Raw genomic sequence first — 115,343 nt, 5'->3', positions numbered from 1 at the left:
TCATCAAGTTCAGCGCTTGCAGGGCGGTGGTCGAGACGGAGCGGTTGGGGGCAATCTGGCTGGCGTCGGGGCAATCGAAGGCACCGAACGTCGCGTCCTGTTCCATCCGCGGCTTGGTTTGATAGAGCATCCTCCGCCACTCCGCGGGCCCCCACTGCTGCTTGGGCTCGTACACCTTCACGTAGTTGCCATTCGGCGCAAAAGCGTCGTACCCTGGTCCTCCAGCCTTCAGGTCGAGCACTCCACTGGTCGTTAGCATGGCGTCGCGAATCGCTTCGGCCTCCAGACGCCGCACGGGATAGCGCCACAGCAGCCGGTTTTCGGCATCGACGCGCTGCGCAGCAGCGCGCGGCGTACTCGCCTGGCGGTAGGTGCTGGAGCACACGATCAGGCGGTGCATTTGCTTCAAGCTCCACTGCCGGGCGACCAGCTCGCTGGCCAACCAGTTGAGCAGTTCGGGATGCGTCGGCTTGCGCCCCTGAAAGCCAAAATTGCTCGGCGTGGCGACAATGCCTTGCCCAAAGTGATAGTGCCACAGCCGATTGACGATCACCCGCGTGGTCAGCGGGTTGTCGGCGCTGGCAATCCACTTTGCGAGCGCGAGCCTCCGCTGGCTCTCTGGCGTGTCGGCCGGCAACTGGAATCCGTCTGCCACTGCCGAGAAACCTCCAGGAACCACTTCGTCCTGCGGCAGCATCACGTCGCCACGATAGAGCAGGTGGGTTGCCGGCGGCTGGCTGAAGGTGCCGCAGTACGCTTTAAAGGTGCTGGTCAGCGGCAGCGCCGACTCAATCTGTTGCTTCTGGGCCACCAACGCGGCGCGCTCGGGATCTTCATCCGGCTGCTGGGCCGTTTCGGTCTTACCCTCTTCCGCAGGAGCGTAAGGACTGCGGTCGTGGGACGTCGCGACGGTTTTCCACTGGCCTGGTTCGGTCGCTACTTCAATCTTGTACTGCGTCGCGAGTCGATCAGCATACACGCCTTCGCGGTCTCGCGCCCACAGCACGCGGTCCACCACGACAGGTTCTGGCAGCTCGATCTGCACCCACCCTTGTCCCTCTTCGTTGCTGATCCAACTGCGCCGATTACCGTATCGCCCGTCGTTGATATGGTCGAGTTGATGGATGCTACTGGAGCCGTTGGCGTAGGTGCCCGACGCGGACGCGACGCTGCCTAACGAAGCCAACGCCACGTTGCGCGGCTCGGCTTCCGCGGACCAGACCTCGAGTTCGTCGATGCAGGGCTCGCTGGCGTTCGTGGCGAGAATCGTGAACCGTATGAATCTCATTTCGACCGGTTCGAAGCGATCGCCGTTGCTCAGGGCATTGACCGCGGGGCGCGCGGGTTCGGCCGGCACGATGGTAGTGGCCGCGGGATCGAAGTCGATCAGCCGGCGGTTGAGTTCCGCGAGCTGACCACGAAGCTGCTTCTCGCGCCGCAGCCGTTCTTCGTAGTCCTCGGGACGAATGTCTCGTTCGCCATGCCCCACGCCTGCGAGAACCGCTTGCATCGAGTAATACTCGCGCTGCGTGATCGGATCGAACTTGTGGTCGTGGCAGCGGGCGCAGTTGGCCGAGAGACCGAGAAACGTGGTGGAAGTTACCGCGATCATGTCGTCGAGGTCGTTGGCCCGCTGTTGCAGCTGACCTTCGATGTTCTTGATGCCGACGATGTCGTGCGGCCCACCCACTAGAAAACCGGTGGCCAAATCCGCACCGATCTGATCGCCCGCGAGTTGCTCCACGACGAAACGATCGTACGGCAAGTCGTCGTTCAACGCCCGCACCACGTAGTCGCGATAGTGCCATGCGTTGGGGCGTATGCCGTTTGTCTCGTACCCGTTCGACTCGCCAAAGCGGACCACGTCGAGCCAATGCCGCGCCCAGCGCTCGCCGTAATGCGGCGAGTCCAACAGGCGATCGACCAACCGCTCGTAGGCATCGTCGCGAGTGTCCGCCAGAAACGCGGCAACCTCAGCGGGCGTAGGCGGCAAGCCGATCAGATCAAAGTACACCCGTCGCACAAGCGTTCGCCGATCGGCTTCGGGCGATGGCTCCAGACCCGCAGCGGTGAGTTGCTGCAACACGAACGCATCGATGTCATTGCGGCCCCAGTCGTGCGGAGCGGCCGCCGGCAATTCCGGCCGCTCGACCGGCTGCAGCGACCACCAGTCCTCCCCAGCGCGGTGCTCGGTGGTGTACTCGTACAGACTGAGCGTTCGCTGTTCGGGCCACTCGGCGCCTTGGCTCACCCACTGGGCGAGCAGCTGGATTTCTTCTTTGGTGGGCCGCGGTTCGTGAGCCTCCGGCGGCATGGTTCCTTCGCGCACCCTTTGCAGCACCAGGCTGCCATCCGCATCGCCCGGCTGAATGCCCTGCCCGCTATCCCCGCCCGCACGAGCGGCGGCACCGTCCACCAGGCTCAATCCACCTTCGGCCAGATCGGCGTTGTGGCACTCCACGCAGTTGGCGATCAAGATGGGAGCGATCTGCCTATCAAAATCGACCCGCGCACTGGATTCGGCCATCGCCTGATGCGAGGCCACTGCGACGACGCACAACAGGCCTGCCGTCCTCAGGCAGAACTGCGGCGGTTGACGAGCGATCTCCATGAACACGGCCCCTCGCGTTGAACGATCACAAACCTCGTTGCTCAGCGTGTGCGCCCCCTAGAATAACAGATTCGAAGAGTGCGCTGCAAAGTTTTGCAGCGGCAATATTTCTCGTAGTTCTTGATCTAATAGTATCAACTGCCATGTAGAATGCATTGCAGACCTCACCAGTGATGCTACCCGTGCAGAGATTACGCAACCAATGACGTCAACAAGCAAACCATTTATGTTACGACTGCACCGTTTTCTGCTCTATGTCTCCGCTCTGTTGATTGCCCTTCCGTCGGTGGTCGCGGCACAGGATACGCCTACCGACTCGCAACCAACGCTCGACAATCGTCCAGAGCGATTGGAGTGGCTGCAGGATGCGGGGTTCGGACTGTTCGTTCATTGGAGCCTCGACAGCCAGGTGGGCAGTGTGATCAGCCACAGCCTGGTGGGGGCAGACGAGGAGTACACGGAGTGGTACTTCAACGAGTTGCCCAAGACATTCAATCCCCGCCATTGGAATGCCGACGAGTTGGCTGAGTTGGCGAAGATCAGCGGGGCCAAGTACGTGGTATTCACCACCAAGCACCACAGCGGATTTTGCATGTGGGACACGGAGACGACGCCGTTTGGCATTATGAACACTCCGTATGGCCGCGATATCGTGAAGCAATACGCCGATGCCGTGCGGCGGCAGGACCTCGGCGTGGGCTTCTATTTTTCGCCCGAAGATTTTTGGTGGCTCGACCGGAACGGCTACGAAGCGAGTCGCAAGCAGCTTCCCTTCGAGCCCAACGAACACGAGCCGCTGGCTAAGTACCTCAAGGCGCAATGCACTGAACTGTTCAGCAATTATGGCGACGTCGATGTGCTGTTCATCGACGGTGCCGGCGAGAAGCCCGTTAAAGAGGTCGCGTGGTCGCTGCAGCCCAATTGCCTGATCACTCGCGGCGCGATCGAAACGCCTGAGCAACGCATCCCGGGCGAGGCACCCAAGGGGCCGTGGGAGTCGTGCTTCACGATGGGCACACAGTGGCAGTACAAGCCAACGAACGAACGTTACAAGTCAGGTACCAAGGTGATCGAGATGCTGATCGAGACGCGGGCCAAGGGCGGCGCGCTCTTGTTGAACATTGGCCCGATGCCGGACGGTCGAATCCCAGTCGAGCAAGACGCCCGGCTTCGCGAAGTGGGGCTGTGGATGGCCGTCAACGGCCGGGCAATCTACAAAACGCGCCCGTGGGTTGTCGCGAATGAAGGCGACATCTGGTTCACCAAAGCCAAGGATTCCGACACGGTATATGCGATGTTGACCGGTATCACGAATTGGAAACGCGGCGCCCGCCGCGAGTTCCTGATCAAGAGCGCGACAGCTACCGACGCTACCAAGATCGGCGTGCTAGGCCAGACGGGCCGCGTTGTTGAGTATTCTCCCGGCACCGACGCCGAGGCTCGTTTCGAGCAAACGCCCGAAGGGCTCAAGATCTCGGTGGTTCGCGCGCAAAGACTGTACAACGACCACAAGTGGCCGAACCCAGTGGTCGTGGAGTTGACGAACGTACGGGCGGTGGAGCAGTAGCACCGTGGAGTCAAACCTTCCGGTACATTGGCGGTTTGCGGCGGGGCAGGCGTTTGCCGGCTTGCGTAAATTGCTGCGCGATTCGAACGAGACCGCCGATTGAGGGTGGACGTATCGTCCGAATTCTTGCGAATCCGGCTACCACCGCGTGGAGCGTACTTTGCACTTTCTCCACGCGTGCTTGTAGTAATCTTACACCGAGTGCGGGACAATGGAGTGCAGCGCTTGAGCTGTGAGATAGGTGGCCCCCTAGCCGACGACCTACCGGTCGTCGGGATCGAGCGGCTTGGTGCTGCTACCGCGCTCGGAGCGCGGAGCAAGCGGCCGATCGTTTTGCCCCAACTAGAAACATGCGGGGAACAACGTGGTGGGTTTTGTCGCACCCCCCCCGAGTGGTTTGATCGAAAAAAGAAGGGGTTTTTGAAACCGTGGTGGACCAAAACGCTTGGGGTTTTGGGCCAATGGATCGTGTTGTGGGACAAAACCCCCGGTTTTGGGCCAATGGATCGTGTTGTGGGACAAAACGGACAGAACTAGCACGTTGACCTTGGTCGAAGGCTGGTGCACCCAGTGCTAGCACGCGGGGTGGGAATCTGCCTTGCTGGCTGTGCGGTGGATGCGTAGACTCCGCCAGCTACTCCTAATTTCACCCGGTCTTATGTCTCTTGAGGCAGCACTCGCAAGGAAGCTTGTTATGCCGTTCGACTCCCAGGCGCTCGTTCGAGAAATCACCCAACTGCAGCACGACACGGTTGCTCGCTGGCATCAGGTCGATCCAGATAATCCGTACGATGGATTGCTCAACACGGTTTGCCAGCAACATCAGTTCAACTTCCTGCTGTGGCACGAAGAGGACATCGCTCGCAGCGTGGATGTGGGCGACGAGCGGATCGCGCAGGTGAAGCGGGCGATCGATGGTTACAACCAGAATCGCAATGACTACATCGAGCGCGTCGACGAAGCGTTGTTGGACCTGCTGGCCGACGCGGAAGTGGCGCCGGCGAGCGACGCACGGCTAAACACCGAGACGCCGGGCAGTGCGATCGATCGGTTGTCGATCATGTCGCTGCGGATTTATCACATGCAGGAGCAGCTCGAACGCACGGATGTCGACGAGCTGCACCGAAACGGTGTGGAAGAGAAGATCGCGCGATGCAACTTGCAGCACGCCGATCTTTCGCAGTCGCTGGTGGAACTGCTCGACGAGTTGAAGTCGGGCGAGAAGGTGCTGCGTGTTTATCGCCAGATGAAGATGTACAACGACCCGACGCTGAATCCGTACCTGTACAAGGGACTGCGGAAGGCAGGGTAGTTCAGACGCATTGCCATTCAACCATTCCGGGACCGGGGACGGTCCGGCTCGCTATTGGACCCCGAAGAACGATCATGAGTATTGCCAAGGTAGCTGCGGTTCATCGCCGCCGACACGTACGACCCACCAGTGCAGCAGGTGTTGATAAACTGACCGTGATGCACGCCATCACTCCTTCGCGGATGGCGGGCGCGGAGACGTTTCTGGCGCGGCTATTGAAGCACGCCGAAGGTGGGCCGATCGATCACCGCTGCCTGGTGAACCGCGACAGCCCGGCGATTGGCGAGCTGCGCGCGGCGGGTGTCGACTTCGAGTCGGCCGGCATCGGCGGCAAGGTGAACCTGCTGGCCGTGTCGCGTTTGGCGCGATCTGCCCGCGAGATGGGCGCACGCCTCATCGCTTCGCATCTGTCGACCGCCAGTTGGTGGTGCTGCTGGCTGGAGCGGGTTGGCGGTCTGCCGACCGTGGGCCACGTGCAAGGTTTCACTTCGGCCCATTGGCACCGCGGGCAGACGCATTTGGTGACTTGCTCGGAAGCAGTGAAAGAAGACCTGATCGAAAAGGGCTTCGAAGCGAATCGCATTACCGCGCTGCACCTGCCGGTGGAGCCAGCCGACGTTGCGGCGACGCGCTCTCGCGCCGAAGTGCGCAGCGAATTCGGAGTGGACGAGGACACGCCAGTGGTGGGTACGTTCGCGCATCTGTCGATCAAGAAGGGCTACCGCGAATTGATCGTGGCGGCCGAGCGGGTGTTGCGCGAGATGCCGACTGCCCAGTTCTGGTGCTTTGGCGACGGGATGTTGCGCGAGGAACTGACCCAGGGAATCGAAGAACGCGGCATCGGCGATCGGTTCCGCCTGATGGGCTTCCGCCGCGATGTGCCCGACATGATGCGGGCGGTGGACGTGATGGCGCTACCTTCGCACCGCGAGCCGTTCGGATTGGTGTACGTGGAGGCCGGTCTATGCGACCGCCCGGTGATTGCCTGCCGCGCTGGCGGGGCGCCGGAGATTGTGGAGCATGGCGAAAGTGGTTTGCTGGTGCCGCCCCAGTCGCCGCCGGAGTTGGCCGAAGCGATTCTCGAGATATTGAGCGATCGTTCGCGCGGTGAGGCGATGGGCCGCCGCGGCAACGAAATCTGCCGCAGCCGGTTCAACTGGCCCAAGTACGTGGAAGATATTTCGCAGCTCTACGAGTCGGTGGCAGGCTGAGCCTCGATCTGAGCCTCGGCGGCCGGCGGTTCGTCTTTCGATTCCGCCGCGGTTTGCGAGTCGAAGTTCTCGAGCCACTTGCTCTGCCAGTTGGTGCAATCGCGCATCCGCAGGTTCACGTCGCCCTGGAGCGCCTGTTTTGGATCGTTCCAGCACCGGCACGCGTCGAGCAGCACGGCCGGCGTGCCCCACGCTCGGTGCGACTTGCCGGTGATCGAGGTGAACCGCGAACTAAAGTCGGACAGGTGCAGGAAGTTCGAGCCGGCCAGCTTGATCCGCATGGCATCCGAAGAGTTGATGCCTCCGTCGAACAACAACCGAATCTGCGAGAGGCACACGCTGTCTACCAGGGTAAACCCATCTTTGGCTTGAGCGTCGGCCTTGGTGTTGCTGAAGCGGAAGAAGCCGTTGTTCTTTCCGGTGGCTGCATCCTTGTTGATCTTGAGCAGCGTGCCGCGGTGCGTGGTGAGGCTCGACTGTACCCACAGCATCCCACCCCCATCGACCAACACGCCCACCTGATTGGTTTTGCCATTGCTGACGTTCTGCAGGAACTCGACCGTGATGCTCATGCCCATCTTGTTGACCATGTGCAAAACGGACTCGGACACCTCTTGGCCTTCGAGCCAACGGAACTGCAGCGTGTCGGCGTTGCCGGTGCCCTCGTTGGCTCCGATCTGCACGCCATGTTTCATGCGAGTGCAGTACAGCGGTTCGATGATCGTCTTACCAGTGCCGATGCCGCGGCCCTCTTTGTCGAACAGCAATCCGATGGCCGCCTTGCCGTTGCCGTCGAGCGTGAAGTTGCCAATCTGCACGTCACGGCTTATGTGGCGGATCATGGTGCCGCCTTCTTCGCCGGTCCACTTCAGCACGGTGCGGACACCGGAGTGCGAGCGGTTCGCGTCGGGGGATCCCCAGCCGGAGCCGAGCAACGTGAACCCGGAACGAGCGGGCAGGGTGATGGTTTCGGAGATCAGCCACTTGCCGGCGGGGATGGCGACCGGCTGCTGGTGCTCTTCCGCATGGCTGCACGCCCACTGCAACGCCGCAGTGATGTCGCCGCCGGGCTGGATGGTGCCATGGGGTGTCGCCGTGCAGACGTTCAGGCTCTTGGCGAGCTGCTGGAACTCGAACTGTACTTCCGGCGGTTGGGCGGCCGACGGACTGGAAGTCAGAACCGCAAGCACGACCGCTGCGCATACAACATGAGCAACACCCGCGGCTGGGTGGAGAAGTCGCGCGTTGGAGGGAGGGTTCACAGGATGCCCACTCAATGGGATACAAGCTGGCGACCGAAGCCCACGGTGGAGCGCCGTTTTTGGCGCTTAGGGCCTCTATTCGAGCATAGGTCGAGCAAGGGCTCCGGTTCAACTATGCTACGAAGCTTTTGCCAGTTTGTTCTGTGTGGACAGCATTTTATCGCACGCCTCGGTGACCATCGACAGGTCGATGGCCCGCATGGCCGTGTTATCGGCCTGCCGCCGCTCGCGGGCGGAGCCGTCCTGGTAGAAGGCCTGGAGACAGGCGTTCGTCGGCCCGTAGGCGCCGCACCACTCGGCCCGGCTGGTGCCGTGCAGGCTGATGGTTGGAGTACCCACGGCCACCGACAGGTGCATCGGCCCGGTGTCGGAGCCCACAAAGAGAGAGGCCCGGCGGGTGATGGCGGCCAGCTGGGTCATGGTGGTCGAGGGAGCCAATACGGCAAGGCCGTCGCTAGTGTCGACGATCTGCTGGGCCAACTGGCGTTCGTCGCTGCCGCACCACACGGCCAGGCTCTTGATGCCGTGCTCGCTCCACAGATGACGGGCGAGCTGGCCGTAACGTTCGGCCGGCCACAGCTTCGAAGGCCAGCCGGCGCCGGGATTCAGCACGGCGAACTGCTGCCCAGCGAGCGCCAGTCGCGACAGCGATTCGATCGCGAAGGTCGCATCGCTCTCTCGCTCCGGCATCTTGAATTCGACCTCGGGGTCGACGATACCCAATGGCTCGAGGATCCCCAGGTAGTGCTCCACCACGTGCGAAGCACGCACGTCGGTCAGCTCGTTATTCAGTGTCTTGCTCAGCTCGCGCCCGTTACGCCCGGCGACGCCCAGCCGCCGCTTGGCGCCGCTCATCCAGGCCACAACGGCGCTCTTGGTCAGGCATTGCAGGTCGACCGCGACGTCGAAGTTCAGCTCACGAAGTTGACGCCGAACCGTCTTGGCCGTACGCACCGACCGCCACCAGCGGCGCGGCAGGTTCACTACCGCGTCGAGGTCGGGGTGGCCCTCGATCAATTCAGCCGCTCGGCCCTCCACGGCCCAGGCGATCATGGCGTCGGGGAACTGGCGTCGCAGGGCGGTAGCCACCGGCAGCCCGTGGATCACGTCGCCCATGGCGGTTAAACGGACGATCAAAATACGCGGCGAAGCGTGCATACAATTCCATCCTTGGCGAAACGCACACAATCGGGGAGCGAAGCGCCGCTCACCCAGCAGCGCGAAGAGTTGAAATGTAACCGCTCTAGCCACTTTGTGAGAAGTGCAAAACAGCGGGTGCTAGCAGGCCCACGCCCCTGCAGGCACCCGCATTTTGGCTGGGTAGTGTCGCGGCGTTGCGCGGCCCCCGGGAGGTGGACGGAGCCACCACGCGGAGTGTCCCCGCGGGACCGCTCCGGCGAACTATGAAGTTTATCCGCGGCAGCGAGGACCAGCCGTGACGATTGTGCCGGTTTTGCTGCGGGGCAACTTTCCCTCGCGGTGGCCTCCGGCGCTATGCATGACGTACACTGAAACAAGCGATCGATAGAGAAGTGTCTTCTCGATCCGGCCCATTTCACCTGCTAATCCGACCTGCTCCGTTAGATCCATGGCTCCCGAGACAATCCTCATCCCCAGCTGTTGGGGGCTCATCATCGTCTTGGGCCTGATCATTGTGGTGCCATTCATTCGGGGCACCGGTGATCTGCTTACCGCCAAGAACTTCTTTCTGCTGGGCGGTATCAACTATGTGGGCATCGCGGGCTTGAAGGCAGCTTACTCGCCCGACGAGTTTCGAATATTGGAATACGAGCCGCAGGACTATAGGAACTTCGTCGCTGGGGCCATCACGTTTTTTGTCGCATTCTTGTTTGCGTACGCAGTCATCAAGCTCCCTCGCCGGCTCGCTGGTCGCACGTTGCGCAAGTGGCCCGCCGCTACGCCCGGCGTGCTGTACTTCATGACCTTGGCGGCGGTTAGCTTCTCGATTGTGGGCTTCGTGGCTCCCAACATCCAAGGCGTGGCCCAGTTCCTGGCGCAGCTGGGCAACAAGGCCATCATCATCCCGGTGGCGTTGGGATTCGCCGCATGGTTCCAGGCGAAGCGCAACCCGGTGCTATTAATCACGCTGCTGGGCGTGCTGCTCCTGAGTATGTTGCTGTCGATTCTCGGCGGTGGCGGACGACGAACGATGCTCGGCGTGTTGATGGCCATACCGATCTGTTGGTATTGGTTTTCCTTGCGATACAAACATTGGGCGACCACGTCGATTCTGTTGGGCTCGATGTTCCTGGTAGCGTTTTCCTTGCTTCTGGGGTACTCGGCCGTTCGCCACTTCGATCGCCGCGGCGACATGAAGGAACGAAACTTGGGCAGTGCTGCCGAAGCACTTACGCAACTGCCCAAGGAAATCTTCAATACTTCTGGCTTGGAAACCATGTTGGGCCAGAACGCAGCTCAAACGTCGCTCGCCGCCATTCATATTTACAGCAACGAGTACGACCCCGAACCCTTCCACACCGTGAAGTTTGTCAGCACCATTTGGATCCCCCGGGCGTTCTGGGAAGACAAGCCATTGGGGTTGGGTTACATGCTGCCAAAGAAGACGCGAACAAGAGGCACCAGGGCGACCTGGGGGCCGGGCATCGTAGGTCATGGCTTCCACGAAGGAGGTCTGCACATGCTGGTCTTCTACGGCGTGATCATGGGGCTGGGCATGCGGTACTGGGATGAGCTCATGGTGCGGCAGCCGCGAAACGCTTACCTGATGGCTTGTTTCGCATCGATGTCGGGCCACATATTCGGCTGGTGTCGCGGCGATATTGGCACGTTTACCATTCAGCTCGTTGGCGCGTTCATTACCTTGATGCTATTCTGCTTTGCAGGTCGCCTTGTGTTTGGCACCGGCTTGGTCTACCCCAAAACCAACGGTCCCGAGTACGTTAACACCAACTTGTTCGCGTTCCGTCGCCGCAAGACCGAAACCAAGTCGCCTACCGATTTCGTCTTCCCCCAACGACGATCGGACTAGTGCCTGGTCGTCAAGATGGCTGCGACGGCTCCCCCATCCTCAGCGCTACCGGATCCGAACAAGACTAGGAATAGCTCTCTTGCAAGCCCCAACTGTCTCCAGCGACGAAACGCTCGACTCGCCGTTCGACCGGCTGCGCAGTCAGTACAACTTCATGAACTTCCGCAACTATGCGCATGTGTTGACCGACGTGGTGGTTGGTGAACTCGAGCGTCGCGGTGGCGGGCGCACGCTGGATGTGGGATGCGGAAAAGGAATCGGCCGCGACACGCAGCACCAGTGGAAGGTGAAGGAAGCCTCGACCGAATTCTGGGGCGTGGAGCCGGACGAGTCGATTGAGCCGGAAGCCGGGCTGTTCGACAACTTTCAGCATGCCCTGCTCGAGACCGCCGAGCTGCCCGACCACTCCATCGATGTCGCCTACTCCAGCATGGTGATGGAGCACGTCGAGCATCCAGTTGAGTTCTTCCAGACACTCGAGCGATGCCTGAAGCCGGATGGGATCTACATCTTCCTGACGCCCAACGCCAAGAGCTTCATCCCTCTGATGACCAAGTGGGCGAATCAGATGGGCATCGACGAATGGCTGTTGCGGCTGATTCGTCGCAAGAACCAAGTGGAAGAGTATCACTACCCGGTTCAGTTCCGCTGTAATTCCCCGGCGCAGATTCGCGACATCGCTGGAAAGTGCGGGTTTGGCGAACCCGAGTTCGCCTACATCGAAGGGTCGGGTGCGTACTCGTACCTCCGCGGGCCACTGGCGTGCCTGCGACCGGTGCTGAAAGCCAAGCGTCGCACTTGGAAACGCCCCGAACGCCTGGCGACGATGATCTGCCGCATGCAAGCGGCTGGCTAGAGCGGAAAGCGCTGCCGCTTCATCTAGCTACTGGCTATTGGCCGCAGCCTGCTTGGCGGGCCAGGCCTCAAGACCCCATTGGGTGGTGAGTTCCTCCCGATCGGCCGCCAATTGTTCCTCCAGCCAGGCCACGGTCTCGGCCGTCGGCGGGGCAGGACGCGGCGGGGCTTTTCGCATGAAGTACTTCCGCAGGTGATGTCGGGCGCGGGACGAGACCAGCGGTCGGACGAGATTCTGATACAGCTTGTTGCCCCGAATGGCGTTCCACACCTTGCCCGGCACTGGTTTGCCGTCGCCCGCGTTGAACACCTCCTGCTGGTCGATCGCCGGCATCTCGGCGGGGTCCAGGCCAAGGAACTCGCACGCCTTGGCCACGGTTGCGTCGCGGTCGCTTTTGTACCGCTCGAAAAGCACCACGTGGATGCGGTCGCGACCAATCGCTTCGACCCACGGGCGCAGCTGCCAGGCGTAGCGGCTGAAGTCGACGTATCGCGAATGCTCGCGGACCACCGCGTTGATGTCCGGTCCCACCATGCCCCGCGAGAACTCGTGGTAGTGCTGGCTGATGATGCGCGAAATCGGTTCGCGAATGATGTAGATCGCACGGAAGTTGTCCGGCAGTACCGCGGTGGCTCGCTCCACCACGCCGGGCCGTTCGGGCAGCTTGCTGTATCCCGTCGAGGCGTCGCCCACCAACTGATCGTCCGTCGCCCCCTCGTAGAGCGCCGCGTACGACTGCTGGCCTGCGGCGGTCAGCACGTTGTCGTCGCACAAGGCGTGTGGCTCCTTGTTGTCGGGCAGGTACACCTTGGGATGATCGCACAGGTCGAAGAACAATCCCGTCGTGCCCGACTTCATCGAACCAATGATAAGAAAATCCGGTAGTCGCATGCTGTTGGCGTTGTTCGGTTAGGGGCGCGCCGGGGCAAAAGGAAAATCACTCGGGCACACAGATGGTTCGTTGTACTCCGTCGACCAACCGAGTGGCATCCAAGAATCCCTGCACCATCGTTGGCAGCGTGAACTCCTCGGTTACGGTCCGCAGGGCCTCGGCGGCCATTTGTTCTCGGTTCTGCGTATCGGACAAGATCTCCAGGATCGCCCGGGTCATGGCCTCCTCGTCGCCGTACGGATACAGCAGGCCATTCGTGCCCGGCTTCAGGGCGACGATCTCGGGGTTCTGGGCTTCGATGTCGTCGGACGTCACTGCCGGCAGGCCGAATCCCAAAGCCGTGAGCAGGCTCAGCCCAACGTTTTCAGGATAGCAAAACAAACCGCTGGAAAGCAGCCAGGGCGCCAAGAGGTACTCATCGTAAATCGCGCCCGCAAACCGCACCTGATCGGCGATGCCCAGCTCGCGGGCTTGAGCCTCCAGCTTGGGCCGCTCGGGGCCATCTCCTATCACCACCGCCGTGAGTCCAGGAAGTTCGCTTTGCCCGCTGGCCACCGCACGCAGCAAACGGTCGGGTCGATTCTCGTCGCGCAGCCGAGATACAAACGCCACGGTGCGGGACGGGTCGAGTTGGTGCTCGGCGCGAAACGCGGCCAGCTCCTCCGGTCGATCGAGCCACGCCTGGCGGGCGGCTTGGATGGGCGTCTGGTCGATCGCGTTCTGGGCAACGAACACCCGCTCGCGATCGAAGCCGTACTCGTTGACCAATCGATCGGCCACCGGATGCGTGTAGAGCATCACCCCAGTGGCCAGGCGGCCGAGCCGGTTTCGCATCCAGGTCCGCATCCAGGTGTCGTGCTTCGAGTAGCCATGACCCCAGATCACGGTCGGCAGTCCGACTTTGCGCGCTTTCTTGAGCGCCGGTCGAAGCGTCAGGTAGCGAGGATTCCACGAGTGGACGAGCAGGTCGAAGCGATCGGGATCGGCCACTTCGAGTTGCGCAGGATGTTCGCGAAACGCCACCGGGCCAATGCGTCGATCGCTGACGTTTGCGTGTTCGAAGCGGAACTTCACCGTGTCGGGCACGGGGTTCGGGGCGTCGCTCGCCTGGTCGGCGAACACGGTCACCTCGATGTCCGGCTGCTCGGCCAACAGGTTGTACACCGGCAGACGGTACGGCCGGATGTCGGGCTGGGTGATAGCGATGCGAATCATAGCTGCTGGTAGGCCTCCCGCGCCGATCGGTCGGTGTGGCTCGACACCCAATCGGCCACCGCCCGAGGCAAGCCCTCCTCGCCCGCGATGCGCTCGAAGAACGTTGGCAAGAGCTGTGGATTGGCCAGGTAATGATCGAATAGTCGCCCCAACTCGGTGTTGGTGATTTCGCGCTGCGTGAGCACTTCGGGGTGCCGATAGACTCGCTGGAACAGGAACGCCTGCAGCTCGCGTTTGCGCTCGGCCACCGGCGCTGGGGGATTGAGCAGCGGCGGGCTGGAGCGGACATCGTCGATGCTGGCCAGTTGAAACTCGTCGATGCGTGTCTGGGCCAGCTTCACCATGTTGCTCACCGCGGTATCAATCAGCTCGTGAATCACCGCCCGGCGTAACTCGTGGTTTGTCAGCCCGTCAAACCGATCGGCCACTCGCTCGGCGGCGTCGCGCCACAATGGGATCTCGTTCAGGTCGTCTAGCGTCAGCAGGCCCAGTTCCAGGGCGTCGTCGGCGTCATGGGCGTCGTAGGCAATGCTGTCGGCGGCGTCGACCACTTGCACCTCCAGCGGCGGCTGCAGAGCATCGGCGCCGGCCGCTTCGTGCTTGGTCGCCCGGCGACGCTGTCCCTCCAGCACTTTCTGCGACAGGTTCAAGCCAGGGAACCTCGGGTAGCGAATCTCCAGTCGCTCCACGATGCGCAGCGCCTGGGCGTTGTGGTTGAATCCACCGAGTCCTGCCAATCGCTCGTTGAGCACGTCCTCGCCCGCGTGTCCGAACGGCGGGTGTCCGATGTCGTGCAGCAGCGCGAGCGCTTCGACCAAGTCTTCGTTCAGCGACAGCGCGCGGGCCATGGTGCGGGCGACGGACGACACCTCCAGCGTGTGAGTCAGCCGGCTGCGGTGGTAGTCGCCCAGCTCGCCGGTGAACACCTGCGTCTTGTGGCTCAACCGACGAAAAGCCGCGCAGTGGGTAATGCGGTCGCGGTCTCGCTGGAACGCCGAACGATACGGGTGGGGCGATTCCGGATGCTCCCGCCCTGCCGAGTGCTCGCTCCGCATTGCGTACGGAGCCAGCTGCAGAGATTCCCGATCCATCGGCGGCGATGTTTGCATAGTTGAGTGGAGAAGGTAATGGCTGTTGGTCGACTTCACGATGGCCAACAGAGTTAGCTCTCTTCGATTTCGGTTTCCGTATCCGGGTTGGGCTCTTCGGTCGCCTCGGGCACAACCTCCAGGCTGGAGAGCATTTCCTCGAACGCTTCGCGATTCTCCTCGACGATCTTCGCCGGGCCGTAGAACTTCACGTAGTACTTGCCCGCACCTTCGACCTCGATGATCACGCCCAGCATGCGATAGTCGGGTAGTTCCACCTTCGGGCCGCGCGGCCCTTGCGGGCTGTCGAAGTAGGTGCCGGCGATGTCGAGCACATGGGCTACCGCGCCGCGGAGTCGGCGGCGATCGCGACGCATGGCGTCTTTGCCATCGGCGTCGCGTCCCAGGCGGAACTGCCCCACCCAGCGGCGAATGTTCGCATCGACGTCGCCGCCAGCGGCCATCATCGTCACCCGTCCGCGCGGTGGTTGCGACTCTTCATCGGCCGGATCGGTGGCTGGCTTCTCTTTCTCATCGCTCGCGGGGATCGACAACTCCATGTCGATCATGTTGTACCGGGGCTTCACCACCTTCCAACGGGTGGGCACGGTGAGTTGCAGCCGCTTTTCGTTCACCAGCAGTTGCTGGGTCTTCGGCTCTTCGGCAGGTTTGTCGTCGGCAGACTTCTCTTCGGCTTTCGCGTCAGCTTTCTGGTCGGTCTTTTCCGCTGCTGCTTCGTCGGCTGTGTCGGTCGCTTCTTCGGCGGCGGGTTGGGTGGCCGCCTCCTGTGCGGTACCGACCGCGGGGGCCAGTACGAACAAACCGCCAAACAACACCAGTAGCTTCCAGGGTTGCAGGTTCATATGGATTCTCGAAATTCGGGGTGTACACAAAGCTTTTGGAACACAAGCGGCCGCTTCGCGCCGGCGGCGCGAGGTGGTTACTGGTCGGCGTCCGCTGTCTCACTCTCGTCCGCCTCCCCAGGCTCGGTGGCCGCCTCGCCCTCTTCGTTGGCGGGCGGTGGTTCGACGGGCTGTTGGTTGGTGGTGGGCTCGGCAGTGTTCTGTTCGTCCGGACTGCTGGTGCTACTCACCAACACCCACACCAGCACGCCGGCCAGGACCACGGTCAGCAACACCAGTACCGCGGCGGCCAACTGTTGGCTGCGCTTCGAACGCATCTTGCGACGCTTGTATCGTGCGGTGGCCAGCGAAACATCCGCGGCCTCTGCCGACTGGGTACCGCCAGCGTTGGTCGAGTCATTGTAGTCGCTGTTGGTGGGCAACGCAGCCGAGGCAGTTGACTGGGTCGCCAATTCGGGAAAGTGCTCCGGCACGTCGCTGGCGCGGCGCCACTCGGGCCAACCGGTCCGCCACACGTGACTGTCGCCAGCCAGTCGGCCCTCGCCCGCCCATTGATGCACCAGGGCGTCGTCGGCTGGGCCAAACTGTCCACCCGACGCGGGCCGAACGTACCACATCGGCTGTTCCGCCGGAGCGGAAGCCGGCGCGGCTTCGGGCGCAGGAGTTGGCGGTGCGGCCGCTGGAGCCTCAGTCGGTGACGGTGGAGCCGTGGCAGCGACTGGCGCGGGAGTAGGCGCAGGAGCCGGTGGGGGCGGGGTCTCAACAGGCGCTGGCGAAGTCGCCGCCGCTGGGGCTGATGACGGTGCGGGCGTCGGAGCTGCCGGGGCCGGCGCCGCCTTGGCAGCGGCCGGCTGTTTGGCCGGTTCTAGTTGCGGCGCTGCAGCGGCTTGCTCCGCTGGCCGCGGAATCACAAACCGCACCTGGCACTCGGGGCAAATGCCACGCTTGCCAGCCAGTTCGGCTTTCACATGCAGCGGATGGCCATTTGGGCAGGCGAAACGAATACCCATGATCCCGTTCGACAAAACCTTGCGAAAACTAATCGATACGCTCAGCAGCACGCCGGCTCTCGCTTGCTTCCTGCGGACGCTACCACCGAGGCTCAGCCGCACCAGCGCTCCTCCCTAGCGCTTCTGCCCTCATGTTCCAGTATATTGCGAGGAGTGCCGTAAATGAAGAAATACACCTCATTTGCGCTGGTTTGCCGCATCCTGTTTCCCGAAACCCGGGTATCGAGGCTCCGCGGGCCCGCGCCGGTCGCGTCGATTGGGGCGAATTTGCCGCCTGGCGAGCAATTTTCGCCTGCTATCGCGGCTCCAATCCATGGCAGAAACCATCCGCCTTTCGTAAAATAAAAGCTTGAATTGGAGCAAACCAACTTCGGTGGCCCGGTGGCCGCCAAGCACCAGTCTCGTTCGCTCAGCCACGTTAGGGGAACATCGTAGATGGCCTTAGAACACGAAGACCAGCAGGACGACGAGGGGCCGCTGGAAATAGCCATCGTTGGGGACCTGACCGACCACGAATCGGAACTCACCGACAAGCTACTAGGCATCGAGCCCGGCGGCGACTGCACCATCTACTTCGACTCGCCCGGCGGCAGCCCTTACTGTGCGATGAGCCTGATGACTCTCATCCGCATGCGCCGGCTCAACGTCACCGGCGTGGTGACCGGCGAGTGCTCCAGCGCCGCGCTGTGGCCGTTCGCCGCCTGCCGGCGTCGCATCGTTACTCCGTTCAGTGTGCTGTTGTTCCATCCCATGCGGTGGCAAAGTGAAGAGAACGTCGGACTCGCCGAGGCGGCCGAGTGGGCGCGGCACTTTGGCTCCCTGGAAAAGGACATGGACGACCTGCTCGCCGACCTGTTCCAGGTGCCGCACGACATGATGTCGAAGTGGATCACGCCCGGCAAGTACGTCTCCGGCCGCGAGTTGGCCGAAGCGGGACTCGCCGAGTTGGTCGAGTTCTCCGAACTCGACACGTTCTTCGCCGATCAGGACATCGCGCTATCCAACGGCTCGGCCCATCGCCTCAAGGCTCACCGTCCGGTCGAAGCCCGCAAAGCCACCTGAGTTTCACGACAGACCGAGCCATCTAATCTACTTTCTGTCAGGTCGCCCCGGTCGGGGGACCGCTGCGCTACTCAATCACGCCAAACGCCACGCGCGCTCCAGCGTCACCTGTAGGCTGCGTGAACTGGTCTTCACCAGCGTGAATCACAATGGCGCGGCCGACAATGGACTTCGGCCCGTTCAGGCTGATCACAGTGTCTTCGATGTTCACTTCGGCTACACCTTGGTCGTTAGCTTGAATGTTACCCAGGTCGCCTACGTGTCGCTCTTCGTCGCTGGGCTTACCATGCGGATTGTTGTCCGGGTTGAAGTGACCTCCAGTCGACTTGCCGGCCTGCTTGTCGGACAGATCGCCGCTCTGGTGAACGTGAAAGCCGTGCTTGCCCGGTTCGAGTCCGGTCACGGTACCAGTGATGATCACGGTCTCGCCATCTTGCTTGAACTCAAGCGAACCTTCGACACCGCTTTCGCCAATGGGCTCCAATTTACAAACGGCCGTCGTCACGTCCGCCGTATCTTCGCTGCTGGTGCCTGTGTCCATACTCTGCATCGGACCCGTCCGGTTCTCGCATCCAACCAGCAGGGCCATGGTTGTGACTGCGGTGAATAGTGAAAGACTGCGAATCATAGCTTGATATCCTTGTATTCGTGTGTGTTGGTACAGGAACAGCCGGCGGAGCGCTGCTCCGCCGGCCGGGTTGTGGACTACCATATGGGGGTGCAAGCTCTCTCGCTCACACACCAACGGTGCGATGGCCCGATTCCTTCCATCCCTCGGCGCCAGATTCGAAGTCGTAGACATTCGTGAAGCCTGCCTTTTCGAGTTTCTCGGCCGCCTGGGTCGACGACGAGCACTCGGTGTTCGCGCAGTACACCACGACGGGCTGGTCCTTGCCACCCGCCTGCTTTTCTACGCGCTCGACGAAGTCGTCGTCCTGCTGCGGGATGTTCACCGCGCCTTCAATATTGGTTTTGTCGAAGTGCGCTTCGTCCAGCGTGTTGACCAGGAGAAATCTCTTTCCCTGTTGCTTCGCTTGGTCAAGTTGAGCTGCGGTTAGTTTCTGCATTTCGAGTCCTCCTCTTCTTTCAGTTTGCCGACCTGCCGGATTAGCTTGGGAAACAATGCACCAAGCTCTGGCGATGGCCGGCTTGAAGAGAAAGAAAGTTGTGCAAGCGCGATGCCAGTCAGCAGCGAATCGCCTAGCACCACCGCGGATTCGCCGAATCGCAGCAAGTTTTGAGGCCTTCGCGCGGAACTCGCAACTCTCGCCGGTAGACCAGCACCCAACGTGGTCGCGCATCCATCAAAGCCTGTACTCCGCGAAGCGCTCCAGCGGCTATCAGAGCGGCCGCCAGTAGACCACTCATCGAAGGCTCCGGCACCACCAAGCTGCTGCTGCCGCCCGTCGACGCGGAGCCAGTAGCGCCGAAGTTGGCCTTCCAGACGTCGAAGTCGGCCGCGTCCACCACCTGGTTGCCCGATCCGTCGGCTCGCAGGTCGATGGTCGATCCCAGGCTGTTGCGCCACTGGACGTAGTCGGCCACGTTCACCAGCCCGTCGAAGTTGTAGTCGCCTGCGGTCGGGATGTGCTCGGTATCGATCACGTAGTACTCCAACCACTCCGCACCGGCCTCCAAACCGGTGGCGACCGCTTCTTCGAACTCGCCACCAAAGCGACTCGCCTGGCTGCCGCTTACCATCTGGAACCCAACCGAGTAGCCCTGCTCTTTTAGTTCCACGAGCTTCTCGTACTTCTCGCGATCCAGTGTCACCCGCGCGCTTAAGTCGTTGGCCTGAAACGCCGCCCGCTCGCCGGCACGTTCGATCAACTCGTCCAGGATCCAGTCCGAGTCTTCCCGTTCCAGGTTCGCTTGCGATGGCGTTGCGTAGTTCAGCACGATCTTCTGATCGGGGAATGCCTCGATCACCGGGTCGGCAAAGTCTACCCACGCTTGCGCCAACGCTGGCGACGAGAATCCTGGCTGCAACAGTAGCTCGTCCGAAGTGTGCATCTCCGACGTGCGCGAAAAGCCCGGCAGGTGCACGCTCGTTAGCCGCGGCGTGTCGGCGTAGCGCGTGCCGAGTTCCGCCGCTAGCGTTTCCCAATGCGCGAGCAACTCCGGATCCCACGGAATCGGCGCGGTCAGCGGCACTTCGCTCGTGCTGCTCTCGAACTGATAATACGTCACGCCCGGCAGGTTCAGCGGTGTGTTCGTGCCGCCCATCACGCGGAGCTGGACATCGCGATCGAGCTGCTCGCCCCGGGCCATCTGTTCGTCGAGCCAGTCGAATCCTTCGTCGTGCAACATCTGCCACGACACGCGAATCGTGAAGCCGCTCACGCGCTCGTCGCCGATGTCGTCATCGCCGTGATCGTTGTCCACGCCTTGCAGCAACACATAAGGCACACCGGTGCCGGACGCCGCATGGGCAATCGCCATGAACGACAACAACAGCAAGCCATAGTTACGAGGCCTAATTGTACGAGGCCCAAGTTGCCAAGGCATAGTTCGACACCTTCTGCCTGCCATCAACGGTAGGCCGATTGAGGTTGACTATGACAGACGCGGCGACCACCGCGGTAATCTTGCGGAGGTGAATCGCGACTGAGTTCTGTTCCGATGCGACGCGCGACGCCGCACATGTTTGGCGGTTTGTCCTGACGAAGCTCTCGCAGTTGCCTAAACTGCGAATCAACGAGCCACGCGCGACCGCCTGATGAGTCGCCTTTGATTATACGGTTTGTTGCGAAGCGACCAAGCCAAATCTTCAACTTTCGCCGAGAATTCGTGCGGTTTACCAGCATCGCATCGACTGCATTGCGAGCCGTGACACGACTAGCAACTCCTTCCACAAGGAACCTGACCCGATGTCCAAAGGAACGACCATTGCAATCATCGCGGCCATCGAAAGCAACACACTCGCCGAAGCGTACGACACGATGCTCACCGACACGATCAAAGCAGACCTAGCCCCGACCAAGCATGCTCGGGGCCAGGTCAATTCGCCAGTTCTGTCCGTTTTGTCCCAATACTCCATCCATTGGCCCAAAACCCCAGGTGCTATGGTCCACCTCCCTTTCAAAAACCCTTGTTTTCTCGATCAAACCAATCGGGGGGTGCGACAAAACACACCACGTTGTTCCCCGCATGTTTTCAGTGGGGACAAAACGACAGTCGCCGTTCGCTCCGCGAACGAGCGCCCGTAGCTACGCTCGCCCAGAGCGTGGATGCCCAACCAAGCACGCATACCACCCGGCGCAGCAAACCCCGTCGGCAAGACCTCCGCCGTCCGATGGCGGCAGCTACAGCGCTCACCGCACCCCTCATTAGATCACACCCCCGCGCGGTCTCAACCGCGATTATTTTACAAGCCGCATTTCTTACCAAGACGCGACCGCGGTGCGTTACCCGGCACCACCAACAAATGCACTGGTGTCTGCAGGCGTCTCCTCAAGCAACTTGGCGATCAGTGAATTCTTGAGCAACGTCTCCAACTCCGAATCCAACTCCTCAATGGTACTTACTTCTAAGGCGCAAGACGCTTCATCGTCTGTCGGGCCGAAGGACAAGGTGATGACCATCTCAAAAGCGTCATCGTCGAACTCGGAGTACTCCGGCAAAGCATCGACCGCATGGACGGTGCGACGAATCGAAATCTGCTGTTCTTTAAGGTCAACTCTGCACCACTCAATGCAGAACGTATCAGCGTCATAACCATCCTCTATTGGGGCGCCAACAACGCGGCAACTCCGATAGAATTGGACAAATTCCTCTACCACTTTTCGTGACGAGACGGGTTGCGAAAGAAGCTCGCGAGCAAATCGCAAGAAGTAGGGGACAACCTCTTCGGTAGTCAGTTCACTGGGGTGATTGTATGTCGTCATAGGTTCGTTCGCCATTTGACATGGTTCTTTGGCTAGGTGCACAGCACTGTGGCCAGTCATCATTTTGAATGAAGTTTGGCAACCGTGGAGTCCGTCGGCAATCGTCACACATCTCAACGGTGCGAGCAAATCTCTGGCTTTGCGATTTAGTTCCCTTGGGATAACGCTCGTTGATGAGCGAACCAATGATCCGTTCGTCGTCCTTTGGGAGAATCCAGCGAAGTGGAAGTGATTTGATGCACTTCAAGCACGCCCGATCGCCCATGTCTCCTTCGACTTCGATGTAGATCCTGTACAGACCGGAATCCGTGTTGCACCAGTCGCATGTCCCCGGCTCGGCATACTTGGAGAGAACCTCGTCGGTGATGTAGGTGAAGATTTTACCCATGGACTTCAGGCGGGGGGTGATTCCGGGGGCTCTCCTGATACTGCAGCGCTAAGTTTTAGCAACGCACCGCTGGAATAGCCACGAAAAGGATACAAAAGGCACGAAAAACAAATGCCTTGCTGGTGAGCTCCTACTCTTCGCACGGCGTCTCCTTTTCGTGCTTTTTTGTGCCTCTTTGTGGCAGTTTTCGGCCCATCGGGATTGTCTCAACGAATTTGCACACACGTGATTTAATCCGTGCCCATCCGTGTTCATCCGTGGCTAAGTAACCGGCGCAGCCACCGCGAGCGGCTCTCGACTCTCTGCTCCCTCTTGTTCTAACATCTTTGGCCATAGGTCGGCTGCGCCAGAATCATCCGCTTTCTGTTCCGAGGTCATTCGAAGTATAACCGATGAGTGCGATAACTCGCCGCAACACCTGAGTAGTCCAACGCCTACCACAAAACCCTCCCATGCCCCGCGTCGTTTACTCTCGCCACTACAACATCGGCTTCTGGGGCTTCGAGCGGTTACATCCGTTCGACTCCCAGAAGTACGGTCGGGCGTGGAAGGTTTTGCGGCGGCGCTTTGGCCGTTCGCTCCGGCAAATGCACGTTCGCCCGACCCGCCCGGCGAGTCGCGACGAGTTGCTGTTGGTGCACACGGCCGACTACTTGAAGAAGCTCCGCGATTCGACGTACGTCGCCAATGCGCTCGAAGTGCCGCAGCTGCGGCGATTGCCGTGGTGGATGATCGATCGGCGCGTCTTACGGCCCATGCGATGGGCCACGCGCGGCACGATGGTCGCCGCGCAGCAAGCGCTCGAGCATGGGCTGGCGGTGAACCTTAGCGGCGGCTACCACCACGCCAAGCCCAACCGCGGCGAGGGCTTTTCGATCTACGCCGACGCGGCCATCGCCATCGCTGCGCTTCGCGAACACAAGTTGATATCCGAAACCGCGCGCATCGCCTACGTCGACACCGACGCTCATCAGGGCAATGGTGTCTGCCACACGTTCATGGATGATAACCGGGTGTTCATCTTCGACATGTTCAACAGCCGCATCTATCCCATCTTCGACGTCGACGCCCGCGGGCGGATCGACTGCGAGGTGGCCCTCACGTACAACTGCACCAATTTCGAGTACATGCGAGAGCTCGAAGCGCGGCTGCCCGGTTTCCTCGACTCGGTCTGCAACTCGCCGGTCGGGCTGGCGATCTACAACGCAGGCACCGACGTGTTCATGGGCGATCCGCTGGGCGGTCTCGACATCTCGGCGGCCACGATCCTCGAGCGCGATTTGTTCGTGGTTCGCGAGCTCCGCAAGCGAAACATCCCGACCATCATGCTGCTTAGCGGCGGTTACACCCAAGAGAGTTTTCAGCGTGTCGCCGACTCGGTGATCGCCTTGCTGGAAATGGATGCATGACTCGCCGTGCCACTACCGAACCCGCACCGGCTTGGCGAAATCGGATTCCATTTCCTGCGGCAGCTGCCAGACCTTGGTGCCGTCCTGGTTGCAGAACCACAGCCGCGACTCGCTGTCGCGCTGGGTGGGATCGCCGTCGGCCCAGTAGGCGTAGAAGTCGGGGTGGGCATTCACCGGCAGGCGAACGTACGAGTGGTTTCTGGCGCTGTCGCTGGTGATCACTTTCCGGTTCCAATGCTTGCCTTCGCTGTGACTCTGCCACATCACCACTTCGCCGCCGGTCCAACCGGCTTGCGGGCCTGGATCGGTGGGCGCGAAGATTCGCCACACGTCGTCCTTTTCAATGGCGAGCTGCCCGAAGTCGTAGTTGTGGTCCGACGTGGTGAAGTTGCTGATCCGCCAGTGGTCGCCCACCCAATGAGCGGTCACCCACTGGCGCGGTCCGTTCTCGGGGCCCGGGTCCTTGCCCTTGCTCAGCAGGTACAAGAGCACCGGCCGGCCCTGGTTGTCGAATGTCACGTCTTTGAAGTATGTGAACGTCTTGTCTTTCCAATAGTCATGCACCAGCGCAGGGTTGGGCGTCTCGGTCAGCGGCACTTCGAGCGGTGTGCCGTCGGCGGCAGTCCATGTCTTGCCGAAGTCGTCGCTTTGCATGTAGTGAGGATTCGTCCGCGTGTCGTGGTCGCCGCCGCGCTGGCCGTAGTTGGGGAAGTAGATGAACGCCACGCCGATCCGCGAGCCTTGCGTTGCGCTGAAGCCATACTGCCCGCGAATCTGCGCGATCTGCCTGGTGTCGGACCACTCGGTCGCACCCGTGCGGCAGGTTTGAAACACGACCGCGCGCCGCAAATCGTACCGATTGTGCAGGAAGAACAATCCCTCGCCCGGCACGGTCCACGCCTGGCCGTAGGAGAAGTCGAGCCCGTCGTCGATCGTCTCGAACGACTCGATGCTGTACGGCTCGCGGCTGCGATGGATCCGCGACCGCTGCTTGGCGCCATGTGTGTTGGAGAAGATCCAGATGTACCCTTGCTCGTCGATGGCCAAACAAGGATTGTCATGGGCGTCGGTGGTCCGCTTGTCCATCACGATCGTCGGCCGCGGCACCTGCCCGGTGGAGTGATCGTAGTACGACACTAAGTGCAGCAAGTTGTACTTATCCTTCTGCCGCCCTCCGTAGCAGAAGAAGGTCTTGTTCGCCGCGGCCGAGTAAACCGCAAACGGCCGAATCTGCTGCGTGTAGGTCGCCATGCCCCCGGAGTACTTCGTGCCGATGTTGTACCAGATGCCGCGGTAACCATCGTCCTTGGGGTTGGCATTGGTGCCCGCCTCGGCTGCCAAGAGCGGCGCGGCGTGCAGGAGCAGTATGGCTGCTGCTAGGAGGGAGTACCTGAGGTGTGACATGAGACTACTTTCGAAACTCGGCTAGGACCATTGGCAGGTTACTCACTGTTTGCAGCCATCGCTTGTTCGTAGATTTCTCGCAGTGGTGGGCCTTCTTTCCACTTGCTCTCGTAGGCCATCAACATTTCCTTGAGCAAGTCCTGGTCACAGGTTTCCCAATGTTGCACCAGGATGGGGATGTTGTGGATGGCATCCATCAGGTCTGCTAGACGATCCGGGTTGACGTGCGATCCCCATGCTTCCGATCTTGCGGTTAGCACAGCCCTGACGACGACCTGCATGCACGCTCGCATTTCTCGCTCTGGGGCCACAGCCATAATACTCTCCGAATCGCCGCACAAGAAGAAAACCGAACCAAGGTCAGCTACAAGTCCACGCTCAGTTCCCCGCCGGCTCCTCCGCCCAGATTCGCTCCATCCACCCAATGAAATGCGGCACGTTCGGCAGGTCGGTGTGGCCCCCGTCGTGCTGACGCCAGGCGAGGTGGCCGTCGAGCAGGTCGGTATTCACCGGCGGCATCTTCTCGCTCAGGTAGTCGTCGCTGCGGCCCAGGTCGCGGGCGCCGAGCACTCTGAAGGCGGGTTGCGCTGCGACGGCGGCCATGAAACTGCCTTGCTGGTCGAGCCACAGCGCGTCGCCTCGTTCGGGAATGCCGTAACTGATGAACGTGGGCCGCGGCGCGCACAGCGCGATCAGCATGTGCGCGTCGACCGGCAGGTCGCTGGCGTTCATCGAGCCGAACGACGACTCGGCCGCGCCGTACTTCAGGAAGTTGCCAGCCATCCAATGGTACTCGCCGGATCCGGTGAGGTTCTCGACCGCTTCGCCAAAGTTGCGTCGATAGAGACTCGCGCCGCCTTCGCCGGATGAGCCAACCAGCACCGTGGCAAACCGCGGATCGAACGCCATGGCCACCAGCGCCGCCTTGCCAAAGCGCGACACGCCGCTAATGCCCACGCGGTCGGCGTCTACTGCTGGATCGGTCTCCAAGAAATCGAGCCCGCGCGAGGCGCCCCAAGCCCACGCCCTCAGCGCGCCCCATTGCTCTGGCGTGCGCGGTTGTCCCTTGTTCACCAGGCCAATGATGCCGCGCGTCAGCCCGCCGCCCGATGGTCCATTTGCGCGTGGCCCACCTCGACGGCGGCGCTCGCCACCGCTGTCGTCCTGAACGCTATATGCGCTGAGCGTCGCGGATCCCCAACCCGCTTCAGCGAGCTGCTGCTCTTTGGACGGCCCCGGCCGCCGACCCCCGCCGAAGCGGCCGCCGAAATCGAGATCTTCTCCGTCCGGTCCCCAACGGGTGAAGCCAAACTGCATCAGCACCGGCACCGGCTCGGTTGCCTCTTTCGGAACCGTGAGCGACATCAGAATGTTGACTGCAATCTCGGGGCAGGCGGAGTTGTCCACCCGGCCGACCAATCGCTTCTCGACGACCGGCACGTCGCCAAGGTCTCGCTCGATGGTCTTCACCACTTCCCACTGCACGTCAGGCACACCGTCGGGAATGCGCCCCAGCACTTCGCGCTCGAAGTCCTCCACGATCTCCGCGCGGCGCTGTTGCCACTGGTCGGCCGTAGTGACCTTGCTGCCATCGGCAAGCGTCATCAACTCCGGCAACTCTGGATACGGATTCGCTTTCGATTCGTCGGTGTTGGCCGCATTCGGATCCGACGGATTGCCGCTCGGCCCCGGCCGCAGGCGAGTGATGCCAAGTTGTTGCATCATGTTCTGATGATCCTGTTGCACCGAAAACATTACCGGCGGAGGTTCCGTCGCGGTCGCTTCCTCCGCCCATAAGGGAGTGGAACAGGGGAGCAGCACACTGATCAGCAGGCAAGCAGCTTTGGCATTCGACATATTTGCAGGCTCCGATTTTTGAGGACCCGATTGCAGATGAGCTACCCGAACGATACCGCACCCGCTCGCGCCGGGAAAGTCATCGGCGGGGTTCACACGAAACTCGCCACTCGAAGCCCAGCTTCGGCTGTCCAGCGGGTGAAGATCTGCCGCTCTTTGTCGGTCGGCAGCCGGTTCAACTTGCCGCGGGCCTGGCACAGCGTGCGATTGCGAATTTCCAGCGTGAGCGACTTCTGGCGGCCTTCACGCGATTCGACCTCCATCGCCCAGATCGAGCAGCGGCCCTGGGCGCAGCTCGATACATAGCTCGCCACGCAGTGTTTCATTCGCCGACCTTCGTCGACCAAAGCGCGGCTGCCAATCAGTTCGCGGATGGTCCACGTCTTGCGGTTGCCGTGCTCAGCGCCTTCGACGAACTCGAACTCACGGATGCCGCTTGGCTGCCAACGACGAACCTGGCATGCTTGCACCTGGCGCAGCAAACCGTGCCACTGGTCGACCTGACGCAACAGGGCGTCCGGCGTGCGGCCGCGCATGGTGAGGTTCGGCTGCGGCGCGGCCCTGGCTGGTGGGTCACCTTGCACAACGTCCACCGGCTGCGGTTCGAAGCGTTGATTCTGCAAGTAGTCGACAATCGGCCCCACGTGTTGCCGGTCGAGCATGGGGTGTTCGATCAGCCAGCGGATCACGGTGATCCAGAACGCTTCGTTGTCGAACGACTCGCCCAGACGCGTGCCGAACAGCGCTCGGGCCAGCGGCTCGTCGCCGCCCAGCCCGTGCACTTGTCCCCATCGCAGCGCCTGGATGATGCTCGCATCTTGCGGCGCGCGGCGGAAGTGGTGCGCCATCTTCTTGGTGTAGTCGATGGGCAAGTCGCAGCGGCGAATGTTCTCGCCGCGGGCTACACGGATGTACCAGTAGCGGTGCTGATTGGCGAGTTTGTCGTCCTCGCCGAACCACACCGAGTCGAAGAATCGCGGAACGTCGTCGTACTTCGACAACAGGTGCCGCGCCAGCGACGCGAACTGCCGCTGGGCGTTGTGGGTCGAGGGCTTCCAGTCTTCCACGGGGCGAAGCCAGTGTGAAGCGTACCGCGCCAGCATGGCGAGGGCTTCAAGGTAAGTAACGCATCGCGGGTAGGCACCGTTGAGAACGGGGCCGGAGTCGTCGAAGAACTTCGCGCGAACGCGGTAGAGATGCTCGATGAGTCGCAGCAGCGACTGGCGATCGGCGCGGCGCTGGTACAGCTTGCGGTTCCGCGGGTTCTTGAGGGCAAACGCCAACCGCGCTAGATGAGGCGGATTGATGTTCTCCAGATCCAGCCGTCCTTCGCAGATGCCCGTGAGCATTTCGAGGACATTGCCCGACCGCTTCTTTTTGCTGAGGAGTACCTGCTTGGCCCGCACCTGCCTGGCGACCGAGCACTCGCGATGGCGTTGATTGCCGGTTTTGTAGAGGGTCTTGGAGAACCCATGCTCCACGCACCACTCTTTGTACTGCTCGGCCGAGTCGAGGCCCAGGTAGCGGAGGTGGCGCTGAAAGTCACGTTCTTGTTCGGCGGTGTCCTGTTTGTCTTTGCGCATGGCGATACGAACCAATGAATGGCGCTGCCCGACGGGCGGAAATGGGTTGGGACGTGGGTCGGGGCTCGGGGCGACTAGACATGGCGATGCAGCCTTTCTGGCAAAGTGAAAGGGAAGTTGGTTACGCGTTGGGGGTTCGACAAGGGGCAAATGCCCGAGGTTCGCGGCAAACTTGCACTACGCCGGCGGTCGCGCGACTTTTCACGTTTTCTTGTTGACACCCTCCCCGCCCAGGTGTACTATCGAACTAGTACGGTAGTTCGCCTCTCCAATGGCGGCCCAAGGAGCCTTGCAGTGTTTATCCGTGTCGACAGCTCGAACGGCGTGCCGGTCTATGAGCAGATCGTCCGGCAGGTGAAGTTCGCCATCGCCGATGGCGTGGTGGCCGCGGGCGATCTGTTGCCCAGCGTTCGCGAGCTGGCCCGCGAGCTGGCGATCAATCCCAACACCGTGGCCCGCGCTTATCGCGATTTGCAGTCGCAAGAAATCGTGGAATTGGCTTCGGGTATCGGGCTCTCGGTCCGCAGCGGGGCGAAGCGCGAGTGCCAGACGCAGCGGCGTCGACTTTTGCAGATGCGGATCGGCAACGTGCTGGAAGAAGCGTTTCAATCGGGGCTCGACGCAGCCAGTGTGCGGCGGCTGGTGGATGCTGAGTTGGCTCGGCTCGACAAACAGTTCGTGGGAAACAGCAGCGATGAATAACGTGATTCAGTTGGACAAAGTTACCAAACGGTACGGCAAGCAGACGGCCGTCGACAACGTTTCGTTCACCGTGCCGCCGGGCTGCGTGTTCGCGCTGTTGGGCGAAAACGGGGCGGGCAAGTCGACAATGATCCGCATGCTTCTCGGCCTCACCACGCCCGACGCTGGCGACCTGCACGTGCTCGGGCAGTCCAGCAACACCCAGGGCGAGGCGATCCGCCGGCAGGTGGGTTACGTCTCGGAGCGGCCCACGCTGTACGAATGGATGACCGCCGCCGAAATCGGCTGGTTCACGGCCGGCTTCTACGGCGATGGCTTCGAACCAAACTACCGGCAACTGCTGGCGAGCTTCGCCGTGCCGAGCGATCGCAAGATCGCCCACATGTCCAAAGGCATGCGCGCCAAGGTGGTGTTGTCGCTGGCGCTCGCGCATCGGCCGCCGCTGTTGGTGCTCGACGAACCGACCTCGGGACTCGACACGCTGGTGCGTCGCGAGTTCCTCGAAAGCATGGTCGACCAGGCGGCCGGCGGGCGGACCGTGTTGCTTTCGAGTCATCAAATCAACGAAGTGGAACGCGTGGCCGACTGGGTGGCCATCATGCATGAGGGCCGGCTGATGGAACTGGCGAAGCTCGACCAGTTGAAGGCCACCACCCGGGCGTGGACCGTCACCATGGAGGGCGTGGCCTCCGCGCCGCCGCAGATGCCCGGCGTGGTGCTGGCCAGTAGTCGCCATGGCCGGCAGTGGCAGTTGCTGGTTCGCGACGCGGAACTCGACATCGACGCAACCACCGCCGCGCTAATGGAGCGAAGTGGCGTGGTGGCCGTGGACAGTCATACCCCGTCGCTCGAAGAGATATTCGTCGCCCGCATCGGCCCCGATGGCTCGCCCCCTCCGGCAAGTGAGCCGCAACCGATGCCCATGGTGATGTGATTGAAAAATTGCGTTCTTAAGGAAACCCAATGGGTGCCTGGGGACGAGTGCAACGAGCCCCCAGCAAGTAGATATGTACGGAACTGGGGGCTCGCGAAGCTCGACCCCAGCCACCCTGGCTATTACCCAAGGCCGAACCATGTCGACCATCGCTTCGCCTTCGCTGTCGACCACCGCCCTGCCTTGGCGGCTGATCGGCCGCTTTGTGTGGAAAGAACTCCGGCGGATGCGCTCCTTCGCGCTCGGCGTGGCGGGGCTGGCGCTCGCGATGATGCTGTTTGCCAAAGCGGTGGCAGCGCCGGCGGATGCTGACCAGTTGCGCATCTTCTTGCTATTGTTCCCCGCCTTTGGTGGTGGTGCGTTTGTGATCATCGGCGCAGCGATCACCGCGTTCGCCGTCGAGCGAGAAGAACAGACCGACTCGTTCCTCTACTCACTGCCCCGCTACCCGCTGTTCACGTTTGTGGGCAAGCTGATTGCGGTGATGCTGCTTGGGATTCTCTTTACGCTCACCATGTCGATCGTCGCCTGGTGCGTAGGCGGGTTTGGCGGGCTAGCTGCAGACGTTATGCGCCAGGCGGTGCCAGTAGGTTTGACGCTGCTGGTCGAAGCAACCGCCTGGGGACTGCTCGTGTCGCTGCTGGTTCCGCGCCCACTGCTCGCGGCCGTGCTCGCTTGTGGTCTTACGTCGTTCAGTTCGCAGGTGGCCATCGGCCTCTCGGGAGGGGCTGGATACCAAGGGGACGATTACTACGAAGCAATCCCCGCCCGATTGGCGTTGGCAACCGTCGTCCTGCTGATGAGCGCGGTGTTGTCGCGCCGCTGGATGCTCGGTACCGACAATACCTGGCGAGTACGAACAAAACGGAAGGCTGCCGCACCAACCAAGCCAACCGAAGTGGCGATGGCCCTTACTCCGGCGCTCGCCCAGCAGTCGCTGCAGCCGATCGGCCCCGCCACGCGACGCGGTATCATCTGGCGATTGGCGTGGCAGACCTGGCGCGAGTCGTGGCGGACGATGCTCGCCGTGGTAGCGGGTGGTCTACTCCTGATGCTAGGGGTTTTGGCACTCGCGAAGTCGAGTGGCCACGTGGCCCTGGAGCAATTTCCCCTCAGTTTGTTCTTTGTCCCCGGCCTGTGCGGAGCGATGGCGTTTCGCCAGGATCATCGTCGCGGACAGAAGCAGTTTCTGGCCGAACACGCTGGGCGACCGCTGCTAGTTTGGTTGGTGCGAGTGGCTGGATGGTCCCTGTTTGTCGTACTGTTGTGTATGCCGTTTGTCGTGGTGGCGATGTCGATCAACTTGCAATTCGCCATTTCCAACCTGCCGCTGACACAACAGGGCTACCATGCCTTTTCAGCGGAGCTGCAAGCCCGCAGCGCCGATGTTGCGTACTACCTGGTGCTGAACTTCAGCCTGGGCACGCTCACTGCGTTTGCCATGGGGCAGCTGGCCTCGCAGTTGATCAAGAGCGAAATCCTGGCGATGGGTGTGAGCTTGCTGACTTCGTTTCTCACACTGTTCTACTGCATGCTGATCGTCACGTGGCGTCTGCCTCCGATGTGGTGCCACCTGCCGATCATCATCGGCTGCCTCGGTGCCACCTACCTCCGCGCGCCCGACTGGATCGCCGGCCGCAACACGCTCGGTCGGTGGTCGGGCACGGTGCTGGCGGCCGTCGTGCCGCTGGTGGTGGTCGTGTTGAGCGTTCCCGCGATTCGCGCATCGCAGATCGACCGAGCGACTGCACAATTCCGCGCGCAACAGCAGTGGCTCTACCAACTGGACCCCCTGGTCGGACGAATCGGCCCGGTCCATCTCGCCTCGCGAGTTGCCGAACTAGAGGAACAGCAAAGTGCGGCCGAGGAGGTCTCCCGCCAGTATCGCGAGGTACTGCAGGAGATTGTCGGGAGCCAGCCGGCGATGGGTGGAGAGGGAGAGTTCAGTATCGGATCTATTGGTGATGACTCCTCGGATGAGTTCGAAGTGACCACGCCAAAGGGCGGCACGCCGGAGCAGATCGACCGACTTGTCGAGTTGACTAAGGAGCCTGCAGTCCAAAGCAGCAGCCACGATACTTGGCCAACCGAGGTCGTGTCGCTGCTGGATACCGATGCACGTCGGGCGCTGGACGAAGGCGAGCTCGACCTCGCCTGGAGTCGCCTACTGGCTATCGAGTGGTTCAAGAGTCAACTGCTGAACGATGGTTCGGTTGGAGGATTGCATGCTTTGAGCGCGATGAGAATCCGCTTCGACAATTTGGCACACGAGCAAGTCCTGCTCGACTGGGCATCAGCGCCAGGGCAGTCTGCTGAGCGGCTCAAACAGGCCGCGGCCGACTTGCAGGCAGTTCAGGAAGGCTATCCACTACTCGACCACATTCCGGTCGTTTGCTACCAGGCGGCCAAACAGTCTCTCGACCATCGCACCTTTCTGTTCGACGACGATGCGCCGGACAAAGGCGACTGGGATGCGGCAATGTTCCTTGACGGACTTCCGGGCGAGCACGAGCGTGCCAAGAAAGCGCTCGACATACTGGCCAAAATGTCCATCGACTACTCCCGTCGCACCAGCCACTCGGCAGGACAGGAGCTTCGCGAGCAACTTCTGTCCACTCTTTCTGCCGAATACGGGCACCCCTTCCTGAACGATCCTATCGACGCGAGCATCCAATGCCAGCGAATGTGGCAAACGGCCGATTCGAGCATGCTCGCCAGCAAGGTCTGGAACTCCTACGGCAGGCTGAACTTCCGGCTCATCGACGCCATCAACTTGCGAACCGAGCTCAGCCTTCAGCGACTCCGCTTGGCGCTCATCGCTTACCACCTCGATCATGGCCAGTACCCAGAAACGCTTCGGCAACTGATTCCCGACTATCTCACGCGGTTGGAACTCGACCCTTACTCCCGCGAGATGTTCCAGTACGCGCCTCGAATTTACGAAAAGTCCATGTGGGGCGAAGAGCAGTGGAGTGAATTTGCACAACAGCACAACATTTTCCCGCTGATTTGGAGCGTTGGGTGCTTCAATGTTGAAGCCGATGAGGTTGCCATTGTTGCAAACCCTGCCGAGCTTGCCGCTGACGACTCTGCCATACCACAAAAACTGCCCATCATAGGCCCGGGTTTCGGCCCTGGCACGAAATTCGAAACGCAGAATCCGTCCCAGCATATTCAGCCGAGTTACCCGCTACTCAAACTCCCCCGCGACGACGAGTTCCCAGACGAGTAAGGCCGATGCTCGCCATGGTGCCTCGCTAGCACCCAATACTCCGCGGCTGCGGCCCGGTATACTAACCGCGGTGAAGCCGCCGCACGACAACGCGAACTCCTCCAAGAAGCGCTCCTGGCACCCTGTGCTATCGGAGGGCTTCGTGTCGTGGCTCGAGGAGCTCGACGCCAGCTTGGCAGTAACCACTTACCAGGTTGGCAAGCTGGTTCTGTTGGGGCGCAGCAACGGGCGACTCACCACCAGCGAGCGGAGTTTCCGCCGCGCGATGGGTGTCTCGACCGACGGCCAGACGCTGTGGCTCGCCACCGCCTACCAGGTGTGGCGGATGGAGCACCAGTTCGACAACAACGCGCGTGCGTCGGGCTACGACCGCTTATTCGTACCGCGGATCGCCTACACCACGGGCGACTTGGATCTGCACGACATCGCGATCGACACGTCGGGCCAGCCACTGTTTGTCGCCACGCTGTTCAATTGCCTGGGGACGGTGAGCACCGAGCAGAGCTTCGAGCAAGTATGGCGGCCGCCGTTCATCTCGGGGCTCGCCGCCGAAGACCGTTGTCACCTTAACGGTCTGGCGATGGTCGATGGCGAACCGCGGTTCGTGACGCTCTGTTACCAAAGCGACATCAACCGCGCCTGGAAGAGCCACCGCATGCATGGTGGTGAGCTGTGGAGTACCACGGCCGACGAGCCGATCGTTACCGGGCTCTCCATGCCCCACTCGCCGCGCTGGCACGACGGGCGGTTGTGGCTGTTGAACTCTGGTACTGGCTATTTGGGCAGCGTCGACCTTGAGCGGGGCGAGTTCCAGCCGGTGGCCTTCGTACCGGGCTACGCGCGGGGGCTGGCGTTCGTGGACCACTACGCGATCGTCGGACTGTCGCGCCCGAGAGAGCAAAACAAGTTCGGCGGCTTGGCGCTCGACGACGAACTGGCCAAGCGTGGCATGACGAGCTACACGGGCTTGGCGATCGTTGACCTTGTGAGCGGCGAGACCGTGCACACCTTGGAGATCCAGGGGCGGATCGCCGAACTGTACGACGTCGCGGTGCTACGCGGTATCAAGCGACCCGCCGCATTGGGCCTTACGCCCGAGTCGCTGCGCTACAACGTGTGGGCGGATGCCGACGGATCGCGCCGCCACTGGCGACGGACGCCGAAAAAGAAATGACGAGAGTCCGCGCGCGTTCTTTGCTCGCGCGTGCACTCACACCATCGCCGGCACCACGAACGGCGCTCGGTATTTGCGCGTTAGCATAGCGTTGGCTTCAGAGTCGCCGGTGAACTTCTCGGTTTGCGGGTCGAACTTCAGTTGCCGTCCCAAACGCAAGGAGATGTTCGCCAGGTGGGCGATGGCCGAGCTGGTGTGGCCGGTTTCAATGGGTCCGTTGAGCACCGAGGGGTCGCGGCGGCGCACCGCAGCGAAAAAGTTGTCGAAGTGCGCCTGCGTAGGATCGCCCGAGGTTCCGCTGGGACCTAGTTCTCTGCGGCGGCCAAAATAGGTCTTGTAGCCGTTGTAGTTGTCGACCGTCATGATGCCCTTGGAACCGAAGAACAAATTGCCGACGCCGACACCCTGCTCGAGGTTGGTGCACCACGGGCGGACTTCGATCTGCAGCATCTTGTTCGAGCCCGCAAAGCGGCAGGTCGCGCTGAGCACCTCGGGCGTTTCGCGATCGTCTTCCCACAGAAAGTTGCCACCCATGGCGGTCACTTCGGTAGGCAGCGTTTCGCCGAGGCCCCACAAGGCCATGTCGGTTTCGTGGACACCTTGGTTGCCGATGTCGCCATTGCCGTAGTCCCAATGCCAGTGCCAGTTGTAGTGCACGTACCGCGTGGAGTACGGACGCTCGGCCGCGGGGCCTTGCCACAGGTCCCAGTCGAGCGTGGCCGGCGGGGTGCCGTTGGGTTTGGTGCCAATCGAAGGCCGCCAGCGAAACACGCACGCCCGCGCCATGTACACGTCGCCAATCAACCCATCGTTCAAGTGCTGCACGGCTTCTTGCAACACCGGATTCGAGCGCAGTTGCACTCCATGCTGCACGATACGCTGGTACTGGTGGGCCGCCTCGACCATCTTGCGGCCTTCGAACACGTTGTGCGAACCAGGCTTCTCGAGGTACACGTCCTTGCCCGCCTGGCAGGCCCAAATCGTACTTAGGGCGTGCCAGTGGTTGGGCGTGGCGATGCTCACCACGTCGATGTCGCTACGGTCGTTCACGCGGCGTAAGTCGGTTTCGACTTCCACGCGGCGGCCGTACTTATTTTCGAATTCCGTGGCCCGCTGATGGAGCACCCGCGCGTCGGGATCGCACAACAGGGCGACTTCCGCGCCGGCGGTGTTCTCAATCGACTCGATATGCACCTTGCCACGCCCGTTCACGCCGAGCACGGCGCAGCGGATCGTGTTACTGCGACTGGACTGAGCCGAAGCGGAGCTGGCCGCCAGCGCGGCGGCTGCGCCCGAGGCGGCTACGAACGTACGACGATCGACGGTGCTCATCTCAGATGGGTGCTTTGTCAAACGAGTCTTCTCGGATAGTGATTTCGACAAACGCTGGAACTATCGGCGACGACTTGCGATCGCTATCCGAGTAGTTCGGCAAGATGTGATACGAATTTTCAGCAGGAGGGCGGAACATCTCCCTTTTTGTTCCGCGGACAAGACATCGCTTCCATTATACCCTTGCGGCGCAAGGGCGGCGAACATCAAACTTCGCTCGGGTTACCTCACGGGTGCACTAGCGTGCAACTGGCGTGCAGGTTCTCGCTTCGTCATGCTGCGCCGAGGGAGACGTCCATTCCGTCGCCGAAATAGTACTTTCGCGCCTCTTCGTTTTGCAGCACTTCGCGGGGCGTGCCATGGCACAGCACCTGGCCGCTCTTGACCACATAACTGCGGTCGGTGATTTCGAGCGTTTCGCGCACCTGGTGGTCGGTGATCAGGATCGAGATGCCGTGGTCGCGCAGTTGGCGGACGATTTCCTGAATGTTATCGATCGTCACGGGATCGATACCGGTGAATGGTTCGTCGAGCAGGATGATGCGGGGGTTGCTCACCAGGCAGCGAGCAATCTCCAGCCGCCGGCGTTCGCCACCGGAAAGGCTCATCGCTTTGCTGCGGCGAAGTTTGGTGATGCCGAACTGTTCCATCAGTTCTTCGCAGCGGTGGCGTCGCGTGCGTCGGTCCATGCCGAGCATCTGCATCATGCCGAGCAGGTTTTGCTGGACACTCAGTTTGCGAAAGACACTCGACTCCTGGGCCAGGTAGCCCATGCCTCCGTCGCGCGCCCGACGATACATGGGCCAGTCAGTTACCACCTTGTCCGACAAGCGAACCTCGCCCGCGTCGGGGTCGACCATGCCGCAAGTCATGCGAAACGACGTGGTCTTGCCAGCGCCGTTGGGCCCGAGCAGCCCGACAATTTCGCCAGGATGGACCTCGAAGCCCACGCCGTCGACCACTCGGCGACGACCGTACGATTTAACCAATCCTTTGGTTTCCAGCAGCGACATGGCGGGCAGGGGTAGGCGGTGTGCGGGGCAGTGGGGTCGACATTCTTGTAGCCAATCTGGCTGAATCGGCCAACAGCACCGCCGGCGTGTGCTAGCACTCGCTTGCCGCCGGACGCCTACTGAATCCGCCGCATATCCGTAAAGCCCGGGATGACGAAATTCCACGTATGCGGCCACACGACGCTGATCGCCCGACCGACCAGTAGCCGGCGCTCGAGATAGTTGCCACCGGGTTTGTGGGCCATGCCGCCGTTGGGGTCGGGTTGCATCTGATTCCACAGCCTGGCGTCCATCGATTGGGGGCTATTGTCGCCCATGACAAAGAACTGGTCTTCTCCGAGGACAAAATCAATGGGCCGCCGCCGCGCAAACACACCCCATTCCGCCTTGTTGGAAAGGAAGTCTTTCGGGGGTATCAACGCATAGTCGCGCACGTAGGGCGATTGGCGGGTCTGTTGCTTGCCGTTGTCGGCGATGTAATAGATATCGCGAAAGACCCGTAGCCGATCGATGGCCAGCGCCGCATCGACGCTGCCCACCCGGGCCGGCGCCAGGTCGCCCAATTCATCCTCCGACGAGCGAGGCACGGCTTGTTCAAAGTCGCCGAACAAAGCCTGCCAGTCGTAGGTTGTCGGGACATCGAACTTCACCAACCGGTCGTCCACCCACAAGTGCAGCGTGTCGTCCACATTGGCGAACGTTACGCGATGTTTGCCGGGACCATCGAGTACGGTTTCGGCTGTCGGGGCATACTCGGCCACCGGTTGTTCCTGGTCATATGGCAGGATGCTCAGCGTCGCCTTGCCAGTGGCTATGTCGATCGTGCAACGGAAGCGATTGCCTGCTTCCACCAGTTCTAGCAACAGTTCTCCCGTTTCGCTTTGCACGTCGACATCCGCCTCGACGTGCAGGTCGCCCACCCAGTGGAGCCCAAGCAACTGGTAAGGCTCGACAAAGGGATTCTCTTCTCCGTCGTGCAATCGCACTTCCACCTCGCGGCGGGATATGCGGGTGTTGTAGGGGTTGAAGTCGCTGATGAGTTCGCGCTTCGCTTGGGGTAGATAGTCGCCACCTTGTTCGATGGTGGACCACACCGCCTCATCCGGCGGAGTGTGTTCGTAACGCAACCAATGCTCTCCCTGGCCGCTGGTGCGATACTTCTGACGGACCAGCTTGTCCTCGGTCGACTCATCCAGCTCCCAGCCGTCGACCTGCCATCTCAGTGGCCATCCCGCTTCTCGCAGATTCGCGGGATCGTGGTTCGTATCATGCACCGGCTCGCGCATCGCCCTGGCAACCGTCGGTGGTTTGCGAGCGATGTCAAAACCTTCCTCCCCTTGGTGCTGGACGAACAAGTCGCCGCCAAGGACTCGCAATGTTTCTTCCGGCAGGCCTACCAGACGTTTAATGTAGTTGTCCGTGGCATTGCCCGGATACTTGAACACCACGACATCCCATCGCTCGGGCTCCTGGAACGAGTACAGGAACTTGTTGACCACAATGCGGTCGCCGCTGTAGCTTGGTTCGTTTCGCGCGAGCTTGGGGCCATCGGGCGCCACGCGAGCGAGTCGCGTGTCGTAAGCCATCGTGTACCGGCACATCGGGCACATGCCGCCGACGCACTCATCGGGAGGCGCTTGGCCACGGATCTGCGACTGCACCGAAGCATTCACCCGGTACCGCTGCCCGCATTGCGGGCAGTTCAGGTCCTTGTGCACGCCTTGCAGCGAGGGCGACATCGAGCCGGTGGGGATCACGAACGGCTCGGCCACGAACGTGCGGATCAGGAACGCCAGAATGAACGCGATGGCCAGCGACTCGAACGTCTCGCGAATGGCGTTGTGCGAAGGATGGGTTGGCGGCTGCTCCTTCTTCTTCTCGTCCTGCTTGTCCTTGCGACCGGTGGGCAGCGGCACCTGGGCGCCTGGCTTTTTCTTGGTCTTGTTTTTCTTCGCCATGAAATTCCACTTTCTTCCCAGGGGCGGCCAGGCTCGTGCCTGGCCGCTCGCCCTTCGCTTTGTTTTGGTTCCCCTGCAGGGAATTCAGTGTTTTCCGTGGTTTTCCGACACTTCCGCGGCCGCAAAAAGTACAGGGCAATCTATTCGCTCGCGGCGGGAGAATCTAGGCGAGATTCTCGGGAGATTCCCATCGGCACGCCAATCAGCAGCTCTTTGGGCAGCGCATGGCTGGGCCAGGTGCGGCTATCTTCGGAAATTGCCACATTATCGCCCACCACGAACAATTCGTCGGCCGCCAGCGTCACCCCGGCCGCCGGCCAGCGATCGACGGGGCGCGTATGGTAGTACGCATCGCGCCATACCGAAAGTTCGCCAAGCTGCACGTCACCCGTCGCCACCACGGACAACCGCGGCTGGTCGGGCCAAGCGGTGGGCAGTTCTTCCAGCCAGACCACCTGGCCATCGACCGCCAACAGCGCCTGCCGATCGAACAACGACCACACGATCTGCGACTCACCCACCCGATCAATAGACTGTTCGATCACCCGCCCATTGGCCAATTCGGCGATCAGACGGACACTCGCTCTTGGGGCAAGCTTGGCCTTGGTGGTGACCATCAAATCGAGCGCGGCATAGATGGGCCGCGAGGCCGTTTGATTCACCCCAAGGTCGTCGGTCACCGTGCCGCCGGCGGGCTGGTACACGAGGCGGCTCTCGTCGCCGGAGTGCCGCCACGCGTTACCGGCGAACTGCCACCGCTCGTCGTCCGCTTTCCACGCGAGCAGCTTTTGGCGTTCGCAATGCACCGACTGGCGGAGCCGCATTTGCTCGTCGAGCGACTTGCGATGCACGTTGCCATCGATCAATAGGTCGCCCGAACTGAAGTCGACGTGCTCGCCGGGCAGACCCAGCACGCGTTTGATGCAGAGCGACTCGACGCGATCCGGGCAGCGAAACACCACCACGTCCCAACGCTCGACATCGCTGATTGCCAGTTGCGCGCGATTGACCCACATCCGTTCGCCCAGCGTCACCTCGGTGGGCGTCGCGTTGAATTTCTGCCGGCAGTCGGGGCAGACGTAGGGGCGGAACCTCGGCACCTGATCAGCCGCCACCGCGAAGCGGTGTTCGCAGTGAGGGCAGACGACCTCCACGTGCGGGCCCAGCAGCGTGGGCGCCATCGAACTGCCTTCGATCCGCAGCGGCTTGACGACACCCAGTACCAGGAACGTCTCGCTCGCCAAGAGCGCAATCGCCACCACCACGATGGTTCGTAGCCAGCCGTAGAGCGCGCGGGTTTTAGTTCGAGGCGGTTCGGTCATCTGGTGTGTCGACGGAAACTTGCGGCGCGGTGCGGGGCTCGATCGTGAACTCGTCGAACACTTCGCCGTCGAGTTTGATCACTTTGCCATCGAGCCCTTCCTTACGGAACGTCAGCAGGTGCACATGATGGGCCGAGCCGCAGTGCTCGGCGGTGTCCTGCAGGTACCAGCGATTGGTCTTCGGCGTGCGTTGCCCGACGCCCAGTCCGCCCTCGCCGATGTAGACGACGCCTTCGGGGTCGACCTTCACGCCTTTGACCGGCGGGGTGCGCTTGATCGCGTGCCCGTCGGCCTCGCAAGCGAGGTTGATCTGGTACTGCTCGAACAGCGGCACCCAGTTCGTCAGCGCGCCGCTGGGAACTTTCACGGCCGGGAACGCAGGCTTGTGGTACTGCGCCACGTACCAACGATGATTCCATCGCTCGTCGGCCAGTTCTTTGGCTAGCCAGTCGCGTTGGTCGCCGGCCGTGGAGGTCTCGGTATTGAGCGTCGCCAGACGCACCTCGCCCGAGAGGCTTACCGCATAGTAGTTTTCATCCCGATCAGGGAACGCGAATACCTGGTTGAAGATCGGTCCCATGTCGTGATTGCCCCGCGCGGGAATGATCGGCAGCAGTTGGCCATCGTCGCCGGTGGTTAGCTCATGATTATCGAGCCACGCGAGCCATAGTTCGAGCACGGTGCCGTTGACGATGTAATCGCCCCCGTGCGCCAAAGCGATGATCGGCGGACGCCCGGCCGCTTGTTGTTCGGCGACCATGCGGGCCATCATGCGGTTGATGTTCTTTCGCTGTTCGATGCCCGAACGGCTATCGCCGCCAAACAGTATCGACACCGGCCGGTCGTCGTCGGGCGCGGTGAAGAAGTAGTACTCGCGCGACGGCGTCCCGTCCGACTCGCAAACCACCGCGTACCTAGTGGCTGGCTGCAAATCGGTGAGCGTCGTGTGGTGCGCGTAAGGCACCGGCTGGCCCTTGAGTTCTCCGCCGAACTGCTCGTTGCGCTGGCACTCGACGGTGGTCCAATCCTCTTGGCCCTCGGCCCGCAGTTTCACCAGGTGCTTGCTGCCGGGCTCGGTGGTGGTCCAAGAAACGATGGCCGACGTCGCCGGGTCGCTGTGCCAGATGACGCGAACATGCCGCGGCGCGGCGGAATCGGCCGGTTCGGCCTGCGACGCGCACGACGAGAGCATCGCGACTGAGGTCACCAGCAAGGTCATCTTGGCGACTTGGGATATCCAACTGGATTGCATGTAGTTTCCTATTGTGCTACGGAGGTTACCCTTCGGACTTGTTTGATTTTACCAGCGAGTCGGGTGCCGGGGCGAGACGCCAGGCCAGCACCAAGATCAGGGGCAGCACCCAGTGCGACGAGCGGATGGCAAATTCGTACCAGCCGCGATCCGGCGAGAGGGCCACCAATCGCACCGCGGCGGTCGCGAAACCCCAGAACGCCATGTAACCGGCTACCAGCCGCCACCGTCGAACGAGGATCAACCCGGCCACCGCCAGGTCCACAAAACCGATCACCAGCAACATGGCCTGCGCGGTGGACTCTTGGAGTCGAGGATCCAAGACGCGCTCGGAACTCACGATCAGCATGTCGAGGAATGAGCCGCGTTGTTGCAATGCCTCGAGGCCGTGGGCAGCGAAGGTGAGCGCGATGCTGATGCGCAGCAGCCACTCCACGGTGGGCGTGATGGCGATGCCCAGCAGTTTGCGGAGCTTCGACCAATGCACGAGCAGCAGTACGAGGGGTGCAGCGATTCGCGCCGCGCCGGCGGCGAACGGAAACAGGCCAGCAGCCGCTTCGCCCCACCCGCGCAAAGGGCCATTGCCCAGCCACGAGACGTCCAGCGGAAAGCCTTCGTACGTTTGCCAAGCCGCAAAAGCGAATACCACTTGAAACACAAACACGAACACAAGCAGCACGCGCGATGGACGCACCAGCGTTGAAATGGCAGCCACCGCCAATAGCGCGCCTGTAACGCGTGCGATCGGCACCGCGGCCGCTTCGCCTAAGCCCAGCCCGCCAACGTCGACTGGCTCCCACAACCACGCTAGTAACGGCGTTTCGAGCACCTTACCAACCAACCAGGCGTGGCCCGCGCATTGCAGGGCAACACCGATGCGCAAGAGCCAGTCGATGGTCTTGTTGTCGTTGGGCACGAGAGGAGCCAACAGGGTGGGGGGCGGGATGTCGTGGGGGGAGGGCTACGCCGCCTTGCGAATCTCGGACGGCGCGTAGCCCCATTCTATCAGATAGGGCCCCATTATCGCATCCACTTTGGCCGCTTCCAGCGGCGGCAGCTCCCCAAAGCGGTTTTTGTGGTAATTTGCGGTGCGATCGAGGTAATCGTCGAGCGCCGCACGGTATTCACCGCTCAGCTCCAGCCCCAGGCGGTCGTAGATCTGCTGGATACAGTGCAGCGGGTTTCGCTCCAGGTCCTCAAACCGCACCCGCGCAGTGGTGCCAAACGGCAGCGAATGCAGATCGTGCTCGCAGGCGTCGGTGGCGTGGCGGTACTGATCGAGGAACCGCTGGGCGTAGCTGTCCACCGGCGGCGTATCCTGCAACTGGAACACCGCAAAGCCATGCTCGGCGAAGTGCATGTTCGACCGATACACCGCGTGCGGGTGGCGCACGATGTACACAAACTGGGCGGTGGGAAACATCTCGTGAAGCATCGCCACGCGGCAGGTATTCACTGGATTCTTTAGCAGCGGTCGTCGGAGAGAACGCCAGGTGAGCTTGCGTAGAAAGCGAACATAGTGCTGCTGCCACCGCGCCAGCTCGCGCGACTCGAAGCGATCGGTCCACCAGTACCGCTCCAGTTCGCCGGTGCGGCGGGGGAAACAGAACATCCAGTACGGCGACTCGCCTCCCATGGCGGCCAGCGCGAACTCTTCCTCTTGCGTGCTCAGCACGGTCATCTGCACCGAGTCCATCGGCCGGCGCCACATCAACAGCGGAGCCATGGCCGCGGTGGTGAGCCAACCGGTGAGAAAGCCATGCGGGTTGAGTACCTCGAAGTTGCGCGGCGAGCGAAACTGGGGATCGAGTGCCATGAGGTTGTGCAAATGCGTGGTGCCGCTGCGATGCATGCCGACGATAAATACCGGCGGCGGCACATCGTGCTTCAGCAGTCGCGGCGCCAGCACGCGCTCGGGCAGCGTAACGAGCGTCGTGAGCCCGGACGCCACGAGAGTGAAAACCAACCGCGGCAGATACATCAAACCCACGGCGAACCGCGCCCTGGCGAGTTCCACCATCCAGCGATCGATCGGCGCAAACGCCATGAGATTCGACAGCGGCATCACGCGCTTGAAGCTGGCCGCGGCTGCGGGGTCTTCGTGAACTTCGCGCTCGCCATGACGAATGACGATCACGGTGACGATGGCCGTAGCGATGGTCAGGAGTGTCCAGAACACAGGTCCCAGGCGCGGGTCGCCCAGCGGCGCCAGCCACGGCGTCCAGGGATTCGTGGGGTCGAGATCGGCTAGTCGCAGCTTCGAGACAATCCGCCGCACCGCGATAGCGCCGGCCAACAGTCCGGTGGACATGACGATCGTGCCGGTGCGAAGCCGCACCACGCCCAGCAGTACGGCCAGCAGCGTGAGGCCAACGAACAGTTGCGGCGCGGTGGCGTCCTGTCGACTGGCGGCGGCGAACAGTCCAAACACCATTGCCGGAACCAGCACGGCTACGATGGCCGAAGTCGCTCGACGGAGCATGCCCAGCAGCAATCCAGCGAAGATGATCTGTTGCACGGCCGACACGGGAATCGAACTCACCGCAGCGAGCGCCGCCTTCGCGCATCGGCTGGGCGTGATGGCGTCGGCCTTCCATTCGATCACGCCGGCGCTTTGGCAAGCGACGAGGTAGGCTGCGTAAAACATCGCGCCCACGGCCATGCCCCCGAACGCTTGCCGCCGCCAGTTGGCGGGGATTACCAACCCGTACTCAGCGGCAGGACGCGCTTCGCTGGCCAGCACGGCGAGCAACGTCACCAGCGCGACAACCAACAGCACCACACCACCGGCCGATTTGGTGAGCAGCGAGACGGGCAGCCCCGTTGCGAACTCCAACAACTCGGCAATTGCCACCAACACGACGATCGACCCCGCCCACACGGCGAGCTTCGCCAGCGGACTGAGCGCGCGTAACCGACTTGCTACGGCAGCAAACACTGCGGATTTCCGGTATTACAAGAGAAGAGAGCAGATAAGCACCGCGCCTTGTAGCGATTCGGCCGGGGCGGCTCAAGAGGAAGCTGCGCGACGGAGACACGAGCTACTAGCGATGATAGCGAGGTGAACTACCCGAGCCCAAACGCCGAGGCGGTTTGGTAGGTTACCAGTGCCGCCACATAGGCCAGCGCAGTCATGTAGCCCAACTGGAACGCGGCCCAGCCCCAGCTACCCGTTTCGCGCTTGGTGACCACCTGCGTAGGCAAGCACTGCATGGCCAGCACGTAAAACACCAGCAAGCTCAAACAGGCGGCCGTGGTGAACACCATGGTTCCGTCGCTATGCGTGGATTGCGCCAGGCGCTCGGTCAGCTTGGGGTTATCCTCGCCTTCGTCGCCCAGGCCGTACAGCACCGACAGCGTGGAAACGATCACTTCGCGGGCGGCGAATGAGCTGACCACGCCGATGCTCATCTTCCAGTCGAATCCCAGCGGCGCGAACACCGGTTCGATCGCTTTGCCGATGTGTCCGGTGATGGATCGCTCGAGTGAGTACTCAGCCAACAGATGGTCGGCCGCTTCGGCATCGCCTGCCTCTTCGAGTTGAACGATGGTCGCTTGTTGCTCAGCCGAGAGGTCGGTGAGCGATGTCTTGGGGTAGGTGGATGCGGCCCACAGCACGACCGAAATCAAGAGAATGGTCGTACCGGCGTTCTTGATGAACACCATCGCGCGGTCGAACGTCTGCAGCAGTGCGTTGCGGAGCGATGGCAAGCGGTAGTTGGGCAGTTCGATCACCAACGGACGTGTCTCGCCGGGCAGTAGCGTGCGCTTGAACAACCAGGCCATGCAGAGCGCCGCGACGATGCCCAGGGCGTAGGCGGCGGTGAACACCGTGGCGGCCATTACGGGACTGCCGGAAAACACCAGGGCGATCACCAGAGTATAGACTGGCAACCGCGCCGAGCAGGTCAGCAGTGGCAGCACCAAGATGGTGGCCAGTCGGTCGCGACGGTCTTCGATCACGCGGGTCGACATGATGGCGGGAATCGCACAGGCGTGCGCCGAGAGCATCGGTACGAACGCCTTGCCGGGCAGGCCCACGCGCTGCATCAAGCGGTCCATCACAAACGCCGCCCGGGCCAGGTAGCCGGAGTCTTCCAGCAGCGAGAGCATGAAGAACAAGATGCAAATCTGCGGCAGGAACACCAGCATGCCGCCCACTCCGCCGACCACGCCATCGACCAGCAGACTGCGCAAGTCGCCCGCCGGCAGCCAGTGGCTCAAAAACTCGCCGGACCAGGCGGTAATTGACTCGATCCAGTCCATGGGAAAGGAGGCCAGACTGTAGATGGTCCAGAACGTGGCGAACATCACAGCCGCAAAGCCCAAGAGTCCCACCACGGGATGCGTTAGGAAGCGGTCAATCTTCTCGGTAGTTCGGCCCAACGTGACCGAGGGGTCGCCAGCCGCGCGGCGCGCGACTGATTCGGCCCAGTCGTATCGTTTGGAGAACGCGCAGCCATCACACGACGGACATGCGCACTGCGTTTGCACCGGCAGTCCCACGGGTGAGTCGACCAACTTGCTGATGGCCGATGTCAACTCATTGAATCCATCGCCGGACCGCGCCGAGACTGGCAGCACCTGGCAACCGAGGTCGGCCGCGAGCTTTTCGCGGTCGATGTGCACACCGTGCTTGGTGGCCAGGTCCATCATGTTCAGCGCCACGAGCATTGGCCGCTCGACCGTGCGCGAGGCTTCGATCAGTTGACTGGCGAGGAACAGGTTGCGTTCAAGATTCGTGGCGTCGATCACCAGCACCAACGCGTCCGGCACCACGGGACCCTCGCCAACTACCACCGCGCGCGCCACCCGTTCGTCGGGCGTGGTGGCGTCCAAGCTGTACAAACCCGGCAGGTCGATCAGTTCGGCCGCGTGACCATCCACGCGCACCCGCCCGCGACGATGCTCCACGGTGGTGCCAGCGAAGTTGGCCGTTTGTGCCCGTAGCCCAGTAAGTCGATTGAATAGCGAGGTCTTGCCCGAGTTCGGGTTGCCCACCAAAGCCACCACGGGAGTACGGCGCGCACCACTCGTGTCGCTACCCACGACGGGTAGCGTGTCGGTCGACGGAGTTGGTGGCGTGGCGGTGCTCATGCTTCGGGCGGGTCGGGAAGGCATTCGAGCTCGACGTATACCGTATCTGCCAGTCGCGAGGACATACCAACTCGCGATCCGACGACACAGACGATCAACGGATCGCCGGTTTGAATGAGCGACAGTCGCCTACCGAGGCACACGCCCATCGCTTTGAGCCGATCGGCGTCCTGCGACTCGGCTTCGACACGAACCACGCGGAACACCCCACCTACAGGTGCCTCGGAAAGGCGGGCGGGTTGGGCAGAGGTGGGGGGCATGGAGGGTAGGGTCTGCTGCTAATGAGACTCGGTCTCAATTCAGTCGCCATCCTACCGTCCCACCCAGCCACGTGGCAAGGGCCAAACTGCGAGTAAACTCTGTTTCATGCCCGAACTGCCCGACGTCACGATTTACTGCGAAGCCCTCCAGCGGCATTACGCCGGCACGGTGCTGGTGCGCGTGGACATCCGCAGCCCGTTTGTTGTGCGGACGTTCGATCCCGACATCCACGAACTGACCGGGCGCAAGATCGATGGCTTTCGTCGGATGGGCAAACGGATCGTGTGGGAGTTCTCCGGCCCGCTGTACCTGGTGATGCATTTGATGGTTGTTGGCCGGCTTCACGAGCGACCACCCGGCCGTAGGCCGACCGGCAAGCACGACTTGGCGGCATTCCACTTTGCGGCCGCTGCCGACACACCGCCCGAACGAACATTGATGCTCACCGAGCAGGGCAGCAAGCGCCAAGCGTCGATTGCAGTGCTGGCGACCCGCGACGAGGTCGCAGCGCTCGACCCCGGTGGATTAGAGGTCGAACAGGCGACGCTGGACGAGTTCCGCGAGCGGCTGACCAGCGAGAATCACACGCTCAAACGAGCCCTGACGGACCCGCGGCTGCTGTCAGGCATTGGCAACGCCTACAGCGACGAAATCCTGCATGCCGCGCGGCTCTCGCCCATCAAGTGGACCACCAAACTGACCGACGAGGAGTTCGAGCGATTGTACAAAGCGACGCGCAGCCAGCTAACGCGATGGACGGAGTCGCTGCGAGAGGAAGTCGGAGACGGATTCCCCGAGCGCGTCACGGCTTTCCGCGGCGAGATGGCCGTGCATGGTCGTTACGGCGAGAGCTGTCCCGTGTGTGGAGGCCGGGTGGCGCGGATTCGCTATGCAACGCGGGAGACCAACTACTGCCCCAAGTGCCAAACCGGCGGAAAGCTGCTCGCCGATCGATCGCTCTCTCGATTGTTGAAGGGCGACTGGGAAAAGCTGATGGGCGAAGAAGAGACCTCATGACCAACGCTAGTGCGCTCGTTGGCCATGAGGCTCTGGGGAGTGTCAATTAGTTAGTAGGGCTAAATAGGGCGGTCGGCTGGGTCGGTGCCGTGTCCATGGGTGCTGGTCACAGCCGACCGCTGTATTGGGATGGGAGGACCCACCCCGTGTGAGGACCCGATGGGGGTGCGCAGCTTGAGCCGAGAGCGACGCCGTTTCGCTGGAGAGAATCAAAAAGAAGCTACTGGCGCTACCTTACCCGGCGGGTGCGTGCTCAGTGCATCGAGTCCTGGATAAACGTGTCGGAAACGGGACGTTCAGCAATCCGCCCCACTTCGTCCTGCGTGCGTCGCTGGCCTACCGTGTGCCAGGCACTGACGCCCTTGAGTTCCGGCATGATCTCCAATAGTTGCTCGACAAGCATCAACGACATGCGTTCGACGCCCTTGTCCTTGGTGGTTTCGCGAATCGCTTGAGCGGTTTTCATCACTCGCAGCATTCGCGCTCGGGTAAGCACAGGGCTGGATAGCGGTGCGTCGCTATCCACTAACAGACTCGCCAGCGGAACTTCCAGCGCCTGTTGCCAGGCGACTAGTTGCGCTAGCGTAAGGTTACAATAAGGGTCTTCCTGACGACGAACCTCTTCGGCAGATAGTCCCAACTTGCGCGTGACACTGCGCACCGAAACACCCTGTTGCCGTCGTACTTCGGCAATGCGATGGTGGGGGTGTTTCTCCTTGGTCGATGGCAGCGACAGCGGTGTTCCTCCGGACCTAACCGTATCCCAATTATCAGCAACGCTCATCTTGGTTGCCTCCTTCTCTCGTTCCAGAAAAGATGCTCACGCAACTGCTTGGCCTCCGAGGAGGTCTCGAGCAGCGATCGCATGGAGCCTCCGACATCCGTTGCCGGCTTACGTTCTCTGTTCGTTCAGGCCCCATTCAGTCCCCAACTGATTCGCACTGCGGCAATCAACAAACGCACTTAAAATCTTGAGAAGCACAAATCGTTCGAAGCTGCATGCGGCTTCGTGCGTCATGCGATTCCGACGGACGTAGCTCAGTTCAATCTGAGACTGTTATGCCGTTAGCCGCTTGCCCGGCATGGAGCGTCGTGCGGCAGAAACCTCGCGACCTGCGAGGTTGATGAGAGGCGATGTTGCCCTCACTGATGCAATCCTACAAAGCGGAAAAACAGTGGGCAAGAACGTTGTAAGCTGGCACGAATCGCCGGAGAAAACGCCGCTTCGCTGGGTCGTTCAATAATGAGACGATCCCCTCGGACGGCCGTGAGTGGAGTGTTGGATTCTGAAGCGCGCGTACAGGGACACTGTAGCGAAATGGCGCAGCGAAATTTTTTACCCTTTTTTTAGGAAACCGCCCAAAAAGCTCGACTTCGGCAAGCCGTGGTGGCATTTTCGCCCTATTCGCCGAGCGCGAAGTTTGCCAAGGCGCCCATGAAATTGGGCCTTGGCAGCGGTGGAATCACGCCCACGCCTTGCTTCTGCTGCTTCTGGTCGCGGCGTGCGAGTTGTCGATCGTCGTTCGCCGAGGGCGCCAGCATCCGTTGGAAACCAGCCAGCCGCGAATGCGCTGCTGCCATGGTGTTGTGCATGGCCGCCACGCGCAGGTCGTCGATGGTTGCTGGCTCGTCCATCGCGTTGCCCAAGGTTTGCGGTTGCTGATCCAACCACAGCCGCCGGATCTGATCGGCGTCGATCCGCGACGCACCGTCGTGCACCAGCACGAACTCACCTGACAGTTCGCCACGCAGGGTGTTCAGCGCCCTGCCGAGTCCTTCTCGCACCGCGTTGCGGGCGACGCGGATTTGCGGATACCGAGTGGCCAACTCCACGGCGATGTCGTAGGTGTCGTCCTCCGAACCGTCGTCGACAATGATTACCTGCATGGCTGGGACGAGTTCGCCAGCGACTTCCAGCACGTTGGCCACGTCGCGGGATAGGGTCGCTTCGGCGTTATGGACCGGTAACACAATCGTCAGGTTTCTAGTCACGGATCGATTCTCCTGCCACGAGGTTTCGGGGAGGGCTGTGGCGCGTGTGCGGGGGTGGCACCCGAGGACGGGGGGAAGGAGGGTGCGTAATGTTGCTATCGGAGTTTCCGCCCAACGAAATCCACCCCGCCGCTAAAAACCTCGGGTTAGGCGAGCAATGCCGCGCGGGCGGGTGCTGAGGGTTGGTGGCATTGCAGCGCCTTGGCGTGCTGCTTGCCTCGGTTTCACCGCGTGCATCGCGCCGCTGGTTGGTCGTGGCCGGTTCGGGTATGCTCACAACTGCACGACCTATAGCTCCAGAACTCCCCGTTTCGCCACCGTATTGCCATGTCCGAGGACATCCAGCCCGACTTCGAAAAGTCCGATGGGCTCGTGCCCGTCGTGGTGCAGCAGGTGGGCACCGGAGAAGTGCTGATGCTGGCTTACATGAACCGCGAGGCGTACGACCAGACGCTCGCAACGGGCCAGGCGGTGTACTTCAGCCGGAGCCGAGGTGGCCTGTGGCGCAAAGGCGAGTCGAGCGGCAACGTGCAGCACGTCAAACGACTGCGCATCGACTGCGATCGCGACACGCTGCTCTTGGAAGTCGACCAGGTTGGCGGCGCGGCCTGCCACGAGGGGTATCCCTCCTGCTTCTTTCGCGAGGTCACGCCCGACGGTCTGAAAGTGATTGCCGAGCGAGTGTTTGATCCCAGCGATGTCTACCAGAAACCCGAGTAACCGAATTGCGAGCCTTTCGATGAGCTTCCAAGCCGCCTTTGATGCCCTGAATTTGGAACTGCCGCCCGCCCCGAAAGCCATCGGCCTCTACCGCCCGCTCATCGTGGTGGGCAACCTGGCGTATACCTCGGGGCATGGGCCGCTGTTGGCGGATGGCACGCTCACCACCGGCCGAGTGGGCGACCAATTGACCGTGGAAGAAGGCTACCAGGCCGCCCGGCAGACGGGGCTGGCCACGCTGGCTACCTTGCTCGAGAACCTGGGCTCGCTCGACCGTGTCGCCCGACTGGTCAAGACATTCGGCCTGGTGCACGCGACGGCCGACTTCACCGATCACCCAGCCGTCGTTAATGGCTTCAGCGAACTGATGCGAGACGTGTTCGGAGCCGAGTGCGGCATCGCCGCCCGCAGCGCCGTGGGCGCAGTGAGCCTGCCGGCGGGCATGTCGGTGGAAGTGGAAGCGGTGTTCGAGCTCGCCGAATAGCGCTTGCGGTTGGCCAATGCTGAAGGAGCGCTAGAACTCCAGGGTCTGCGAACTTACTGCCAACTGCAGCGGCGGCACCGGTGCGGCGAGCGCGCCGTCGTGGTGGAACGTGCGGCTCTCGCCCAGCTTCACGGCCTCTTCCAGACACTCGGCCAATCGCGCCATCACCACTTCGCGATCGTCGGCGCCCTTGGTGTCGGTCAGTGAACAGACGAGCGAAGCGGATACCGTGAGGGAGTCGCGGCAGAAGGTGGTTTCCTTCACCTGCTGACGGATCCGTTCGCACCGCTCGTTGGCCTCGATAATCGTGTCGCCTTGCAAGGTAACCAGCAAGCTACCTTCGGGTGTCGCGTTTACCTTCTGACCGGGCTTCAGTTCCTTGGTCACGAGCGCCGCAACGCACTTCAAGAGCGCTTCGGTGTGCTCACTGGCTTCGTCTCCCTCGAACTGCAAGGAGAGCGTAGCTACCTGCAGTGGGCCCTCGTCGTCGGAAATCGCGTCGTCGATCGAGTCCAGCAGCGAGTCGAGGCGAGCAAGCGGGTCGTCGGTTTCTTCTGCGGTTTCCTCGTTGGCTTCCTCTTTGGTTTCCTCTTTGGTTTCTTCGTTGGATTCCTGCTTCGACGCCTCCGATTCGACGGTCTTGCTAGCCGGTTCAGGAATCGATTCTTCCACTTCACTGGCTGCTTCGGCAAGTTGCTCGTTGGACTGCATCAGCTTCTGGCGCATCGCTTCGGTGTCGTCGTCCGCCATGAGTTCATCGATTTCATCGTTGGCCCGACGAATCTCGTCCGTCTGCTTGTTGAGCATCTGCCGCATGTTCTCTTCCTCGGCCGACAGCTCATCCTGACTGCTGCTGTTGAGTGTCTCCACGGCCTCGGATGTGTGATCGAGGTATTCGTCGTTCGCCTGCTTCATCTCGCCGGCGCATTGGTCGACTGCTGCGCGGTCTTCTTTGGCTTCGGCCAACTTGTCGCTTACCGCATCCAGTTTCTGTTTGAAGATCGCCAGCCCCTCCAGAATCTGTTCGTGGCTGGCCTCTTGCACCGGCTCCTCGACCTCTGGTTCTTCGACTGGCGGAACCTCGGCAGCCACCGGCTCTTCGATCGGAGGTTCTTCCGGAGCCGGCTCTGGCTCAGGCTCAGGTGCTGTTGTGTCTACCTCCGGTAGCCCGATCGGCTCGTCCTGTTCGTCCTCGGCATCGCGGCGCGACGAGATACCTGGCATCACGCCAATGTACACGCCCAGGGCGTACCCCAGGCACAGGTTCAGCGTGGCGATGAAGGCGATATACGCGGCCATCAATGATCCATCCAACGAGTCGCGGCGGCTAGACATTCCCACCGGCGCGCGTACTTCGCGCCGGGTGTTCTAGAGTAGCTCACCCACGATCTGGATAGAGGAGCCACACCACTACGATACCGAAGCCCGCACAGACTTTGTCCGCCTGTTTCGGATGGCGCGATTGTGGCAATTGCGCGACGCGCTGTGGCTATTGTGCGAGGTTGCCAAGTCTTTCGGCAAACTGCGGTGAGACACGGTCGAGCTGCAGCACGATGCTCTTGCCGCCCGGTTCCCGCGGTCGCACGATCACGGTGACTTCGGACTCGACGCCTCGCCGGGCGATTTCCTGTAGCGCAGCTCGCTCTTGGCTGGAAAAATCCTGCGACATCGGCTGCGGCGGCTGGGGCTGTGCCAAGGGCGCCATGGACGTGGGGGGCGCTGGGGCCATCGGGGCATTGGGCTGCGGAGCGGGAAACGCCTGGGTGTTGTCGTTGTCGCCAGGGCTTTGGAAGCGATACAGGGGATCGATCGAGGTGCCAGGAGCAGGGGTCGTGCGACTGTTATCGGCTATCAAATGGGTGTCCGGCCCCGAGCGGTAAACTCGCTGCAGGCCGATCGCGTCGAGACCGACGTGTACCGATGCCAGTCCCGAGTAGAGTCCTTCGTTACCCTCGTTGTCCGCGGCGAAGCAAACACCAACCAGTTCACCACGGCTGTTGAACAGTCCACCACCACTGCGACCCTGTACCGGCGCGCCGGAGGTTTCGATGTTCGGCGGACCGTTGTAGCGATTGATGTCCGTCACGCGCGAATTTCGCACGGTGGGATCCGCACCGCGATCGCACCCGACGCTCCACACGCGGTCGTGCACTTGCTCGACAAAGCTGCCGGCAACCGGAGCCACCTTGGCTGGTTGGGTTGGACGGAACGCCACCAGGGCGACGTCTCGGTCCAGGTCGCAATACAACAGCTGCGCGACCGTACGATCTTTCACTACCACGCCCGACGGCGTAGCGGTGAATTGTTCGATAATGATTTGCGACTTGAAATCCTCCGGCGACACTTGCTGCTGATTGGAGTCGCCGCGGAACAAGTGGCCGCAGGTCACGATCAGTGCGTCCTGCTTGAAGGTGTCGATAATGGTTCCGGTACCGTACGACTTGCCGGTGGCGTCTTCGACCGTGATGCGAACGCTCGACTCCAACAGCTTCGCGGCCAATTGGTCGGTGGAGGGAACCTCGTCGGGACGAGGCTGGGCGGAGTTCGCGCGGCTATCGACGCCAGGCAGGGCCGGCGCGGGTGTGGAGGATTCCTGCGCCCAGCCGGGATGGGCGTTCTTGCTGGGCTTCACACCTGCAGCGGCGAACATCCGCTGAATACTGCTGCGGTTGCCTCCCGGTTGGCGAGACAGTTCCCGCCCGTTATCCATCATGATCAGGCAGGGAATCTTCGGTACGTTGTATTTGGCAGCCATCGCCGGATGCTGCGAAACGTCGATGTGACGAACCGGATAGCCTTCGTTCTCCAGCGTGGCGATCGTTGGCTTGAGCGCCTGGCAGGGGGGACAGAAGGGACTGGAGAACACCCACAACTCTGTCTTGGCGCCGGCGACTGCCGACAGGGCGAATGTCGCAGTGACCAGAGCCGCGACCAACCAGGTGTGGGAGAACTTTCGTCGTGCCATTCGATTCCCTCCTTGGAATCCGTGTTGCTACCGCCCACCCCGCTATGCTCGCTCCATCCTGGAGCGTGCCGGGCATCCGCTTCCTGCGGACCGCCGACCAACTGCACAGCAGTGTGACATCGAGTTCTTTGCCGCCGAAGCGCGGTTGGCTCCTCGGCTGGGGGCGGCAATGTCGCGGACTTTAACAAAAGTGGCAAGATCAGTCTGATTCGAGCAGTGCTAGCAACACTGCCCCTGAGGGCTCCTGTGGCCCTGGCGAACCACTTTCGCAGGGGCTTGTCTATTGGGACGGTAATTTCCGAAGGCCTCGTTTTTTCGGCAATTCGTGTCCCCACAAGGCCTGCCTCGTCGATTGTCGCTTAGCGGGTTACAATCCACACGCTAGCTTGTTTTCGCTCCACACGTACCTCGATCCTTGCCCGTTTCATGCGTCGAATCCTCGTCACATCCGCCCTGCCGTACGCCAATGGGCCGATTCACATCGGTCACCTGGTGGAGTATTTGCAGACCGACATCTGGGTCCGGTTTCAGAAGCTCCGCGGCAACAACTGCCGATACTTCTGCGCCGACGACACGCACGGCACAGCCATCATGATCTCGGCCAAAAAGGCCGGCGTCAGCGAGGAAGAGTTCATTGCCAAGGTCAACGAAGAACACCAGCAAGACTTCGCCAACTTTAACATCGAGTTCGACAACTACGGCAGTACCCACAGCCCGGAGAATCGCGAGCTGTGCGAGGAGATCTGGTCGGCTATCACCAAGGCAGACCTGCTTACCCAGCGGGACGTGGAGCAACCCTACGATCCGGTGGAAGAGACGTTTCTCGCCGATCGCCTGGTACGCGGAACGTGTCCCAACTGTAAGGCGCCCGAGCAGTATGGCGATCATTGCGAGAAGTGCTTGACGAACTACCAACCCACGGAGTTGATTGACGCCAAGAGCGCACTTTCGGGGGTAGCCCCCGAACTGCGCACCGCGCCGCATAAATTCGTGCAACTCGAGAAGCTTCGCCCGTTCCTGGAAGACTGGGTCGACAACGGCGGCGCCCTGCAGGACGAGATCGCCAACTATCTAAAGGGGCACTTCCTGTACGCCAAGAACGATGATGGCGTAATTCAGCCGCTGCGCGACTGGGACGTAACCCGGCCACACAAGTACTTTGGTTTCGAGATTCCAGGTTTTGAGAAGAACTACTGGTACGTGTGGTTCGACGCTCCCATCGGCTACATTGCGTCGACGAAGCAGTGGTGCGACCGCGAAGGCGAGAAGTTCGACGACTGGTGGCGGTCCGCCGATTGCGAAGTGCATCACTTCATCGGCAAGGACATCACCTACTTCCACACCCTGTTCTGGCCCGGCATGCTCAAGACGGCTGGGTTTTCGCTGCCGACCAAGGTGCATATCCACGGTTTTCTGACCGTCGACGGCGAGAAGATGAGCAAGAGCAAGGGTACGTTCATCGCTGCGCAGACCTACCTCAAGCACTTGGATCCGGCGTACCTGCGCTACTTCTACGCTTCGAAGCTTTCCAGCAAGGTCGACGACCTCGACCTGTCGGTCAGCGAGTTCATCGCCAAGGTAAACACCGACCTGGTGGGCAAGGTGGTGAACCTGGCCAGCCGCAGCGCGAAATTTGTTGCAGCAACTGGATTATCCCAAAAGTACCCCGACGACGGAGGTTTGTTCAAAGCCGCCGCCGCGGCCGGCGACGAGATTGCCGAAGCGTACGAGGCGTGCGACTACAGTAAGGCGATGAGGCTGATCATGGCGCTTGCCGATCGGGCGAATCCGTACGTCGAGGAAAACAAGCCCTGGGAGCTACGCAAAGACGAGTCGCAAGCCCAACGCCTGCAGGACATCTGCACGGTGGCGCTCAACTTGTTCCGTCAGATCGTCGTTTACTTGGCTCCTGTTTTGCCGAAGCTGGCCGAGCAGACCGGCGAGCTGCTCAGCGATCCGATCACTAGCTGGGACCAAGCGCAAACGCCGCTGGTGGGCACCCAGGTCAACAAGTTCCAACATATGCTCAAACGCGTCGAGGAGACGAAGGTTCACGCCATGATTGAAGAATCCAAAAAAGAGTCCGCCGACAACGCCGCCTCGGAGGCCGAGGCTGCGGCCACTGACAAGTGGAACGACCCAGGCGATTCGCTCGAAGCGGAGCCGCTGGCCGATGAGTGTACGTTCGACGACTTTCTAAAGGTCGACCTGCGTGTGGCCCGCGTTGTTGAAGCCGAGCAGGTGCCTGAAGCGAGGAAGCTCTTGCGGTTGAAGCTCTCGTTGGGTGGCGGTGTGTACAAGCAGGTGTTCGCCGGCATCAAGGCGGCTTACGACCCCGAGAAGCTGATCGGCCGCATGGTGGTGTGCGTGGCGAATCTCGCACCCCGGCAAATGAAGTTTGGCCTGTCCGAAGGCATGGTCGTGGCCAGCGGCCCCGGCGGTGAGGAAGTGTTCGTGCTCTCCCCCGACGAAGGCGCGAAGGTCGGCCAACGCGTGCATTGATTGGCAAAGTCCCCCACCCGACCCTCCCCCTGAGGGGGAGGGTCGGGTGGGGGGCTTTCCTCTATTCGTCCCGGAACCGTCGGCGATACTCGGTGGCGGTTACCCCGTGGTGCTTGCGGAACACTTCGCAGAAGTACTTTGCTTCGGCGAAGCCGGCGCGTTCGGCGATGGTGGAGATAGCATACTCGGTTTCAGTGAGCAGCAGTCGCGCGCGGCTGAGTTTGACGCGCGTGATCTCCGCTTTGATGGTGCGGCCCAGTGTCTTCTTGAATCGCCGTTCGAGCGTGCTGGGTGCTTTGGCCGCGCGGGCGACTACCTGGCTCGCTCGGATGCCTTCGGTGGCGTGTTCCCGAATGTAGCGGATGGCGTCGGCCACGTCGGCGTCGTCGATCGCTAGCATCTCGGTCGAGCGTCGCGCGGCAATACCACGTGGCGGGCCGAGGAACGTTCGCATCTGGGCGGGCTGCTCTCCTCGCATGAGTCGACCCAGTAGCTCGGCCGCGGCGAAGCCAATGCGACTGGGATTCACGTCGATGCTCGACATCGGAGGCGTGCAGAGGTTGCACAGATGGGGATCGTTGTCCACGCTGATCACCGCCACTTCGTCCGGTACCGATAGATCCGCTCGACGACATGCATCGAGTACCTGTTGTCCGCGGTCGTCGTGACAAGTCATGATGCCCACCGGCTTGGGCAATTGCTCGAGCCAGGCAGCGATCTCCTGCTGCTGGTCTTCCCAGGTGTGCGCGCGCTGCTTTTGCTGTTCACCGAGCCAGGTGCTGCAAGATTGTCCGTCCTGTTCGACCAGTTTGACGAAGTAGTCGCAACGAAAGTCCTGATTAGGGTTCTCGCCGCGCGGCGTGCCGCAGAACGCAAAGTGGCGGAGGCCCAGGTTGCGCATGTGCTCGTACGCCAGCTCGGCCACCTGCCGGTTGTCGACGCCAATGAAAGGAATGTTCAAATCGGACAGCGCGCCGCGAACATCCACCGCAGGTATACCCGTAGCAAGAATGGTGTCGGCCGTGCTCTGGCTGTTGATGCGTGCCAGGATGCCATCGCCCTTCCACTCGGTCAGCCATTCAGGGGGGGCATCGTCCAAGCCGTGCGGCTCGAAGTAAATGGACCACGGACCGTGTTCCTGCTGGTAGCGGGCGACTCCGCGCAGCAGGCCCCTGGCGTATTCACGTGAGGTTTCAATCAGCAGGGCGACGTGCGGCACTTTCGACATGGTCTCGTTCCAATACCCGATTCAGGTTTTTGCTCTCGGTTCCCCGTAAACTCAAGCACACAAATCACCACTTTTAAACCCATGATACCAAAAAAACATCGATTGTATAGCTTTTTTGGCATTCAATTCCGTCAATGCGGATCGACCGCTACTAGTAATGTCAAGAAAATAGAATTTGTGCTGAAAAAACGCAGCCTGACTGCGCATTCTTCCGTCGCCGGGGGCTAACCGGCAATCTAGGCTAAGAGTTCTCTCGAAGGAATTTTCCCAATGTCGCCATCGTCCCCAAATACTCCCAAACTTCCGAAAATTGACCGCCGCCAATGGTTCGCCGGGGCCGCGGCTGGTTCGATGGCCGCGCTCGCACCCGTCCAGCTTGGCTGGGCGGCGGAGACCGCCCCCTCGAAGCCGCCCATTTGTGCGTTCATCAAGTTCGTTCAGTCGCTCAGCTACGACGACCTGGCCGAGCAGATTGCGGCCATTGGTTTCGACGGCATCGAGTCTACGGTGCGCAAAGGCGGGCATGTCGATCCGAAACGTGTGGACGAGCAGCTTCCCAAGTTGGTCGAAGCGCTCAGCAAGACCGGCATCGATGTGACCATCATGACCACCGGTGTGGTGGGCGTCGACGGACAGCACTCCGAGCGCGTGCTCCGCACGGCCGCCGGCCTCGGTATCACCAAGTACCGCATGGGGTACTACAAGTACGACCTGAAGAAGGACGTTATCCAACAACTGGACGAGATCCGCCCCCGTCTGAAGGAACTGGCCGCGCTGAATCGCGAGCTGGGCATGACGGCCGTTTATCAGAATCACTCGGGCGGGAGTATCGTCGGTGCGCCGATTTGGGATCTCCGCTACCTGCTGGAAGGGATCGATCCGCAGGATGTCGGCATCGCCTTCGACATTCGCCACGCCGCGGTCGAAGGCGGCCTGTCGTGGCCCGTGCAGTACAACATGATGAAGCCCTACCTCGGCGCCGTGTATGTGAAAGACTTCGACTGGAAAGGCGCCAAGGCCGCGCACGTGGCGTTGGGCAAAGGTCGCGTCGATCCCAAGTTCTTCAAGATGCATCAGGCGTCGGGCATCGAGTGTCCGTACTCGCTACACGTCGAGTATCTGGGTCACGCCGGCGCGAAAGAGAACATGCAAGCCCTGGCCAAGGACTTCCAACAACTGAAGAAATGGCTTTAGCCACACCCCTCCGGCATCGCGGAAGCTCTCGACTTCGGATGCCTACTGTCCCACCTTCCCCTGCGGAGCACCATGCTTGACCACACCTTCCCCCGCCTGCGATTTGTTCCCACGTTGCTCGTCGTTTGTGCCGCAATGATCTTGCTTAGTCCAAGCGTTCAGGCGGAGAAGAAGTACGACGTGCTGATTCAATCGGGGCGTGTGGTCGACGGGACGGGCGCGCCGTGGTACATCGCCGATGTAGGCGTGCGCGACGGCAAGATCGTGGCCATCGGTCGGCTCGATGCCAAGGACGCCGAGAAGACGATCGACGCGACTGATTCGATCGTCGCGCCGGGGTTCATCGACATGATGGGCCAAACGGCGACGCCGATGCTCGAGGATCGCCGCACGGCGGAAAACTTGCTGCGACAAGGCATCACCACGATCAACGCGGGCGAAGGCTCCAGCGAGGCCCCGCTGCCCGACGATCGGGCGGCGATGGTGGGCTGGCAGAACATGGCCGAGTACTTCCAACTGCTCGACCTGGGTGGCTTGCCGGTGAACGTGGTGCAGACGGTGGGCCACACGCAGATTCGCCGCCTGGTCGTGGGCGACGTCGACCGTCGACCCACCGATGAAGAACTCGAACAGATGAAACAGCACGTGCGCGAGGCGATGGAAGCCGGTGCGATCGGCGTATCGACGGCGCTCATCTATCCTCCAGCGGTCTACGCCAAGACCGATGAAATCGCCGCGCTCTGCTCTGTGGCCGGTGAGTACGGCGGGCGGTACTACACCCACATGCGCAACGAGGGCGACCAACTACTCGAAGCGATAGACGAGGCGCTGGAGATCGGCGAGAAGGCTGGCACGCCGGTGCACATCTATCATCTGAAGGCCGCGGGCAAGCAGAATTGGGGCAAAATGCAACTCGCCTTGGCCAAGATCAAAGAAGCCCGCGCCGAAGGCCGCCAGGTGGCGGCCGATATTTACCCCTATGAGTTCAATGGCCTGGGCCTCGAAGCGTTGATTCACCCGCGCCACTTTACGCAGGGATCGGGCAAGCTGTTCCGACAGTTGGACGACGAGCAATTGCGGGCGGAGATTCGCAAGGAGATGGAAGAGACCGACGGTTGGGAGAACTGGTATCGCCACGCGGGGAGCGATTGGAATCGCGTGATGATCGGCAACTCCAACAGCAAACGGTACGCGAAGTGGCACGGCAAGAGCATCGCCGAGATCGCCAAAGCGGCCGGCGAAGATCCTTGGGATACGTTCTTCAACCTCGTGCCCGAAAGTGCGTTCGCCCTGCCGATCACCATGTCGGAGGCGAACATCATCCTGGCGATGCAAGAGCCGTTCGTGTCGTTCTGCACCGACGTCGGCCCTGCTTCGCAATCGCGAAGCGTCTCGCACCCGCGCTCGCACGGTGCGTTCCCCAGGATGTTGTCGCACTTCGTTCGTGATCTGGGAGTGATTTCAGTGGAGCGGGCCGTCGCGCAAGCCACTGCGGTGGCCACGAACGAGGTGCTGCTGCACGACCGAGGTCGCATTGCCGAGGGGCTGGCCGCCGACTTGATCGTGTTCGACTTGGACCTGGTGGAAGAGACCGCCACGCCTGCTAACCCGCGGAGCATGCCCAAAGGGATGAAACACGTGCTGGTGAACGGCAAGTTGGTACTCGAAAATGGCGAGATGACGCGGCGCCGACCAGGGTACGTGTTGCGTGGACCAGGGTACGACCGCGACAAGGCGCCTTACACCATGACGACCGGCGAGCGCGACGATAGCTACGCTTCGGTCGACGCGGCGATGCAGAAATTCCTGGCCGAAGTGCGTTCGCCCGGCGCGACGCTGGCCATCACGGAGAATGGCCGTTTGGTTTACGCACGAGGATTTGGTTACTCCGATATCGGCAACCGCGAGCAGGCGGTGCCCACGAATTTGTATCGCATCGCCAGCATCAGCAAGCCGATCACCGCGGTCGCCACGATGCAGCTTGTGGACGAAGGCAAGCTGGACCTCGACACGCCGGTGTTCTCGATCCTTACCGAGTACGAGCCCCATTTGGAAGACGGCGCGGAGGTCGACGAGCGACAACAAGAGATCACCATTCGCCACTTGCTGCAGCACCGTGGCGGGTGGGACCGCGATGTTTCGTTCGACGGGATGTTCCAGTCGGTTCGTTTCGCTCGGGCGCTCGGTGCTCCTTCGCCGGCGGGGCACGATGAGATCATTCAGGCGATGTCGGGCTTGCCGCTCGACTTCGCACCTGGCGAGCGTTACGCCTACTCCAACTACGGTTACTGTTTGCTCGGTCGCGTGATCGAAAAGCTAACCGGCATGCCGTACGACGAGTACGTCCGCAAGCACGTGCTCGCACCGGTCGGAGTGAACGACATGGTGATCGGAGCGACGCATCTCGATGGTCGCAAGCAGGGCGAGGTGCGTTACTACTCGCCCACCGTCGCCCGTTCGGTGTACGCCGAGAACCTCCACCAGCGCGTGCCGGCGCCGTATGGAGCGTGGTTCCTGGAGTCGATGGATTCGCACGGCGGGTGGATCGCTTCGTCGATCGATCTGGTGCGTTTCGCCGACGCGTTGAACGACCCGGAGGACTGCCCCCCCCTCAAGCCGGAATCGGTTACCGCGATGCTGGAGCGTCCCGACGGATTGGCAGGCTACGACAAGAACGGCAAGCCACTCGACACGTACTATGGCCTCGGGTGGCAGATTGTCTGCGACGAAGACGGCAAGCCGCTCTACCAACAGCACGGCGGCTCGCTGGCCGGCACGAACACCAAGCTGGTGCGGCGGGCGGATGGTCGTAACTTTGCGGTGTTGTTCAACTCGCGAAAGACGGCCACGAGCGCGAACCTGGTGAACGACGCTACCGATGTCCTAAACGCTGCGATCGACCAGGTGCCGCTGGGCGCCGATACCGACCTGTACGAGAAGTTCGATTGAGTGGTGCTCAACCCGTTCCGTCGGGCAGTTGGATGAAGCCGTACTTGTGCAGCTTCTTGTAGAGCGTCACGCGGCTGATGCCGAGTTCGGCGGCGGTCTTGGAACGGTTGTTGCCGTTCTTCGCAAGCGCCTGCGAGATGGCCAGCATCTCGGCGTTCTGGCGCGAGGACTCGAGGTTGGTGCCGACTCGCTTCTTGCGCGCGGTCCGCGGCAACGAAAGCGACTTGGCCACCACCGCCGGCAGATTCTCCAGCAGGATCGTTCCGTTGTTGCTCAACGCCACCGCCCGTTCGACAACGTTCCGCAACTCGCGAAGATTCGAGGGCCAGCCGTAGGCGACGATCGCCCGCATGGCGAGCTGGTCGACTTGGGGTAGCGGACGGCCGTTGCGCGCGCACGCTTGGGCGATGCATTGCTCGACAGCCGGGGCGATCAACTCGCGGTGTTCGGTCAGGCTGGGCAGGTTCAGTTTCACCGCGTTGAGGTGATAGAACAAGTCGTTGCGGAACTGCCCAATGCGGCGCTTCGATTCGAGCCCGCGATGCGAAGTCGCGATAATGCGGGATCGTAGCGGGACCAGCCGTGAGGAATCGTGGAACTGAATGAACCGCTGCTCGATGGTGCCGAGCAGGTATTCTTGCAGCTTCAGCGGCAGCAGGTCGATGTCTTCCAAGAGCAGCGTGCCAGCGCCGGCCGCCTGAAGGCGATTGGCCATGTGATGTTCGACGCCTGGCGAGCTGCCCATCAAATGGCCATGTTGTTCGCTGCCTAAAAGTGTGGGAGACAGCGAGGAGCATTCCACCACTACTAACGGTTCGTCGCTACGAGGCGAACGGGTGTGCAACTCCCGGGCGGCCTGCGTACGGCCGGTGCCGGTTTCGCCGACGACCAGCACGGTAGAATCTTGCGCCGCAAGTAGTTCCATCCGCTGGGCGACGTCGTTCGGCCATCGGACCAGCGGCTCGACGCGTGGCGGTCGCGTTGACGTAGGCTTTGCTGTGGCCGTATTGGGCGTAGGCGAACAGTGGCTCCGCCAGATGAGGAAATCGGTCAGCATCGCCAGTCGCGGGACGTCGAGCGGCCATGTCAGGCAGTCGGCAACGCCTTGCTTCAGCAGCGACGAGGCTTGAGCGGGATGGAAGTCGTCGGTAATCGCGACCACGGCAGGGTGCGCGGGGTGAGTCTGTTTGAACTGCAGCAGCTTCGCGAGCTGGAGTTCCTGCCCCGCGGCGTAGTGGAAGAACACAATCGCCAGCCGATCGTCGGTGGCCGACAACGCTTCGTCGACCGAGGCATGCAAATCCAGGTGGAGTATGCCCAGGTGAGTGACCGCTTTTCGAAGGCACTCCCCTAAAGCCGGATCGGTGCTGATAAGAACAGCAGTAGCTGCCATGTTGCGATTGCTTTCCCCGCTAAGGATGGTGCTGCTTGTGAAATCCAGCGCCGTCCCCCAAATCGCCCAGTTTAACAGAGGAACTGAGTATACCCACATTGCAGATTGCGGCAAGCCACCACGCGCATTTCGTCCGACTGCGGGATGGGACTGCTGACGTAAGTTAGGTGGCAGAAGGGCTTTATGCGACAGCGTTCGTCGTTGCTGGTCGCCGCATCTGGAGCGAAGTACCGCAAGCGAGGGGTTCGCGGAGAATACGGCTATTCAACCGAATCGAGCAACGCTCGGGTCAGAGAGTACAGGTCGGCGTTTTCCAAGTTGCACATCACCACCGCAGAGCTGCCCGTCTCGGGGTCGATCAGCAACTGCGTGGACACACCGCATTGGCCGCCGCTGTGGCCGACGATTTTCTGATTGTCGTAAAGCCGAAATCCAAGGCCGTAGGAGGTTCCTTCGCCGCTGTTGGTTTTCTGCTCGGTCCACATCTGCTGTTTGGTCTCATTGCTCACCAGCGATTCGTCCAGCAACGCGTGCGCGAAGTGAATTAGGTCGGTGGGAGTCGAGAGCATTCCTCCGCCTGGCACCTTCATGCTGGTGTCGTGCATCGCGGCGTTGTAGAGTTCGCCCCGCTCGAAGTTGCGTCGGGCGGCCCATGGCACGTTGTCTTTGCGCTGCATTCGAATGTAACCCGCTGAGCGGTGAGGGATGATCCGAAAGTGGTTGTCCACCTGCGTGTGCTGCATGCCGGCGACTTGGCCAATGTGTTGGCGGAAGTAATCGGCGTACGACTCGCCCGACTGTTGTTCGACAATCGCCCCCAACAGATTGTAGCCAAACGAACTGTACTTGTACTGCGAACCGGGCTTGTGCAAGAGCGGATCGTTGGCAAACGTGCTCAAGGCGGATTGGACATCCGAGAAGTAACGCGTCGACATCGATTCGCGCGACGACTTGTAGTGGCGCACGCCAGCCAGGTGGCCGAGGAGCTGTCGGGTGGTGAAGGTCCAGTCGTCTTTGTGCAGGTTGGGAAAGTAGGTGGCCACCGGCGCGTCGAGGTCGAGCTTGCCTTGTTCGGCAAGTTGCAAGATCGACACGGCGGTGAACATCTTGCAGATCGAAGCGGTGCGGAACACAGTATCGGTGGTGGTTGGCACTTGGTGCTCGACGTTCGCCAGGCCGTAGGCCTTGGTAAGGAGCAGCTTGCCATCGCGCCCGAGCGCCACGGAGACGCCCGGCGCACCTCGCCGCTGGATGAATTGCTCGACCAGGCGATCGGCCTCGGGCGTTGCGGGCGGGTCGTCGGCACCGCGGGAAATGGAGGCTAACGACAGACAGAGCACCAAGCAGGGCAGGCAATGAATCTTCTGCATCGTGTCACTCACGGTTGCGTCGGCTGGGAGGAAGAACGGCGTACGTAACGGCGCTAGGGACGCATTCTACCTGAACAAAGGCGATGCTTGTTGGTGGGGATCCAGCCGCAGTCGTTACCAACTAGGGGCTTTCGAAGCGACAGGCGGGGTCGGGCAGGGTGCGTGCTATCTCGTCGACTCGGTACCCGAAGCCCGCGCCGCTGAGGGTCGAAAGGTCCACGCAGCCGTTTACCCGGCGATACATGCCGGGATGCACCACCGCTTCGATGTCCGAAGCCGCGGGATAGAACTGCATGGCGTTGGTTTCGACTCCTAATAGCGTATGGCAGTTGGCCGCCAACTGCAAATGCGGAATCTGTGCCAGCATGGGATTGGTCAAATCCTGCACCATCAAGCGCATATCGTGCGCACTGGCCCAACAGAGCGAAAGCAGCGCGCCGGTGAGAGTCTTGCAGGTCTTCAGCGCTACGCCGGTCCAGCCGAGCGACTTACCGAGTTTCACCAGTTGCCAGTTGTGCGCGGATTCGTCCATCAACAGCAGCTTGCGCTCGGACACCGGTCGTACGTCGAGCCGGTGGTGCTCCAGATCGTACGGAAACGGTTGTTCGATGTAGAGAACCGAATCGTAGATGGCCCGTTCGTCGCGCTCGAGCCGCTCCAGCACGTCGACAACGTACTGTGGATCGGTCACGGTGCAGTTAAAGTCCGCGGTTAAGCTGATGTCGCCATGCTCGGAGGCCACCTGGCCGACTTGCACCAACCGCTCGTAGTCCCACTCGGCGTCGTTTCCGCGCAGTTTGACCTTCAGCGCCTTAAGACCGTCGCGCTCGATCCACTCCGAAAGCAGTACCGGATAGCCATCTTTGGGTTCATCGCCCGACAGTTCGTCGGGCGTTACCGGATCGAGTCCGCCTACCAGGTGCCAGGCGACCATCGACTGCTCGTCGGGCTTCTTCAAGTAGTCGGCCGGATAGCGGCCGGCGAAGCTCACGTCGGAGCCTTCAGCAGGTGAGAGAAAGCTCGCCAGATCGCTCGCTAGATGCTCGGTGCCTAGCACCTCCCACACCGACGCGTCGCACAACTTGGCGAATGCATCGTACACGGCCAAGTCGAACATCGAACAACACAAGAGTCCCGCGAGCAACGGAATCGCCTCGCCTGCCGGCGAGTTTTTCTGTACCGCTTCCAGTTCGGGCTCGAGAATGTCCTGCTGGAATCGATGCCCGATTTCCAGCGGATGGCCGACCATGTCGTGTTCGACAAATTGTTGAGCCATGCGCTCGCAGAACCGCTGAATCGTTGCCAACCGGCGCTGGTACGGCAGATTCGATGGCCATACCCATTGCACACTCAGCGGCGTTTCTCCCCACCCAACGGCCGTGCGTCCCAGCGTGTCCTCCACGGTAACCCGCGCGCGGGCGCAGATGACCGAGGTGAGTGTTTCGCTGCCAAACTTCAGCGGCACACGTGTTTCAACAGGCAGGTAAAACAACTCGACCGCGACGACGCGCACGTCCGTCGGCTTGGCCGAATGCGTAACGTTGGTGGAGGATAACTGAGACAATTTGTTCCGGTGGGAAGAGGAAAGGCGTACTGGCGAAATCCCAGGAGGGAGCGTTGACACCTTATCCATTAGAGACAGGGCACTACGCGCGCCCAATCCGATAACGCCAACCCGTGTACCGGATTCAAGTATTTTCGCTCGCGAAACGCCGCTGCGGAGGCACCAGCATGGCCCTGCAGCGGGGGACCGAACGACGGATAGGGTCGAAGCACTACGGAGCAAAGTCGACGATGCCAACGTCGATGAACTGTCCACCCAGACTCTGATGGCAGTGCACGGCGATCGTCACAGGGCCTCGCTTCAGCAGGTCGACCACGTCGTCGTCGAGCGGAACATGGACATACTCGGAAGTGTAGGCCACCAGGGAAGCGACTCGTTTGCCTTCAATGTAAATCTCCGCGTCCTCGTCGTGAAAGACTCTTAAAGTCGGAGTGGTGAAGGTTCTGTTCGAGAGATCCACATTGCGACGAATCCAGATGTCGCTGGTGGTCCAACTGGTGCGGGGCTGAACGTTAGGCACTTCGTTGCCCCCAAAACCGCCCTGCCCTGCTCGCCAGCGCGAGTCGTCGAAATCGGACTGCCGCCATCCCTCGCCGGGATCGGTGATGGTGTATCGCCAGGTCTGCGGTTGGCGCTCCGAGGTGGGCACCAGGTCGACCACTTTGGGGGTTGTTGTGTAAAGCAACTCGGTTAACGTCCTGACCGAGTCGGGCAGTTTGCAGACTTCGCGGTCGTAAGTAAGGATGCCGGTTAGTTCGATCTCCACGTCGGAGATTTGGGTATAGACCGCGGCCGCCAGCCCTTTGCCAATGTGGTAGCGAACCTCGGTGAGCAGCTTGCGATAGCGAGCGAGCAACTCTTTCTCGTTCTCCAGCGGCAAGTAGCTCCAGTTCTGCACTTTTCGCCAGGTGTGGCCGGGCACTTCGAGACCCAGGCCGCCGAATTCGCCCAGCACCGGCGCGCGCAGCTCTTCTTTCTCCGGCACCGCGGGACCGGGGTAGCGATGGATGTCGTGCACGTCGCCCATGCCGCGATCGGTCCAGCCGCTGGCGTTGTTCACCAGTCGGGTGGTGTCCCACTCGTAGAGCAACTGGCAAATTCGCACGGTATCCCACTGCCCCCAGCCTTCGTTGTAGGGCACCCACATCACCACCGAGGGATGGTTGTAGAGCGTTTCGACCATCCTCCGCAGTTCGCGCTCGAAGTTGTCGGCCGAGGCCTCGGTGCGCGTGATGTCGGGTTCGCTGCCGCCGATGTAGCGGTCGCCGCTAGGCATGTCCTGCCACACCATCAGGCCAATCTTGTCGCACCAGTAATACCATCGGGCGGGTTCGACCTTCACGTGCTTGCGAATCATGTTGAAGCCGAGTCGCTTGGCGACCTCCAAGTCGTACCGCAGGGCCTCGTCGGTGGGCGCGGTGTAAAGTCCGTCGGGCCACCAACCCTGGTCGAGCACGCCAAACTGAAACAGCGGTTGGCCGTTGAGCGCCAGGCGGTTGTCGCCCTGGTCGTCTTGCATCACGGAGATGTCGCGCAAGCCGAAGTACGACTCGACCTGGTCGTCGCCGTCGGTGGTGACGTGCAAGTCGTAGAGGTGAGGATTGCTGGGGCTCCACAGCACGGGGTCGGGAATCTCGATGGTGACGGTCTCGCCCATCTTGGTGGTGCCGGTGGCGATCTCGCGGTCGCCGTCGCGAACGACGAGCGTCACTTCCTCGTCGCCTGAGCCTTGGGGCGTGATGCTTACCGAGCCCTGTAAGGCGTGCGGCTGGATCTTCAGCTCCTTGAGGTACGACTTCGGCACCTTCTCCAGCCACACCGTTTGCCAGATGCCGGTGACCGAGGTGTACCAAATGCCGTGTGGCCGGCGGAGTTGCTTGCCGCGCGGCTGCGCGCCGCCATCGGTGGGATCCCACACGGCCACGACCAGTTTGTTGTCGCCTTCGACGGCCGCGTCGGTAATGTCGAAGGTAAACGGATCGTACCCGCCCCGATGCTCGCCGACCTTCTCGCCATTCACCCACACTTCGCACAGCCAATCGACGGCGCCGAAATTCAATAGCAATCGCTCGCCGTTTTCCAACGAAGGTCGCGAGAACGTGCGTTGGTACCACAGCACATCGGCGTATCCCACGAACTTCTCGACACCGCTGAGTTGCGACTCAACAGCGAACGGCACCAGAATCTCGCCATCGAACTCTTGTGGCTGTTCGGCATTGTCCGGCCGGATGGCGTACTCCCATCGCCCGTTGAGGTTCCACCACTGGTCACGCCGGAGTTGAGGGCGGGGGTACTCTGGCAGTACGTTTTCGGGGTCGACCTTATCGGCCCAACGCGTGCGGAGCCTGTTATGCGGTTCCACCGCGTAGGTCTCGCACAATGCGGGACCAAGTGCAGCGACCGCCAGCGCAAGTAGCAGCACGCGTCTTGGCGAAATTGGATTGCAGATTTTCATGCTATTGTCGCCCAAGTAAAAGACAGGGGCACCCGGCGCCATGCGCCAGTGGCACCCCTGTCTGCTGCCCTTTGAGGTGAGTGGTGGTTCAGCGAATCGATCGCCGGCGCCCAATGCCGCCGAGGATTGCGAGTCCGCCTAGTAGTATTATCGCGTGCGGTTCCGGAACTGCCAACAGACGAGCGAAGGCTTCCGCGCCGTGATAATCAATGTAGGCGTTTTTGAACAAGCGGAAGTCCGCGTAATCGTTCAAACCGTCGCCATTCATGTCGCCCGCACGGTACGATTCGGCCGGGGTAAGCGGTCCCAAATCGGTGTAGGCGTTGGCTGCCAGTAGTTCGAAGTCCAACCGGCTCACGTGGCCGTCGCCATCCAGGTCGCCGGTAAGCAGCGGATCGCCGACGTAGGAAACCACGGCCGTGGTCACCGATCCATCGGCCAGTTGCACCGCGACGCGAAGATCCTCGTAGGGCGATTGAATCCAGCCGCCGCTGCTCGACAAGCTGAGCACCGCGCCGCTGGCGATGGAGCCGGCGTCGCCTGTGGTTTGCTCCAGGTACAGCTCGGACGTCTCGCTGGTCGCCATCCAAGCGTCGTCGTCGACTTGCATGTTGCCTGCTGCGTCGTAGAAGCCGGTGATGGGCGTCAGCGAGTCGACATCCACGGCTCCAGCCTCCGAACTGATCGCGAGTTGTTCGATGGCGATGTTGCTAGAGTTGTTGTTCTCCAGCGTGATCGAACCGGTTTGCCGGTCGATGGTTACCTCCAGCGGATTGTTGACCAGTCGAAAGACCTCGCCCTCGCCGAGTGGCGGAAAGAAGCCGTTGCCGAACTTCACCATGTACAGGTTGCCGACGTTGTCCTCGGCAAACGAAGTCGTCCAGTTGATCGTCGCGCCACCCTGCACCATGTTCTCGTACACGATGTCGTGCCGTTGGATGTCCGTGAGGTTGTCTCCATCGTAGTTGGCCACCGGGGTGGCGGGATCGAACACGCCAGAGTACATCCTGCCGGCGGTGAAGTCGGCGAAGTAGTAACGCCCTTGGAGTTCCGCGATGGGGCCTCGGTAGACGTAACCCCCGGTGATCGATCCGCCGAAGAGCACCGAGTCGTGATCGAGCATATCCTCGACCGACGAGTTGTGGGCGTATTCGAAGATTGGGTCGATGTCGCCCGGCTGTTTGGGGCCGCCGACGTTGGGGTTACTCGTGATCGTCTCGATCGTCCCTTCGCGGCTGGTCCAACCAAAGTCGAGCGGGCTGGCTGGCGTCGTGAAGTGGCTGGCCGGCACGAAGTTCACTTCCTCCACCGCGTTGAAGCCGACGTCGGCGATGTACATATCGCCGGTCGCGCGGTCGAAGCTTGCGCGGTAGGGATTACGCAAGCCGAGCGCCATCACATCCACACCGGCGGCCGTTGGATCGTTGGCCGGCTCGGTGAAGTCTTCGGAGAGATCGACGCGAAGCAGCTTGCCGTAGGGCGATTGTTCGCTCTCGATCAGCGCGGGGTCGAACTGACCGCTGTTTGCCTGGGTGCCGCCGTCGCCGGTGACGACGAACAACTCGTCGTTGTTGCCGCCGGGGCGGAACATGGCGACGTTCATTGTGTGGAACACATTCTGCAGGTTTTGGTACTCGAGCAACCGCCGCTGGAACACGGGCTCGCCGCCGACAAGCTTCCATTCGTCCAATCCATTGGTGCCGGCGGCGTTCGAGACCGTGTAGAACTGCCCGTTCTGTTGGTAGTCGGGGTGAAACGTCAGCGAGAGCAGACCGCCATCGGAGATGATGGTGCCCGGCAGGTCGAGGAACGTGCTCTGCTGGCCGGTGAGTTGGTCGTAGGCGATGACCCGGCCAACTTGGTTCCCCCCGTCGTTGCGTTCGACGATGTAGAGCGTATTGCCATCGCCCGGCGCTTGGGTCATGTGGATAGGCTGGTTGAGACCGCTGGCGACGCGTTGCACCGTGTACTCAGCCCACGCGACGGTTGGCAGAGCGGCCACGCATATCGCTGCAAAGATGAGCCTCATCTCGCCTCTCCGAAGTTCGTCTCAAGTACAGTCGGGTGCGAGAGGATTCGGCCTGTTACGGGGCCCACCCGCTACGGCAAATCAGTATTCGAAATCCAGCGTCGAAGTCTTCTCCGTCACGTCCACCACTTGACCATTCTTCGGATGGTCCGCAGGAATCAATTCCTTCTGGTTGTTGCCTCGATTGGCCATCGCTTCCTCTCGAGACATTGGCGCTTTTTCCGACATGGACGTCACGGTCACCCGTTTCTTGCCCGGAGTCATTCCGCTGATGCTGTAGTGACCGTCCAGCACTTCGGCGCCAAAACGTTCTCCTGATCCTGCGGCCGGGGCGAATCCGATGTGGCCTTTGGGGAGGGGGCTGCCGTCTACGGTCACTGTGCCCGACACTTTTTGGCCTTCACCGCACCCGGTTACCAATACCAGTGCAACGACGATTGCACACGCAAGCACGTTACGCACCTCATCACCTCCTGGTCCAATTAGTATTCGCTCGCCAATCGAGCACACAGGTAGTGCCTACTCGGCACTGACGATATCGCCTGCGTTCCGCGTTCCCAGCGACCGCCAGTAGGCAACGTCGACATCGTCGGTAAAGAACGTGACGGACCCGTCGGCCTTCGCCGCCAGCACTCCGCCGGGGTGATAGCTGCGTGCGACGGCCCAAGTTTGGCTACCGCCACCGCTTCGCTCTCCCGGATGGCCAGATCCTCTGCAGGGAGCAGTCTCTTCAGGGTATCGAGAGTCGCCCTGGTCCACCGGGCAGGGGCCCAGCAGTTGATCGGGCACGCTGGATTCGTTCGGCCCATAGAGCGTGGACATCAGACCGCCGCCCATGTTGCCGTAGATCAACGATCCCATCACACCACCCCAATCGACCACTTCGGTAGCGCTGAGGCCTTCGGAGAGAAGAATGGTGGACGAAGTGCCGTCGGTGATCTGCCTCAGACGGATCCGATAGGGCTCGTCGGTGAAGCGTTGAGTGGACGAGTCGACCGGACTCGCGTTGCGCTTCACCTGGAAGCATCCCGGCCCGAAGACAGTCTTGTTGACGTTGTTATCGCGTCGGAACAGCGTGAGGGTCTGGTCGGTTTCGCCGTACAGGTTGTTTTCGCTTCCTACCGAGGCTCGGTAGTTGCCGCGCCATAGGCCCCAATTTGCAGATCCCATCTCGTTTTGAGTTGGCGTGCCGTCGCTGGGGCAGTAGTAGGGTGGGATCTGCGTGTGGCGGGCGGAGCGTTTCAGTGCATCGTCTCCGGCTGGCGACCAGCCGTTGTGACCACCGTTGGTGTTGGTAGCGGTGATGTCGTGATAGTTGTCGTACACGGTCTGCTGCTCGATGTACGGCAGAATCTCCTGCGTCCACGTGTACGAATCCCACCAGTCGACCTTGCGACCGTAGGGCAGTGCTTTGTTGGTCGACTCGAAGTTAATGCACGCCAGGGCAAGTTGTTTCTGATTGTTGGTACAAGCCGATCGACGCGCGGCCTCACGCGCGGCCTGCACCGCGGGTAGAAGTAGAGCTACCAGAATGCCGATGATGGCGATCACCACCAAAAGTTCAACCAGCGTGAACGCACGCTTACGGCTACAGTTGCAAGGGGTAGTCCGTGTCATCTGTATTCCTCGATCCATAAAGGAGTTGAGCGGCGACCGGCTGACGATGCTCCGACAGCTTGGGCCTTACCGCAGGCAGAGGAGTTTATTAGTTCAAGTTACGTTTGAAAGTCACGATTTTCCGATCCACACGCCGCGGCGGTGACGCTGCCCGTCGTCACCACCGCAGGTGTTGAGCCCCCAGCTAGCTTCGTAGCCGGGAACGATAGACCGCTACAGTCGCCAATCCGAGTCCGCTGGCGATAAGCCAGAGGCTTCCAGGCTCGGGTACGTTGGCCGTGGCAAGTGCGCCAGCGAAGGTCACGGTGCCTTCGACCAATTGACCATTGACGGAGTACATAAAAGTGATGTTGTCACCGTTGGTGCCGGTGAACGGCGTGCCGAGCGACCAGGATTCGCCTGCTGCCAGGACCGAGCCGCTTTCGTCCAGGAAGTACTCGATGAGCTGCGTGGAATCGGAACCACCGACCTCGGTCCAGCCGAGTCCGCCGCCCTCGCCGCCTTCGCTTCCGAAGTTGTCTTTCCACAACTGGTAGTAGGTCTCATCAACCGTGCCACCCAAGCCGGCGTCGTTGGGCAAGCCAGTGGTGCTTCCCAGGTTGTTTCGCCAAACCACGTAGTCGGCGATGTTCACGGTACCGTCTTCGTTGAAGTCGCCATCTGCCGCTCCGCCCGCGTCGATGCCTTGATCGTCCAAGCTGTTCCAATTGGCAGTGTTGAACGAATTGGTATCGCTTTGGATGAAGTAGGAATCGATATTGAAGTCGGCGCTTCCGTTCGGGTTGTTGATCGAAACCTGACCGCCAGGACCAATGGTCACATTGAGCGGATCGGGCACGACGCCGGTGTCTACCAGCGACTGCACGTCGGAGGCGGTGAGGGCCTGGTCGTAGATTCTGAACCAGTCGACCGAGCCCTCGAAGTCGGTATCTCCCCAGCCGACGGCCGAACCGAGATAGAACTCTGTGATACTCAGGTCGGCCAGTTCATGCACACCGTTGTCGGTGGGCTCGCTGTCGGACACGACCGTGCCGCCGTCGGCCAATGCCGAGTGCACTGTAATGATGTTGTTCGCTGAGTCCCACACGCCCACCATGATGACTTCGGTCGTCGTCGGAACGGGTTGGAAGAAAGCAATCTCCTCGAGCCCAGCCGTATCGTCGGCGTTGGGCATGCGGAAGGTGATACCGCGGCTGTTTCCGGGGGGATTCGGATCGGCGTCCGGACCATCACGGATGGGAGTAATGTCGATGTACTGGTGAGTGGGCGAACCATTGCCGGTGCCGGGATCGCCAGCCATGAACACTTTTTGCCAGACGTCTCCCGTCGTCTTGCTGAACTTCACGGCCACGCTCAACGTGTCGGTACCATTGATGGTCCCGGTCAATTCGGTGAGCGATGCCCCGAGGGCACTCGCGTTATTGGTGCGAGTGGCGCCGCCTGGCAGTACCAGGCGGCCACCAGCGACGCTGGCGGTGCCATTAAGGGTGAGGTCCGCAGTGCCCACGGAGTCACTGGCGTCGGTGTCGAAGTTGTATTCGTGCACAAGCACGGCCTGCGCCGAGGCAGACAGGTAAACCATCAGTCCGAAGGTCAAGGCACTAACCGCCAGTCCCTTCAGTGGGCGATGCATCCGTTGGAAGTTTAGGGTCGCGTACATGGTGTCAGAGTTCCCGCTGTGATAGTGATAAGTCGTTCCGAAGTAGTGGCGCTAGTTGCCGGGCCGCTTCGGCCCGCCTGTGGTTTACCTGACGCGTCGGCGTAGTCCGATCGCACCGCATGCCGCCAGCCCGCAGAGCACGATCGTGCTCGGTTCTGGAATGGAGACATTGTTTTTGGCCATGATGGCTTCGAGTGCACCCGCTCCGTTCAACGCGTTGAACTGCTGCTTGAACAGGAGGAAATCGGTGAAGTCGTTGTCGTTGTCGCCGTCCAGGTCGCCACGAATGGCTTGCTGCACATCGGAAAGTCCGCTGATGTCGGTGTAAGCGTGACTGGCGAACTTCAGGAAGTCGTCTTCATCCACCACACCATCGGTGTCGAGATCCAGCGGCGAGAGGGGCAGTCCGCCATTGCCGATGAAGTTGACGGCGATTTCTGTAATGGTGCCGTTGGTGAGTTCGACAGACGCTTGGATGTTCTCGATACTCGACGGCTGGTAGGCCGATCCGAGCGAGATGCCGGTCAGGTCGCCCGCACCAATCGTCCCACCCGAGGTGATGCCGTCTTCGGTGAGTTCATTCTCTGTGGCGGTCAACGCCGGAGGGTCGATGGCGTTGAATTCACCAGGGATAAACGCACCGGCTGGTGACAGGAGCGTGTAGCTGTCGAGCGTCACGGCATTTTGGCCGGCGTTGATCAGCGACATGGCGCCGGTCAGTCGGTCGATATTGAGCTGTGGGAGCGAAGACGGTACCGGACCTTCGGCGAAGTTAGTCATAACTTCGCCCTCGGTGAGGGCGTGGTTGTACAGTCGAATTTCGTCGTACAGACCGTCGAACAGTGGGTCGTTGAATTGGGCCCGACCAAACCAGTTGTTGTTGTCGAGCAGTTCCGCGGTGCCGGTGCCGACATCCGGGTTATTGGACACGTCAAACTCGTCGGCAACTGCCGCTGTGCCCACCAGCGCGTTGTTGAGATACAGCTTGGTAGTACCAAACGCGCCAGCAGAAGTGTCGTTGTGGTCGAGGGTGTAGACAACATGGTGCTTCGTGCCTGTGGCCAGAGGACCCCCACCGATGGCAGCGATTTCCGGGTTGCCGGTGACGTTGGACCTAGTTGTCGCGCGAAAGTCTTGAGGGCCACTTTGAGGCACCCCGATCATGTAGTTCTGTCCTTCCCCTCCATTGGAAACGTCCGGCCCACCGTTACTCGTGCCAAAGTCCCAGAAACGAGACCAGTTGCGATTCTCGGTAATGGTTACCCACATCTCGAAGCTAACTGCGCGAGTGTCAGCACCGTTGTTGTAGGCCATATCGGAAATGGTGAAATCATCCAAGTCGAGATAGATGCCGGCAGCCGAGGTGCCGATGCCCTCGATGTTCGATCCTTGCCCGCTGTTGAAGCTGAGATCCGCTTGACCACCGGTCAGGCTTCCTTCATTGGTGGGATCGACGTACGTGAGCGTAGGATTCAAGACACCATCATCGACCTTCTCATCGGGGAATACCTTGGAAACACTTAGGTCTCCCTCGTTGAATGTCCATTGCGAAACCAGCACCGCGTGGGCCATTCCCGCGGAACAGATCGCCGCGACTGCTGCTGTCCATTGAAACAAATGTCGCCTCATGGCACCTCTCCACCTTGTTAAGTCACACATCACTGTTAGTCCTCTACGAAAAGGCATGCTGGCTGTAGGAAAAGGCATGCTGGTCTACTCACTCAGTTCAAGCACTGGATCAATCATCAAGATTTCGTCGTGATCGAGTTGCAGGTCGCTGTCGGTAATGGCGATGGTCACGATCCGACTATGGGTTCCCAGCTCGATTTCGATCTCCTGATCGCCGTCGTACCAGCTGAGCCTGGGCACGGTGCACCGCTCGATTCCATCCACAAACACGTGCACATCCACAATGCTGCCGCGGCCGCCACGGCCGTTGGTCAGCGTGCCGCACGACGAATCGACGTTCGCCAACTTGCAGCGGAACGCGCGAACCGCGCGGCCTTCGACCGACTGGATGGTATGGGCGTCGAACGAGATGCCGACGTTGGCATGCATGCCCACCACGCCCAGACGGGATTCAGCCAGTCGCTCGCACACGTTGCGGGTGGCGCCCAGTCCCCATTGTTCTTCCTCGGTTCCCGTCCGCTCGGCCGCCTCGTGCGACCAGTTTGGCACCGGTCGACGGGCCCAAATGGCGCTTTCGGTGACGCTCAAGTTGGGTGGGAACTCGATGGCGTTGCCGTAGGAATCGATGCGCGTGGTCTTCCCGCGGCGATGCGGAATGAACACGCCATCGACGAATTCGTTGTACACGGCGAACCGGAACCCCATCTCATCGGCCATGCGAATGGAGCGGAGCGGTTGCTCGTCCACTTTGCCGCTATTGGGATCCAACGCGCCGAACAGGCGGTGCGACAGACCTACGCCGCCGATCACCGCATCCACCAGGCTCACTTCGTTGGGAGCGAACGAGCTGGCAGGGCGTTCCGGCAGCGACCGCAGGAACTGCTGCTGGCAGACCTCTGAGGTCATGTCGGGCAGTCCATCGGCCGACATCCGCAGGGTCATTCCCTGAGTCAGACGAATGGGCGACGTAGAGCGTCGCGACGCGGCGGACGACTTGACTTCCACTTCGCCTTCGAACACGCACACGTCGGTGGCCGAGGTTTCGCTCACCGCCACGCCAAACTCGGTACCCAGGTCGATCACGTCCGCACTGGGGGTCGCCAGCCGGAAGCTTTCGCCTTGAGCGCTCGAGACGCGACCGGTGAGCTTGCCCGCAGCAAGGTGACCGCTGGTCGGCCCGGTGGGGGTAAAGCTGGCTGGGCCGTGCAGGATAATCGTGGCGCCGGAGAAGTACTGCAGTCGCAGCACGCTCGACTCCAAGGCGATCCGCTCGCCAGTGCCGACGCGCAGTCCGAAATCGAACGGAGCCGAGTCGCCCACCCAGCGGACATCGCCAGTGGCGTCGACCACTTGAGCGACGTATTCGGTCGCTACCGGTGTGATCGGTGGCAGGGTCTCACCGTTGTTGTTGTCTGTCAGTGCTGGGTCGTGAGCGCCGGCCATGAGGTTGCCGCGGTCCTGACGTGTCTTCCAAACTCCGACCGCTACCAGCAGGCATGCTGCGATGGCTGCAGCGAGCGTGGCCGAGCGCCGCCAGCGAGCAAAGCCTTTGGGCGCTGCGGTGTTGACCGGCGTGTTGCGGACGATCATCCGCGCGACTTCGTCCTTGGCCAACTGCAGCGCGAGCGATTCGCAAGATTCGACCGGTTGGTCGAGCGTATGTTTGCTGGCTTCGTTCGACTGGTGCGACCAACCGTGCATGCCCACGGCCACGTACATCATTCGCACGTAGATCTGCCGCGCTTGTTCGCTGCACTGCAGGTACTCGCGTAACTGTTCCTTTTGGGCATCGGTGGCGTTGTCGTCGCACAGGTCGTGCACCAACGACTTGACGGTCCGCGCCTCGGCAAGTGTCAGGGGGCGATCGTCTGCCATCTTAAAAGCCCTCCTGGCGAGTAGTGCTCTCGATACAACGCATCAACAGGTTCCGAATTCGCTTGAGCGACTTGTAAACGGCCGACTTGGTCTTGCCCGCGTAACCGGCTAGCTCTTCCACGGTTTGCCCACTGGTGTAACGGCGACGCACGAGGTCCTTGTCGTCGTCGGCCAGCTTCTCGATGCATCCCTTCAAAGCGGTCCGCTGCTCTTCGAGCAGAGGGGCTTCTTCCAGTTGGGTTGCGGTGAGCCGTTCGACCAGGGTGTCGTCAAAGATCAGCGAAGTGCCGACCCGCTGCTGGTGCAGTCGCAACGACTGGTAGCGGGCGATGGTGCAAACCCAGCGGACGAACGACTCGTCGGGAGTCGAGTCGGTGTAGCTGAAGTCCTTCAGCTTCTCCCAGGCGACCAGCAGCGTGTTCTGCACGACTTCGTCGATGTCGCTGGTGGAAGCCAGCATGGTGGCCACGAACCCGCGGAACCGCCACTCGTACTTGACCACGAGCTGAACGAACTGACCCGCCGTAATTGCCTGACTATCGGGCATGGGTACGCAACAATCCGTAAAGAACAAATGCAGGCACCGAGCTGCGCCTAAATCACTGCAGAACGACTAGGAAAAGCACCGACCTGTGACCTGCGTCCAACGAGAGGGAGTCTCTCTGTTAGCAATACTCAGAAGTTCCGCTAATTCGACCAGATTCCACCATTTTTTTACGAAAACTGAAACTCGGTTGGCCGTGAATTGCCGCGAGTTGGGGTATTCCGCAGCGGCCGGAGTCTCTCGCCTGCGCCTGAGCGCAGTGGAGGTCCGCCACCGTGGTCCTTGCAGCACTGCACCTATCTATGGGCGCGGCTGTTGAAAACGGACTGCGGCGTGGTCTAATGGAGGAATATCTGTTTATGCGTACAGTATTCCGCCACCGCAGGCAGATGGTGGAGCTGCTTGAATGGGCGCTGATTCGCGGAGCGAATCGCGACTATCGTTTTGTCCCAGTGAGAAACATGCGGGGAACAACGCGGAGGGTTTTGTCGCACCCCCCGAATGGTTTGGCTTAGAAAATATGGGGTTTTTGAATCAGAGGTGGACCAAAACGCTTGGGGTTTTGGGCCAATGGATCATGTGGTGGGACAAAACCCCCGGTTTTGGGCCAATGGATCATGTGGTGGGACAAAACCCAGTTTTGGGCCCATGGATCGAGCATTGGGGCAAAACGGACAACCAGGGGCAAAATGATGAGCTTACAACTTGCCCGCGACCGAGCTTGGTCACTGCGATGGACGCTATGCGCTTTCGCGGTATTCCAGGTGGAACAATCGGCGGTAGACGTCGCAGCGGCCCAGGAGCAGCTCGTGGCTGCCGGCGTCGAGGATGTGGCCTTTGTCCATTACCACTACGCGGTCGGCCAGCGAGATGGTGCTCATGCGGTGTGTGATGATGAGCGTGGTGCGGTTGCGGGTGAAGTCGGCCAGCACCTGGTGGATGAGCTTTTCGCTTTCCATGTCGATCTGGCTGGTCGCCTCGTCGAGGATCAGGATTTCCGGATCGCGCAGAATCGCCCGAGCCAGGGCGATGCGTTGCCGCTGCCCGCCACTGAGCCGGTTGCCGCCGGGGCCGACCACGGTGTCGTAGCCGTCGGCGAGCTTTTCGGTGATGAACTGATGAGCGTGCGCCTTGCGCGCGGCGGCCATGATTTCGTCGCGCGTGGCGTCGCCGGCGCCGTAGGCGATGTTTTCGGCGATCGACGCGTTGAACAGCAGCGTTTCCTGCGAGACCATGCCGATCCGCGAACGCAGTTCGCGCAGGCGCACGTCGGCCACGTTCACGCCGTCGATGGTCACCCGGCCGGACGTGGGATCGTAGAACCGCGGAACCAGCGACAGCAGCGTCGACTTGCCACAGCCGTTGGTGCCCACGATGGCGATGGTTTCGCCGGCCTCGACCTCCAGGTCGATGCCAGTCAGCACCGGTCGGTCGGCGTGGTAGCCAAAGTCGATGTGCTCGAAACGAAGACTCTTGGTGAGCTTCGGCAGCGGCTTGGGATTTGGTGGATCCTTGATGGTGGGTTGGGTGTCGAGCACCTGGTACACGCGGTCGCTGGCGGCGGCCGCTTGTTGCAGGTCGTTAAACACATTGCTCAGCCGCCGCGCGGGATCGCTCATGCCGACCAGCATGGCGAAGAAGCCGCTCATCGCTCCGTGCGTGAGCGGGCGGTCGCTGATATGGATGCCCAGCAGCTCCGTGTTCTGCCCCAACACCAAATAGCCTCCCGCCAGGGCGGCCATGAGCACCATGCCGATGCCCAAGGTTTCGGTGAGCGGGCTGACCAGCGAGTTGTAGGTGGCGATCCGCATTTGCCGGCGGTAATACACTTTGGCCGATTGGTCGAACTTGTCGCGCTCGGCGTTCTCCATGGTGAACGCCTTGATGAGCTTCATGCCAGTGAGCGTTTCGGTGAGCGTTTCGTAAATGCTGGAGAGCTCTTCCATCGCCCGACGGTTGGCCCGCTTGAGCGACTTGGCGAGCACTGAGATCAGGTAACCGGCGAGCGGCACGACCACCATTGTCAAGAACAGCAGTCGCCAGCTGATCCAGGCGGCGATCAGGAAACAGACCAGCATTTTCAGCGGTTCGCGAATCGCCATGCCGAACAGTGTTTGGATGCCGATGCTCAGGTAGTTGAGGTCGGTGGTGCAGCGATTCATCAAGTCGCCGCGGCCCTGGTGGCTGTACGCCGACATGTCGAGCTGCAGCAGATGGTCGTAAAACTGCTTGCGCATCGCGAGTCCGACACGATTGCCGAGTCGCGAGATGAGCACTTGGTTGATCACACGAAAGATACTCTTGAGCACGGTACACAACATCACGGCCGAACATACGACAATCAACGTTCGATACGCGGTGTCGGGCAGCCAACGATGGGCGATGGGCGACAGCCACCCGAAGTTCTTCGCCCGTTCGGTGTTGAGCGAGAGTTGGAGTTGGGCCTTTTGAATATCAACGCGGTTGACTTCGGGTTCGGCGCTCAGCCGTTCGATGTCGGCTTCGGCCTGGGCGACCGCTTCATTGGCCTCGGTCACTTGCAGATCGACCCACTGGGGCAGCGACATATCCTCCATGATCACGTCGACCACAGCGACAACGGCCGACAGACTACCAGCCCACAACACCGCCACGACCAGCGAGGTAAATATGCAGGCGAGCACGTTGACGCGATGCGCCATCGCGAGCTTCAACACACGGCGGAAGTGGGTCATGGAGGGGAGCGGGGGGATGGCGGGAAGCGGGGATGCAAGCAGCGATGGGGTAGCTTTTAGCAGACCACCGCTCGCCGTCCAATATCGACCACCGAGCGCAAGAGCCGATGCTAGCAGTGGTTTACCGCGGACGCAGGTACTTTTGCCACAGGCTGACCACAATGAGCAGCAGTCCCGGCGCGACGAGCGTGAAGATCACAAAGAACGGACGCCAACTGGCATCGGTGCGCTGCAGCGCCCCCGGCCCCGCGGCCGCGAACGCCACGAGTGTCATCAGCAGGAACAACAGCCCGATGCCGAATCGAGGTCCGCGTTGGGTGGGGGAGTCTTGGTCCATGGGAAATATGGGGGCTTGAACTGCGATGTTGGTCGAACCCGGGACTTCCGTCGGGGGCTGCGGGCGAATTGCTGGAGTCTATCGATTGTACCGCCGATACCAGTGGTACGGAAAACATGGGCGCGCGATCCACTTATAGTACGCGCTCTTTTCGCTTCAAGGGGGGAAAACTCGATGACTCGCATTTTAGCTGCGGTGCTGCTGTGCGCCGCTAGCAGCGTAGGCTGCTCGGCTGTTAACGGCCTCAACAGGGGTCCAATTCCATCGCAACACGCGATGAATCAATCTGCGCCGCGGCCTGCGATCCAGCGCGCGGCCTTCGATCAGCCCACCATGGGGCTCTCGGACGTGCAGGTCAATTGCCCCGAGTGCCTGGACGGCGCTGGCTGTGGCAACGGCATGTGCGGCTGCTGCAGCGGGGTGGTGGACGATATGGTTAGCTGCGCTATCGATTGCCCCGGTTGCGGCTGCGGCGACGCGTGCGGCGGCTACGGCGGCGGTTGCTACGGTGGCGAATGCCAAGGCGGCTGCTATGGTCAAATGGGTGCTTGCAGTTGTGGCGGGCAGGGGCGTTGCCGCTGCTGCCAGAAGCTGCGCGGCATCCTAGCGGCCGGTTGCATCTGCGGCGGCCAGGGCCAGTGCCCCTGCTGCCAGCACATGAAGACCATGATCGGCGGACCCATCATGGGTCGCACCGACGCGATCTACAACTTCAACCCGGGCCCACCGGCTGCCCAGACCGCCTATCCGTACTACACGACCCGCGGTCCGCGTGACTTCTTCCTGAACAATCCGCCATCGATTGGCCCTTACTAGGGAGAAGTCAGGATTCGGGAGGCCAGAGGACAGGGAATCGGCACCGGCAACTGCTGTTGCGTCGGTTTCGACCGTCCGGTAAAAGCCGCCCATCGCGTGAACGGAATCACGCTTAAGGCCGCACCAAAGCGAGAAGGATCTCGCTGGTGCGGCCTTTTTTTTGTTAGTGACTCGGTTCCTTACCAAGCTCACGAGTTTCACGCGGCAACTACACGATCCCTGTGCTCCAGAAAATGAGAAAGACCAAACCAAACACCACGGAGTAGATAAGCAGTGTTGTCAGGAAGGCACTGACCACGGAAAACTGGTGCGCCTCGGCCACTGTGCCACAAAGGACGACAAATTGCCAAACTCCGCAGATGATCAACACCACGCCAATGGCCACAAGCACGTTATACAAAGTTTGATTCTGGGGATCTCGAAGCGCGTGCCAAAACACGACTACCGCGCACAAAGTTAGCGGTAAGCACCACATGGAAATGATGTTCGCATAAGCAATCGCGGTGCGCAGTTCATTGGTGTGCCCCACTCCGCCGAACATCCGCCCCACGCCAGTAAACAGCCACGATCCGACATACAGAAGCAGGATCGAAACCACCGCCCCGATCGCCGCCACATAAAGCGACGCGGCCAACAAAATCCCCAAGTCAGGAGCCTTTCCCAAGGATTGAACGCTGTTACCCAATGCGTTGGAGATTCCACTCAAGACGGTGATCAGTAAGACATGGCGGCCTGGATCTCGGTCGAGAACTCTTCGCACCGTGACGCGAGGCCGTATCCAAATGGACGTCAATACGTTGACCGGCTTCGCGCGCCTGGAAACGTAGCGCACGCCGGAAAACTCGGTGACGCTAGGCAATTCTGAAGCGGCGGGCGATTCGAACGGGTTGCTCGCGTCGTGGTCGTCGTCGGGCTGCGGTGGTAGTTGCGGGTCGCTAGGATTGGCCACGGTTCAGTGACTCCGGGAATTGACAAGCGAAGGAAAATTCGCCGGGGTGGTGTTTTTCAGCTATCTCAGGGCCATCGAGACAATGGCGCCGATCACCATCATGACGATCATCAATGCGATGAACACACCCATTATCAGCAGGAGCGTCAGCAGCAGTGCGCCGAAGCCGCGTAGGCTTGAGAATCGATGCGATTCTCCCACCGCCTGGCAAGTGATGACGAGTTGCCAAATGACAACAATCACCGAGACGGCCATGACGACAAGAATCAAGACTGGAAAGATCTCGAAAACGGATTGTCCTGGGCGAGGGGTTCCGCCGACAAACGCATAGGGCCCAGCGACCAGATAGTAGAGGCCTATCGATAGGTACAAAGGTGTCAGCCAAATCCCTGGAACGCTGCTCCAGGCCAGAGCACATCGACAATCCAAGGCATAGCCGACTCCCCCGATCATCCGGCCGGTCAAACCGACGAGCCAACCCATGATGAAAATCCAAGCCAATCCAAATACGGCGCCCGCCAGCGCCAGACTTCCCATGGTGAATAGACGCCCCGGCAACTCGGCGCTGTACGCGATGGATTGATTGCCAAGATTGCCAGACATTCCTGCCAGCGTTGCGAGCAGCAGCACGTGCCGCCATGGATCGGTATCCAACTGTTGCCGCACGGTCTCGCGCGGTCGGGTCCACATCGAGATCCAGGGGTTTAGTACTTCGTCCGTGCGAGTAACGTAACCTGCGCGTTGGTCGTGAGACCCCACCGGCACGGCCACCGGCGAGGCGTACGGATTGCTCATGGCGAAGTCGTCGTCGGGCTGCGGAACTTGGTGCGGGTCGTTAGGGTTGGCCACGATTGGTGACTCCGGGAACTGCCAGGCGAAGGAAAATTCGCCGGTATGGTGTTTCTCATCTACATCAGGGACATCGAGATGATGGCCACCAAGACACCGATGACCATCGCGAGCGCGATGAGCAGTCCCATCATGGCCAGGCCCGAGAGCAGCAGGGCGCCCAGACCTCGCCAGGCGGAGAACTGATGGGCCTCGCCCACGGCTTTGCAGGTGATGACAATCTGCCACAACCCGACAAATCCCGCGGCAACCATGAGGGCCGTGCCCCAGGCCGGAGTCACCACCGTGGGCTGGGGCGGACCGCCCAGCTGTCCAAAGGGAGCTTGCATTTCAATCGCATCGGGCCCCGTAATCACCCAATAGACTCCTAGGCACAGGTAGAACGGCATCAGCCAGATCGTGGGGATGCTGCTCCACGCCAAGGCGGTACGGCACTCCAGCGCATTGGCTACTCCTCCAATCATGCGTCCCGTCATGCCAACCACCCAGCCAAGGATGAAAATCCAGATAAGGGTCATGATTGCTCCACCCACCATAAGCCCCAGCAGCGCTGCGGCGCGGAGTTCGATGGAGGGGGGAAACGCCGCTAGGCTGTTGGCACTTTGTCCAGAGACTCCCGCCAACGCTGCCACCAGCAACACGTGCCGCCAGGGATCGGTGTCCAACTGCTGCCGCACGGTCGCGCGTGGTTGGGTCCACATCGAGATCCAGGGGTTTAGTACCTCGTCGGTGCGAGTAACGTAACCTTCGCGTTGGTCGCGAGATCCCACCGGCACGGCCAGCGGCGAGGCGTACGGATTGTTCGCCGGGAAGTCGTCGTTGGGTTGGGGGAATTGGTCGTTAGGGTTGGCCACGGTTTTGTGACTCCTGAATTTGTCGGGGCGAGAAGGGAATCGCCGTTTCGTTCTAGACCCCGAAAGACAAGCTATAGACCAGGATGCCAATGGGAATGGCAGCGGCAATAAACACTCCAATCAGCAGCAGGCAAGCGAGAAGAATGGCGCCAAACCCGCTCCACCCGGAGAACTGGTGCGCTTCGCCGACTGCCATGCAGGAAATGACCGTCTTCCAGATGAAGATCACAATAGCCAATAGCATCAGGGGGTAGAGCCAAATCGGGAACATATCGAAGCTGAAGAAACCTGACTCCCCGATCTCGACGAAGCGATCGCCGTACAATGCCCGTGCACCCACGATCGCTTGGAGTAAAGCCATGGCGAACGAAATGGGCAGCATCCACACGTACGGCACGTAGGCCCACGCCCAGGCGGTGCGAACTTCTTTGGCGTAGGCTACGCCGCCCAGCCAGCGGCCGGTAATTCCCAGTAGCCAGCTAAAGACAAACAGCACGATGATCCCCGAAATCGCTCCGAGGATAATGGCAGCCGCCAGCTGGCCGAACCGAACGGCGACTTCTAGCGACGCGCTCGCCGCGTTGTCCAGATTGCCAGCAATCCCCGCCAGAATTGCGAGCAGCAACACGTATTGCGTCGGATTGCTGTCCAATTGCTGCCGCACCGTCTCACGTGGCTTGGTCCACATCGAGACCCAGGGATTAAGCGCTTCGTCCGCGCGCGTAACGTAGCCGCGTCCCTGAGGTCCCGCGGTCGCGGTCATCGGCGAGGCGAAAGGGTTGCTCGCGGCGAAGTCGTCGTTGGGTTGGGGGAAGCCGGATTCGTCTTGATCAGCCATGGGGCGATACCATTCGATTGGAGGTCGCTCGGTCAAGCGAGCGAGGACAGGAGGATGCTAAGAGGAACATAACCGACGATCGTTACTGTTCCGACCAGGATACCAGCCAGAAACACGATCGCGAGGCCTCGTAAGCTGGAGAACTGATGGACTTCGCCCAGCGACTGGGCAAGGAGGGCGATTTGCCAGATCGAAGCCACCACACTGAGTCCCAGCGCACCGCGCAACCAGGATGGGTAATCCCAGTAGGGTTCGTCGTTCACGCCATCGGCTTCGACCAGAACGAGCAGGTCAGGGCCCCGCAACGCGCAGTAAATGGCGACGCCTGCAAACAAGGGAAGCAACCAACAAAAAGGCACTTGGCTCCACGCCATGGCGGTGCGACACTGCAGGGCGCGAGCTACTCCCCCTAGCGACCACCCTGCGATGGCGAACGCCCAGCCCATGACGAACAAGCTTGCCAGCCCAAAGCATCCCCCGAGAAGCGCCGCCACAACCAAGAAGATCATTCGATCCGAAGGCTCGTTTACCAAGCCAATCGCCGAAGCCACCAGATTGGCAGATATGCCACCCAGCGCGGCCAAGAGGAGCACATACCTGGTTGGGCTGGTGTCGACGAGTTGACGTACCGTGGTACGGGGGTCGCTCATCATCGAAAACCACGGGTTGAGTTGCTTCCCATCCAGCGTGGAGTGGGTTGCTTCGTCCAGGCCGGAGGACGCCTGGAACGGGTTGATGGGCTGCTCAGAATCGGGCAGGCCCTGCTGGTCGGTGTGGTTCGTCACTGCTGCCCCCCGTTGGTGCGTGGAAACGACACCAACAAGGTTAGCTAGACAGTCAGCGAAGAGCCACCCCGGAGACGCATCTTGGTGCGTTTCCCGGAAAACAGATTTCGATTCCCAGAGTCCGTGTTCGAACTACACCGCCGTGGCGATCAGCGTGATGTTCTGCCCGCCGAAACCGAAGCTATTGGATAGCGCGGTCTTGATGGGCATTTCGCGGGCCGTGTTCGGCACGTAGTCCAGATCGCAGTTGGGGTCGGGTGTGGTGTAGTTGATGGTGGGCGGGGCGACGCCGTGCTTCATGGCCATCAGGCAGACGATCAGCTCCGTGGCGCCGGCCGCGGCGATCAGGTGGCCCGTCATGCTCTTGGTGCTGGAGACCGGCACCTTGTAAGCGTGATCGCCAAACGCCTGCTTGAGCGACAGGGTCTCGACCTTGTCGTTCACCGTGGTGCTGGTACCGTGGGCGTTGACGTAGTGAATGTCGGTGGGCGTCATCCCGGCGTCGGCCAGGGCCATCTTGATGCACGCGGTGGCGCCGCGACCTTCGGGGTGCGTGTCGGTAATGCGGAACGCGTCGGCCGTGGTGCCGTAGCCGGCGACCTCGCCGTAGATCGGTGCGCCGCGCTCGCGGGCGTGTTCGTACTCTTCGAGCACCACCATCGCCGCGCCTTCGCCCAACACGAAGCCGTCGCGTTCCATGTCGAACGGGCGACTGGCCGCTTGGGGATCGTCGTTGCGTTCGCTTAGCGCGGTCAGCAGGTTGAAGCCGGTGACGCCGAAGGGATGAATCATGCTGTGCGCCCCGCCGGAGAGCATTGCGTCGACGTCGCCGCGGCGAATCATCTCGGTCGCTTCGCCAATAGCCTGGCTGCTTGCCGCGCAGGCGGTGAGGCAATTGACGTTGGGTCCCTGGGCGTCGAACAGCGCGGCCAGGTAGCCGACCGGCATGTTGGGTTCTTGTTCCAGCTCGAGCTGGGGATCGAGCTCGTCGAGGCCCTGACGCACGAACGTCGCCAGGTTGAACTCGCCGCCGGAGAGCGAGGCGACCATCATTCGGCTGAAAGCTTCGAAGTCCTGTTGGCCTTCGCCAGCGCCCAGGTACACGCCGAGCCGCTGCGGATCGACTGTGCCCGCCAGGCCCGAGTCGTTCATCGCCTGCTTGGCCGCGCCCACGGCGAAGCGGGTGTGGCGGCCGCGGGTGGCCCACTCTTCGGGGTCTTCGTCCACCGCCGCAACGGACCAGTCGCGGACCTCGGCGGAGATCTTGGTGGGGAACTTGCTGGCGTCGAACAGCGAGGTCATGCCGACACCGCTCTTGCCCTCCATCAGGTTCGCCCACAACTCCGGCACCGTGGTTCCCAGCGGCGTGACACAACCAACACCGGTGACGACGACTCGACGTTTCATGGGAATGTCCTTACATGCGATTTGGTCTGTAGCAGGACTCGCAAGAGTTCTGGATTTGCCCTCTCGCAGTCCGAAGTCTTGCGACTCCGGCTACCAAGTTACAAATGATCGCGAGCTTCCACGCGTCTAGGTTGGCAAACCGTAGTCGGCGGGTCGCATGCGGGTGCCATCTTTTTTGACGCCCACTTCGAACACGCCGACGCGGAGCAGCCACTGCACCAGGTCGTCGGGGTCGAACAGTCGGGTGGGCATGTCTTCGCCTGCCATGTCTTGCGCGTCGCCAGTTTGCAGTCGCGCGAAGAAGATCTCGCCTTCGCAGCGGAGGTCTTCGCCGCAGTGCCCTGTGACCACGACCGACGCACCGACATCGCGGACGTTATCGATATCCGCTCGATAGGTAATCGAGTCGCCGCCGCGGGTCATGCCGTGGAACGCCAGCTTGGAGAACTTGGCCAGCACCACCAGTTCCTTGAAGTCGTACATCTCGCTGACCAGCAGTCCGCCGGTTTGCGCCATGCCCTCGGCCATCAGCGTGTGTGGCATCGTGGGATAGGCGTCCCAGTGATCGTGCATAAAGGGGTCGGACAATGCAACGCCCTTGTGGCCGACGGCATGCGACGACGCCACAAATTCGGTGAATCGGTCAACCCATAACCAGCGCACGGGAACTTAGCCTCGAGGTTTCAAAGGTTGCTGTGCCCAACGCAAAATGACCAACGACCCGTCATCCGCTCCGGTCATTGGTCATTGCGGCTTGAACGGGGCGGTTCTAGGCCGACAGTTTATGCTCGACAAAGGCGACCATGTCGGCGACGGTTAGCTGCTTGCCCAGGTTCTGCACCTGCGGGTCGGTCTCGAACTTGGACAGATCGGCGAACGGCATCCGCTCTTTGAGCTTGGCCAGCCCGTCGGCGTTGACCTTGCCGTCCTGCACGTAATCGGTGCTGGTCAGGATGTCTTCGGGGAACAGTTCGCCCCGTTCGATCTTGATGTCGAAACTCTTCTCCAGACGGAACACGATGTCCAAGAAGTCGATCGACTCGGCGTCCAGGTCTCCCTGCAACGTCGCCTCCGGCGTCACTTCATCGTCGTCGACGCCCAATGCGTCGACCAGCGCTTCTTGTACCTTGGCGAAGATCTCTTCTTGCGAGGGCATGGCCTCAAACTCCTCTTGGGTGAATTCTGTACTCAGTGGCTCGTGGCGAGTCGCGCCACACGCCCCTCCATCAAACCCGCACACTGGCGGGAAGCATCTCTGGTTTCGCTATCGCTCGGACCACCTTCGACAGGTAATCCCGCACTCGTGCGTCGACTTCTTCCTGCTGTGGATCATTGTCGGCCAGGCTGTAACGCTCCAGCACGATGCGCCCACTCAAGGTCGATTTGCCGTCCACGGTGCCCGCGACCTTGAAGGTCGCAAAGCGTTCATCCTTCTTCATCTGCTCGACCGACACGCGAAGCTGCTGGCCAGGCTGGACGAAGTTGGCGTACTTTATATTCTTCGCTTCACGGAGCACCACGATGGTGTCGGCCAGGTCATCTGTCAGCCGCAACAACCAGGCAGCCGCCTGAGTTGCCGCTTCGAGCATGAACACGCCCGGCAACACGGGAAACTCCGGGAAGTGATCCTCCAAATAATCTTCGCTGTAACTCACGCTCTTCACGGCGGTGAGCTGTTCACCGGGCGTGAAGGATTCGATGGCGTCGAGCAGCCAGAAACGCATGGAGTTTAGTACCAAATAATCTGGGAGTGCGAAAACGCCGATTCTTCAAACTCAACTCACCTCGCCCAGTCCACCAAACGGCTCCCGCAGGTGCGTGAAGCGCGAGAGGCTTGGCAGGATGGGTAAAACGAACTTCGGATTATACCGACTGGGGAAATTGGCCACAACGGCTCTCGCCCCCGGCGGCGTGGACGCTGCAAGTCGGTAAACCGGCTCACAGAAAGCATTTACAGCATTTCCCCGCGCCCGGCAACGCCAACCACCCATGCGGCCTCCGCGCCTTTTGGTATTTTCGACCCGAATCGGCTGTCAACCTGAGCAGCGTGGCCGCGAAACTCAAAACGAGCCACGCTAGCACTGCTGGAAGTTCAAGTGCTGACGGCCAGCCTTGACCCGTTGCGGGAAACTCTCCTACCCTCAGCGGCACTCCTCTTCCTCGTCTCTTCCGGTTTGTGAGCCAGCCCATGCATCCACTCGGCAAGCTCTGCGCGATAATCACGGCCGCCTTGGCGCTCACTGTGGTTGTGCAGGGTGGGGAACTCGAGCAACTGCGCGAAGGGGTGCACCAGCCTAGCACTGCTGCTCCGAGTTCATCCGACTCCGGGCGTTCCTCCTACGATCCTCAAGATTCCGCCATCGAAGATCTGCTGGAAGACACCCCAGTTACCGACTATGTAGTCGGTGGCGCGCTAGTCGCTGTAGCGGCTCCCTATTGGGGGCCGTATGCCTTGCTGAACGACTCCGACTGCGAGCGTTTCGGTGGATACAGCGACTGCTACAGCGAAGGTGGCTACAAGGACACCGAGTTGTTCTACCGCTCGACCGATTTCGTGTCGTCCGCCCGTGCACAGTTGGAGTACGGCACCAATTTCAACGATATGCAGACGTTCGGGTCGCGGTTGCAACTCGACATTCCATTGTGGCGGCTCGCCCTCGATACTTCCTGGAACAACTACTATGAAGACCTGCCGACCGGCACCGACGAACTCGCACTAGGTGATGCGAACTTGGTCTTTCGATTCGCTCAAAACGAGTTGATGCAGTGGCGAAGCGGTCTGGGGATCAACTGGCTCTCCGATTCCCGGAGTAAAGTCGGTTTCAACTTCACCTACGGCTTCGACGTCTTGCCCGTCGGTCCGTGGATATGGTCTTCAGATTTCGACATCGGAAAGCTCGGCAGTTCCACTTTGTTTCGTGCGCGCACCACAGTGGGTGTCCATCTCGGCAAGCGATGCAGCGACGGCGAACTCTACACCGGATTCGAGTACGTCGACATCGAAGACGCCCAGATTCCGCAGATGCTGTTTGGTTTCCGCTACTGGTGGTGAATGCGGAGTTCGGATGGCGGAATGCGGATTTCGCTGCCGCTCGGCTTGGCGTAGAGTGATTTGCGCTCACCCCTTTCCGCATCCTCACCAGGAGCCGCACCTTGGCCAGCACCTCCGAGAACCTTCGCGTCTTGATCGTCGGCGAGTCGGTCTACAAGATTCACACGCACTTCAAGGGCTTCGCCTCCTACGAGACCGGCTACTGCACCATGTCGCTCGAGCCGTTCATCAAGCGGTTCGACGGGCTGGGCATCGACTTTACGTTCATGCCCAACCACGAGGTGTCGCTCCGCTTTCCGCTGGCGCTCGACGAGATGAACGCGTACGACGCCATCGTGCTGTCCGACGCGCCGGCCGACAGCTTTCTGCTGCACCCCGACACGCTGGCCGGCGAGATCGTACCCAACCGCCTGGCGCTGTTGGGCGAGTACGTCGAGCAAGGTGGCGGGCTGGCGATGGTGGGTGGTTGGATGTCGTTTGGCGGCTTCCACGGCAAGGCTCACTACGCGTTCAGCCCCATGGCCGACATCCTGCCGGTCGGCATCCTGCCGCACGACGACCGCATGGAAGTGCCCGAAGGTTGCGTGCCGGAAGTCGCCGTGGCGGGGCACGAGGTGCTCAGCGGTTTGCCAGCCGCCTGGCCCGACTTCTTGGGTTACAACCGCGTGCTGCCGAAACGCGGCGAGGTGGTGTTGTCGTTCCAGAATGGCGATCCGCTGCTGGTAACAGAGCAGTCGGGCCGTGGGCGGATTGCCTGCTTTACGTCCGACATCCTGCCGCACTGGGGCTCGCCGCGGTTCCTGGAGTGGGAGGGGTACGTACCGTTTTGGACGAACCTCTTCCGCTGGCTCGGCGGCTGACCGAAGGGCCGGTTCGCCGTGCGAAACGAGCGGTTTCGAGCACCGCCGAACAGGCCGCGGCAGATTCTTTCGGGGTGTTAAAAAGTGCCTCAAAAACAAGGGTTTTCGACGGGCCGCCGACTGCCTCGGCTCGTTGTGAGCGAGCGCCAAAAAGGGTAGAATAAGTCGCTTATCAACTACTCATCACCCGCAAGGATGAACCAACGTGGCAGACGAACCGAACGATCCCGCTGGGCCGGAAGAGACTGGTGCGACCCCCGAGCCTGAGGGCACCCCGGAAGAGGCCATCGCCGCCCGGCTGATCGACCTGCCGATCGAAGACGAGCTGAAGGACAGCTACCTGACGTACGCGATGAGCGTGATTGTCAGCCGCGCGCTGCCCGACGTGCGCGACGGCCTGAAGCCATCGCAGCGCCGCATTCTGGTCGCCATGAACGACCTGAACCTCGGCCCGGGCGCCGCGCGCGTGAAATGCGCGAAGATCTCCGGCGACACCAGCGGTAACTACCACCCGCACGGTGAAAGTGTCATCTACCCGACGCTGGTTCGCATGGCCCAGGAATGGAACATGCGAAACCTGCTGATCGACAAGCAGGGCAACTTCGGCAGCATCGCCGGCCTGCCTCCGGCGGCCATGCGATACACCGAAGCCCGCTTGGCGCCGGTCGCTTCGATGATGCTCGAGGACCTGAAGCTCGATACGGTCGACTTCATTCCGACCTACGACGAACGGCACACCGAGCCCGTGGTGCTGCCTTCGAAGTTCCCCAACCTGCTGGTCAACGGCTCGGGCGGCATCGCCGTGGGCATGGCCACCAGCATCCCACCGCACAACCTCAAGGAAGTATGCGCCGGCGTGATCGCATTGATCGACGATCCGGAGATTTCGATCGCCGGGCTGATGGAACACGTCCAAGGGCCCGACTTCCCGACCGGCGGCATCATCTGCGGCCGCAGCGGCATCCTGAAGGGATACCAGACGGGTCGCAGCACGGTAGTGGTTCGCTCGCATACCAGTATCGAAGAAAAGGGCAAACGCACCCGCATTGTCATTCACGACATTCCTTATCAGCAGACCCGCGACGCGCTGGTCAAGAAGATCGCCGCGCTGGCGAACGAAGGCAAAGTGGCGGGCATCAGCGATGTCCGCGACGAGAGCGATCTGAAGGAACCGGTGCGAGTGATCGTCGAGCTGAAGCGTGACGGCGATCCCGATATCGTGCTCAACCAGCTCTACAAGTACTCGCCGCTGCAGGACACGTTCAGCGTGATCTTCCTGGCGCTGGTCGACGGCAAGCCACGGGTGTTGACGCTGAAAGAGATGCTGCAGGAGTTCGTCCGTCACCGCGTGACGGTGATCCGCCGACGCACGCAGTTCCTCTTGGCCCGGGCCCGTCGCCGCAAGCACACCGTGCAAGGTTTGCTCTTGGCGCACGCAAACATCGACGAAGTGATCCGCGTGATCCGCGCGTCGAAAACGCAGCCCGAAGCGAAGCAGGCGTTGATGGAAATCAAAACGCCCGGCGCGCTGCTCAAGCGTGCCTTGGGCGACGAGGGCTACGCGCAGTTCCAGGACGAACGCGGAGTGGCCGAAGAGTACTCGCTCACGCCGGTGCAGGCCGACGCAATCCTGAAGATGACCCTCGGCCAGTTGGTGAACCTGGAACAAGAGAAGCTGGCCGACGAGCACGCCGAGCTGCTGAAGCAGATCGCCGAGTACATGTCGATCCTGGCCGACGAAGCGATCATCTACGGCATGATCCGCCAGGACATGGAAGACCTGATGAACTCTCGCCACGCCGACGACCGGCGGACCGAGATCTCCGGCGAGGAGATCGGCGAGGTGAACATGGAGGACCTGATCGAAGAGGAGACCATGGTGGTCTCCATTTCGCACAACGGGTACATCAAACGCACCCCGGCCAGCACCTATCGCGCGCAACGTCGCGGCGGCAAGGGCATCAAAGGTGCGACCGTCGATGACGACGATCCGGTCGAGCACTTGTTCGTCACCAGCACGCACGACTACCTGCTGTTCTTTACCAACTACGGCAAAGTCTACTGGCAGAAGGTCTACAACCTGCCCGCCCTGTCGCGGGAAAGCAAAGGCCGCGCGATCGTGAACCTGCTGAATCTGGCCGAAGGCGAGAAGATCGCCGATTGCCGCGCGATTCGCGACCTGACGCAGGAAGACTGCTACCTGGTGATGGCCACGCGCAAGGGCCTGGTAAAGAAGACCGAGCTCAAGGCGTACAGCCGCCCGATGAAGACCGGCATCATCGCCATCAAGCTCAAGGACGGCGACGAGCTAGTCGACGTCTCGCTGGTGCATCCCGGCGACGAGTTGTTGCTGGCCACCGCCAATGGCATGGCCATCCGCTTCAGCGAGTCGGACGCCCGCCCGATGGGCCGCAACGCCAGCGGTGTGAAAGGTATCAATCTGTCGAAAGGCGATTCGCTGGCCGGCATGGTGGTCGCCGATCCCGACGCCACGCTGCTCACGGCCACCGAACACGGCTTCGGCAAACGTACCCCGTTCGGACCCAACGCCACGGCCGACGAGCCAGAAGCGGCCGGAGAAACGGCGGAGGACGACGAGGAGCTGAGCTCCGGCGCCAAGTACCGCACGCAAAACCGCGGCGGTAAAGGCCTCCGCGACATCAAAACCACCGACCGCAACGGCCCCGTGATCGGCATCGCCCGCGTGACCGACGAGGACGAACTGCTAATGATGACCGCCCGCGGCAAGATCCAACGGATTAAAGCGAGCGACATCGGCGTCATCGGCCGCAACACCCAAGGCGTGAACATCATGACCCTGGGCGAAGACGACACGCTGAGCGCCATCGTCCGCGTACCGGCCGAAGAGCGCGACGAAGATGCGGTCGAGGCGGAGGAGTAATGCTCCCGCCAAGAATGGGAGTAACACAAATGCGTAACCTCACGCTGACTGGCATTTCCAGCGTGTTGCTCGTTGCCTTGATCGGTTGTGGCGGATCGAAGCCGGTTGCAAGCGAGGGATGCAGTACGCTCGATGAACTCAAAGTCATGCTGGTCGAGGCCTGCAACGAAGGCGACACGAACGCCATCGTGAAACGGACGTATCCAGTTGGGAACGTCCTGGCAGACGACGATAGTGTCTACAAAGGCGTCGAATCTCTCCTCGACTGGAAGAACGAAAAAGAACTGCAGCTTTGCTGCGTTCGAGTTCTGGACTACAACGACTTCACACTGCAATCGCGGTTGGGCGAGTACGAAGGTCGGACAATCGGGCCGAATCTCACTCCCAGCCATTGGATTGCGGTTTACTACTGGAAGCCACACGGAGAACGTACGACGGATGCCGACGGCTCCTACCGCTCGCACTTCACGTTCCCAGTCGGTCAAGCAGATGGCAAGTGGTGGTGCGCGGGCGTTGCATACACCGACTCGAAAGCAAGCGACCCTTCTAACGAGGCAATTGAGCCGCTGCCCGCCCTTGGCGAAGAGCTCTCCGACGTACCTGATTTGTCGCTGGTTCGGGTTGAACCTGCCACAGGGGCGTGGCGAAGTTCGTTCGTAGTCTCGGAAGACATGGCACAGGCAACTCGTTCGCCAAAGGGAGGTCACCACCTAGGTAGTTTGCTCATCGATGTAGCTCCGCTGGATCACTGGACGAGCGGATTCCAATTTCTGCCCGATGGCATCTACGCCCTCGAAATCGACGACCTGCCGAAGTCGCGCGAAGAGTGTTTCGATTTGGTTACAGAAGCAATTGAATCTTCGTTCCAACTCGAAATCGAAGTGGGGTACGGCGACCGGGAGGCTTATCGAATCACCGTTCCTGATCCGTTGCCGCAAGATGTTTGGTCCGATCCACAGGCTGAGTGGTCTACCAATGGCGGCAGAGACAGTCAGGGTCGTGTTGGTAGTTATGCGTTAAGGGGATTTGACTTCGTTGAATTCGAGGAATGGCTCGCAGAGCATCTTGAAGCTCCGGTGACCATCGTAAATCCTCCTAAGGGCCTCCATTCCTTCGATATTCTCATCGGTGGCGTGGAAGTGCCCAAGCTGTTGGAAGTATGGCTAAAGGAGGGCGGGTTCGGCATCGAGCGTTACCAGACCACCGTCCCGACGATCACAATTAGCCGCCGGGACAATAGCAGCGATCAGAGCGAGTGACTATCGTGTACCCGGAGGAGTAATCCTCCAGATGTAACCGACGAGCGACAACTCGTTGGAGTGGGGCTGGTACTTTCTTTTTGGGCGATAGTCATTCGCCTGCTGGAGGGAAGGATGCGCGGTCTGTTGTTGTCTTGTTGGATCGCGCTGTCGATCTCTCCGGCAATCGTCCATGGTGCGGGGCTCACCGACGAGCAACTGGCTGCCAAGGCTGCGCGGTTGCAGTCGTTGGTCGAGGAGAAACTGCTGCAGCACCACGGCTTGGTGCCGATGTTCGTTCGCGCCAGCGACTACCAGTTGCCAACGGCCGATGACTACCAGGGCGCTTACCGCCACCGGCACCTCCGCGGAAAGACCGAGGCCGAACTCGGGCTGCCGCCGATGCACGTTTGGCGGGCGTGGGAGAATACGGCTGCCGACACCGGGTACTACTTGTACGCCATGTCGCACAAGTACCGCGCGACCGGCGACCCCGCGACGCTTGCCATCTGTCGCCGCACGTTTGGCGGGCTGAAGTACATCTACACCCTGGCGGTCGAGCAGGGCGAACCTGGCTTTCTCACCAAACCGTACGGCGGCGTCTACAGCAACCAAACCTCTGGCGATCAACTGCAGTGCGTCGCCTGGGGCCTAACCGCTTATCGTCCCATTGCTCCGCCGGAGGATCTCGCGGACCTCGATCGGATGACGCGCGACTTCGCCCTGCACCAGATGGATACCGACTACACCAACTTGCACGGCTACTTCGGGCGGAGCCGCCAGGACCTGGTGGAAGCGAATGCCAAAAGGCAGTGGGGTTGGTATCGGTCGATCATCTTCCTGCCCGCGCTCTACCTGGCGTGGGACGGCACGGGCGACGACCGCTTTGCGGAGGAAATCGAACGGCTGAACGCCAAAGCCGGGGATTCGAACCTGCGTGCTCGCACCGACCGCTTTCGTACTCACGGCTTCGGCGGCAAGCGCGAACTCTACCTTTCCAGCTACCTGATGGCGCGCGATCCCGCGCATCACAAGCTGTGGCGCGAAGCGATGCTGACCCACTACCGCCAGGCGCGCACCGGTTTGCTGGACGATGGCACTTGGCCCACCGCATGGAGCTACGATAGCGAGCGGGGCATGCAGGTCGAGCCGATGCCGTCGGTCGGAGGCGGAGTGGGGCGCACCGGCCGCTCGGCCGTGTTCGCCATGGGATGCGTGAGTGCCCAACGTTGGTTCGACGATCCCGCGATGCAGCACTCCGCCCGCAGCATTCTCGAACGGTTGGACGAGCCGACGTTTCGCTTTGTCTTGCCGCTCGACGAGGAGCACCCCTTGCCGCCGGAGTGGGTGATCGAATCCGAACTGCTCGACGCCGATTGCCTCACCGCTTGGCTGGCCGCATACTGGGAAGGACACTATCGCGGATACTGGTAACACCTTGGGCAATCCATGCGCAGTCTTCTCATTCTACTCTCGGTACTTGCTCTGCAGCTCTCGGCCACCGCTGCCGAGCCGCTGAAGATCACCGTCTCGAAAGAGACCACCTACATCACCGAGCCGCTGGACGAAGACGGCCTGCCCGACTACCGCCGCGCGTGGCTCGAGCGGCTGCGTAAACGCAAAGTGCCCGCCGAACAAAACGGTGCGGTCGACTACTGGCAGACCGTGGGTCTGGAGATGGTGGACGAGAAGTACCGCCAGGCGTTCTGCGACGAGTTGGGCATGCCGATGCCGCCGGAAGAGGGCGTGTTGGAAATGGTTGATGGGGCGGCCATGTCGCGGGCGATGTCTATCTGGTACTTGCGACGCAAGGGATACGATGTCGATGAGGACAGTTTCGATTCGTTCGAGCAGCAAAACGCCGCGGCCGCCTGGGAAGCTTCATTCTGGCCCGACGCCGTCGACTCCTATGGCGCCACTCTCTCTTATCCAGCTGCCGAAGTTCCTCCACTCAAGGCGTGGCTTGAGGGCAACTCCAACAAGCTCGACCGCATCGTCGCGGCGCTCGACAATCCGGGATGGTACGACCCGCCACATTCGCTGTGCGGTGTAAGCAAGGACTTCTCGACCGATTTAGGCATGCGGGCGTTCGAATGGCGTGGGGTATTCGCTTCCTTGGAAACGCGCGCCCGCATCAACCTCGACCAAGGCGATGTAGAGTCGACAGTCCGCGACCTGGTAGCCATTCGTCGTCTCACAGAGGGGCGTTCTGCCGACACTTGGTTCGACCTGTTAATTAGCACCGCGGGGGCGCGGCTGAACGCCGCGCCGGTCGAATTGCTCCTTGTGGAACACTCGCAAGCCTCCGACCACCAGTTGCGGAAACTCCAAGGATTGTGGTCGGTGGACCACTCTCATGCTCCATTGCAGTCGACGCTGAAAGGCGGGGAAAGACTCTATAGTTTGAACTATACCCTGGCCCTGTTGCGCAAGGAGCCCGACACCTTCGACACTTTGCATCTTCTCTTACCCCTGGATGACGAGGGAGACGAGCAACTGAAGTGGATCGAGCAGGCGCTTGAGTTGCCCATCGATGGCGATCGTCTGCTAAGGGCTGTGAATCAAGGATTCGACCGAACGCATCAGGCTCTCGATATGGGCGACACGCGACAAGTCCTGACGATACTGAAGGAGAGGCGGACCCGTTTATCAAACGAACCGTTACCTACCCGCCGCGCCCCCGAATTGCTTTCTCCCGCAGAGCGCGCGGATGCCATAGTACTTCTAACAAGTCGGTCGAATCTCAGTTCGCCGGACGTGATTCTCGAAGCCAAAACCCGCACCGCCGCGCATTCCCAACTCATGCACCTCGCCCTCGCCTTGGGTCGCTATCGACTAGCTCACGGTGAATACCCCGAATCGCTCGACGCACTGGCCCCGAAGTACGTCGCCAGGATTCCTGTCGACGCGTTCGGTAACGACTCGTTCGGCTACCGGCGGACCGACGCTGGGTTCCTCCTCTATTCGTTCGGCCTCAACGGCGTCGACGACGGTGGCAGCAACAACGACATGGGCATCCTCGCCGGGTATTCGGCCACCGGGTATTCCGATCAGGTGCGCAGGCTGCTGGGCGACGAAGTCCCCGGCAAAGGGCTGCTCGAGGGCTACGTGCCGGTGCAGTCGGACGACATCGCGATTCGCCTGCCACTCATCGAGGTGCCGCTGCCGGGCGAAGCGGAATAACCTCCCGGGCGAGGCACTTCTCGGGGGTACGCGACCGCGCTAATCTGCCAGTAATTGGTGGACAACTTGGACCTCGCGGTTCAAAATAGTATGGGCGTCTGTTTACCGCGACTGGGAAACATGTTCGTCGGCGGTGGTCAAGCAATAGGCGATCCTATACGCCACAGCCGGACCGCCACGCGGTTCGCAACCTTTGGCCTACTACGCCGCACCCGCTGGCCACAGCAGCGTGAAGATCGCCGCCGCAATCAGGGCAAACACCACTCCGTCCAGCACGATCATGGCGGATTTCTGGCGGAACCAGAACACGGCTGGGAACGGCCCCAGGGCATGGCACAGTAGTCCCGCCGTGAACACCAGCGCGAAGATGTCCAGTTTGTCGGTCTCGCCCGGTGCGAAGGCAATCGAAGCGATGTAGCCAATCAAGAACGCGGTCAGCAGGAAGTAGCCAAGCGTGAGGCCAATCGCCTGGCCCATGTTGAGCGGTGTGGCCCACAGGATGAGCGTGCCTTTGCAGCGGCCGGCGAGCTTTTCCTTGAACTCCGGCGAGGACATTTGCTTCGAGTCTTCGCAGAACGGGAACATGTACTGCCCGGCGGGTGCCTGGTGGGTGTCGAGAAAATCGAGCAGATCGTCCTCCGCTGGCAGCTTCTTCCACTCCGGTTTGTGGTGCGGCAGCACCATCCAGGCCAGGGTGCTGGCCACGTGGGTGGCGATCCCCGCGAGCAGGATGGGCAGCCATAAGTCGAATACTGTCATGGGTTTATCGCCTTGCGTTGGGGGGTGGGGACGTACGCAGAAATGTTAATATTTGCTGCGCGCTTCTTAGTTGGTGGTCACGTCCGACCGGCGAGATTATATTGCATCTTACAGATCGTCGCTTGGCGATCGATACCTTCTGCCTGGAGCCTGTCGCTAATCGCCCCGAACACTCTGTTAAACAGCCCGCTTCGCAGTTAGCTGCGTCATCTCGGGCCGCGCGATTAGTTCAGCGACCTTCCATTGCAATCGCTCCTTGTTTGCCAGAGTGTTGGCGTTTTCTGTTTACACACTTCCGCGCTTTCACCTTGGACCCTACGCACAGATACCATGAACAACCGACTAAGTAGATTCACCTGCCCGCTGTTTTTAGTCTTCGGCGTCGTCGCCCTGTCGCCTGCGAAAGCTGCGACACTCGAGACAGAGCCAACCGTAACTTTCAGCAAGACGGCCTTTGCCGATCCGTTGCTCGAAGCGAACCAAGATCGAATCACCGACGACATCTGGATTAGTCGTGACGCCACGCGCGGGATATTCAATGCCAAGACAGAGACCTTCCAAGGCGATTTTAGCCCGGAAGGCACGCTGTGGGCCGTGGGCACCAACGAGGACATCGGCTCGCTGCAATTGATGACGTGGCTCGAATTGGCAGGTCTGACCGGTCCCTTCGGTGGTCCCCCCGGTACCGTTGACGAAGACCTGGTGCTTCACATCCCTGCCGACAACGCTTACTACAACCTGCGATTCACCGAGTGGGGACAAGGCTCCGGCGCTGGTGGCACATTCACTTACCTTCGATCGCTCAATCCAGTCATTGCGGTGCCCGAACCATCGAGCGTGGTCATGATTGGCGTCGCCGCGCTCGCCCTGGTAGGATGGCGGGCACGCAAACGGTAGCTCCAACTAGTCACCCCGAAGGACCCCTCCGCTATGTTCGCCAGGTTGGCACGTTGGATAGTCGTCATACTCTTGGTTACAGGAGCCCTGCCCGCGATGAGCGATGCGGAGCCAAAGGAACGTGCGGCCAAGTGGGTCCTCGTGCTGCACGGCGGCGCCGGAAGCATCCCTGGCGACTCGCCCGACGACATCCGCACCGGCTACGAGCAGGGCGTTCGCCAAGCGATGGAGATCGGCGTGCGGCTGCTGGAAGAAGGCCGTCCCGCAGTCGATGTGGTGGGCGAGGTGGTGGTCAGCCTCGAAGACTCGCCCATCTTCAACGCCGGCAAAGGATCGGTGTTCACCGCCGCGGGTGGGCACGAACTCGATGCCTGCCTGATGGACGGCCGCACCATGGGTTCCGGCGCCGTGACCGGCGTCAAGCGCATCAAGAACCCCATCCGCGCTGCACGCCTGGTGATGGACAACACGCGCCACATCCTGCTGGCCGGCGAGGGAGCCGATAACTTCGCCTTGAAGCACGATTGCGAAGAGGTCGAGCAGTCGTACTACTTCACGAGTCGCCGGTTTCATGCGCTCAATCGCTATCTGAAGGCCAACGGGCAACCGACCTTCGAATCGCCCGCCTACAAGCTGCCAACTGGAGTGAAGATCGAATCCGACGCGGCCGACTCGCCAGGCAACACGGTCGGCTGCGTGGCGCTCGACCTCGACGGCAACCTGGCCGCGGCCACCAGCACCGGCGGGCTCAACGGCAAGATGCACGGTCGCATCGGCGACACGCCGATCGTCGGCGCAGGCACCTACGCCAACCGCTTCTGCGCCGCCAGCGGCACCGGCACCGGCGAGCAATACATGCGGCACACCATCTGCACGAAAGTCGCCTGGCTGGTCGAGCAAGGCAAGAGTCCCGAGCAGGCGGTGGCTCATTGTCTGAATGAGATCCTCAACCCGGGCGACGGCGGCATCATCGCCATCAGCGCCGACGGACGCGTCACCGCCCAGTCGAACACCGGTTCGATGCCAAGGGCGATCGCCGACTCCAACGGCCGCCGCGAAGTCGGCATCTGGTTCGACGAGTAGACCGCCTCGCTTTATCGAAAAAGCAAGACGTTTGCCAACCGACTGGTAAGGGAAACGGTTGGTGCTAGCATTCCGTTGTCGCTCGCTTGGCATTTTCTCTTGACGCATGGGTGGCTGTTTGCCAAACTCCGCCCCGCTTCGGTGCAGCGCAGTGTGGGGGCGCTGCACGCGAAGCGATTTGATCCGATTCGTACACAACATGGAGCACGCACGATGCGTAGTCCTCGCTCGATTATCCTTGTCGCCTTGGTTGCTGTTGTTGGTTGTGGCAAAGGGGACTCCCCCCAGCCCGGTGCTACCGCAGGTTCCAATCCCGCGCAGGCCGACGCCAAGCAGCAAATGCATCCATCGGCAGTGGCGGCTCGGCAGTTTCTGTTGGAGAGCGCCAAGGGCAACGAAGCAGCTGCCAAGGCTCTGCTGACTCCATTGGCGGCGGAGCAACTCGACAAGAGCGGTCAACGACTGACCTGTCTGGGCGACGACTCGGCGAAATTTCAGATCACACGCTGGATGATTCCGCAGGCCGACGAAGCGGCTGTGGAGTTTCGCATGCAGTTCTCGATGGAAGGGACGACGGAGTTCATCGACGGTTGCTGCATTATGAAGAACGTATCGGGTTCGTGGCGCTTGGCTGGCGTGGCGCTCGATCCGGGCGATGGCAGCGAGCCATTGGTAGTGAACTACGAACAGGACCTGATGCCGGCCACGGGCAGCACCCCAGCCGGGACGGTCGAAAATCGGACATCCGCTACCGAAAACCCGCAGACCGCGCAGAGTCCCAGCTCGACTCAAAGCCGCTAAGCCTCTCTCCTTTCTAAGTTGTTCTCCGACAACAGGTTGCGGTAATCTGGGTGCTTCTACTGGGCGTTCTGGCTGGCCGTCTAGGCAGCCAACGCGGGCAGGGAAGACCACCCGAAGGCCTAGGGCCCCCTTACGCAAGCGGGCAGCTAGTGCTAATTTCTTTGGCTGATTGAGCGGATCGTTGTATTTTTCCCAATCAGCAAACTTACCCCCACCTGTGCTTCCTACCTACAAGCAGCGTGCTTGAGTAGCTGCTGTTGTTTTAGTTCCCATTGGAACCGACGCGTGTTCGGTTCATTCGGCTGTGGCCGTCGAATGTATCGACGGAACGAGGAGAAGCAGTCGAACCATCCCGCTGTTGGTACAAGGTTTTTCTCAAAGGAGAGAAAAGATGAAGTCAACCAACCTGTTGCGTTTGTGTGTGATGTTGGCCGTAGCGATGTTCGTGATGAGCACCGCCGACTCGGCCAATGCGAAGCTGTTCGGTCGTCTGTGTGGCAACAATTGCTGCGAAGACACCTGCTGCGAGCCGGCCCCTTGCTGTGAGCCCGCCTCGTGCTGCGATCCTTGCAAGAAGCGATGTGGCCTGCTGAGCCGCCTGCGTAATCGCAACAAGTGCTGCGAGCCTTGCTGCGAACCGACCTGCTGCGAGCCCGCTTGCGAAGCTCCTTGCGAAGCGGTTGTTGTCGAGGAAGCTCCTTGCGAGCCCGCCCCCTGCTGCGAACCTGCTCCTTGCTGCGAAGAGACTTGCTGCGAAGACACCTGCTGCAAGCCTCGCCTGTGCGAGCGAATCAAGTGCAAGCTGCAGAGCCGTCGCAATCGCTGCGGTTGCGGCTGCTAAGCATACCGAATGCTAGCCGAGCGGTCATAAGTGCCCGCTTGTAGAAACAACGAGAAAAGGCCCGGCAATCGCGATTGCCGGGCTTTTTTCGTGTGCTTGCTCGCCCGGATTCATGAGCTACCTTTCAGCTAGCCCCCAGCCAACCTGCTCAGGGGTGCAAAGGGCTAGGCCCGGTAGACTCGGTTGATTGACACCAGAGTTCCGGTCGCGTAGCTTGGGGGGAACGTGGCGAATAGGTAAGCCGCGTACGTGCTAGGGACGAACACGCTTCGCTGCAGCCACGACATGTGTCGCTTGGCTTGCAGGGCACGAATTGGACCAGTTTGGGGACCATGGTTTTTGGGAGATGATGCGATGAAGTCAGTTATTCGAGTGAGTGTGGTTGCCGCGATTTTCGGCATGAGCTTTGGCATGGCTAGCGACGCCGATGCCCGTTGCTGCTTCTTGAAGAAGCTGTTCAACCGCGGTTGCTGCCAGCCGAGCTGCTGTGAGCCCGCATGCGGATGCGAATCCGATTGCGGTTGTGGTGCGCCAGCCGATTGTGGCTGTGGTGGTGAAGTGGTTGTCGAAGAGGGCGTGATCATCGAAGAAGGTAGCGAGCCAACTGAGGCCTCGCCTTCGGACCTGCAAGAAGTTCCCGATCCTCCTGCAACCGAGACTCCAGCCACTGAGAACCCTCAGGGCGACGTAAAGCCTGGTGACATCCCTGCCGACGATCGTGCATAAGCTAGCAGTCAGCAAGAAGACAAAGACGCCCCGCTGCGAGCACTCCTCGTAGCGGGGCGTTTTGCGTTTCGTGTAGACCTGGGCGGCGTGGTTTGCGATAGTCTTCGTTTCCAGCTCCGCCGGTGGTCTCGCCTCATGCAGTTTCGCGTCCAACTCGATATGTTCAGCGGTCCCCTGGATCTGCTGCTGTACCTTGTGCGGAAGCACGAAGTCGACATCAGCAACATTCCGGTCGCCCGCGTGACCGACCAGTTCCTCGAGCACACCGCGGTGCTTGAGCAGATCGATGTCGACGCGGTGGGCGACTTCCTCGACTTGGCGAGCACGCTGATCGAGATCAAGTCGCAAATGGTGTTGCCGCAGCAGCAGGCCGAAGACGAAGACGAAGTCGAAGACCCGCGGCAGGAACTCGTGCAGCGGCTGCTGGAGTTCAAGAAGTATCGCGACGCGGCTCAATTGCTCGAAGAGCGCGGCCGAGAATGGCAGGAGCGATTCCCACGGTCGACCAACGAACTGCCGCCCCGCAGCCAGAAGGAGCAACTGCCGGAGATTGCCGGCGTGGAGCTGTGGGACCTGGTCAGTGCGTTTGGACGGGTGCTCCGCGACAAATTGGCCAAGCCCGAAGTGGCCAGCATCAAGTACGACGACACGCCGATCCACGTCTACATGCGGCAGATCGATCAGCGAGTACGCAGCGAAGGCAGCGTGGCGTTCTTCGATCTGTTCCCCGAAGCGGTCCACAAGTCGACGCTGGTCGGCATGTTCCTGGCGCTGCTGGAGCTGGTCCGCTACCGCTACGCCCTGGCCCATCAGAGCCAGCGATACGGCGACATCCTCATCGAACCGGGCGCCGAGCAACTACCGGCCGAGTTGTCGGTCTCCAGCGCCGCGGAAGCCGGCGAGTAGCGGCGAGCCGGAAGCGTCTGCGCCCAGAGTGAGTCTTCGATGGAATAAACCACGGTGTCCACAGAGATCGCAGAGAGATAAAAAACAGTCGCGGATTGGCGCGGATGTCGGGCGGATGGACGCGGATCAGAAAGTACGCGGCATATCGCCGGAGGGACCCTAAGCGACTGTAGGATCTCGTTGGGCATTTGTGCGAACACCGACCTGCGCTAGTTCTTGGTTGCGAACGCTATTGCCGGTGAAAACTCAGCATGGATCAGTGCACACAAAATCAGTGCATATCCGCTACGATCCGCGACTAGTTCTAACCCCTCGCAAACTCACTCCGGTTGCTCCCGGCTCGCTTGTGTGCCGAACCTGCGGGACTCCGAGGCGGTCCCACTGTGGAGTCGGCCCCTTGCTATTGGTGGTGCCCGCCGGTACGGTCGGACTCTTGCCCCGTTCACCTTACTTCCCGCTTCAGCATGGTCGAAAACGTCCCCGTCAAAACGCTCGAGCACAACGGTCTCACGATCGAAGGCTACTCGCGCGCGGCCGTGCAGACCTACTGGCGGGTGCCAGAGTTGAATGTTGGCTTCGACCTGGGTGCGCAGCCGTGGAGCTTCATGGGCACCGAGACGTGGTTCGTCTCGCACGGCCATTTGGATCACATCGCGGCGCTACCGGTGTACGTCGCGCGGCGGCGGATGATGAAGATGGAACCGCCGACCATCTATCTGCCCACCGTGGCGGTCAAGCCAGTAGAGCAAATCCTGAAGAGCTTCACACGACTCGACCGTGGCCGGCTGCCAGTGAACCTGGTGCCGATCGAGCCGGGGATGGAGATCGAGTTGTCGCGCGAGTACGTGGTGACCACCGTGGCGACCAAGCACACGGTGCCTTCCATGGGGTTCGTGATATGGCAGCGACGCAACAAGCTGAAGGCCGAGTACCAGGGCCTTGAGGGTCATGAGATTCGCGACCTCCGTCAGGCGGGAACCGAAGTGACCGAGGAACTTCGCGACCCGGTGCTGGCCTACCTGGGCGACAGCGCTCCGCCAGGACTGGACGACAACCCGGTGATGTACGAGGCGAAGATCTTGATCTGCGAACTGACGTTCGTCGCGCCTGGGCATCGCAAGGAGAAGATCCACAAGTTCGGGCACATTCACCTGGACGACATCGTCGAGCGACGCGAGCGGTTCAAGAACGAACTGGTGATCGCCAGCCATCTGAGCACTCGGTACCACGAGAACTCGGTGCGCAAGATGGTTACCAAAGCGCTGCCCGACATGCTGGATGGACGGCTGCAGTTGTGGCTGTAATGCGATTTGGCTGCTAAGGCAGCCAATGCAGCACGTCCCGCAGCACGCACCAGCGTGGCGGGAGTTCTTTGGCGCCGTTGCCTTCGATCCAGTACGACTGCTGTCGGTCGAGGTCGCCGTCGAGCCGCTCGAAGTCGAGCCAGCGATCCAGGTAGTTGCGCCACTCCTGGTCTTCCAGGCGTACCGCCATGCCGATGGGTCGTCCCGTCGCAGGCTTGGGGATAACGACCGTGTATCCGGGGTACAGCACGGTCCAAGCTGCGCCTTCCTCGGCGGGAATCACCAGCCCATCGAGGTCGCCGGCGGTGCCGTCGAAGTAGGAGCGGTAAGAGTCGATCGTGACGAACTCGATGTTCGGGAATATTTGCTCTCCAGCCGTGGCTAAGTCGCCGGTTTGAACCGCCAAGCGAAGCTCCTTCTGCTTGCGCATCGCGTCGAGCGTCACGAACTCCTCGCGTCGATGGTCGGGCGTCACTACCGACAGCGTGGCCGAGTGATAATGCCCCGTGAAACCGACTTCGAGCAATCGTTCGGGGTTCTCGATCAAACCACCGATGGCCACATCGATCTCGCCTGACGTCAGTTGTTCTACCACCGTGTCGTATTCGTACGGCACAAACTCTAACCTGGTGCGGAGCCGGCGCGCAAGGTGGTGCATCAACTCGACGTCGAGGCCCACGAGTTCTTGTTGCTCGTTAAAGAAAGAGTACGGCAGGTGATCGGGATGGTAACCGACGCGAAGCACTCGATCGTTCTTGATCCGCTCGAACGTCGAACCGTTGTGCGCGGGACCGTTCGGCAGTTCGTCGCGGGAGCGGTAGACCACCACGTCGCTGTAAGGTTGCCGGATCGAGAGTGACAGCAAGCGATCGTCCAGATCGTAATCGAGCTTAACCCGCGACAAGTACCAGTGGCTCGCCCCCACGACTCCCACCACGCAGACGGCGGACACAATGGCCAGGCGGAGCAGTTGTTGCCAGTGTACCCGAAGTCTCCCTTGTAGCGCAAATGTGACCAGCAACGTGAGCGCCATGAGGTGAGCCACGCCGACGATGTCGGAGATTCGAGCTGTGAGAAAACCAGGCAAGATGAAGAACGCGAACAAGTCTTGCGGAAGTTGGTACTCGTCCAGCAAATAAGGCATCGACACCAACGGGCTGGCGAAGCTGGAGATGGCGCCCTCGGACGCCATCACGAACGTCTCGCCGGGCGACATCTTTTGGCCCACGTACCAGGCGGCGAACGAGATGAAGGTGAACGCCAGGATTTTGCCCACGTGGGGGAACGCGTACGCCAGCGGCACCATGATGCTGGGCATCGTTTGTTCGGGCGAATTGGCATCGGCCTGCTCTTCCGCCAGATGCTCGCACTTCTCCACAATTTGCGGCAGCACCACCAGCAGCTTGCCGGTGGCGAACGCGGTTAACGCCGGTTCCTGCGCCGCGCTGATCAACCGTCCATAGGAAATACCGGTGAGGCTACTGACCAACAGCGGCAAGATCACCAAACAGACCAACGCACTCGCCACGGTCACGATCACCAGATAGGCTTGCAGCCGCGCCAGCTCGTCGAGCCGCAACGTTCCAGCCGCCGCGGCCGCGAACATGAACAAGCCAAACGGCGCGAGCCGCACCAGAAACAGGTTCACACGACTGAGCGCCGCGGCACTTAGATCGAGCAAATCGAGTAGGGCCTCTTTGCGCGGCATGGCCATCAGAGCAAAGCCGAAGAACAGGCAGAACAGCACCACGGCCGGCACGTACTCTCGCGACAGCGAATAAAACACGTTGGTCGGAATGAACCGATCCATCAGGTCTGCGTCGTCCGAACTGACCACCGACGCCGAAGGGCTATAGAACGACGCCGATTCGACCGTCGGCAACGCCGTCGATACCACGGTGACCATGAAAATGCCAATCAGCCACAGCACCGCCAGAAAAGCGAGCGCCACCAAACCGATCTTCCGAGCCTGCCGGCTGTCGAGCCGGCCCGCCTTGGCGATGAGACTCAGCACCAGGTACGGAAGCACGGTCATCTGCAGCAGCCCCACGTAGACGTTGCCCGGCAACTGCAACGGCGCGCAGTACTCGCCGAACAACAGACCGCAAACAATCCCGGCCACCAACCCTAGGCAGATCCAGGCGCCAAGGTGGCTCTTCGGTTTGCTTTCCGAGTCCGCAGGCCCCGCCACAGACGGTGGTGCTGATGATACGGCGTCTTCCGACGGCATGGATGTCCTAGTCGTGGGTGATTCGAGCGATCGACGCAAGGAAGGGCGACTTTTTACGAATAGTAACCCTATAATAGCAGCTCAATTGAACCAATGGGATATTAACAATCCGTGGGGGACACGTGTTTGGCTTTCTGCAGCCGCGGCGCGGCGATGTGACCTACCGGCAGTTGTACGCGGGCTGCTGCGCGTTTCAGCATCGGCAGTTTGGTATCGAGACGTTGCCGCTGTTGAGTTACGAAGCGGTGTTTTTGTACGCGCTGGCGGTGGACCTTGGCTGCTGTGAATTGCCGGACGAGCAGGACGCCACCTGCTGCCGGTTGCGGAAGCAGGCGAGTCGCTTGCACGCGGTCGACCCTCGAGTTGCCGAGTTCTGCGCGAGCTTCGGTGTATTGCTCGCGTCGATCAAGCTGGAAGACGATGTGCGCGACGACCGCAGCCTGCTGGCGCGATTCGCGTTGTGGCGACTCGGCTCGCGAGTCGAGCGAGCGAAGGACTATTTTACGCAGCTCGACGCGGAGTTCCGCCCGCGGGTGGGTCTTGCGTTGCAGCAACATCTCGAATTGGAACGCGCCGCCCACGCGCCGAGTCTCGAGGCGTACTCCGAACCAACGGCTGCCGCGTTTGGCTACGTGTTTGAACTCTTCGCTCGGGTGCTTCCTGCGGAACTTGCCAGCGCCGCGGAACTTCAGTCGATCGGTCGCGCGGTTGGCAGGGCGATTATCTGTTTCGACTGCGCGGTCGACTACCGCCGCGACCGTCGGTTGGGCCGCTACAATCCGCTGACCAGCACCACCGAGTGTCGCGACGCTCTGGTAGAGAGCCAGCGCTCGTTGTCCCAGACTCTTTGGACATCGGTGGACTTGAGTGACAGCAGCTGGCTGGCCGCAGGCGTGGCGGCCGACACGTTCGATCGGGTGGGGCGCTACCAGAACGTTGTGTCGAAGGAGGAAGCCCCCAGGAGTGGGCGGAAGATGCATCCGCGACAGGGCGACTGCGATGTTCCTTGCGATGTGGGCCCATGCGACGCAGCCTGCTGCGATGGATGCGGCGGGGGAGATGCAGCGGACGGTAGCTTCTGCCTTGTTGACTGTTGCGGAGGCTGCTATCCAGGTTGCATTACGCGACGCGAGCGCAACAAGGTGTCGTCAAGGCAACGAGAAAGACGCCGCCCTCAACGAGACTTTGCCGGCAAGACTGGAGCAACTGTGGGTCCGCTGAATCCATCGGGTGTGGTGCGGATCGATGGCGAAGACATGCCCGCGCGGTGCGAAAGCGGGTGGGTCGACGCCGATACCGAAGTGCGCGTCATCCGCAAAGAGTCGTTCGGCGTGGTGGTGCGACAGGTGGAGCCGGAGGACGACCAAAAGAAGAACCGACATTGAAAGTTCGATAGCAGCCCGCGACGGAAGTCGCGGGTTATTGCATTGCCACCGAACACCGATGGAAAGAACCCGCGACTTCCGTCGCGGGCTGGGGACGTGCTGATTCGCACACTTCTGTGGCAACACTTATCTTTGCCCCTTTTCACCACCGCAGCGGCTAACGACAATTGTAGTTATGCATAATGCGGAAGGTTCAACTCGACGAGTGGCCGTGATTGGGGGAGGAATCACGGGACTTGCAGCAGCGTGGCGGCTCGTTGAGTTGCGACCCGACTGGCAAGTGGTGGTGCTCGAGGCCAGCGACCAGCCGGGAGGAGTGATTCAGACCACCCAGCGCGATGGCTTCACGCTGGAGTTGGGCCCCGACAGTTTGCTCCGCCGGTTGCCGTGGGGCGTCGACTTGTGTCGGCGGTTGGGCATCGAGCAGGAGTTGGTCGGCACCGAGCCCGCCGCGCGCGGCGTGTACACGGTGCATCGTGGCCGCGCGACACGCATGCCAGAAGGCTTTGCGATCATGGCGCCCGAACGCACTTGGCCGGTAGTGACCACGCCGATTCTCTCGCCGTGGGGCAAGCTGCGACTGGCGGCCGAACGCGTGGTGCCCCGGCGGACCGACGAGTCCGACGAGAGTCTGGCCGCGTTCGCCCGCCGCCGGTTGGGACGCGAAGCATTCGAGCGAATCGTCCAGCCGCTGGCCGGTGGCATCTTTATGGGCGATCCGGAGCGGTTGAGCCTCAAGTCGTGCTTCCCTCAGTTTGCCGCAATGGAAGCCGAGCATGGCAGTTTGATCAAGGCGACCCAAGCGGCCCGCAAACAACGCGAAGCCAATTCCAGCGGCAAGCCGGAGAGCATGTTCGTTGCGCCGGCCGGTGGGCTGAAGCGCATCATCGACGCAGCCGCGGAGAAGCTTGGCGAGCGCGTGCGGTGCGGGCAGCGCGTCTTGGGCCTCGCCGAAAGCGACGACCGCTGGCAGATCCGCGCGGAGGATGCCAACAGCGGCGCGCAGAGCGAGGAAACGTATGACGCGGTGATCGTCGCCACGCCCGCCGCCGCGACCGCTCGACTGCTAGAGTCGATCGATGCGCACATGAGTGAGTTGCTGGCCGGCGTGGAGTACTCGAGTTGTGCCATCGTGCAGCTCGCTTACAGAAGAGAGGACATCGCCCACCCACTCGACGCGGCTGGCATGGTGGTGCCGCATGTCGAAGGGCGGCCGCTGCAGGCGTGTTCGTTCAGCAGCGTGAAGTACGCCGGTCGAGCACCCGACGGCACCGTGGTGTTGCGAGCATTCTTCGGCGGCGCGCTGCGGCCGGAGCTACCTTCGCTCGAGGAAGCAGAGTTGATCGAATTGGCCAAGAGCGAGACTGCCAAGCTGCTCGGCGCCAGCGGCGAACCGTTGTTTGCGATCGTCAAGCGATGGCAGCAATCGATGCCACAGTACCACATGGGCCACGCCGAGCGAGTGGACGAGATCGAGCAGCGAACTGCCGAGCATCGCGGGCTCGAACTGGCCGGCGCAGCACTTCGCGGCGTGGGCATTCCGCATTGTATTCACTCCGGCGAAGGCGCTGCCGAGCGGATGGTCGGACAATTAGAGCGAGAAGCGACCGGGCGAGAGCCAGCCAATGCGACGTGAAGTTCCATCGATGCGTCCCCTCAACTACACCGAAGACGACTTCGCCACCAGCCCGTTGATGTTCTACTACGAGGTCACGCAGGCGTGTGATCTGGTGTGCAAGCACTGCCGGGCCTCCGCACAGCCGGAAGCGCATCCCGGTGAGTTGACGTCCGAAGAGTCGCGAGCGCTGATCGACCAGGTAGCCACATTCCCCAAGCCGCCGACGCTGGTGTTCACCGGCGGCGATCCCTTGAAGCGGCCCGACTTGTTTGACTTGGTGCGTTACGCGCGGAGTCGCGATTTACGCGTAGCGCTGACTCCTTCGGCGACTCCACTGGCCACGCGTGAAGCGATTGCCGACGCGCAGCAGGCGGGCGTGAGTTGTTTGGGTGTGAGCCTCGACGGGGCCGATGCCGAGACGCACGACGCGTTTCGCGGCTGGAGCGGCAGCTACGCCCGCACGATGGAGATGCTGGAGGACGCCAAGCGTCTGGGGCTGCCGGTGCAGGTGAACACCACGGTGACCAAGCGGAACGTCGGGCAGCTCGACGCCCTGGGCGAACAGTTGGCCGAGCACCAGATCATGATGTGGGCGGTGTTCTTCCTGGTGCCGGTTGGGCGGGGCGTGGAAGAGCAGCGGCTCACGGCCGACGAATGCGAGGAGGTGTTCGCCACGCTGTGGCGGCAAACCGAGCGGCAGCCGTACGCGATCAAGACAACCGAGGCTCCGCACTACCGCCGATTCGTGATGCAGCACCAGGGCGACCCGCTGGCGGGCCGTAGCGACAGCCATGGCCGCCGCGCGCCGCTGGGCGTGCGGGACGGCAAGGGAATCATGTTCGTCGCGCACGATGGGCAGGTGTTCCCCGCCGGCTTTCTGCCACTCGCCTGCGGGCGTTTTCCTGCGCAGTCGGTAGTCGAGACCTATCAGCAGCACCCGACGTTCGTGAAGCTGCGCGATCACGACCAACTGGAAGGCAAGTGCGGCCTGTGCGAATACCGCGCGATCTGTGGCGGCAGTCGCTCGCGAGCGTTTGCCGTGTCTGGCGACGCGATGGCCGAAGAGCCCGACTGCCGGCATCAGCCGGAGGGGACGGGTGAGCTGATCGAGGTGGGCTAGCCAGAGGCACACTTGCCTTCGCGAATTCGGCTAGGACTCTACTCTACGACCCAGGTGTCGCCTGAGGTGAAGAGCTTCTCCAGATCGGCGGGGCCCTTCGTGGCTTTGGCTTGTTCGATCTGATCGTTGATCAACTCGTCGTACCGCGGAGCCTCGATGGCGCGAAACACGCCGATCGGCTCGGGGAAGCCGTCCTGGTGACGCATGCGGGTGAGCAGGTAGGCGAGACTGGGCTCGGGGGCTCGCTCGTCGTGGAACAGCAGGTCGTCCTCTGTGATGCCTTTGCCCAGCTCGACGACTTCGGGGTCCATGCCATTGAGCCGAATGCCTTTGTCGCGGTCCTTGCCGAAGATCATCGGCTTGCCGTGTTCGAGCTGCAGCGTGGTATCTTCCTTCGTGTCGCGATCCTTGGCGTAGTCCCACGCTCCGTCGTTAAAGACGTTGCAGTTCTGATAGACTTCGACGAACGACGTGCCCGAGTGCTCGGCGGCGCGCTTGAGCACGGCGCCCATGTGCTTGAGGTTGGTGTCGATGGTGCGGGCGACGAACGTGCCCTCGGCGCCGATGACGATCGAGAGCGGGTTGAGCGGGTTGTCGATCGCTCCCATCGGCGTGCTCTTGGTTTTGTGCCCCAATAGCGACGTCGGCGAGTACTGACCCTTCGTCAGACCGTAGATGCGGTTGTTGAACAGGATGATGTTGAGGTCCATGTTGCGACGGATGGCGTGCATCAGGTGATTGCCGCCGATGGAGAGCCCGTCGCCATCGCCGGTGATGACCCACACCTGCAGGTCGGGGCGCACGGTCTTGAGGCCGGTGGCCACGGCCGGCGCACGTCCATGAATGGAATGCATGCCGTAGGTGTTCATGTAGTACGGAAACCGGCTGCTGCAACCGATACCCGAGATGAACACAATGTTCTCGCGCGGCACGCCCAAATCTGGCAGTATCTTCTTCATCTGCGCCAGGATGGCGTAGTCGCCGCAACCAGGGCACCAACGAACATCCTGGTCGCTGGCAAAGTCGTTGGGTTTCAGCACAGGCAACGATTCAACGGACATGAGAGTTTTCTCGGGTGTGTTCATCGGCGCCACGTCGCGGAGGCGCCAAGTGTGGTTAGCTGGCTAGTTCGGTATCAATGCGCTCCAGAATCTCTCCCACCTGGAACGGCTTGCCTTGCACCTTGTTCAGGCCCGCGGCGTCGAGGAGGAACTTATCGCGGAGGATGCTGCGGAGCTGGCCGCAGTTCAGTTCGGCGACGAGCACCTTTTTGTAGCTGCGAAGAACCTGCTCGAGGTTTTTGGGGAACGGGTTCAGGTATCGCAGATGGCAGTGGGCAACCGACTTGCCGGCCGTTTGGGCCGTATGCACCGCCGTGGCGCAGGCGCCATAGGGGCCGCCCCAACTGACGACCAGCAGGTCGCCACTTTCCGGTCCATCGACCGTCTGCGGCGGGATGTTGTCGGCTACCAACTCGACCTTCTTCGCCCGCACGTTGATCATGTGCTGGTGGTTGGCCGGGTCGTAGCTGACGTTGCCGGTGAGGTCTTGCTTTTCGAGTCCACCGACGCGGTGCATCAGGGTCGGCGTGCCGGGGCGTGCCCAGGGTCGAGCGAGCTTTTCATCCCGCTCGTAGGGTAAGAACGTGTCGCCATTCGAGAGCGGTTTGGCGTACTCGACTTTCGTTGGTTTGAGGCTCGAAATCTCCGGCAGTCGCCACGGCTCCGAACCGTTGGCGATGTACCCGTCGGTCAGCAGCATCACCGGCAGCATGTGCTCCACCGCGATCCGCCAGGCCTCCTGAGCCGTGTCGAAGCAATCGGCTGGGCTGGCGGCCGCGATGACCGGCATGGGGCACTCGCCATTGCGGCCGTACATGGCCTGGAACAGGTCGGCTTGCTCGGTCTTGGTAGGCAGACCGGTGGATGGACCACCACGTTGCACGTTGATCACGATCATCGGCAACTCGGTCATCACTGCCAGTCCCATCGCTTCGCCCTTCAGCGCGATGCCTGGTCCGCTGCTGGCGGTAACGGCCATCTCGCCGGCGAACGCCGCTCCAATGGTAGCGGTTACCGCAGCGATCTCGTCTTCGGCCTGGAACGTCAGCACGTCGAACTGTTTGTGCTTTGCCAGTTCGTGCAGGATGTCGCTGGCGGGGGTAATGGGATACGCGCCGAGGAACAACCGCCGACCGCTCAGATGCGCCGCGGCTACCAATCCCCAAGCGAGCGCCGTGTTACCCATGATGTTGCGGTACCGGCCGGGTGGCAGCTCGGCCTTGCCGACATGGTACTGGGTGCTGATCGCTTCGACCGTTTCGCCGTAGTTGTAACCGGCCGTGAGTGCGCGGCGGTTGGCTTCGGCCACTTCGGGCTTCTTGCCAAACTTCTCTTCGATGAATCGCAGTGTTGGATCGAGCGAACGATCGTAGAGCCAGAACACCAAGCCCATCGCGAAGAAGTTACGGCAGCGATCGGCTTCCTTTTGGCTAAGCCCCAAGCCTTCGACCGCCAAGCGGGTGAGCTTGGTCATATCGACCTTGTGCAGTCTGAACTTCTTTTCCAGCGACCCGTCTTCCAGCGGGTTGCTTTCGTAGCCAGCCTGCGCGAGGCCCTTCTTGTCGAATGCGCCTTCGTTGCAGATCAGGATGCCACCGTCGCGCAGGTCGCTTAGGTTGGTCACCAGCGCCGCGGGGTTCATGGCCACCAGCGCATCGACAGCGTCGCCGGGGGTGTAAATGTCTTGGCTGGAGAAGTGGATCTGGAAACCACTAACGCCCGCCTTGGTGCCGCGGGGCGCACGAATCTCGGCAGGAAAGTCGGGGAACGTCGCCACGTCGTTCCCGGCCAGGGCCGAGGTGTTGGTGAACTGCGTGCCGGCGAGCTGCATGCCGTCGCCTGAATCGCCGCAGAACCGAACAGTTGCTTCTTCCAGT

General features: G+C 61.3%; 92 protein-coding genes (2 of these 92 only partly in view). 35 read left to right on the top strand and 57 right to left on the bottom strand.

Features of this window, described 5'->3' with window-relative positions:
• On the bottom strand, window positions 1–2,611 hold the 5' portion of the coding sequence (locus ACQK2L_RS05245) for a DUF1553 domain-containing protein (RefSeq protein ID WP_425395878.1). Its footprint begins 224 nt before the window's first position; 2,611 of the gene's 2,835 nt are visible here — the first part of the coding sequence; its start codon is at window positions 2,609–2,611; its stop codon lies beyond the left edge, outside the window.
• A gap of 226 nt (window positions 2,612–2,837) precedes the next feature.
• Here ACQK2L_RS05245 and ACQK2L_RS05240 point away from each other — a divergent pair, with 226 nt between their 5' ends.
• From ACQK2L_RS05240 to ACQK2L_RS05230, 3 genes are all read left to right on the top strand, one after another.
• Window positions 2,838–4,178 carry an alpha-L-fucosidase gene (locus ACQK2L_RS05240; RefSeq protein WP_425395877.1) on the top strand — a complete coding sequence of 447 codons (1,341 nt, stop codon included), beginning with the start codon at window positions 2,838–2,840 and terminating at the stop codon, window positions 4,176–4,178.
• Between the two features lie 694 nt (window positions 4,179–4,872).
• The gene (locus ACQK2L_RS05235) at window positions 4,873–5,490 is read left to right on the top strand and encodes a DUF4254 domain-containing protein (protein ID WP_425395876.1); all 618 of its coding nucleotides are present in this window, start codon (window positions 4,873–4,875) and stop codon (window positions 5,488–5,490) included.
• Window positions 5,491–5,564: 74 nt separating this feature from the next.
• The gene (locus ACQK2L_RS05230; protein WP_425395875.1) at window positions 5,565–6,701 is read left to right on the top strand and encodes a glycosyltransferase; all 1,137 of its coding nucleotides are present in this window, start codon (window positions 5,565–5,567) and stop codon (window positions 6,699–6,701) included.
• Here ACQK2L_RS05230 and ACQK2L_RS05225 read toward each other — a convergent pair.
• Together ACQK2L_RS05225 and ACQK2L_RS05220 are read right to left on the bottom strand one after the other, a co-directional pair.
• Entirely contained in the window at window positions 6,680–7,891 is a 1,212-nt protein-coding gene (locus tag ACQK2L_RS05225; protein ID WP_425395874.1) for a hypothetical protein, read from the bottom strand. The two genes, ACQK2L_RS05230 and ACQK2L_RS05225, sit on opposite strands and share 22 nt — an antisense overlap.
• A gap of 189 nt (window positions 7,892–8,080) precedes the next feature.
• Window positions 8,081–9,214: a glycosyltransferase family 9 protein gene (locus tag ACQK2L_RS05220; protein WP_425395873.1), complete on the bottom strand. Its 1,134-nt coding sequence runs from the start codon at window positions 9,212–9,214 to the stop codon at window positions 8,081–8,083.
• Window positions 9,215–9,551: 337 nt separating this feature from the next.
• Between ACQK2L_RS05220 and ACQK2L_RS05215 the strand changes: the two genes are divergently transcribed.
• Both ACQK2L_RS05215 and ACQK2L_RS05210 read left to right on the top strand, forming a co-directional pair.
• Window positions 9,552–10,973 carry a hypothetical protein gene (locus ACQK2L_RS05215; protein ID WP_425395872.1) on the top strand — a complete coding sequence of 474 codons (1,422 nt, stop codon included), beginning with the start codon at window positions 9,552–9,554 and terminating at the stop codon, window positions 10,971–10,973.
• A gap of 79 nt (window positions 10,974–11,052) precedes the next feature.
• Window positions 11,053–11,829: a class I SAM-dependent methyltransferase gene (locus ACQK2L_RS05210; protein WP_425395871.1), complete on the top strand. Its 777-nt coding sequence runs from the start codon at window positions 11,053–11,055 to the stop codon at window positions 11,827–11,829.
• Between the two features lie 27 nt (window positions 11,830–11,856).
• Here the strand turns inward: ACQK2L_RS05210 and ACQK2L_RS05205 are convergent, their stop codons facing one another.
• From ACQK2L_RS05205 to ACQK2L_RS05185, 5 genes are all read right to left on the bottom strand, one after another.
• Window positions 11,857–12,720 (bottom strand): sulfotransferase domain-containing protein, encoded by an 864-nt coding sequence (locus ACQK2L_RS05205; protein WP_425395870.1) that lies wholly within the window; start codon window positions 12,718–12,720, stop codon window positions 11,857–11,859.
• A 46-nt stretch (window positions 12,721–12,766) separates the two neighbouring features.
• Complete coding sequence (locus ACQK2L_RS05200; protein WP_425395869.1) at window positions 12,767–13,936, bottom strand: glycosyltransferase family 4 protein; 1,170 nt, start codon at window positions 13,934–13,936, stop codon at window positions 12,767–12,769.
• Window positions 13,933–15,027 carry a dGTP triphosphohydrolase gene (dgt, locus tag ACQK2L_RS05195; RefSeq protein WP_425395868.1) on the bottom strand — a complete coding sequence of 365 codons (1,095 nt, stop codon included), beginning with the start codon at window positions 15,025–15,027 and terminating at the stop codon, window positions 13,933–13,935. Before dgt ends, ACQK2L_RS05200 begins: the two co-directional genes overlap by 4 nt.
• 71 nt (window positions 15,028–15,098) lie before the next feature.
• On the bottom strand, window positions 15,099–15,887 hold the full coding sequence (locus ACQK2L_RS05190; RefSeq protein ID WP_425395867.1) for a hypothetical protein: 789 nt from the start codon (window positions 15,885–15,887) through the stop codon (window positions 15,099–15,101).
• Window positions 15,888–15,964: 77 nt separating this feature from the next.
• Window positions 15,965–16,897 (bottom strand): DUF4339 domain-containing protein, encoded by a 933-nt coding sequence (locus ACQK2L_RS05185; protein WP_425395866.1) that lies wholly within the window; start codon window positions 16,895–16,897, stop codon window positions 15,965–15,967.
• Between the two features lie 435 nt (window positions 16,898–17,332).
• On the opposite strand from ACQK2L_RS05185, the gene ACQK2L_RS05180 reads away from it, so the two are divergent.
• A complete protein-coding gene (locus ACQK2L_RS05180; protein WP_425395865.1) occupies window positions 17,333–17,959 on the top strand; it encodes an ATP-dependent Clp protease proteolytic subunit in 627 nt (208 codons plus the stop codon).
• Between the two features lie 67 nt (window positions 17,960–18,026).
• On the opposite strand, the gene ACQK2L_RS05175 is transcribed toward ACQK2L_RS05180, so the two are convergent.
• From ACQK2L_RS05175 to ACQK2L_RS05165, 3 genes are all read right to left on the bottom strand, one after another.
• A complete protein-coding gene (locus ACQK2L_RS05175) occupies window positions 18,027–18,587 on the bottom strand; it encodes a superoxide dismutase family protein (RefSeq protein ID WP_425395864.1) in 561 nt (186 codons plus the stop codon).
• Between the two features lie 106 nt (window positions 18,588–18,693).
• Entirely contained in the window at window positions 18,694–19,026 is a 333-nt protein-coding gene (locus ACQK2L_RS05170; RefSeq protein ID WP_425395863.1) for a rhodanese-like domain-containing protein, read from the bottom strand.
• A gap of 133 nt (window positions 19,027–19,159) precedes the next feature.
• Complete coding sequence (locus ACQK2L_RS05165) at window positions 19,160–20,467, bottom strand: hypothetical protein (RefSeq protein WP_425395862.1); 1,308 nt, start codon at window positions 20,465–20,467, stop codon at window positions 19,160–19,162.
• A gap of 362 nt (window positions 20,468–20,829) precedes the next feature.
• Here ACQK2L_RS05165 and ACQK2L_RS05160 point away from each other — a divergent pair, with 362 nt between their 5' ends.
• Window positions 20,830–21,168, top strand: a complete 339-nt coding sequence (locus ACQK2L_RS05160) for a hypothetical protein (protein ID WP_425395861.1) — start codon at window positions 20,830–20,832, stop codon at window positions 21,166–21,168.
• A gap of 198 nt (window positions 21,169–21,366) precedes the next feature.
• Here the strand turns inward: ACQK2L_RS05160 and ACQK2L_RS05155 are convergent, their stop codons facing one another.
• Window positions 21,367–21,846: a hypothetical protein gene (locus tag ACQK2L_RS05155; RefSeq protein WP_425395860.1), complete on the bottom strand. Its 480-nt coding sequence runs from the start codon at window positions 21,844–21,846 to the stop codon at window positions 21,367–21,369.
• Entirely contained in the window at window positions 21,821–22,234 is a 414-nt protein-coding gene (locus ACQK2L_RS05150; protein ID WP_425395859.1) for a hypothetical protein, read from the bottom strand. Before ACQK2L_RS05150 ends, ACQK2L_RS05155 begins: the two co-directional genes overlap by 26 nt.
• 452 nt (window positions 22,235–22,686) lie before the next feature.
• Here ACQK2L_RS05150 and ACQK2L_RS05145 point away from each other — a divergent pair, with 452 nt between their 5' ends.
• On the top strand, window positions 22,687–23,643 hold the full coding sequence (locus tag ACQK2L_RS05145; RefSeq protein ID WP_425395858.1) for a histone deacetylase family protein: 957 nt from the start codon (window positions 22,687–22,689) through the stop codon (window positions 23,641–23,643).
• A gap of 12 nt (window positions 23,644–23,655) precedes the next feature.
• Here the strand turns inward: ACQK2L_RS05145 and ACQK2L_RS05140 are convergent, their stop codons facing one another.
• From ACQK2L_RS05140 to ACQK2L_RS05125, 4 genes are all read right to left on the bottom strand, one after another.
• Window positions 23,656–25,047, bottom strand: coding sequence for a BNR-4 repeat-containing protein (locus tag ACQK2L_RS05140; protein WP_425395857.1), 1,392 nt, complete (start codon window positions 25,045–25,047; stop codon window positions 23,656–23,658).
• Window positions 25,048–25,085: 38 nt separating this feature from the next.
• Window positions 25,086–25,364, bottom strand: coding sequence for a hypothetical protein (locus tag ACQK2L_RS05135; protein ID WP_425395856.1), 279 nt, complete (start codon window positions 25,362–25,364; stop codon window positions 25,086–25,088).
• 61 nt (window positions 25,365–25,425) lie between these two features.
• On the bottom strand, window positions 25,426–26,904 hold the full coding sequence (locus tag ACQK2L_RS05130) for an alpha/beta hydrolase family protein (RefSeq protein ID WP_425395855.1): 1,479 nt from the start codon (window positions 26,902–26,904) through the stop codon (window positions 25,426–25,428).
• A 92-nt stretch (window positions 26,905–26,996) separates the two neighbouring features.
• Complete coding sequence (locus tag ACQK2L_RS05125; protein ID WP_425395854.1) at window positions 26,997–28,487, bottom strand: PcfJ domain-containing protein; 1,491 nt, start codon at window positions 28,485–28,487, stop codon at window positions 26,997–26,999.
• Between the two features lie 294 nt (window positions 28,488–28,781).
• Between ACQK2L_RS05125 and ACQK2L_RS05120 the strand changes: the two genes are divergently transcribed.
• The 4 genes from ACQK2L_RS05120 to ACQK2L_RS05105 all read left to right on the top strand — a co-directional run bounded on the left by ACQK2L_RS05120 (window position 28,782) and on the right by ACQK2L_RS05105 (window position 34,529).
• Window positions 28,782–29,189: a GntR family transcriptional regulator gene (locus ACQK2L_RS05120; protein ID WP_425395853.1), complete on the top strand. Its 408-nt coding sequence runs from the start codon at window positions 28,782–28,784 to the stop codon at window positions 29,187–29,189.
• Window positions 29,182–30,123 (top strand): ABC transporter ATP-binding protein, encoded by a 942-nt coding sequence (locus ACQK2L_RS05115; RefSeq protein WP_425395852.1) that lies wholly within the window; start codon window positions 29,182–29,184, stop codon window positions 30,121–30,123. The genes ACQK2L_RS05120 and ACQK2L_RS05115 overlap by 8 nt, the downstream gene beginning before the upstream one ends.
• Before the next feature lie 139 nt (window positions 30,124–30,262).
• Window positions 30,263–33,355, top strand: coding sequence for a hypothetical protein (locus tag ACQK2L_RS05110; protein ID WP_425395851.1), 3,093 nt, complete (start codon window positions 30,263–30,265; stop codon window positions 33,353–33,355).
• Between the two features lie 142 nt (window positions 33,356–33,497).
• Complete coding sequence (locus tag ACQK2L_RS05105) at window positions 33,498–34,529, top strand: TIGR03032 family protein (protein ID WP_425395850.1); 1,032 nt, start codon at window positions 33,498–33,500, stop codon at window positions 34,527–34,529.
• A 36-nt stretch (window positions 34,530–34,565) separates the two neighbouring features.
• Here ACQK2L_RS05105 and ACQK2L_RS05100 read toward each other — a convergent pair whose 3' ends face one another.
• The 9 genes from ACQK2L_RS05100 to ACQK2L_RS05060 all read right to left on the bottom strand — a co-directional run bounded on the left by ACQK2L_RS05100 (window position 34,566) and on the right by ACQK2L_RS05060 (window position 46,763).
• On the bottom strand, window positions 34,566–35,861 hold the full coding sequence (locus tag ACQK2L_RS05100; RefSeq protein ID WP_425395849.1) for a Gfo/Idh/MocA family protein: 1,296 nt from the start codon (window positions 35,859–35,861) through the stop codon (window positions 34,566–34,568).
• Window positions 35,862–36,133: 272 nt separating this feature from the next.
• A complete protein-coding gene (lptB, locus tag ACQK2L_RS05095) occupies window positions 36,134–36,874 on the bottom strand; it encodes an LPS export ABC transporter ATP-binding protein (protein ID WP_425395848.1) in 741 nt (246 codons plus the stop codon).
• 116 nt (window positions 36,875–36,990) lie between these two features.
• Complete coding sequence (gene lepB, locus ACQK2L_RS05090; RefSeq protein ID WP_425395847.1) at window positions 36,991–38,832, bottom strand: signal peptidase I; 1,842 nt, start codon at window positions 38,830–38,832, stop codon at window positions 36,991–36,993.
• 140 nt (window positions 38,833–38,972) lie between these two features.
• Window positions 38,973–40,154 (bottom strand): S26 family signal peptidase, encoded by a 1,182-nt coding sequence (locus ACQK2L_RS05085; RefSeq protein WP_425395846.1) that lies wholly within the window; start codon window positions 40,152–40,154, stop codon window positions 38,973–38,975.
• Window positions 40,132–41,406, bottom strand: coding sequence for a fibronectin type III domain-containing protein (locus ACQK2L_RS05080; RefSeq protein ID WP_425395845.1), 1,275 nt, complete (start codon window positions 41,404–41,406; stop codon window positions 40,132–40,134). Before ACQK2L_RS05080 ends, ACQK2L_RS05085 begins: the two co-directional genes overlap by 23 nt.
• A gap of 25 nt (window positions 41,407–41,431) precedes the next feature.
• Window positions 41,432–42,322: a hypothetical protein gene (locus ACQK2L_RS05075; protein ID WP_425395844.1), complete on the bottom strand. Its 891-nt coding sequence runs from the start codon at window positions 42,320–42,322 to the stop codon at window positions 41,432–41,434.
• A gap of 45 nt (window positions 42,323–42,367) precedes the next feature.
• On the bottom strand, window positions 42,368–44,344 hold the full coding sequence (locus ACQK2L_RS05070) for a sulfotransferase (RefSeq protein ID WP_425395843.1): 1,977 nt from the start codon (window positions 44,342–44,344) through the stop codon (window positions 42,368–42,370).
• A gap of 128 nt (window positions 44,345–44,472) precedes the next feature.
• A complete protein-coding gene (gene feoB / locus ACQK2L_RS05065; RefSeq protein WP_425395842.1) occupies window positions 44,473–46,503 on the bottom strand; it encodes a ferrous iron transport protein B in 2,031 nt (676 codons plus the stop codon).
• Entirely contained in the window at window positions 46,500–46,763 is a 264-nt protein-coding gene (locus ACQK2L_RS05060; protein WP_425395841.1) for a FeoA domain-containing protein, read from the bottom strand. Before ACQK2L_RS05060 ends, feoB begins: the two co-directional genes overlap by 4 nt.
• A gap of 106 nt (window positions 46,764–46,869) precedes the next feature.
• On the opposite strand from ACQK2L_RS05060, the gene ACQK2L_RS05055 reads away from it, so the two are divergent.
• Window positions 46,870–47,781, top strand: coding sequence for an Fpg/Nei family DNA glycosylase (locus ACQK2L_RS05055; RefSeq protein ID WP_425395840.1), 912 nt, complete (start codon window positions 46,870–46,872; stop codon window positions 47,779–47,781).
• Between the two features lie 253 nt (window positions 47,782–48,034).
• On the opposite strand, the gene ACQK2L_RS05050 is transcribed toward ACQK2L_RS05055, so the two are convergent.
• The gene (locus tag ACQK2L_RS05050) at window positions 48,035–48,565 is read right to left on the bottom strand and encodes a hypothetical protein (RefSeq protein WP_425395839.1); all 531 of its coding nucleotides are present in this window, start codon (window positions 48,563–48,565) and stop codon (window positions 48,035–48,037) included.
• A 617-nt stretch (window positions 48,566–49,182) separates the two neighbouring features.
• Window positions 49,183–49,773: a glycosyltransferase gene (locus ACQK2L_RS05045; RefSeq protein ID WP_425395838.1), complete on the bottom strand. Its 591-nt coding sequence runs from the start codon at window positions 49,771–49,773 to the stop codon at window positions 49,183–49,185.
• Window positions 49,774–50,100: 327 nt separating this feature from the next.
• On the opposite strand from ACQK2L_RS05045, the gene hisI reads away from it, so the two are divergent.
• Both hisI and ACQK2L_RS05035 read left to right on the top strand, forming a co-directional pair.
• Complete coding sequence (gene hisI / locus ACQK2L_RS05040) at window positions 50,101–50,493, top strand: phosphoribosyl-AMP cyclohydrolase (RefSeq protein WP_425395837.1); 393 nt, start codon at window positions 50,101–50,103, stop codon at window positions 50,491–50,493.
• A 19-nt stretch (window positions 50,494–50,512) separates the two neighbouring features.
• The gene (locus ACQK2L_RS05035) at window positions 50,513–50,977 is read left to right on the top strand and encodes a RidA family protein (RefSeq protein ID WP_425395836.1); all 465 of its coding nucleotides are present in this window, start codon (window positions 50,513–50,515) and stop codon (window positions 50,975–50,977) included.
• 30 nt (window positions 50,978–51,007) lie between these two features.
• Here ACQK2L_RS05035 and ACQK2L_RS05030 read toward each other — a convergent pair whose 3' ends face one another.
• On the bottom strand, window positions 51,008–52,312 hold the full coding sequence (locus tag ACQK2L_RS05030; RefSeq protein WP_425395835.1) for a hypothetical protein: 1,305 nt from the start codon (window positions 52,310–52,312) through the stop codon (window positions 51,008–51,010).
• Window positions 52,313–52,466: 154 nt separating this feature from the next.
• A complete protein-coding gene (locus ACQK2L_RS05025; protein WP_425395834.1) occupies window positions 52,467–53,942 on the bottom strand; it encodes a trypsin-like peptidase domain-containing protein in 1,476 nt (491 codons plus the stop codon).
• Window positions 53,943–54,368: 426 nt separating this feature from the next.
• Between ACQK2L_RS05025 and metG the strand changes: the two genes are divergently transcribed.
• Window positions 54,369–56,444 (top strand): methionine--tRNA ligase, encoded by a 2,076-nt coding sequence (gene metG, locus ACQK2L_RS05020; RefSeq protein ID WP_425395833.1) that lies wholly within the window; start codon window positions 54,369–54,371, stop codon window positions 56,442–56,444.
• Window positions 56,445–56,505: 61 nt separating this feature from the next.
• Here metG and ACQK2L_RS05015 read toward each other — a convergent pair whose 3' ends face one another.
• Window positions 56,506–57,672, bottom strand: a complete 1,167-nt coding sequence (locus tag ACQK2L_RS05015) for a substrate-binding domain-containing protein (protein ID WP_425395832.1) — start codon at window positions 57,670–57,672, stop codon at window positions 56,506–56,508.
• Between the two features lie 270 nt (window positions 57,673–57,942).
• Here ACQK2L_RS05015 and ACQK2L_RS05010 point away from each other — a divergent pair, with 270 nt between their 5' ends.
• Complete coding sequence (locus ACQK2L_RS05010; protein ID WP_425395831.1) at window positions 57,943–58,866, top strand: sugar phosphate isomerase/epimerase family protein; 924 nt, start codon at window positions 57,943–57,945, stop codon at window positions 58,864–58,866.
• Between the two features lie 72 nt (window positions 58,867–58,938).
• Window positions 58,939–61,815, top strand: a complete 2,877-nt coding sequence (locus ACQK2L_RS05005; RefSeq protein WP_425395830.1) for a serine hydrolase — start codon at window positions 58,939–58,941, stop codon at window positions 61,813–61,815.
• A 7-nt stretch (window positions 61,816–61,822) separates the two neighbouring features.
• On the opposite strand, the gene ACQK2L_RS05000 is transcribed toward ACQK2L_RS05005, so the two are convergent.
• The 13 genes from ACQK2L_RS05000 to ACQK2L_RS04940 all read right to left on the bottom strand — a co-directional run bounded on the left by ACQK2L_RS05000 (window position 61,823) and on the right by ACQK2L_RS04940 (window position 81,002).
• Window positions 61,823–63,208 (bottom strand): sigma-54-dependent transcriptional regulator, encoded by a 1,386-nt coding sequence (locus ACQK2L_RS05000; RefSeq protein WP_425395829.1) that lies wholly within the window; start codon window positions 63,206–63,208, stop codon window positions 61,823–61,825.
• Between the two features lie 260 nt (window positions 63,209–63,468).
• Window positions 63,469–64,590, bottom strand: coding sequence for a serine hydrolase domain-containing protein (locus tag ACQK2L_RS04995; RefSeq protein WP_425395828.1), 1,122 nt, complete (start codon window positions 64,588–64,590; stop codon window positions 63,469–63,471).
• 109 nt (window positions 64,591–64,699) lie between these two features.
• Window positions 64,700–66,142: an enolase C-terminal domain-like protein gene (locus ACQK2L_RS04990; RefSeq protein ID WP_425395827.1), complete on the bottom strand. Its 1,443-nt coding sequence runs from the start codon at window positions 66,140–66,142 to the stop codon at window positions 64,700–64,702.
• 211 nt (window positions 66,143–66,353) lie between these two features.
• Window positions 66,354–68,597, bottom strand: coding sequence for a glycoside hydrolase family 2 protein (locus ACQK2L_RS04985; RefSeq protein WP_425395826.1), 2,244 nt, complete (start codon window positions 68,595–68,597; stop codon window positions 66,354–66,356).
• Between the two features lie 88 nt (window positions 68,598–68,685).
• Window positions 68,686–70,626 carry a PQQ-dependent sugar dehydrogenase gene (locus ACQK2L_RS04980; RefSeq protein ID WP_425395825.1) on the bottom strand — a complete coding sequence of 647 codons (1,941 nt, stop codon included), beginning with the start codon at window positions 70,624–70,626 and terminating at the stop codon, window positions 68,686–68,688.
• Window positions 70,627–70,707: 81 nt separating this feature from the next.
• A complete protein-coding gene (locus ACQK2L_RS04975; protein WP_425395824.1) occupies window positions 70,708–71,088 on the bottom strand; it encodes a hypothetical protein in 381 nt (126 codons plus the stop codon).
• Window positions 71,089–71,145: 57 nt separating this feature from the next.
• Window positions 71,146–72,243, bottom strand: coding sequence for a DUF1559 domain-containing protein (locus tag ACQK2L_RS04970; protein ID WP_425395823.1), 1,098 nt, complete (start codon window positions 72,241–72,243; stop codon window positions 71,146–71,148).
• A 184-nt stretch (window positions 72,244–72,427) separates the two neighbouring features.
• Window positions 72,428–73,876 carry a PEP-CTERM sorting domain-containing protein gene (locus ACQK2L_RS04965; RefSeq protein ID WP_425395822.1) on the bottom strand — a complete coding sequence of 483 codons (1,449 nt, stop codon included), beginning with the start codon at window positions 73,874–73,876 and terminating at the stop codon, window positions 72,428–72,430.
• A gap of 111 nt (window positions 73,877–73,987) precedes the next feature.
• Window positions 73,988–75,532, bottom strand: a complete 1,545-nt coding sequence (locus ACQK2L_RS04960; protein ID WP_425395821.1) for a LamG-like jellyroll fold domain-containing protein — start codon at window positions 75,530–75,532, stop codon at window positions 73,988–73,990.
• A gap of 84 nt (window positions 75,533–75,616) precedes the next feature.
• Window positions 75,617–77,407, bottom strand: a complete 1,791-nt coding sequence (locus ACQK2L_RS04955; RefSeq protein ID WP_425395820.1) for a FecR domain-containing protein — start codon at window positions 77,405–77,407, stop codon at window positions 75,617–75,619.
• Between the two features lies 1 nt (window position 77,408).
• Window positions 77,409–77,954: a sigma-70 family RNA polymerase sigma factor gene (locus tag ACQK2L_RS04950; protein ID WP_425395819.1), complete on the bottom strand. Its 546-nt coding sequence runs from the start codon at window positions 77,952–77,954 to the stop codon at window positions 77,409–77,411.
• A gap of 737 nt (window positions 77,955–78,691) precedes the next feature.
• Window positions 78,692–80,665, bottom strand: coding sequence for an ABC transporter ATP-binding protein (locus ACQK2L_RS04945; protein WP_425395818.1), 1,974 nt, complete (start codon window positions 80,663–80,665; stop codon window positions 78,692–78,694).
• Window positions 80,666–80,786: 121 nt separating this feature from the next.
• Entirely contained in the window at window positions 80,787–81,002 is a 216-nt protein-coding gene (locus ACQK2L_RS04940; RefSeq protein ID WP_425395817.1) for a hypothetical protein, read from the bottom strand.
• A gap of 276 nt (window positions 81,003–81,278) precedes the next feature.
• Here ACQK2L_RS04940 and ACQK2L_RS04935 point away from each other — a divergent pair, with 276 nt between their 5' ends.
• Window positions 81,279–81,818: a hypothetical protein gene (locus ACQK2L_RS04935; protein WP_425395816.1), complete on the top strand. Its 540-nt coding sequence runs from the start codon at window positions 81,279–81,281 to the stop codon at window positions 81,816–81,818.
• Between the two features lie 208 nt (window positions 81,819–82,026).
• Here ACQK2L_RS04935 and ACQK2L_RS04930 read toward each other — a convergent pair whose 3' ends face one another.
• The 9 genes from ACQK2L_RS04930 to ACQK2L_RS04890 form a co-directional block, all read right to left on the bottom strand.
• Entirely contained in the window at window positions 82,027–82,767 is a 741-nt protein-coding gene (locus ACQK2L_RS04930; protein ID WP_425395815.1) for a Yip1 family protein, read from the bottom strand.
• 60 nt (window positions 82,768–82,827) lie between these two features.
• Entirely contained in the window at window positions 82,828–83,616 is a 789-nt protein-coding gene (locus ACQK2L_RS04925) for a Yip1 family protein (protein WP_425395814.1), read from the bottom strand.
• A gap of 59 nt (window positions 83,617–83,675) precedes the next feature.
• A complete protein-coding gene (locus tag ACQK2L_RS04920; RefSeq protein WP_425395813.1) occupies window positions 83,676–84,470 on the bottom strand; it encodes a Yip1 family protein in 795 nt (264 codons plus the stop codon).
• Between the two features lie 52 nt (window positions 84,471–84,522).
• A complete protein-coding gene (locus tag ACQK2L_RS04915; RefSeq protein ID WP_425395812.1) occupies window positions 84,523–85,308 on the bottom strand; it encodes a YIP1 family protein in 786 nt (261 codons plus the stop codon).
• 32 nt (window positions 85,309–85,340) lie between these two features.
• The gene (locus ACQK2L_RS04910; RefSeq protein WP_425395811.1) at window positions 85,341–86,093 is read right to left on the bottom strand and encodes a Yip1 family protein; all 753 of its coding nucleotides are present in this window, start codon (window positions 86,091–86,093) and stop codon (window positions 85,341–85,343) included.
• Window positions 86,094–86,225: 132 nt separating this feature from the next.
• A complete protein-coding gene (locus tag ACQK2L_RS04905) occupies window positions 86,226–87,506 on the bottom strand; it encodes a beta-ketoacyl-[acyl-carrier-protein] synthase family protein (protein WP_425397418.1) in 1,281 nt (426 codons plus the stop codon).
• A 120-nt stretch (window positions 87,507–87,626) separates the two neighbouring features.
• Window positions 87,627–88,163, bottom strand: a complete 537-nt coding sequence (locus ACQK2L_RS04900) for a beta-hydroxyacyl-ACP dehydratase (RefSeq protein WP_425395810.1) — start codon at window positions 88,161–88,163, stop codon at window positions 87,627–87,629.
• A 106-nt stretch (window positions 88,164–88,269) separates the two neighbouring features.
• Window positions 88,270–88,656, bottom strand: a complete 387-nt coding sequence (locus ACQK2L_RS04895) for an acyl carrier protein (RefSeq protein WP_425395809.1) — start codon at window positions 88,654–88,656, stop codon at window positions 88,270–88,272.
• 70 nt (window positions 88,657–88,726) lie between these two features.
• On the bottom strand, window positions 88,727–89,224 hold the full coding sequence (locus tag ACQK2L_RS04890) for a 3-hydroxyacyl-ACP dehydratase FabZ family protein (RefSeq protein WP_425395808.1): 498 nt from the start codon (window positions 89,222–89,224) through the stop codon (window positions 88,727–88,729).
• A gap of 464 nt (window positions 89,225–89,688) precedes the next feature.
• Between ACQK2L_RS04890 and ACQK2L_RS04885 the strand changes: the two genes are divergently transcribed.
• From ACQK2L_RS04885 to ACQK2L_RS04860, 6 genes are all read left to right on the top strand, one after another.
• Entirely contained in the window at window positions 89,689–90,552 is an 864-nt protein-coding gene (locus ACQK2L_RS04885; RefSeq protein ID WP_425395807.1) for a hypothetical protein, read from the top strand.
• A gap of 101 nt (window positions 90,553–90,653) precedes the next feature.
• Complete coding sequence (locus ACQK2L_RS04880; RefSeq protein ID WP_425395806.1) at window positions 90,654–91,412, top strand: glutamine amidotransferase; 759 nt, start codon at window positions 90,654–90,656, stop codon at window positions 91,410–91,412.
• Window positions 91,413–91,617: 205 nt separating this feature from the next.
• Window positions 91,618–94,314 (top strand): DNA gyrase subunit A, encoded by a 2,697-nt coding sequence (gene gyrA, locus ACQK2L_RS04875; RefSeq protein ID WP_425395805.1) that lies wholly within the window; start codon window positions 91,618–91,620, stop codon window positions 94,312–94,314.
• A gap of 29 nt (window positions 94,315–94,343) precedes the next feature.
• Window positions 94,344–95,573 (top strand): hypothetical protein, encoded by a 1,230-nt coding sequence (locus tag ACQK2L_RS04870; protein ID WP_425395804.1) that lies wholly within the window; start codon window positions 94,344–94,346, stop codon window positions 95,571–95,573.
• 114 nt (window positions 95,574–95,687) lie between these two features.
• Entirely contained in the window at window positions 95,688–96,986 is a 1,299-nt protein-coding gene (locus tag ACQK2L_RS04865; protein ID WP_425395803.1) for a hypothetical protein, read from the top strand.
• Window positions 96,987–97,001: 15 nt separating this feature from the next.
• A complete protein-coding gene (locus ACQK2L_RS04860) occupies window positions 97,002–98,735 on the top strand; it encodes a hypothetical protein (protein WP_425395802.1) in 1,734 nt (577 codons plus the stop codon).
• 201 nt (window positions 98,736–98,936) lie between these two features.
• Here the strand turns inward: ACQK2L_RS04860 and ACQK2L_RS04855 are convergent, their stop codons facing one another.
• Window positions 98,937–99,494 (bottom strand): hypothetical protein, encoded by a 558-nt coding sequence (locus tag ACQK2L_RS04855; protein WP_425395801.1) that lies wholly within the window; start codon window positions 99,492–99,494, stop codon window positions 98,937–98,939.
• A 330-nt stretch (window positions 99,495–99,824) separates the two neighbouring features.
• Between ACQK2L_RS04855 and ACQK2L_RS04850 the strand changes: the two genes are divergently transcribed.
• From ACQK2L_RS04850 to ACQK2L_RS04820, 7 genes are all read left to right on the top strand, one after another.
• Window positions 99,825–100,391 carry a PEP-CTERM sorting domain-containing protein gene (locus ACQK2L_RS04850; RefSeq protein WP_425395800.1) on the top strand — a complete coding sequence of 189 codons (567 nt, stop codon included), beginning with the start codon at window positions 99,825–99,827 and terminating at the stop codon, window positions 100,389–100,391.
• A 96-nt stretch (window positions 100,392–100,487) separates the two neighbouring features.
• Window positions 100,488–101,474, top strand: coding sequence for an isoaspartyl peptidase/L-asparaginase family protein (locus ACQK2L_RS04845; protein ID WP_425395799.1), 987 nt, complete (start codon window positions 100,488–100,490; stop codon window positions 101,472–101,474).
• Window positions 101,475–101,687: 213 nt separating this feature from the next.
• The gene (locus ACQK2L_RS04840) at window positions 101,688–102,275 is read left to right on the top strand and encodes a hypothetical protein (protein ID WP_425395798.1); all 588 of its coding nucleotides are present in this window, start codon (window positions 101,688–101,690) and stop codon (window positions 102,273–102,275) included.
• A gap of 391 nt (window positions 102,276–102,666) precedes the next feature.
• Window positions 102,667–103,116: a hypothetical protein gene (locus ACQK2L_RS04835; RefSeq protein ID WP_425395797.1), complete on the top strand. Its 450-nt coding sequence runs from the start codon at window positions 102,667–102,669 to the stop codon at window positions 103,114–103,116.
• A 354-nt stretch (window positions 103,117–103,470) separates the two neighbouring features.
• Window positions 103,471–103,842, top strand: a complete 372-nt coding sequence (locus tag ACQK2L_RS04830) for a hypothetical protein (protein WP_425395796.1) — start codon at window positions 103,471–103,473, stop codon at window positions 103,840–103,842.
• 135 nt (window positions 103,843–103,977) lie between these two features.
• Entirely contained in the window at window positions 103,978–104,748 is a 771-nt protein-coding gene (locus ACQK2L_RS04825; RefSeq protein WP_425395795.1) for a segregation and condensation protein A, read from the top strand.
• A gap of 464 nt (window positions 104,749–105,212) precedes the next feature.
• Window positions 105,213–106,052 carry an MBL fold metallo-hydrolase gene (locus ACQK2L_RS04820; protein ID WP_425395794.1) on the top strand — a complete coding sequence of 280 codons (840 nt, stop codon included), beginning with the start codon at window positions 105,213–105,215 and terminating at the stop codon, window positions 106,050–106,052.
• A 13-nt stretch (window positions 106,053–106,065) separates the two neighbouring features.
• Here ACQK2L_RS04820 and ACQK2L_RS04815 read toward each other — a convergent pair whose 3' ends face one another.
• Window positions 106,066–108,282 (bottom strand): cation:dicarboxylate symporter family transporter, encoded by a 2,217-nt coding sequence (locus ACQK2L_RS04815; RefSeq protein WP_425395793.1) that lies wholly within the window; start codon window positions 108,280–108,282, stop codon window positions 106,066–106,068.
• Between the two features lie 122 nt (window positions 108,283–108,404).
• Between ACQK2L_RS04815 and ACQK2L_RS04810 the strand changes: the two genes are divergently transcribed.
• The 3 genes from ACQK2L_RS04810 to ACQK2L_RS04800 all read left to right on the top strand — a co-directional run bounded on the left by ACQK2L_RS04810 (window position 108,405) and on the right by ACQK2L_RS04800 (window position 112,405).
• Window positions 108,405–109,667, top strand: coding sequence for a DUF5685 family protein (locus ACQK2L_RS04810; RefSeq protein ID WP_425395792.1), 1,263 nt, complete (start codon window positions 108,405–108,407; stop codon window positions 109,665–109,667).
• A 175-nt stretch (window positions 109,668–109,842) separates the two neighbouring features.
• Complete coding sequence (gene hemG, locus ACQK2L_RS04805) at window positions 109,843–111,303, top strand: protoporphyrinogen oxidase (RefSeq protein ID WP_425395791.1); 1,461 nt, start codon at window positions 109,843–109,845, stop codon at window positions 111,301–111,303.
• Window positions 111,293–112,405, top strand: coding sequence for a TIGR04053 family radical SAM/SPASM domain-containing protein (locus tag ACQK2L_RS04800; RefSeq protein WP_425395790.1), 1,113 nt, complete (start codon window positions 111,293–111,295; stop codon window positions 112,403–112,405). The genes hemG and ACQK2L_RS04800 overlap by 11 nt, the downstream gene beginning before the upstream one ends.
• A gap of 38 nt (window positions 112,406–112,443) precedes the next feature.
• Here ACQK2L_RS04800 and ACQK2L_RS04795 read toward each other — a convergent pair whose 3' ends face one another.
• Window positions 112,444–113,466, bottom strand: coding sequence for a 2-oxoacid:ferredoxin oxidoreductase subunit beta (locus ACQK2L_RS04795; protein ID WP_425395789.1), 1,023 nt, complete (start codon window positions 113,464–113,466; stop codon window positions 112,444–112,446).
• Between the two features lie 55 nt (window positions 113,467–113,521).
• On the bottom strand, window positions 113,522–115,343 hold the 3' portion of the coding sequence (locus ACQK2L_RS04790) for a 2-oxoacid:acceptor oxidoreductase subunit alpha (protein WP_425395788.1). It continues 32 nt past the right edge of the window; the window shows 1,822 of its 1,854 coding nt (coding positions 33–1,854); its start codon lies beyond the right edge, outside the window — the gene reads right to left on this strand; its stop codon occupies window positions 113,522–113,524.

This window comes from Aeoliella sp., from assembly GCF_965227375.1.
Classification (GTDB): Bacteria; Planctomycetota; Planctomycetia; order Pirellulales; family Lacipirellulaceae; genus Aeoliella.
Note: the sequence above shows the minus strand (reverse complement) of the source record. Positions and strands in the feature narration are given on the sequence as shown.

What these genes read in the sequence shown, in the direction of transcription:
- hisI (WP_425395837.1), top strand. Translation starts at nt 50,101, where the DNA reads ATGTCCGAGGACATCCAGCCCGACTTCGAAAAGTCCGATGGGCTCGTG.
- ACQK2L_RS05180 (WP_425395865.1), top strand. Translation starts at nt 17,333, where the DNA reads ATGGCCTTAGAACACGAAGACCAGCAGGACGACGAGGGGCCGCTGGAA.
- ACQK2L_RS04870 (WP_425395804.1), top strand. Translation starts at nt 94,344, where the DNA reads ATGCGTAACCTCACGCTGACTGGCATTTCCAGCGTGTTGCTCGTTGCC.
- ACQK2L_RS05145 (WP_425395858.1), top strand. Translation starts at nt 22,687, where the DNA reads ATGCCCCGCGTCGTTTACTCTCGCCACTACAACATCGGCTTCTGGGGC.
- ACQK2L_RS05060 (WP_425395841.1), bottom strand. Translation starts at nt 46,763, where the DNA reads ATGCCCCCCACCTCTGCCCAACCCGCCCGCCTTTCCGAGGCACCTGTA.
- ACQK2L_RS05185 (WP_425395866.1), bottom strand. Translation starts at nt 16,897, where the DNA reads ATGGGTATTCGTTTCGCCTGCCCAAATGGCCATCCGCTGCATGTGAAA.
- ACQK2L_RS05125 (WP_425395854.1), bottom strand. Translation starts at nt 28,487, where the DNA reads ATGCGCAAAGACAAACAGGACACCGCCGAACAAGAACGTGACTTTCAG.
- ACQK2L_RS04800 (WP_425395790.1), top strand. Translation starts at nt 111,293, where the DNA reads ATGCGACGTGAAGTTCCATCGATGCGTCCCCTCAACTACACCGAAGAC.
- ACQK2L_RS05115 (WP_425395852.1), top strand. Translation starts at nt 29,182, where the DNA reads ATGAATAACGTGATTCAGTTGGACAAAGTTACCAAACGGTACGGCAAG.
- ACQK2L_RS05230 (WP_425395875.1), top strand. Translation starts at nt 5,565, where the DNA reads ATGAGTATTGCCAAGGTAGCTGCGGTTCATCGCCGCCGACACGTACGA.
- feoB (WP_425395842.1), bottom strand. Translation starts at nt 46,503, where the DNA reads ATGAGCACCGCCACGCCACCAACTCCGTCGACCGACACGCTACCCGTC.
- ACQK2L_RS04890 (WP_425395808.1), bottom strand. Translation starts at nt 89,224, where the DNA reads ATGCGTTTCTGGCTGCTCGACGCCATCGAATCCTTCACGCCCGGTGAA.
- ACQK2L_RS04895 (WP_425395809.1), bottom strand. Translation starts at nt 88,656, where the DNA reads ATGCCCTCGCAAGAAGAGATCTTCGCCAAGGTACAAGAAGCGCTGGTC.
- ACQK2L_RS05030 (WP_425395835.1), bottom strand. Translation starts at nt 52,312, where the DNA reads ATGTCTAGCCGCCGCGACTCGTTGGATGGATCATTGATGGCCGCGTAT.
- ACQK2L_RS04835 (WP_425395797.1), top strand. Translation starts at nt 102,667, where the DNA reads ATGAAGTCAACCAACCTGTTGCGTTTGTGTGTGATGTTGGCCGTAGCG.
- ACQK2L_RS05175 (WP_425395864.1), bottom strand. Translation starts at nt 18,587, where the DNA reads ATGATTCGCAGTCTTTCACTATTCACCGCAGTCACAACCATGGCCCTG.
- ACQK2L_RS04815 (WP_425395793.1), bottom strand. Translation starts at nt 108,282, where the DNA reads ATGCCGTCGGAAGACGCCGTATCATCAGCACCACCGTCTGTGGCGGGG.
- ACQK2L_RS04955 (WP_425395820.1), bottom strand. Translation starts at nt 77,407, where the DNA reads ATGGCAGACGATCGCCCCCTGACACTTGCCGAGGCGCGGACCGTCAAG.
- ACQK2L_RS04980 (WP_425395825.1), bottom strand. Translation starts at nt 70,626, where the DNA reads ATGAGGCTCATCTTTGCAGCGATATGCGTGGCCGCTCTGCCAACCGTC.
- dgt (WP_425395868.1), bottom strand. Translation starts at nt 15,027, where the DNA reads ATGGATCGGGAATCTCTGCAGCTGGCTCCGTACGCAATGCGGAGCGAG.
- lptB (WP_425395848.1), bottom strand. Translation starts at nt 36,874, where the DNA reads ATGTCGCTGCTGGAAACCAAAGGATTGGTTAAATCGTACGGTCGTCGC.
- ACQK2L_RS05215 (WP_425395872.1), top strand. Translation starts at nt 9,552, where the DNA reads ATGGCTCCCGAGACAATCCTCATCCCCAGCTGTTGGGGGCTCATCATC.
- ACQK2L_RS05055 (WP_425395840.1), top strand. Translation starts at nt 46,870, where the DNA reads ATGCCCGAACTGCCCGACGTCACGATTTACTGCGAAGCCCTCCAGCGG.
- ACQK2L_RS04965 (WP_425395822.1), bottom strand. Translation starts at nt 73,876, where the DNA reads ATGCATCGCCCACTGAAGGGACTGGCGGTTAGTGCCTTGACCTTCGGA.
- lepB (WP_425395847.1), bottom strand. Translation starts at nt 38,832, where the DNA reads ATGGCGAAGAAAAACAAGACCAAGAAAAAGCCAGGCGCCCAGGTGCCG.
- ACQK2L_RS04795 (WP_425395789.1), bottom strand. Translation starts at nt 113,466, where the DNA reads ATGTCCGTTGAATCGTTGCCTGTGCTGAAACCCAACGACTTTGCCAGC.
- ACQK2L_RS05240 (WP_425395877.1), top strand. Translation starts at nt 2,838, where the DNA reads ATGTTACGACTGCACCGTTTTCTGCTCTATGTCTCCGCTCTGTTGATT.
- ACQK2L_RS05130 (WP_425395855.1), bottom strand. Translation starts at nt 26,904, where the DNA reads ATGTCGAATGCCAAAGCTGCTTGCCTGCTGATCAGTGTGCTGCTCCCC.
- ACQK2L_RS04820 (WP_425395794.1), top strand. Translation starts at nt 105,213, where the DNA reads ATGGTCGAAAACGTCCCCGTCAAAACGCTCGAGCACAACGGTCTCACG.
- ACQK2L_RS05235 (WP_425395876.1), top strand. Translation starts at nt 4,873, where the DNA reads ATGCCGTTCGACTCCCAGGCGCTCGTTCGAGAAATCACCCAACTGCAG.
- ACQK2L_RS05035 (WP_425395836.1), top strand. Translation starts at nt 50,513, where the DNA reads ATGAGCTTCCAAGCCGCCTTTGATGCCCTGAATTTGGAACTGCCGCCC.
- ACQK2L_RS05015 (WP_425395832.1), bottom strand. Translation starts at nt 57,672, where the DNA reads ATGTCGAAAGTGCCGCACGTCGCCCTGCTGATTGAAACCTCACGTGAA.
- ACQK2L_RS04830 (WP_425395796.1), top strand. Translation starts at nt 103,471, where the DNA reads ATGAAGTCAGTTATTCGAGTGAGTGTGGTTGCCGCGATTTTCGGCATG.
- ACQK2L_RS04950 (WP_425395819.1), bottom strand. Translation starts at nt 77,954, where the DNA reads ATGCCCGATAGTCAGGCAATTACGGCGGGTCAGTTCGTTCAGCTCGTG.
- metG (WP_425395833.1), top strand. Translation starts at nt 54,369, where the DNA reads ATGCGTCGAATCCTCGTCACATCCGCCCTGCCGTACGCCAATGGGCCG.
- ACQK2L_RS05140 (WP_425395857.1), bottom strand. Translation starts at nt 25,047, where the DNA reads ATGTCACACCTCAGGTACTCCCTCCTAGCAGCAGCCATACTGCTCCTG.
- ACQK2L_RS05170 (WP_425395863.1), bottom strand. Translation starts at nt 19,026, where the DNA reads ATGCAGAAACTAACCGCAGCTCAACTTGACCAAGCGAAGCAACAGGGA.
- ACQK2L_RS05010 (WP_425395831.1), top strand. Translation starts at nt 57,943, where the DNA reads ATGTCGCCATCGTCCCCAAATACTCCCAAACTTCCGAAAATTGACCGC.
- ACQK2L_RS05150 (WP_425395859.1), bottom strand. Translation starts at nt 22,234, where the DNA reads ATGGGTAAAATCTTCACCTACATCACCGACGAGGTTCTCTCCAAGTAT.
- ACQK2L_RS05005 (WP_425395830.1), top strand. Translation starts at nt 58,939, where the DNA reads ATGCTTGACCACACCTTCCCCCGCCTGCGATTTGTTCCCACGTTGCTC.
- ACQK2L_RS04845 (WP_425395799.1), top strand. Translation starts at nt 100,488, where the DNA reads ATGAGCGATGCGGAGCCAAAGGAACGTGCGGCCAAGTGGGTCCTCGTG.
- ACQK2L_RS05165 (WP_425395862.1), bottom strand. Translation starts at nt 20,467, where the DNA reads ATGCCTTGGCAACTTGGGCCTCGTACAATTAGGCCTCGTAACTATGGC.
- ACQK2L_RS05205 (WP_425395870.1), bottom strand. Translation starts at nt 12,720, where the DNA reads ATGCGACTACCGGATTTTCTTATCATTGGTTCGATGAAGTCGGGCACG.
- ACQK2L_RS05110 (WP_425395851.1), top strand. Translation starts at nt 30,263, where the DNA reads ATGTCGACCATCGCTTCGCCTTCGCTGTCGACCACCGCCCTGCCTTGG.
- ACQK2L_RS04945 (WP_425395818.1), bottom strand. Translation starts at nt 80,665, where the DNA reads ATGACCCACTTCCGCCGTGTGTTGAAGCTCGCGATGGCGCATCGCGTC.
- ACQK2L_RS04850 (WP_425395800.1), top strand. Translation starts at nt 99,825, where the DNA reads ATGAACAACCGACTAAGTAGATTCACCTGCCCGCTGTTTTTAGTCTTC.
- ACQK2L_RS05200 (WP_425395869.1), bottom strand. Translation starts at nt 13,936, where the DNA reads ATGATTCGCATCGCTATCACCCAGCCCGACATCCGGCCGTACCGTCTG.
- ACQK2L_RS04985 (WP_425395826.1), bottom strand. Translation starts at nt 68,597, where the DNA reads ATGAAAATCTGCAATCCAATTTCGCCAAGACGCGTGCTGCTACTTGCG.
- ACQK2L_RS05190 (WP_425395867.1), bottom strand. Translation starts at nt 15,887, where the DNA reads ATGAACCTGCAACCCTGGAAGCTACTGGTGTTGTTTGGCGGTTTGTTC.
- ACQK2L_RS04860 (WP_425395802.1), top strand. Translation starts at nt 97,002, where the DNA reads ATGCGCAGTCTTCTCATTCTACTCTCGGTACTTGCTCTGCAGCTCTCG.
- ACQK2L_RS05160 (WP_425395861.1), top strand. Translation starts at nt 20,830, where the DNA reads ATGTCCAAAGGAACGACCATTGCAATCATCGCGGCCATCGAAAGCAAC.
- ACQK2L_RS04960 (WP_425395821.1), bottom strand. Translation starts at nt 75,532, where the DNA reads ATGAGGCGACATTTGTTTCAATGGACAGCAGCAGTCGCGGCGATCTGT.
- ACQK2L_RS05135 (WP_425395856.1), bottom strand. Translation starts at nt 25,364, where the DNA reads ATGGCTGTGGCCCCAGAGCGAGAAATGCGAGCGTGCATGCAGGTCGTC.
- ACQK2L_RS04865 (WP_425395803.1), top strand. Translation starts at nt 95,688, where the DNA reads ATGCGCGGTCTGTTGTTGTCTTGTTGGATCGCGCTGTCGATCTCTCCG.
- ACQK2L_RS04935 (WP_425395816.1), top strand. Translation starts at nt 81,279, where the DNA reads ATGAATCAATCTGCGCCGCGGCCTGCGATCCAGCGCGCGGCCTTCGAT.
- ACQK2L_RS04970 (WP_425395823.1), bottom strand. Translation starts at nt 72,243, where the DNA reads ATGACACGGACTACCCCTTGCAACTGTAGCCGTAAGCGTGCGTTCACG.
- ACQK2L_RS04855 (WP_425395801.1), bottom strand. Translation starts at nt 99,494, where the DNA reads ATGACAGTATTCGACTTATGGCTGCCCATCCTGCTCGCGGGGATCGCC.
- ACQK2L_RS05100 (WP_425395849.1), bottom strand. Translation starts at nt 35,861, where the DNA reads ATGAGCACCGTCGATCGTCGTACGTTCGTAGCCGCCTCGGGCGCAGCC.
- ACQK2L_RS05000 (WP_425395829.1), bottom strand. Translation starts at nt 63,208, where the DNA reads ATGGCAGCTACTGCTGTTCTTATCAGCACCGATCCGGCTTTAGGGGAG.
- ACQK2L_RS04915 (WP_425395812.1), bottom strand. Translation starts at nt 85,308, where the DNA reads ATGGCTGATCAAGACGAATCCGGCTTCCCCCAACCCAACGACGACTTC.
- ACQK2L_RS05085 (WP_425395846.1), bottom strand. Translation starts at nt 40,154, where the DNA reads ATGACCGAACCGCCTCGAACTAAAACCCGCGCGCTCTACGGCTGGCTA.
- hemG (WP_425395791.1), top strand. Translation starts at nt 109,843, where the DNA reads ATGCATAATGCGGAAGGTTCAACTCGACGAGTGGCCGTGATTGGGGGA.
- ACQK2L_RS04940 (WP_425395817.1), bottom strand. Translation starts at nt 81,002, where the DNA reads ATGGACCAAGACTCCCCCACCCAACGCGGACCTCGATTCGGCATCGGG.
- ACQK2L_RS04825 (WP_425395795.1), top strand. Translation starts at nt 103,978, where the DNA reads ATGCAGTTTCGCGTCCAACTCGATATGTTCAGCGGTCCCCTGGATCTG.
- ACQK2L_RS04885 (WP_425395807.1), top strand. Translation starts at nt 89,689, where the DNA reads ATGCATCCACTCGGCAAGCTCTGCGCGATAATCACGGCCGCCTTGGCG.
- ACQK2L_RS05050 (WP_425395839.1), bottom strand. Translation starts at nt 48,565, where the DNA reads ATGAGCGTTGCTGATAATTGGGATACGGTTAGGTCCGGAGGAACACCG.
- ACQK2L_RS05080 (WP_425395845.1), bottom strand. Translation starts at nt 41,406, where the DNA reads ATGCAATCCAGTTGGATATCCCAAGTCGCCAAGATGACCTTGCTGGTG.
- ACQK2L_RS05025 (WP_425395834.1), bottom strand. Translation starts at nt 53,942, where the DNA reads ATGGCACGACGAAAGTTCTCCCACACCTGGTTGGTCGCGGCTCTGGTC.
- ACQK2L_RS04840 (WP_425395798.1), top strand. Translation starts at nt 101,688, where the DNA reads ATGCGTAGTCCTCGCTCGATTATCCTTGTCGCCTTGGTTGCTGTTGTT.
- ACQK2L_RS05155 (WP_425395860.1), bottom strand. Translation starts at nt 21,846, where the DNA reads ATGACGACATACAATCACCCCAGTGAACTGACTACCGAAGAGGTTGTC.